Genomic DNA, 115,343 nt, shown 5'->3' on the forward strand with positions numbered 1-115,343 from the left:
GATCGCCGCCGAGGCGCTGGGCATCGGGCGCGTCGCCCTCGAGAAGGCCGTCAAGTACGGCAACGAGCGCGTGGTGTTCAACCGGCCCATCGGCATGAACCAGGGCCTGCAGTTCCCGCTCGCGGATTCCCTTGCCCGCCTTGATGCGGCTGAGCTCGTGCTGCGCAAGGCCACCTGGCTTTACGACAACGGGAAGCCGTGTGGACGCGAGGCCAACACCGCAAAATACCTCTGTGCCGACGCCGGTTTCGGCGCCGCCGACCGCGCACTGCAGCTGCACGGCGGCATGGGCTACTCCGAGGAGTACCACGTGTCACGTTATTTCCGCGAGTCGCGGCTGATGAAGATCGCGCCCGTCAGCCAGGAGATGATCCTGAACTTCCTCGGCGAGCACGTGCTCGGAATGCCGAGGAGCTACTGATGGGCTATTTCGATCTCACCGCGAGCGAGATAGCCGGCGGCATGGTGATGTAGTTACATGAATGCGCCGTTGACGGGCGTGACCGTCGTAGCGATGGAGCAGGCCGTAGCCGCTCCGATGTGCACCCGCGTGCTCGCCGATTTCGGGGCGCGCGTGATCAAAGTGGAGAACCCCAACGGCGGCGACTTCGCCCGCGCCTACGACGACGTCGTCAACGGACCCGGCGGAATGGCTGCGCACTTCGTCTGGTGCAACCGCGGCAAGGAATCGGTCACTCTCAACACGAAATCGCCTGAGGGACTGGATCTGTTGCACCGGCTTCTCGACCGTGCCGACGCCTTCGTATCCAACCTCGCGCCGGGATCGACGGCCAGGATGGGGATCTCGGCCGCCGACCTGGCGGTGCGCCACCCCAACGTCATACCCGTCGAGATTGACGGCTATGGCCCCGGCGGGCCCATCTCGCACAAGCGCGCGTATGACCTTCTGGTGCAGGCGGAATCGGGTTCGTGTGCCGTCACCGGCTACCCGGGGATGCCTGCCAAGCCCGGGCCCGCGGTGGCCGACTTCACGACGGGTCTGTACGCCGCGATCTCCATTCTCGCGCTGTTGTTCGCGCGGGGGAGACGTGAAGACGGCGCCGCGGCGCCCGCCGTCGAACTGAGCCTGTTCGACGTGATGACCGATGTCATGGGTTACGCGCTGACCTACACCCAGCATTCGGGCATTGACCAGGAGCCCCTCGGTGTGGGGTCACCCGCGGTCGCGCCTTATGGGGCGTATCCGACCCGCGACGGCCAGACGGTGGTGCTGGGCACGACGAACGATCGTGAGTGGCAGCGCGTCGCCCGCGAGATCATCGACCGGCCCGACCTCGCCGACGACCCGCGCTTCGCCACCAATCCGGAGCGTTGCGTGCACCGGGAGATCCTCGACGAGGCCATCCGATCCTGGTGTGCCCAGCATGATCTGGCCGAGATTCAGAAGATCGCCGACGCCGCGGGCATCGGCAATTCGCGTTACAACCTGCCCAGCGAGGTCGTCGTGCACCCGCACCTGACCGCGCGCGATCGGTGGCGCACGGTCGCCACGCCGGTGGGCGAGATCCAGGCGTTGCGTCCGCCGCCGGTGATCACCGGATTCGAACAGCCGATGGGCGCGATACCGGGGCTCGGCGAGCACACCGACGCCGTCCTGAGCGAATTGGGTTTGACCGCAGACGAACTCAGCCGGCTTCGGGCCGACGGCGTGATCGGGCCGGCACACCCGTGAGCGAGGACCAGGTGCTGCTGTGCGAGGACCGCGACGGGGTCTGCACGCTGACTCTCAACCGGCCCGACCGCAAGAACGCGATCAACGCGCAGTTGTGGGAGGAACTGGCCGACGCACTGCGCGCCGCCGCGCGAGACACCGAATTACGCGCACTGGTGGTCACGGGTGCGGGCGGGGCGTTCTGTTCCGGCGCGGATATCGCCACGGGCGAGGACATCCATCCCCGGCACAAGCTGCGGCGGCTCACTGAGGTCGCACTCGCGCTGCACGAGCTGACCGTCCCCACCATCGCGAAGGTGAACGGCGTGGCCGTCGGCGCGGGCTGGAACCTGGCCCTCGGCTGCGATCTCGTCGTCGCGACGCCGGAGTCGCGGTTCTGTCAAATCTTCTCCAAGCGTGGCTTGTCGGTCGATCTCGGCGGGTCGTGGCTGCTGCCCAAGCTCGTCGGTCTGCAGCAGGCCAAACGGCTGGTGCTGCTGGCCGACATGATCGACGCCGAGGAGGCGCGGTCGCTGGGCCTGGTGACCTGGATCAAGGGGGCCGACGAGATCGACGCGTTCGTCGCCGAGCTCGCGGGACGTCTAGCCGCAGGCCCGCCCGTCGCGCTGGCCCAGAGCAAGGCCCTGCTCAACGATGGCGCCAACGCCACATTGCGCGAAGCGCTGGCCAATGAGGCCCGAGCGCAACCGGGAAATTTCGCCACTGCAGACTCAACGGAGGCGTATGCCGCATTCGCACAGAAACGCGATGCGACGTTCACCGGCCAATGGGCAGTACCAAGATTGGAGAAGTGAAGATGCGCGAAACAGTCATCGTCGAGGCGGTGCGCACCCCCGTCGGGAAGCGCAACGGCGGACTGTCGGAGATGCACGCCGCTGACCTGTCCGCGATCGTCCTCAATGCGCTGATGGAGCGGGCGGGGGTGGACCCCGAGATCGTCGATGACGTGGTGTGGGGTTGCGTCTCACAGGTGGGCGACCAGTCCAGCAACATCGGCCGTTACTCGGTGCTGGCCGCGGGCTGGCCCGAGCACATCCCCGGTACGACGGTCAACCGCGCCTGTGGTTCGAGCCAGCAGGCGCTCGACTTCGCGGTGCAGGCGGTCATGTCAGGCCAACAGGACGTCGTCGTCGCAGGCGGCGTCGAGGTGATGAGCCGGGTACCGCTCGGGGCGGCCAGGGCCACCGGCATGCCGTACGGCCCCAAAGTCCTTGAGCGGTATGGCGACTTCTCGTTCAACCAGGGCATCTCCGCAGAGATGATCTCACAGAAGTGGGGCTTTTCGCGGACCCAGCTCGACGAGTATTCGGTGCGGTCCCACGAACTGGCGGCGGCCGCACAGGACAGCGGGGCGTTCGAGACCCAGATCATGCCCGTCTTCACCGACGGCGAGCCCGTCGTCGCCGATGAAGGGGTGCGGCGGGGGACCACCGTGGAGAAGCTGGCCGGCCTCAAGCCGGCGTTCAAGGAGGACGGTGTCATCCATGCGGGCAACTCGTCGCAGATCTCCGACGGCGCCGCAGCGCTTTTGGTGATGGCCGCCGAGAACGCCATGGCGATGGGACTTCGGCCGATCGCGAGCTACCGCGCCGGTGCGGTCACCGGGGCCGATCCGGTGCTGATGCTGACGGGTCCGATTCCCGCGACCGAGAAGGTGCTACACAAGGCGGGCGTCACCATCGACGAGGTCGGTGTCTTCGAGGTCAACGAAGCGTTCGCGCCGGTGCCGTTGGCCTGGCTGGCCGAAACGGGTGCCGACGAGGCGAAACTCAACCCGCTGGGTGGGGCCATCGCGCTCGGCCATCCGCTCGGCGCCTCAGGGGCGGTGCTGATGACGCGGATGCTCAACCACATGCGCGACAACGGAATTCGCTACGGGCTACAGACCATGTGCGAGGGCGGCGGCACCGCCAACGCCACCTTGGTAGAACTCATCGCATAGGACGGATATAACGCGTGCGCAGAGACCTGTTCACCGAAGACCACGAAGCCTTTCGCGAGCTGGCCCGCGATTTCGTCGAGAAGGAGGTGGTTCCGCACTACCCCGAGTGGGAGAAGGGCGGACGCATGCCTCGCGACGTGTTCAAGCACATGGGCGCGCTCGGCATGCTCGGCATGGCCATTCCCGAGGAGTACGGCGGCGGCGGTGCACCGGATTACCGCTACAACGTGGTGTTGCAGGAAGAGGCAGCGCGGGCGCTGGTCACGCTGTCGACGGTGCGCACGCAGCTCGAGGTGATCCTGCCGTACTTCCTGCACTACGCGAACGAGGAGCAGCGCAAGCGCTGGTTCCCGGGACTCGCGGTGGGCACACTGTTGACCGCCGTCGCGATGACGGAACCCGGTACCGGGTCCGACCTGGCCGGCATGCGTACCAGCGCGGTGCGCGACGGTGACGACTGGATCCTCAACGGCGCCAAGACCTTCATCACCGGCGGCATGCAGGCCGACCTGGTGATCGTCGTGGCACGCACGTCGACCGATCCCGACAACCGGCGAAAAGGGTTGACACTGTTCGTTGTTGAGGACGGCATGCCCGGGTTCACCCGCGGCCGCGAACTGGAGAAGATGGGCTGCAAGGTCCAGGACACCGCCGAGTTGTCGTTCGTCGACGTCCGCGTGCCGAACGCCAACGTGCTCGGTGAAGAGGGGGAGGCGTTCGGCTACCTGGGCCACAACCTGCCGCAGGAACGGCTGACCGTGGCCGTCGGTTCGGTGGCGCAGGCGCGCTCGGCGATCGCCGCGGCGATCGACTACACCAAGAACCGCAAGGCATTCGGCACACCCGTCGCGTCGTTCCAGAACACAAAATTCGAACTGGCCGCCTGCTCAACCGAGGTGGAGGCAGCCCAGGCGATGCTCGACCGGGCGGTGTCGCTGCATGTCGAGGGTGAGCTGTCGGCCGCCGATGCCGCCCGGGTCAAGCTGTTCTGCACCGAGATGCAACAGCGGGTGGTGGACCGCTGCCTGCAGCTGTTCGGCGGATACGGCTACACGATGGAGTATCCGATCGCCCGGCTCTACACCGATGCGCGCGTGGCCCGGATCTATGCCGGGACCAGCGAGGTGATGAAGGTGATCATCGCCAAGTCGCTCGGCCTCTGATTTTGCGATTTCGGCGTGCTGAGTCTCGCTGAGCGAGACCAGCCACGCCGAAATCACTGGGGAAGCTGGGGTTTCACGTCCTCGATCACCCATTGCGCGTAGTCGAGGTACTCGTCGACACATGAGACGGGCGGGAGCGGTACCGCGCTGACGGTCACACCCTGTTCGCTGAGCCAACTCAGCTGGTGCACGATCTCGCCCGCGCTCATTCCCGGGCGGCCGTGGGGGTCATGGCGTGCTACGTGACCCTCGCCTACCCGATTCGTACCTAGACCGTGCACCACATCGAAGTGCCTACCATCGTAGGTCGGCTGGGACTTGATGAAGTCCACGCGCTGGGCGATCTGTTCGGGTGGCGTCAGGAATGACCACCATCCCGTCGCGTACTTCGCCGCCCTGCGTAGCGCGGCATCGGCATCGCCGCCTATCCAAATGGGTAGGTGTGGCTTCTGAATTGGCTTGGGCTCGAAGGCGATGTTGGCGAACGAGACGTACTTGCCCTCGAAACTGGGGGAATCGCTTGTCCACAACTCGATGATCGCCGCCAGGTATTCGTCTGCGATGCGGCCACGCTCACGGAATGGGACGCCGAGCAGTTCGAACTCCCCCTCGAGCCAGCCCACGCCGAACGTGACCATCATCCTGCCGCTGCTCATCCAGTCGGCCGTGGCAAGTGCCTTGGCAAGGACGATCGGATGTTGCAGCGGCAGCACCGTGATACAGGAATTGAGCAGTATCCGCTCGGTCGCACCGGCGAGGTATGCCTGTGCCACAGTCGATTGCAGGTAATGCGGCCCCGACAATTCGACGTGGTCTTCCGGGATCACAAAATGCTCTGGTACGGCGATCATGTCGTATCCCCACTCGTCGGCGCACTTGGCCATCCGAGTCTGGTCGGCGCCGGTGACGGTCGCCTCCCATGGCTGCGACATCGCTTTGAGACGCAGCATGTGAGGGAGATTGAAGACGAGCTTCACACGTGCTACTTGAGCATGCTGCCGGCGTCGACAGTGACGGGAAGGCCGGTGATGTAACGGGATTCGTCGGAGGCCAGGAACAGCACCGCATTGCTGACATCGACGGGCTCGACCCAGCCGACGGGAAGCACGTGCATGAACTGTGCGGCGACCGCGAGGTCGTCGGGACCCGGGTTCTCCAGATCCGGGCGGAAGAGCTTCATCGTGCCCTCATTCATGAACAGCGGCGTGTTCACGTTGGTGGGGCAGACGGCGTTGACGCGGATCGAGTGTTGTCCGAGTTCGACGGCGAATGTGCGCATCAGTCCGATCACGCCGTGCTTGGCGGCGATGTAGTGGCCGGTGTGCGGGTATGGCTTCAAGCCGCCGACCGAGCTGGTGAGGATGATCGAACCGCCGCGACCACCCGACAGCAGATGGGGGACAGCGGCTTTCACCGTCTTCCAGACGCCCGACAGGTTGACGTCGATCATGTCGGTCCAGTCGTCTTCGCTGGTCTTGTCCAACGTCTCTCCACCGTTGCCGATGCCTGCGTTGGCGACGACGATGTCCAATCGCCCGAGCTGTTCGACGCCGCTGTCGACGACGGACTTGACCGCGTCGTAGTCACGGACGTCGACTTCGGCGGTGACGATGCGGCGGTTCAGGCCTTTGACCAGGTCGGCGGTCTCGGCCAGATCGTCGGGAGTCGCGGCGGGGATATCGTCATTGCTGGAAATCCGCTTGCAGACGTCGACAGCGATGATGTCGGCGCCTTCCTCGGCGAGTCGTACCGCGTGACTGCGGCCCTGACCGCGTGCCGCGCCGCTGATGAACGCAACCTTGCCTTCTACTCGCCCAGCCATGTCATCACCCTCGGTTCATGTGTTGGTCGGTCGATCAAAATTGATCGATCGACCAGGATCGTGGCATCGATCGCCTTGGCTGTCAACCAGTGATGCCGATCCGACCGTGCGGGTCCCAAGCGGCGCGGCTGTGTCGGTCCCGGCGGCTTTACGACCGTCGCCGCTGGCCCGTCAGCAAGTCGAACTGTCGTTCCATGAAGGCGCGCATATCGTCGTGGCCGAGTGTCACGTCGACGGCGTCCTCGTTGGACAGGCTGCGGGCGATCTGGGCAATGAGCATGGAGATCACCACCGGCGGGTACTCGTCGAGGTCGATACCTCTGGCCCGCAAGGCGACGGCGACGGCAGCTGTCTCGATGTCGCGCACCCGCTCTGCGTACGCTTTCAACTCGGCGCGAATTGCCTTGCGATGGTTGGCCAATGCCATGAACTCGAGGTTTAGACCCGTCGTCCGTACATCACTGTTGATCTGCCACAGCATTCGCAGCGGGTCGTCATGCGTGAGCGCGGCGCGCATGTTCTCCAAGGAGACCTCTGCACCCGCGCGCAGGACCTCGACGAACAAGTCGTCCATGGTAGGGAAGTAGTAGTACACCAGCGCTTGCTTGACACCGGCTTCCGCTGCCACCCGCCGTGATGTCGCGGCCGCATAGCCCTCGTCGCGCATGATCTTTGCGGTTGCCTCGATCAGGCGCTCGCGCGCACCGGATTCGGCGGACTTGCCCCTGTCCGAGGCGGCCGGTCCGGTACCCGCTCGATTGGTTGACCGTCCGCCGGCCCGCGTGGTAGGCATGGGGCATCCTAACAGTTGATCGATCGATCAATTTTGCACGCGGCGACCCAGCATCGAAAGGACGGCTTCGATGACCGACCTCGCATTGGCCGACTTCTTCTCGGACCAGGCGATCAGTCAGGATCCGTACGACTATTGGGATGCCCTGCGCGCGAAAGGCCCGGTGGTCCGCGAGCCGCACCACGGCGTCGTCGCCGTGACGGGTTATCGGGAAGTGATGGCGGCGTTCAAGGATCACGAATCGTTCTCCGCCGTGAACGCCATCGGCGGACCGCTCCCGCCGTTGCCGTTCGTGCCCGAGGGCGACGACATCTCCGAGCAGATCGAGGCGCACCGTCACCTGTTTCCGATCTATGAGCACATGGTCGTGATGGATCCGCCGGCCCACGAGCGGGCCCGGTCACTGCTGAGCAAGCTGCTCACGCCGCGGCGACTGAAGGAGAACGAGGACTACATGTGGCAGCTGGCCGACAGCCAGCTCGACCACGTCATCTCGGCCGGTCGTTGCGAGTTCCTCTCGGAGTATGCGAAACCCTTTGCCACATCGGCGATCATCGACCTGCTCGGTGTGCCGGAGGAGGACCGGCCGGAGTTCCTCGCAGCACTGGGCGCCGAGCGCCCCGACGGGTCCCGGGTGGGAGCACTCGATGGCGAGCCGGTTGGTTCCGACCCGCTGCAGTATCTCGATGACAAGTTTGCCGGTTATCTCGCCGACCGTCGCCGCCAACCGCGTAACGACGTGCTGTCGGGGATGGCCACCGCCGTCTATCCCGACGGCTCGACGCCTGAGCTGATGGAGGTGGTCAAGCCGGCGACGTTCCTGTTCGCCGCCGGACAGGAGACCGTCACCAAGCTGCTCAGCGCGGCGGTGCAGGTGCTCGGCGACCGGCCGGATTACCAACAGCTCCTCCGCGAGCAACCGGACCGGATTCCGGCGTTCATCGAGGAGTCCCTGCGCATGCACTCGCCGACGAAGGTCGACTTCCGGCTGGTCCGGAAGACCACCACGCTCGGAGGTGTGCATCTGCAGGCCGGCACTGTGGTGATGCTCTGCCTCGGCGCCGCCAACCGCGACCCGGAGAAGTTCGAGGATCCCCACGAGTTCCGCCCCGGCCGCAAGAACGTGCGCGAACACATCGCGTTCGGCCGCGGCATCCACACCTGCGCCGGGGCGCCATTGGCGCGCGTCGAGGGGCGGATCACCGTGCAACGGCTGCTGGACCGCACCCGCGAAATCTCCATCAACGAGGCGGCACACGGGCCCGCAGGCGATCGTCGGTACGCCTACGAACCCACATTTTTGCTGCGCGGCCTCACCCAACTGCACATCGAATTCACCCCTGCCACCTAGCTGACCTGGCGATTTGGGCGTGCTAGGTCTCGCTCAGCGAGACCAGCCACGCCCAAATCACAGAAGCGATTTCGATGAGACCCTTGTCACAGCCGACAAACCTACCTACTGTGTGTTCACTAGGTTGGTTCAACGAAGGAGCCCCGTGTCAGCCCCACGGCCCTATGCGAGCCTCCTCGCCAAAGGCGAGGATCGCAGGCAGCGGATACTCGCTGTGGCGGAGCGGCTGCTGGCCCGCAACGGCTGGCGCAATACGTCGCTGGCACAGATAGCCAAGGAAGCCGGAGTGACGCCGGCGGGGTTGTTGCACCACTTCGAATCCAAGGAGCAGTTGCTCAACGCGGTTCTCGACGCCCGCGATGCCGACGACGAGATCCACGCGGACTACCGCTCGGGAGATCTGGTCAGCGAACTCACCCGCGTGCCCGAGCGCTTCGACCGCGCACCCGAGCTGGTCGGCACGTTCACGGTCCTGTTGGTCGAGAACATCGCCCCCGATGCGCCGTTGCACGACCGGTTGCACCACCGCTACCGCGAGGCCGCGAACATCATCATCGAGCTCATCAAACGCGGCCAGAGTGACGGCCGGTATCGCCCAGACGTCGATGCGGCCAGTAAGGCCGTCGAGATTCTCGCCTTTATCAACGGAATGGAGACCCTATGGCTACTCGATCCCTCAATCCCGCTGACCGAGGTGTTCAAGGGGTACGCGGAGTCTCTGGGACGCGACTTGTCGCCGCGGAGCCCGATGTGAGGTACCGGCTGGACGTCGTCGCTCCGACCGTGGTCGACGCGGTGCGCTACGCGGGCGGCTGGATCTATGACCGGGTGATGGCCGGATGGGACGTCACCGTTCTCGTCGCCAACCCGGACGATCTGACGCCGCTGCACATCCTCGGTGCGCAGACGATGGACCTCGAGTCGGTGCTGGAGGACTGGGAGGACCGGCCCCATCCGCAAACCGTCGCCGTCGCGGCCGATCTCTTCGACCGCGATCCGCGCGTGCTCGCGCACGTGCGTAATGCGCTCGACCAAGGCGCCACCGAGGTGACCCTGTGGGGTGAGAGCCTGCCCGCCGATCTGAACGACAGCGTCGACTCTGCCTCACACCACTTGAGCGCTGCCGCACGGGCTTTCAAGTCCCGCGCGCTCGCGGCGGCCAATGATCCGGAGGCAGGCGCCGTCACGGCCAGCGAGACCTTCCGCTGCGGGTTGATGGCCTCCGTCGCCGCCGATCTGGTGCCCGCCAGCTAGAGCGATTTGTGTGCGTTTAGGCGCGCCGACCGCTCCTGAACGCACACAAATCGCAATCAGGTGAGGTCGATCAGGATCTTGCCGATGGCACGCCCGTGGGCGACATGCTTCAGCGCCTGAACCGTCTCGGTGAGCGGATAGACCGCTCCCACGTGCGGTCGCACCCGGCCGCTGACCAGATGCTCGCGCAGTTCGTCCTCGTTGCGGCTGAACTCGTCCGGCGGGACATCCTGGAACTGGAAGCCCAACACCGCGATTCCCTTCACCAACACCAGGTTCAGCGGGATGCGCGGGATGTCGCCCGAGGCGAAACCCACGGTGACGAACCGTCCACCCCGCCCCAGTGAACGCAGCGCGGGCTCGGACAGCTCGCCGCCTACCGGGTCGATGACCGCCGCGGCGCCGCCCGGCAGTGCGGCCTTGAGCGCGCCGCGCAGGTCGTCCTTCTTGTAGTTGACCAGGTGCCGTGCGCCGTATGACGCTGCGACGTCGAGCTTTTCGTCCGACGAAGCGACCGCCGTGACCGACGCCCCGAGTTGCACCGCCAGTTGCACCGCCGCCAGCCCCACACCGCCGCCCGCGCCGAGCACGACCACCTCATCGCCCGACTGCAGCCGCGCCACCGACCGCAGCGTGTGGTACGCCGTGCGGTAGGCGACGCCGAAGGCCGCGGCGGTGCGGTCGTCGACGCCGTCGGGGATTCGGGTGAGTCCGGCCGCCGCGACCGCGACCTCCTCGGCGAACGCCCCGTACATGCCGGTACCCGTGACCCGGTCGCCGACCGCGAAACCCTCGGTGTCCGAGCCGGTTTCGACAATGACTCCGGCGAACTCGCTACCCGGAACGAACGGCGCCGGAACGCTGATCTGGTACTTGTCGGCGATCAGCAGCACATCGGGGAAGTTCACCGCCGCGGCGGCGACGCGCACCCGAACCTGTCCCGCCTCGACCGCCGGGGACGGTCGTTCCTCGATGCGGACCACGTCCGGCGGTCCGTACGCCGGGCAGACCGCCGCTCTCACCGGTAGTCGCTGGACTCGGCGAGATCGGCCGCCGACCGCATCAAGTCCACGATGACGGGCCCGTAGGCGAGCAGTTTCTCGTTGTCGCCCGCCCGCTGGAAACCCTGCTCCAGCACAATGGCGAGCTTCCACTTGGCCAGCACCAAGTAGTAGTCGAGATCGTCGACCTGGCGGCCGGACACCTTCGCATAGTGGTCGATCACCGCCGTGCGCGAGGGCATTCCGCGCATGTCGACGTAGCTCATCGCCGACGGCGCGTCGGTGTCTTCCGGCCAACTCTGCACCATCCACCCGAGATCCAGCTTGGGGTCGCCCACCGTGCCCATCTCCCAGTCGACGATCGCCGCCAACTGCGCGGGCGCACCATGCCGGTACATCACGTTCGCGAACTGATAGTCGCCGTGCATCAGACCGGGGATGAAGTCGAGCGGACGGTGGTTGCGCAGCCATTCGGTCGCGACGTCGAGGCCGTCGATATCGCGGCCCTTGATGCGTTCGAAGAACCCGATCCAGCGGTCGACCTGTCGCTCGTGGAAGCCATCCGGACGTCCAAGATCCTGCAGCCCCTTGGCCTTCCAGTCGACTTTCGACAACAGTGCGATGCCCTCGGCCAGTTGAAAGGACAGTCCCGGCCGAGTCGTGAGATCGCTGTTGAACGGCTCCGGCCACTTGCCGTGCTGGTCCATGGGGGACCAGCCGTCGACGAAACCCATCAGATAGAAGGGCCTGCCGAGCACTTCGGGAGCCGGGCAGACGCCGACGGCCGCGGTGTGCGGCACATCGGTGCCGTCTAGGGCCTCGATGATCCGCCACTCGCGCAGGATGCCCTTGTCGCGGTCGGGCGGGGCCCCCGGTGGCGGCATCCGGAGCACGCAACTGTGCTCACCGCGGCGCAGTTCGTAGATGACGTTCTGAGTGCCGCCGGACAGGAACCTGGTTTCCAGTGGCTCGCCCTTACCGGGCAGTGCCGCCTCGTCCATCCATGCCGACAGTCGTGAAACGTCGATGTCGTTCTCGCTCACAGGTTGCCGACCTCGTGCTCGAGGAATTCGGCGTACTTCGCCTGGGCCGCCTCCCGCTTGCGCGGCGTCCACTCGGTCGGCCAGGTGTCCTCGGTGGCCTGGTAGTCCCGCAGCACCTGCTTGGCAACGGTGGTCTTGTGCACCTCGGTCGGACCGTCAGCCAATCCCATCACCGCGGCACCCGTCACCATACCCATGAACGGCATCTCGTTGGTGACGCCGAGCGCCCCGTGCACTTGCATTGCCCGCCAAGCGATGTCGTGCAGCACCGTCGGCATGGCGACCTTCACCGCGGAGATGTCCTTACGCACCTTCTTGTAGTCGTTGTATTTGTCGATCTCCCACGCGGTGTAGAGAACCATCAGTCGGAACTGCAACAGCTGCGCATACGAATCGGCGATGTAGCCCTGCACGAACTGCTTGTCCGAAAGCCGGCTGCCCTGGGTCTCTCGGCTCAGCGCCCGCTCACACATCATGTCGAGTGCTCGCTGGGACAGTCCGATGGTGCGCATCGCGTGATGGATGCGGCCACCGCCGAGCCGGGTCTGGGCGATGACGAACGCCTGGCCCTCGCCTCCGAGCAACGCCTCGGCCGGTACGCGCACGTTGTCGTAGTGGATCAGCGCGTGTCCGCCCTGGCCCTCGGGTTCGCCGTAAAGGCCGATGTCGCGCACGATGTTCACGCCTGGTGTGTCGGTGGGGACGAGGAACATCGACATGCCTTGATAGGCGCTCACGTCCGGATTCGTCACTGCCATCACGATGAGGAACGAGGCCGTTCGGGCATTGGACGAAAAGAACTTCCAACCGTTGATCACCCAGTCGTCACCGTCGCGGACCGCCCTGGTCTTGAAGAGGGTGGGATCTGCGCCCGCATGCGGTTCGGTCATCGAATAGCAGGAGAACAACTCACCGTTCAGCAGCGGCATGAGGTACTTCTGCTTCTGATCCTCGGTGCCGTAGTGCGCGATGATCTCGGCGTTACCGGTGTCGGGGGCTTGGCAGCCGAACACGATCGGCGCCCACTGTGAACGGCCGAGGATCTCGTTGAGCAACGCGAGCTTCAGCTGGCCGTAGCCCTGCCCTCCGAGCTCGGGTCCGAGATGCGTCGCCCACAGACCGCGCTTGCGCACCTCTTCCTTGAGTGGGTCGACCGCGTCGCGCCGTTTGCCCTCCAGCGGCACGAACTGCTGGTGTGGGAACGCCAGGTCCAGCGGCTCGACCTCCTCGCGGACGAACTCGTCGGCCCAGTCCAGCACCTTCTGATACTCGGGGTCGGTCTCGAAATCCCACGCCATCGTGGTCTCCCTTCGATTCAGGTGAACGTGACGACGACCTTGTCGGCGGCGCCCGGGGTGGTGGCCATTCGCAACGCCTCATCGACGTCGTCGAATGGGATTGTGTGGCTGACGATCTCGGCGTACTTCTCCCAGTTCGCGACGAGGTCCGCGGTGACCTCGAAAATCTCGTCGGGATAGCCCATCGATCCGACGATCGTGATCTCGTTGCTCATGACGCTGAGGAAGTCGACGGACACGGGTTCCTTGTGGACCGCGACGATGCCGAGGCGTGCACCCGTCTTCGCGGCACCGATCGCCGACGAGATCACCACGGGGACACCGGCGGCGTCGAGATAGATATCGGTGTCCGCCTTGCCGGGGAACATCGACTCACCGGGACCGTGCAGATCGACGAGACGTGCGGCGAGGTCTTCGTTCTCGGTGTTGATCACCGCATCTGCGCCCACTTTCAGCGCCTTGTCGAGCCGGCTCGGAATCAGGTCGACCACGACGATGTGGGCCACGCCAAGGGATCTGAAGGCCATCGTCGCGCCCAGCCCGATCGGGCCTGCGCCGAACACCACTACTTTGTCGCCCGGTGCCGGCCGGCACTGGTTGACCGCGTGCCGGGCCACTGCCATCGGCTCGTTGAGCGCTGCCACCTCGAACGGGACGTGATCGGGTACCACTTCCAGGCTCTTGCCGCGTACGGCTTCTTCGATGAGGAGGTACTCGGCCAGGGCGCCGCCCGGGCCGCCGTTGCCGATGAATCCGGAAGGCGCGGCCAGTGGGTTGATGACGACGTGGTCGCCGACGGCGATTCCGGTGACGGCACTGCCGATCTCGACGATCTCGCCCGCCGGTTCATGTCCCAGCGGTTGGCACCCCTGTCGAGGTGGTATCCCGCCCATGGCGATGTACAGCGAATCGGAACCGCAGATTCCGCACGCCCGCATTTTGACCAGGACGTCGTTCGGCCCGACCGTGGGTGTCGGTACGTCGAGCACCTGAGTTTCACCGGGCGCGGTCACCATCGTCGCTTTCATCTCGCCGCCTTCAGATTGAACCCTGCGATCAGGGCCGCGATATCGTCAGTCACCAGCTCGGCGAATGACCGGTCGCCGAAACCGCCTGATGCCCAATGCCGCACGCCCTCGCTGACATGCATCCCGGCGAGATGCGACAGGTGCTTCACGTCGACACCTGCCGCGAGCTTGCCGTCGTTCTGAGCCTTGGCGAACAGGTCGCCGAACATGTCGGCATCGATGTCGCTCTGCTCGCGTCCGGACAAGATCCGGTGCTCGTGCCGGTACCCCTCGAGGATCGTCTCGACGATGAGATCGCGCGGGTTGCGCGCCATCGAACGTTCGAGGCTGCGCAGCGCCTCCGCGATCACGTTCTCGATGTCATAGTCGGTGTCGAGCATCGCGCGCACGGTTTTCTGCGCCGCCCGCGTCGACAGCAGGCCGACTTCGAACAACACGTCCTCTTTGGCCGGGAAATAGAAGTAGAACAGTGCGCGGGACACGCCCGCAGCCCGGCAGATGTCAGCGACAGTGGTCTGGGAGTAGCCGTTGGTGCGCCACAGCGCCATGGCCGCCTGCACCAGACCGCGCTTGGTCTCGTGCGAGCGAGCCCGCTGAAACGACGCACGGCGCTGACTACCGTCAACACCATTCGCTGTCGCAGGCTTGGGCACAGCCGCACTGTAACAGCTGGATTGGGGCTTGCATATAGTTGACGTTTGTCTAACTATCTAGTGATGGCAGGTTCCCTGGATGGCAGACGAATACTGGTGACCGGCGGCGCGACGGGTATCGGCGCGGCAGCCGTCGAGGTCCTGACCGGGGCGGGCGCCGGCGTCGTCGCGACCTATCACACGACACCCCCGCCCGACGTCGACGGCGTCTCGTGGCTGCAGTGCGACGTGCGCGACGCCGCCGCGGTCGACGACATGGTGGCCACCGCCGCCGAGCAGCTGGGCGGCCTTGACGTGCTGCTGCACGCCGCCGGCATGTGGCAGGCGGGTATCCCCGGTCAGATCACCGGCGAGGACATCGACTTCCTTGTCGCGACCAACCTGAAGGCCACCATCTTCACCAACCAGGCCGCCTACGCGGTGATGCGCAAGAGCGGGGGTGGGCGCATCATCAACTTCGGGTCGGGGGAGGCGGTGATGGGCAGCCCCATCTCGGCCGTCTACGCCGCGACCAAGGGTGCCGTGTCGGCGTGGACCCGATCGATCGCCAAGGCGTGGGCCGCCGAGAAGGTATCGGCGATCGCGTTGGCTCCTGCTGTGCAGACTCCGGGCGCCGACAGGCTGCGTGAGTTCCTGGGCCCTGCGGCCGCCGAGTTCATCGACGCCGAGATCAAGAAGACCATCCCGTTGGGCGGTGCGCTGGGCGATCCCGTCGAGGACCTCGGCCCCGCGCTGATCTTCTTCTGCAGTGACGCTTCACATTTCATGACCGGGCAGCTCGTCGCCATCGACGGCGGCCTCGTCATGCTGGGCGCATAGACATGGCACCCCGACTGCACCACGTGGTGATGCGCAGCCATTCGGCGCAGACGTTTGTTGCCTTCCTGACCGACGTCGTCGGCATGGAGATCCAATTCCAGATGCGCGTGCCGGGGGAGATTCTGGAGAAAACCCTGGGCTGGCCGCCGTCCGACGGAGCGGATGTCACGATGCTCGGCACCGGCGACGCCGGACTGATCGAAGTGCTCGACGTTCCCGAGCACCTGCGTGACGTCGCCCCGGAGGGCCTTGCGGCACTGTCGTTTCTCACCGATGACTTCGCGGGCACGCGCGAGCGGGCCGAGGCCCACGCGAGCGACGTCACCGCGCTCGACACCGGCGTCCCGGGCGTCGACCTGTTCTTCTGCACGGTGGGCGGCGTACCCGTCGAGTTCATGGGTTCCTATGCCCCCGAAACGGATTCGGATAACACCGCGGCGCACTCATGAGAAGTGGTGCTTGGCGAGCAGATCCAGTACCACACGCACAGCGGGCGAGGTGGCCCTGTTGCGTACCACCGCGGCGCCGATGTCGCGACGCGCCGCCCGGTCGGTGATCGGGATCTGTACGCAACCTCGCGGCACCACCGACTCGCGTGGCGCGATGGCGATACCCAGTCCGGAAGCCACCAGGCCACGCATCGTGTGAAGGTCGTCGCCTTCGAACGCGATGGTGGGCAACACGTTCGCGGCGGAGAACAACTCCTCGACCGAACCCCGCAGACCGAAATCGGGTTTGAGCGTGATGATCGGCTCAGATGCGAGATTGCGTATCCTCAGCGCCGTCTTGTGCGCCCACCGGTGATCCACCGACACCAGAACACAGAGCGGCTGGTCGAACAGGTGGATGGTGTTCAGGCCTTCGGGTGGCGGCTTCAGGCGCGAAACCAGTGCGATGTCCGTACCGCCGTCCATCAACGTGTCCAGGCACGTGCGCCGAGCACCCTGACTCAACACGAACTTCATGCCGGGATGTGACTGGCGCGCCGCTTTGATCAACTCGGGGACGAATCGTTCGCCGAGCGATGTCTGGAAGGCGATGCGCACGGTGGCGCGCCACGATTCCTCGCGGGATCGCAGGCTTTCCAGTCCGTCCGACACCGACTCGAGCGCCCGTTCGGCGTACGGGATGAAGGCGCGCGCGGAATCGGTCAGCCGGACACCGCGGCCAACCGGCTCGATGAGCTTCACGCCCAGCCGCTCCTCGAGGCGGCGGACGATTCGGCTGACCGTGGGTTGTGGCATCCGCAGCATCGACGCTGCCGTGGTGACGTGCTCTACGTCGCCGAGTGCCACCAAGACGGGCAGGTAGGGCAGCACTTCGGTCACGGCCTCGTCATTCATGACGTAAATGTATGTGAGTGCGCCTAAATATGCATTAGACATATGAGTTTGTAACTCCTACGTTCGATCACGTGCTGGTCACGAGCGCGCCCAGATCCGAGCGGCAGTTGTCGGCGGCATTGTGGTGCGCAGGTTTGGCAGCGTTCTCGCTGATGTACGCCCCGCAGGGGTTGTTGACCCATATCGCGCACGAGACCTCGGTGAGCGCGTCGCGCGTTTCGTTGCTGGTGTCGGCGACCACGTTCGGCCTCGCGTTGTCCGTGCTGCCCTGGGCATGGCTGTCGGACCGAATCGGTCGGCGGGCCGCGATGCGCATGGCCGCCGTCGGTGCCGCGCTGACAGCGCTGAGCGTTCCCTGGCTGACGTCGTTCGATGCCCTGCTGGTCGGTCGACTGGTGCAAGGTGTCGCGCTGGGCGGTATCCCCGCGCTCGCCGTCGCGTTGCTACACGAGACGGCACAACCATCGAGGGTCGCGGGGATGGCGGGCAGCTACGTGGCCGCCACGTCGTTGGGTGGCTTGAGTGGCCGCATCATCGTCGCTCCGGTCGCCGAGCATCTCGGTTGGCGGATGTCGCTGACAATCCTTGGCGCTGTGGTGATGCTGCTGATGGCGGCGTTGATCGCGCTTCTGCCATCAGGGGATTCGCCGACTACGTCCACGCCTGCACGAAACACAGTGCTCGACCACCTTCGCGATCCACGCATGCTGGCGCTCTTCGGGATCGGCGGGACGCTCGTCGGCGGGATGATCGCGGTGTTCAACTATCTGCCGTTCCGGCTCGAGGCCCCGCCGTACTCGCTGAACCCCACGGTCGTATCACTGATCTTCCTCGCGTACCTCGGCGGCACCATCGGTTCCCATGTCGCCGGCCGGCTGACCGGTCGCGTCGGTCCGTCGGTGGTGCTCGCGACCGGCTGCTGCCTACTCGCCGTCGGTGCGGCGATCACGTTGGCGGGGCCGCTGACCCTGATCGTCGTCGGCGTCGTGGTTCTGACGACCGGCCTGTTCATCGGACATGCGGTCGCCACGAACCTGGTGGGGGCGCAGGCTTCTGGCGGGCGGGCACAGGCAAGCTCGTTGTACACGATCAGCTATTACGCCGGATCGAGCATTTTCGGGTGGGTCGGCGGGGTGGCCTGGCTGGCAGGTGGATGGGTCGGGGTGGTGGTGCTGGTGATGGTCCTCGGTCTTCTCGCGGCCGCGATGACGGTGCGGGCCGTCACTGGAGCGTCACGAGCTCAGTGACGTGATGGCGGAGGACAGGAACTCCTGTGTCCGGGCACGTGATTCGCTTCGACTGTCGGCGTCGTCGCCCAGCGGCACCACCCGCACGGCGAGGTCGGTGACACCGGCGTCGCGATAACGACGCAACCGGGCCAGGATGCTCGCTTCGTCGCCCGCCGCCATCGTGTCTCCGACGTCTTCGGCGTCCCCGTGCTCCAGTAGCCGGACGTAGTTGGGGGAGAAGTCGGCATGGCCGAGCACCTCGCTGGCATAGGACCGGGCGGCATCCACCTCGCTGTTGGAGCACAGGGCGACGGGAACACCTGCGATGATGCGCGTCCCGGTCCGGCCCACCGCCTCCGCCGCGGCGACGATACGGGGAACGACGTAGTCGCCGATCGCCCGTTCGTCGGCCATCCAGAGAATCGTTCCGCCCGTGCGTTCGCCTGCGAGCCGCAGCATCGCAGGCCCGAGGGCGGCGACGAGCACCTGCACGCCGAAGTCCTCGGTGACGTCCACCGGGCCGTGCACGTGAAAGCTGTTGTTGTCCACAGCGATCGGGCCGGGACCGGCTAACGCCGCATCGAGCACGTCGAGGTAGTCACGCACCAGCAGCGCCGGTTTGTCGTACGGCAGCCCGAGTTGGTCGGTGATGATCCAGTGGTGCGACGGCCCGACACCGAGCGTAAAGCGGCCCGCGCACGCCACCTGGGTCGTCAACGCCTGTTGCGCCATGATCAGCGGATGGCGGGTCTGGATCGGCACGACGGCGGTGCCGATCTCGATACGGTTGGTGACCTGCCCGAGGAGCGCGACGGCCGTCATCGCGTCGAGATAACCCGGGACCTGCGGCATCCAGAACGACGCGAAACCGTCTCTCTCGGCAGTCTTTCCGTCGTCCAGAAGTCCGGTCAACCGATCGGCACGCGAGCGCTCCTTGTCGGAGCCGACCATCAAGCCGATGCGCATCAAATCCTCCTACGGCACATAGCGGTCCCACTCGTGCGGGACGACGGGATAGAAGGGCGCGGCCAGCATCGGTTCGACACCGCTCTCCTGCCATCGTGTGGTCAGCACCGGGTCCAGCCGCTTCGCCGTGATCACCGGGTCGTCGTCGAGGAAGCAGTATGTGATCGACTGACCGCCCGGTGCGCTCGCCAGCCGGGCGTCGACGTTTAGCGAGGTCGCCGACCAGACACCGGCCACCCCGTCGACGGAAAGCAGCGAATCCGTCGGCGCATCACCGCTTTCCAGCAGCAGGTACACGCCTTTCACCGGCCACCACGGCAGCACGTCGGAGCCCACCTTGACGCGCGGCGCCGCCGACTTGACCTTCACGTCGTAGATACCGCGTTCGACCGGCGGCAACAGCGGAAGTTTCCGCTTGCCGCCGATGAGCGCCTTCGCCAGCGCGAGAAAGCCGTCCATGCCCGCGATGTCGGTGAAGAAGTACGTCATCACATGGTCGATCGAGTTGTGCGGCTCGTGCGCCACGGCGCGCGCCGCGCGGCATGCGGGCGTCGACACCAGCCGCAGAGACGCTCGCACCGCCGACAGCCGGTGCTGTTCGGGGCGGTGATCGAGGGTGTGCCAGCGCAGGTACTCGGCGTCGGCACCGTCGGGATGTCGAGTGGCCATGGAGACGAACAGGGTGGTGATGTCGCCGCGACCGGTAGCAAGGACGTCGTCGATCTCATCGGAGGGGGTGCCAGGTAGCTGCATCGAATGTCCTTCAGGGCGTCGAGGTTTCGGGCAGGACGATCTCGGGGTGTCGTGCGGCGATCATGCGTCGGAACCCGTCGCGCCAATGCACCTTCGTCGGGCCGAGGATCTCGTGCATGTACGTGACGTCAGGCCACAACGGAGTATGCGCGTCCGCGCTATATGTAAAGGTCGGTTCGACACCGACGAGCTCACCCATGTAGGCGCAATAGTCCTCCACGCTGACCGTCTCGCTGCCGGCCCAGTTCACCACGATCGGGGGTGTCGCCGCGACCTCCAATGCGCGGATACCCAGCTCGACGTAGTCGTCCTCGTAGATCGGGTTGTAGTTGTTCGGCTTATCGGGATGCAGCCGAATCGGCTGGCGCGCCAACATCAAGTCGAGCCGGTCGGCGGGTGCTCCACCTTCGGGTCCGTAGGTGGAGCAGATGCGGATGATCGTCAGCGGTATGTCGTATTGCCTTGCAATCCAGGTGCATACGGATTCGGCGGCGATCTTGGAGATGCTGTAGTTCGGGCGCAGCGGGACGCCGGGCGGATCGGATTCCCGCAGCGGCCGCCGACCCTGATACGCGTACACCGAGCCGGTGGAGCAGAACACGAAACCTTTGGCGGCGCGGCAGTGGTACAGCAGATCGCCGGACTTCTGCGCGTTCGTGTCGACGCACTGTGCCCATTCGCCGGCGCCGGGGTCGACGGCGGCATGGAAGACATAGGTGAAATCGTCGGGCAGAACCGAGAAGTCTCCGACGCTCATGTCGAGTGCGACCGGGGTGATGCCCGCGGCCGTGAGCTTGTCGCGATCGGCCGTGCTCCTGAGTCGCGCGGCGCCCCACACGTCGTTGTGCTGCGCCAATGCCCCGGCGATGGGGAATGCGATCTTGCCCGTCGCGCCGGTGATCAGGATCTTCTCGGATTCGAGCATCCCATCAGTCATAGCGCACCGCGCCGCAAATGTTAAGTACTTGATATTGTCGGACTGTGCAGCTCACCTTCGACCCCGAGGTCGAGGCCTTTCGTGCGGAGTTCGTCAGGTTCCTCGACGAGCATCTGCCCAGTGAGGCCGAGGCAGCCGAGCCGTCGACGTCGACCGCGCATGTGCCGGAGTGGTCGCGGCGGTGGCAGCGGGTGCAGTTCGACCACGGCTGGCTGTTGCCCGGTAACCCGCCCGAATACGGCGGCCGCAACGCGGGCATCCTCGAGCAGTTCGTCCATCGCGAGGAACTCTCGCGGCGGAGGATCTATCACGCGTTCAACCCGCAGGGTGTCGGCATCATCGCCGCATCGCTGCTGTCGTTCGGGACCGACGAGCAGAAGCGGCGGTGGGCGGTGCCCATCCTGCGCGCCGACATGACGGCCTCACTCGGCATGAGTGAACCCGGCGCGGGATCGGATCTCGCGGGCTTGCGTACCCGCGCCGAGCTGGTGGATGACCACTTCGTGGTGAACGGGCAGAAGGTGTGGACGTCGGGCGCCCACGACGCCGACATCATCCTGACCTTCGTGCGCACCGACCCCGACGCACCGAAGCACAAGGGCATCAGCGCGCTCATCATCCCGACGGACACACCGGGAGTGGAGCGCCGCCCGTTCGCGTCGGTGTACGAACGTGACAACGTCGACTTCAACGAGGTCTTCTTCACCGACGTCCAGGTGCCGGCCGAGAATCTCGTCGGTCCGCTGGGCGGCGGGTGGAAAGTGGCCAACGGGTCACTGGGACACGAGCGCACCATGATGTGGATGGCGTTCGCCAACCGGCTCGAACAGCTGCTGGAGGATTACCATCCTGTCGGCGAGGTGAATCGCGATCGGTACGCCACGATGGCGATGGACTATCAGGCGTTGCGTCTGCTGGGCTCGGTCGCTCTCGGGCAGGCGGCGCGCGGCGAGCGCGACATCCCGGGAATCTCGGTGCTGAAGCTGCTCGGATCGGAGGCCGAGCAGAATGCGCTGCGCCACGCGCTGGATGGTGCCGGTGCGGACGGTCTGCTCAGCCCGGCGTTGACGGGCCCGTACAACCCTTACAGCCCAGACCTTTTCACCGCCAGCTGGTTCACTCGCTACATCAGCAGCTATGCCGGCACGATCTCGGGTGGTACGTCAGAGATCCAGCGCAACATCATCGCGCAACGCGTGCTGGGGCTGCCCGCGCGTTAGGCGCCGCCAGTTCGCGCAACGACGACAGGAACAGCTCGTCCATCCGCGGGCTCAACTCGGCCAACGTCGCGGCGCTGGCATGGCTGGCGGAACCGAAAACCCGCACCAACGCCTCGGTGTCGGTGGTGGCTCCCAGTGAAAGGCACAGGCACCCAACGCCGTCGATCCGCAGCTCCTCCAGCGCCCGGTGAGCGTCGGCTTCCGCGTAGCGCCCTTCGTAGCCGTCGTCGTACGGGAATCCATCGGACAGCACTAGCAGCAAGCGATTGGGCGTTCCGGCGTCGCGTTTGAGGATCTCGCCCGCACCGCGAATCGCGGCGCCGAGCCGGGTGTAACCCGACGGCTGCAGTTGATTCAGCTGCGACCGGCCGGTGACGCCGAAGCGTTGGTCGAAACTCTTGATCACCGGCAGGTGCACGGCATGGCGTCCCTGGGATCGAAAGCCGTACACCGCAACACGGTCACCCAGATCTTCGAGCGTGGCGGCCAGGGTGGCTGCCGCCCGCCGCTGGTGGTCGTGTACGGCGAGACCCTCGTGGTCCGCGTCGGTCACCGAGCCGGACGCGTCGAGGAGGATCAGCACACCCAGGTTGCGAGCGACCTTGCGGTGCTCGATGTAGATCTGCTCGGGCGGTGAGTAGCCGGACCGCAGATCCACGGCGAGGTCGACGAGCGCCTCGGTATCGAGTTCGTCGCCATCCGGCCTGCGCCGCAACACCTTTGGTCCGAGACCGATGCGTGACAGGCGTCGGCGAAGGACCTCGTCGCGTCGGATGCCGGCCGCGGAGACATGTGCGTGTGTCGTCAGCGGATAGTCGATGACGCGGCACCAGTCGGGACGATATCGGTTTCTGAAGACGTCCCATTCCGGGTACAGCACACCGCCGACACCGACTGTAGCTCCTGGGTTCTCGTGATCGATGAATCGGATCCGAGTGGGCAGCGGTCGGGCTTCCGGCCCCGCCGTGCGCCCGGCTCTCATGGCGCCGACGCGCATTTCCACGCCGCCGCTGCTGTCTCCCGACGATGGAGAGGTGCCGAGCAGCTTGCGAAGAAAGTTTCCGACCGTCTCGGAGTTGAACAACGGGTTGTCGAAGAGTCGCAGAATCTTGCTCTCCTCTGCGGGTCCGTCGTCTGAGCCTTCCTCCTCTGATTGCGCATGAACCGGATCGAACTGCAGTCGCAGGTCGGTGTCGGTGGCTCGCCGCGAGTTGTCTGTTGCGGCGGTCAACAGCCGCGAGGGTTTGATGACACCGAACCAGCCTGGCGGATCAGCGACTCTGCCACGCCCGCGGGCCTTTCCGAGCGACTCGCCCGCCGAGGTGGTGGTCGGTGGCTCTCCGAGGGTTATGGCGGCGGCAAGCGGCAGCTGGGTGGCCAGCTCGGCCAGCACGCGGCGGCCCTCGAGCGCCAGATACCGGCGAGCGAGCGACGGTCGAGCGCGCAACGGTTTGACCAGCTCTGCAACCAGACTGCCCGCTCCGAGCAATGCGCTCTGCAGCACCACCTCTCGACGCTGCCGGTCCTCCGAAACCCCGGCGGAGACGAAGACGACATGACCGTCGGTGTGCGCCGGCTGACCGGTCGGCGCCTCGGCTACGTCAACCGCCCGGCCAGCGATGAAGCTTGCAAGCAGCGAAAAGCGCTCGAGCTGTGGGGAACCGGCAGCGCTCACGTCCGGGGGAGTACGGCGTCGACGAGTTCGCCGAGCGCGCGCACCACATCGCGATCGTCGGACAACGCTTCGACGATCGCGGACTGGACGGACCGGCGCAGGCTCAGTCCTTCGGCGGCGAGACCGCCGGCGAGGATCAGCATGCGGGTGGACGACGCCTCTCTGAGCGGGGAGCCGTCCAGGCTGCGGATCGCGTTGCCCACCGCCACCAGTGCGCGGGCGGCCTCGGTGTCGATCCCGGCTTCGCGCGCGACGATCTCGGTCTCGGCGTCTGCTGGGGGGAAGTCCAATTCGATGGCGACAAATCGATGTCGCGTTGACTCCTTGATGTTCTTCAGCACGCTCTGGTAGCCGGGGTTGTACGAGATGACCAGCTGGAATCCGGGTGCGGCGGACAGCGTGGTGCCGAGTCGGTCGACCGGAAGTTCACGGCGGTGGTCGGCGAGCGGATGGATCACCACGGTGGTGTCCTGGCGCGCCTCGACGATCTCGTCCAGATAGCAGATCGCCCCCGTACGTACGGCCCGCGTCAACGGCCCGTCCACCCAGAGGGTTTCGCCGCCCTTGAGCAGGAACCGGCCGACCAGATCGGCCGACGTCATGTCTTCGTGCCCGGCCACGGTGATCAGATCGCGACCGAGTTCGTGCGCCATCGCCTCGACGAACCGCGTCTTACCGCAGCCGGTGGGACCCTTGAGCAGCACCGGCAGTCCCCGACGGGCAGCGGCACGGAAGACCTCCACCTCATCGCCGATCGGATGGTAGAACGGTGCCGCAGAGCGGGTTTCGACCGAACCCGGCTGACTGTTGGTCAAGATGTCATTGTCCTTGCTCGTGGGGCACGATCGTCGGCATCTCAACACCCTCGGGCAGCACGAGCTGACCGTCGGTGTTGATGTATCCCGAGTGTCTGGTGGGGATCGGCAGCGATGGATCGGCGCACGGCCGGTCGGTACCGTCGCCGCAAATGCCCGATGTGAAGTACGAGCGCTTCTGCACGTCCTCGGGCCACGGATCGGCGTGCGTTGCCATGAACTGCGCGGGGATGATGTAGAAGACGAAGAACGATGCGCTGATCGCGGCGAAGATCGCCAGGAACCGTACGAACTGCTGTTTGGCGAAACCGCCTCGGACATTGTCCAATCCGCGCTCGACGACGGTCCGCCCGCGGTCGTCGGTGAAGAAGCGCAGGCAGCACAGCGCGGCCTGGACGCCACCCCACATCAGGCCCTCGTAGATCGGCCACTGGTAGTACGTGCCGGCGTTGATCGACAGTGACTGGATGGCGCCGGGGAACGTGTACATCCCAAGCGGCATGAGGACGAGGCCCTCCATGATGAAGTCGAAGACGAAGCCCCAGGCAAACGCCACACCGATCAGACCCTTGGTGCCGAGATTCGGCCACCGCTGCTGTGCCTTGCGCATCACCCAGCAGCCGAGAATCGTGCACATCAGCACGCCGTAGGCGTAGCCGGAGACGTTGATTCCCAACGGTTCTGCAACTTGGGCGCCCGGCCGCTCGGGGGATAGCCAGCCCGGAACGTGAGGCGCCCACGAGCCCATGTTGAACGCCCACGCGTTGTACGTGCACCAGGTGTTGATGTAGTTCAGCAGCGGGTCCTGGAAGAAGAACAGCCCCGTGGAGACCATGATCATGCCGTCCAACGTGATGCGTCGTTCGCGACGCCACGGCCGGATGATGAACCACCAGATCGCAACCGGGAACAGCACCGGCGAGCCGATCTGCCAGAGCATCAGCGCGATCTTCATGAAGGTCGGCGGGTCGGTCGGCCCCGGTTCCACCGGGGTGAAGTAGGGCCCGGTGATCCAGCGGATCCACACGTACACCTGCAGCGCCAGGATCAGTCCGCCCGCGGTCGCCCAGTAGTACACCCGTCGCGACGACGTTGGCGTCGATGAGTCCAGCCGTCCCACGCTCCTCAGCGATTCGGTGGCCTCGGACTTCTTGTTCGACAGGTCGCTCACAACGCCTCCTGTGGTCGCGTGCCGAGAAAGATACCACCGAGTATCTGAAGAACCAATTGGTTTCTGAGATACTGTGCGATAATTGCGCGCGTGGTCGAGCAGTGGACGCGGGAGCGGCGCTTAGAGCGCACCCGGTCACTGCTGCTCGACGCCGCCGAGGAGGTGTTCGCCGAAAAGGGTTTCACCCCAGCGAGTCTCGATGACATCGCGCGTGCGGCGGGTTACACCAAGGGCGCGATCTACAAACACTTCGCGACCAAGGAGGACCTCTTCCTGGCTGTGAGCGACCGTTACTGGCGACGGTACTTCGACAACTTCGCCGAGGTGATGGCGGCGGCTCGGCAGATCGGAGCGCCCGAACTCGATGAGATCGCCAAGCGGTGGCGGCGGCTCAGCATCGACCGCGGAGCCGAGCATGCGGCCCTCGGTCACGAGTTCACCCTCTATCTGTTCCGGAACCCGGACGCGCGAGAACGTGTGGCGGCCAAGAGGTCGGAGGTTGTCGAGCAGCTCGCCACCTTCATCGTGAAGGGCATCGGTAAGTTCGGTGGGACGCTGCTCATTCCACCGCTCACTTTCGCGCAGGTGTTGATCGCCACCAGCGATGCGGTGGTGCTCAGCAGCCAACTCGACGACGTCGACCTCTACCGGCCGATAGTCGAGATGTATGTGTCGGCGATCAAGCTTCCGTGACGTGCGGGGGCGCGTCGCTCCGCAGGAGTATCAACTACTTGCGATTGTGACATGGAGCATATAGCGTCGGCGCTGCAGCTCCCGGCTGGTAACGCCGGGCGGTCGACAGGAGGAGCCCATGGCCCGATTCCCCAAGCCGCCGGAGGGTAGCTGGACCCAGCATTACCCCGAACTGGGTACCGATCCGGTGTCCTACGAGGATTCGATCAGCCCCGAGTTCTATGAGAAGGAACGTCGGGCAATCTTCAAGCGTGCCTGGTTGAACGTTGGTCGCGTGGAACAGATTCCGCGCAAAGGCAGTTACTTCACCAAGGAGTTGAAGGTCGCCAACACCTCGATCATCGTGGTGCGCAACGGTTCCGGTGAGGTCAACGCTTTTCACAACATCTGCCGCCACCGGGGCAACAAGCTGGTGTGGAACGACATGCCTCTCGAGGAGACCAGCGGCGTGTGCAGGCAGTTCACCTGCAAGTACCACGCCTGGCGTTATGACCTCGACGGCAATCTGACCTTCGTGCAGCAGGAGGGCGAGTTCTTCGACCTCGACAAGAGCCGATACGGTCTGGTGCCCGTGCACTGTGAAGTGTGGGAAGGCTTCATCTTCGTCAACTTCGCGCCCGAACCCGAGCAGAGCCTGCGTGAGTTTCTCGGGCCGATGATCACCGGTTTGGAGGGTTACCCGTTCGACAAGATGACCTCGCGGTTCTATTACCGCTCTGAGGTGAAGGCGAACTGGAAGCTGTACATGGATGCGTTCCAGGAGTTCTATCACGCGCCCGTGCTGCATGCGAACCAGTCGCCGACCGCCTACTCCAAGGCCGCCGCCGAAGCCGGTTTCGAAGCCCCGCACTACCGCATCGAGGGGCCGCACCGACTGGTGAGCACCTCGGGCATTCGCGCCTGGGAGATGGCCGACGAGATGCGCAAGCCGATCGAGGACATCTGCCGCAGTGGGCTCTTCGGGCCTTGGGACAAACCGGACCTCGGCGAGATGCCCGCCGGCCTGAACCCTGCGAAATGTGATCCGTGGGGCCTGGATTCGTTCCAGCTGTTCCCCAACTTCGTCATCCTGTTCTGGGGCCAGGGGTGGTATCTGACGTACCACTACTGGCCGACGTCGTACAACACACACATCTTCGAGGGCACGGTGTACTTCCCGCAGGCGCGCACGCCGCGCGAACGCATCGCGCAGGAACTGGCCGCGGTGTCGTTCAAGGAGTACGGCCTGCAGGACGCCAACACGCTGGAGGCCACCCAGTCCATGGTCGAGTCGCGCGTCCTCGATGACTTCGTGCTGTGCGACCAGGAGGTGCTGATCCGCCACCTGCACAAAGAAACCGCGGCATGGGTGGAGGACTACGAGCGCAAGACGGTGGGGGTGTGAGATGACGAGCACTGAAACGCACAAGCTGCCACCCGAATTCGCCGATCTCGAGGAGTTCGCCGACTGGTGCCTCGGTTCGGAGGCTGAGCGCTACGCGAAGAGGCTCGCCTCGACGATGACCGAGATGCAGGCCTTCTACGACGCGATCACCGCGCGTGCCGAAGAGGCCATCGCCTACTGCGACAAGTTCTCGCTGGACGATCTGCCCGAGGATGTGCTCAACCTGATGCATCTGTTGTATTCGATGATTCAGGTGTCCTTCCCGGTCGAGTGCTGGAAACAACCGAAGGTTCCCGACTCGGGTGCCACCACACTCGACTGCGTGTCTGAACCGGTTCCGTGACGACCCGCACCGTCCTGCGCGCAGCGCGCTGGGCCGATGTCGACGCGGCCGAGGTGCGCTCACCGGCTGTCGTCGTGGTGGAGGGCAGTCGCATCACGGCGGTCAATCCGACCGAGCCGCTGCCGGATTCGGCCACCGAGATCGACCTCGGCGATGTCACGCTGCTGCCTGGCCTGATGGACATGGAGCTCAACCTGCTCATCGGTGGTCCCGGCGGGCCCGAAGGGCTGCCCAGCCCGATGCACGGCGTGCAGGACGATCCGGTCTATCGCACTCTGCGCGGCGCGGTGAACGCCCGCACCACGTTGGAGGCCGGCTTCACCACTGTGCGCAACCTCGGTCTGATGGTGAAGACCGGGGGCTATCTTCTCGACGTCGCCCTGCAGCGCGCCATCGACCAGGGGTGGCACGTCGGTCCGCGGATCTACCCCGCCGGCCATGCCGTCACGCCGTACGGCGGGCACCTGGATCCCACTGTGTTCCAACGCCTCGCGCCCGGCATCATGCCGCTGTCGGTCGCCGAGGGCATCGCCAACGGCGTCGACGACGTGCGTGCATGCGTGCGCTATCAGGTGCGCCACGGCGCCAAGCTGATCAAGGTGTCTGCGTCCGGCGGCGTCATGTCGCACAGTACGGCTCCCGGGGCGCAGCAGTACTCCGACGACGAATTCGCCGCGATCGCTGACGAGGCACACCGCGCCGGAGTGCGGGTGGCCGCACATGCGGTGGGCGACAGCGCGATTCGTGCATGTATCCGGGCCGGTATCGACTGCATCGAGCATGGCTTCCTCGCCAGCGACGACACGATTCAGATGATGGCCGACACAGGGACCTTCCTGGTTTCGACGACCTACCTGACCGAGGCGATGGCCGTCGACCGCATCGCGCCGGAATTGCGCAAGAAGGCCGAAGAGGTTTTCCCGCGGGCGCAGGCCATGCTGCCCAAGGCCATCGCGGCTGGGGTGCGCATCGCATGTGGCACCGACGCGCCCGCAATTCCTCACGGGCAGAACGCAAAGGAGCTCATCGCCTTGGTCGACCGCGGTATGACGCCGATGCAGGCGCTCCGCGCGGCCACCGTCGTCAGCTCCGAGCTGATCGAGGCCGAAGCCGACTTGGGTCGTCTCGCGCCGGGTTACCTTGCCGACATCATCGCCGTTCCGGGTGACCCGTCACGCGACATCACCACCACCCTCGACGTGCGGTTCGTGATGAAGGACGGTCTCGTCTACAAGCACGACGGGAGATAGCGCCATGACCGTGCCCGAGGAACCCATCATGGACCTCGACGACAACATCCTGTGGCATCTCAAGCAGGCGTGGTACTTCTCGCTCACCGCAGTGAACGACGCGGTCAGCAAGCACGGGGTGAGTACCGCCCAGATCGGCGTGCTGCGCCAGCTGAGCAACGAGCCCGGGCTATCGGGAGCGGACCTCGCACGCCGGATGCTGATCACGCCGCAGGGTGTTCAACTCGCACTCAAGGCGCTCGAGCAACGAGGACTCGTCGAGCGCAAACCCGATCCGCAGCACGCGCGAATTTTGAAGGCCTATCTCACCGCCGACGGCCGCAAGGTGGCCGCCGCGGTGGTCAGCGATGCGATCGCGGCGCACGAAGCGGTGTTCGGGGTACTCACCCCCGACGAGCAGCGGACGCTGCGCGACCTGCTCGCCCGTGTGGTCGAGAAGGGCACCGGTCACACGCTGGCCGATGACCACATTCGGGACTCTTGAGATTAATCGCAAGTACTTGATACTCTGACGAAGATGATCGCCGAGGAGTTCGCGCCACTGCGGATCAAACGCGTGGTGCGTGAGACCAGCGACGCCGTGTCGTTGGTCCTCGACGTGCCCGCCGACTGCGCACAACGCTTCCGTTACCAAGCGGGCCAGTACCTGACCCTGCAGGTAGAGGTTGCGGGTGACGAACATCGGCGGTGCTACTCGATGTCGTCGTTCCCGTACAACGGCAACGATCTGCAGATCACCGTCAAGCGCGACCCGGGCGGGCTGGTGTCCAACTGGCTCAACGACACCGCCGAGGTCGGCGACGAGGTGCGCGCCGCCCCGCCGGACGGCCGGTTCGTCCTGGGCGAGGCAGACCGCGACATCGTCGCCTTCGCGGGCGGTAGCGGTATCACGCCGATTTTCTCGCTGATCGGGTCGGCGTTGATCAACACCGACCGGCGTATCGCGTTGTTGTATGCGAACCGCAATCGGCAATCGGTGATCTTCGATGAGTCGCTGACCGCACTCGCGGCCGCAAACCACCAACGTTTAGAGCTCACACACCATTACGACGACGAGGCCGGCGTCGTACAGCCTGCCGCGGTGGAGGCGCTGATCCCGGACGGCGGTGACGCCGACTACTACATCTGCGGTCCGGGCCCCTTCATGGACGTCGTCGAGACCACGTTGCTCGACAACGGAATACCCCGCGAGCGACTACATCTTGAACGGTTCTCCGTCGCACCGGCGCCCACGTCTGCCCTCGATGCCACGCAGCAGACCGAAGAGGTGGTCATCGAGTTGGACCGCGCGACCGTCACCGCGTCCTATCGAACCGGTAACACCCTGCTGCAAACCGCGCGCATGGCAGGCCTGAAGGCGCCGTCGTCGTGTGAAACCGGTTCGTGCGGAACGTGTATGGCCCGCGTCGTGGCGGGTAGCGCACGCATGCTCAACAACGACGCCCTCGACGACGACGAGGTGGCCGAGGGATGGGTGCTGACGTGCCAATCGTTGCCGACGAGCCGATCGGTGCACGTGGTCTATGAGTAGAGGAGCAGGCCGATGAGCCGCGTTGCCGTGGTGACCGGGGGCGCATCTGGGATGGGGGAGGCCACCTGCCATGAGCTCGGCAGGCGCGGGCACAAGGTCGCGGTGCTCGACCTCAACGGCGATGCCGCGCAACGGGTCGCCGAGGAACTGCGCGCCGAAGGCGTGACCGCGCTCGCCGCGGCCGCCGACGTCAGCGACCGGGCAGCCGTGGAGGAAGCCTTCGCCAAGGTACGCACCGAGTTGGGCCCGGTACAGATCCTGGTCACCAGTGCCGGAGCGGTGGGATGGTCGGCGTTCACCGAACTCTCGCCGGCGGAGTGGCAGCGACTGATCGATGTGAACCTCACCGGGACGTTCCACTGTTGTCAGGTGGCGATCCCCGACATGCTGGCGGCCGGTTGGGGACGCATCGTGATGATCTCGTCGTCGAGCGCCCAGCGCGGTTCGCCGGGGATGGCGCACTACGCCGCATCCAAGGGGGCACTGCTGTCGCTCACCAGATCGCTCGCCCGTGAATTCGGGCCGTCGGGCATCACCGTCAACAACATTCCGCCGTCGGCGATCGAGACTCCGATGCAACACGCCGGGCAGGCCGCTGGGCATCTGCCGTCGAACGAGCAGATGGCCGCCAGCGTTCCCCTTGGCCATCTCGGCACCGGCGACGACATCGCCGCCGCGGTCGGTTTCCTCTGCTCCGAGGAAGCCGGTTTCATCACGGGCCAGACGCTGGGTGTCAATGGTGGATCGGTGATGTAGTGACGGGCAACGGGTTTCAACGACAGGGAGGTTCGCATGGCGAAGTGGCCTAAGCCGGCGGAGGGCAGCTGGACTGAGCACTACCCACAGCTCGGTACCGGACCGGTGTCGTTCCGCGACTCGATCTCGCCGGAGTTCTATGAGCTCGAACGCGAAGCGGTGTTCAAGCGCGCCTGGTTGAACGTCGGCCGCATCGAGGACGTGCCGCGCGTCGGGAGCTACTTCACTAAGGAGATCGACGTCGCACGCACCTCGGTCATCGTGGTGAAGGGTAAGGACCAGCAGATCCGCGCCTTCCACAACATCTGCCGTCACCGCGGAAACAAGCTGGTGTGGAACGACTTTCCGCATGAGGAGACCAAAGGCACCTGCCGGCAGTTCACCTGTAAGTATCACGGGTGGCGCTACGACCTCAAGGGTGATCTGACGTTCGTCCAGCAGGAGGGCGAGTTCTTCGGCCTGGACACTGCGCGGATGGGCCTGAAGCCGGTGAACTGCGACATCTGGAACGGCTTCATCTTCATCAACTTCGATCCGGAACCCCGGTGGACGCTGCGTGAGTTCCTCGGGCCGATGATCACCGCTCTCGACGACTATCCGTTCGAGATGATGACCGAGCGCTACGAGTTCGAGGCCGTCAACAACAGCAACTGGAAGATCTTCGCCGATGCCTTCCAGGAGTACTACCACGTGCCGTCCCTACATTCGCAGCAGGTGCCGAGCGCTGTGCGCCAACCCACTGCGACGTTCGAATGTGGACACTTCCAGATCGACGGGCCGCATCGGCTGGTGTCCACGGCGGGGACCCGGCGGTGGTTGATGGACCCCGAGTACATGTATCCCGTCGAACGAGTGACCCGTAGCGGACTGGTGGGGCCGTGGCGGACCCCCGAGACACATCAGTCCGCGGGCCTCAACCCGGGCGGCATCGAGCCATGGGGGATCACGAACTTCCAGATCTTCCCGAATTTGGAGATCCTCATCTACCACGGCTGGTATCTGCTGTACCGGTACTGGCCGACATCGCACAACACCCATAAGTTCGAGGCGTACAACGCATTTCATCCCGCACGGACGGTTCGTGAACGCATCGAGCACGAGGTGGCCTCCGTCGTGCTCAAGGAGTTCGCGCTCCAAGACGCGGGCATGCTGGGCGGTACGCAGGCGGCGTTGGAGTACGGCATGGACGAGCCGATAGTCGACGACTACCCGCTGTCGGACCAGGAGATCCTGGTCCGACATCTGCACCACGAGGCTGTCAAGTGGGTCGAGGAATACGTCGAGGAACGCAAGGCCGAGCGTCATCCGGTGGGGGTGTGACGATGTCGCAGGCCCGCCTGCCGAGCGCATTCGCCGAGTTCGAGCAGTTCGCCGAAAAATGGTGTCTGGCAACCGAAGCCGAACGCTGGGAAATGCGGCTGAACACGCCGATGGCCGAGATCCGTGAGTTCTACGATGCGTTCACCCCTCGTTTCGAGGAGGCCATCGACTATTGCGACAAGTTCCCGTTGGACGACATCCCCGAGGATGCACTGAACCTGCTGCACCTCATCTATTCGATGATCATGGTTTCGATGGCCGTCGAGGTCTTCGGCACCCAGAAGCCCGTTGACTCCGCTGACGCCGTAATGCACCGCGTCAGTGCGCCAGTGCCGTAACCACTCCACGACGACTAGGACAGCATCACCATGACCGTCTTGACCATCAACAAGCTCACCGCATCCGTGGGCGCCGAGGTGACGGGGTTGGACCCCGACGCGCTGGGCACCGACGATTCACTGGTTGCCGCAGTGCTCGACGCGCTGGAAGACAATGGTGTGCTGGTGTTTCCGAAGCTCGACCTGCAGCCTGAGGCCCAGGTGGAGTTCTGTCGCCGACTCGGCAAGATCGACCATTCCTCTGACGGCCATCATCCCGTGCCGGGCATTTACCCGGTGACATTGGACAAATCGAAGAACGCGTCGGCGTCGTATCTACGCGCAACGTTCGATTGGCACATCGACGGTTGCACGCCCACGTACGACGAACCTCCGCAGAAGGCGACCGTTCTTTCGGCCAAACAGGTCGCCGAACGCGGCGGGGAGACGGAGTTCGCGAACTCCTACGCTGCCTACGAAGCGTTCACCGATGCGGAGAAAGAGCGTTTCGGATCGCTACGGGTCGTGCATTCGCTTGAGGCGTCCCAGCGCCGGGTCAACCCGGACCCGTCGCCAGAACTGGTGGCTAGATGGCGGGCGCGGCCCACTCACGAGCACCCCTTGGTGTGGACGCATCGGAGTGGGCGCAAATCGCTGGTGCTGGGCGCGTCGGCCGACTACATCGTCGGGATGGATCGCGACGAGGGACGCGTGCTGCTGGCCGAATTACTCGACCGCGCCACCCGGCCCGAGCTGGTGTACCGCCACAGCTGGTCCGTCGGCGACACCGTGATCTGGGACAACAACGGCGTACTCCACCGCGCGGTGCCATATGACCCCGATTCACCTAGGGAAATGCTGCGTACCACGGTTCTTGGCGACGAGCCCATCCAATAGCGCTGAGCGAGTGCACAGCGTCTCGTTGACGCCGACGTGCCACTATGGAAATCTAATACCCGCATATGAGAATCACGTTCTCGTACTCAACAGAGATTACGGAGTGACGCATGACGGAGGACCTCACCTCGGTCGATTTCTTCCGGGACAGTCGCCTGACGGATGACCCGTTCCCGTTCTACGAGGCGCTTCGCAACAAGTGCCCGGTCACCCGCGAGGATCATTACGGCGTGACGATGGTGACCGGCTGGCAGGAGGCCGTCGACGTCTACAACGACGCCGAGACCTTCTCGTCCTGCATCTCGGTGACCGGTCCGTTCCCCGGCTTCCCCGTGCCGCTCGAGGGTGACGACGTCACCGAGCTGATCGAGGCCCACCGCGACGAGATTCCGTTCAGCGACCAGCTGCCGACGCTCGACCCGCCGACGCATACCAACCACCGCGCGTTGCTGATGCGGCTGATCACGCCCAAGCGCCTCAAGGAGAACGAGGACGCGATGTGGCAGCTCGCCGACGACATCCTCGACGACTTCCTGGCCCCCGGCGAGGGCGAGTTCATCAAGGGCTTCGCCGGTCCCTTCACGCTGCGCGTCATCGCCGACCTGCTCGGTGTGCCCGACGAGGACCGCCCCGAGCTGCTCGAGCGGCTCGCCCGCGGCACGCATGGCGGAGGTCTGGGCAATGCCGACAAGACACTGACCAAGACGCCGCTGGAGTACCTGTACGAGGTGTTCGCGGACTATGTCGAGGATCGGCGGGCGGCGCCACGCGACGACGTGCTGACGGGGCTCGCAACGGCCACCTTCCCCGATGGCACGATGCCGGAGGTCGGTGACGTCGTGCGGGTGGCCACCAACGTCTTCTCCGCGGGGCAGGAGACCACGGTTCGCCTGCTGTCCACCGCGTTGAAGGTGATCGGCGATCAGCCCGATATTCAACGCAGGCTGCGCGACGACCGCAGTCTGTTACCGAACTTCATCGAGGAGTGCCTGCGCATCGAGAGTCCGGTCAAGGGCGACTTCCGCTTGTCGCGGGTGCCGACGACTGTCGGCGATCAGGAGATCGGCGCCGGGTGCACGTTGATGGTGATCAACGGCGCCGCCAACCGCGACCCCCGCCGGTTCGAGGATCCCGACACGTTCGACCCCGAACGCAAGAACGCGCGCCAGCATCTGGCCTTCGGCAGGGGAATCCACAGCTGCCCCGGCGCGCCGTTGGCCCGCGCGGAGACCAGGGTCGGACTCGAGCGTCTCCTCGATCGCACGACCGACATCCGCATCAGCGAGGCGCACCACGGCCCTGCGAGCAACCGCAATTACCAATACATTCCGACCTACATCCTGCGCGGGCTCACGGAACTGCATCTGGAATTCGATCTCGCCGAGGACAAGCCGTGAGGGTCACCGTCGACGAGGACCGCTGCGCCGGCCACGGCATGTGCCTGACGCTGTGCCCGGAGGTCTTCCAGATGACCGACGACGGTTGGGCGGTCGCGGACCCGTCCGAGGTGCCCGCGGGTCTCGAAAGCGCGGCCAAGGACGCCATCGCCAACTGTCCGGAACAAGCCATCTCTGAAATCGACGGATAACCAAGGAGAGCGAATGCCCAAGGCGTACATCCTCATCACCGAGGACGTCAAAGATCCGGCCGGGATGGCGGAATACGGCAAGCTGGCGAGCCAGACAATGGGCAGCGCCACGCTGCTGTCGTTCGACACGAAGGCCGAGGTGATCGAAGGGCAGTGGCACGGCACCCAGACGGTTCTCCTGGAGTTCGAGTCGGAGGAGGCGGCCAAGGAGTGGTACTACTCCGACGCCTACCAGGAGGCACTCAAGCTGCGTCAGGCCGCCGCCGACTGCAACGGCGTCATCCTGCACGGCCTGGGCTAGTTCTTCCGCCGCGAAATAGCATTCCGGGTCGTGCCTTGCGCAGAATCGCGACCTGGAATGCTATTTCGCGGGAGCACCTCAGTTGGGCACCAGCGGGCCGGTCGGCCTCGTCGCGGTGGCGTGCACCAATAACTCCGCGAGCTCCTTGGGCCTGCTGAGGAACGGCGAGTGCGACGTGTCGATCGTCAACTGCTCGACGCCAAGTCGCCGCGTGACGGTGTCGGCCAGCCATTGCGGCATCGACTGATCCTGAAGGCAGCGGATGAAGCTGCGGGGGAGGTCGGCCGCCCAGAAGTTCGGCACCGACACCGGGGTGACAGTGGTATCGCCGAAGCGTTCGGGGCCTAGGCGTTCGAACGCCCAGCGGGCGGTGGCCTCGTCGCAGTCGTGGTAGAAGTACTTCCACGCACCCTCGAAGTCGGCGAACCACATCGCGCCGTCGTCGTCGAATTTCAAGTACCCCAACATCTCTCCGACGTCGGCTTCGAAGTCCCCGTCCTCGGCGTCGCGCATCGCCATGGCTTCGGGATAGGTACGACCCTCGCGCGGTAGGGCCGCGGCCAGGTAGATGATGTGGCTGACACGCTCCGGTGCGGCATCGGCGGCCAGGGTGGCGTCGAACCCGCCACCGGAGTGCCCGACGAGCACATCGCCCGATGTCAGTTCCGCCACGATGGCGTCGCGGCGATTCGCCAGTGTCGACTCCTCGTCGATACGCGAGCCGTGGCCGGGCAGGTCGACCGCGACGCCGTCGTGGCCGAGTGCCTCCAGCTCTTCGATCGTCTGTTCCCAACACCACGCGGCGTGAAATCCGCCGTGCACGAAGACGAATCGCATCAGGGGCTAGTCCAGCACCCGAACGGGCACGTGCGACCAGCCCGCAACGTTCTGCGCCGCCACCCGCTTGCACTCGTCGAAGATGACCTCGTAGCGCGGCATGAAGTCGAGGAGTCGCTCGAGCGCGATCGCGCTCTCCATGCGGGCCAGGGCAGCACCCAGGCAACTGTGCACGCCGTACCCGAACCCGAGGTTCTGCGCCTCTGTGCGGTCGCGGTCGATGTCGAAGGTGTCGGCGTCGGTGAACGCCTCCGGGTCCCGGTTGGCCGACCCGGTAAGCAGGAACACGGGCTTGCCCTCGGGGATCGTGACACCGTGCAGCTCAATGTCTTTCATCGAACGGCGCACGTTGTACTGATTAGGAGCCTCGTACCGAAGCAACTCCTCGACCGCGGCGGGGATCTTTCTGCGGTCGTCGAGCAGCTTCTGCCACTGGTGGGGGAAGCGTGCGAACGTGACCGCAGCGTTGCCGACCAGCTTGGTGACGGTCTCCGCACCTGCACCGCCCAGCAGCGTTGCGAATCCCGCGATTTCGAAGTCGTCGAGCGACTGTGTCTGGCCGTCTTCCCGCTCGATCTCGGCAGCTATCAACCTGCTGAACATGTCGTCACGCGGTTCGGCTCGGCGCTGCTGAATGACGTTGTAGTAGAGCCCCATCAATTCACCGACCGCCTGCATGCCTTCCTCGGACATGTCGATCTGGCCGGTTTCGCGACGCAGAGTGGTGTCCACCCATTCGCCGACCTGCTGGCGGTACTCCTCAGGGACGCCGAGCATCTGCGTGATGACCTGAACCGGAAAGAGCGCAGAGAAGTCCTGTACGACGTCGAAGCGCTGCGGGTTGACGCGCGAGAAGTAGCGGTCGATCGTTTCGGTGACCATGGGACGCAACGCTTGGATGGCGCGCGGGGTGAAGACCTTGTTGACCAGGCTGCGCATCTGCCGATGTTCCGGCGGGTCCATGACGATGATCATCTTCGCCATCATCGGCTCATCGGAGCGCACCGTCGAAAGGTCCAAACCGTAAGCCGACGAATAGGTTTCGTAGTCCTTGTACGCCGCGGCGACGTCCTCATGCCGGGACAGTGCGTAGAAATCGTATTCTTCGTTGTAGTAGACCGGCGCCTCCTCGCGAAGGCGCCGGTATATCTCCCACGGTCCGTTGAAGAACTCTTCGGAGAACGGATCGAAGACGACTTTGGCTGCGGTCATTCGTCTTTGATGAAGATCGCCTGCCGGGGGCATTGCCGTACGGCTTCCTTCACCTGCTGCTCGTTCTCGGGTGTCACCTCGTCCTGCAGGACGTGCAAATAGTCCTCTTCATCCAGATCGAAGACCTCCGGGATGATCCCCATGCACACCCCGTTGCTCTCACACAGACCGAAATCAACTTCGATTTTCTGAGTCATGCGCGATCCCCCTCACTTCAGCACCCGCACCGGCACATTGTGGTAGCCCGCCACGTTCTGCATCGTGACGCGGTGCAGTCCATCGAAGTCGACCTCGTAGCGCGGCATGAAGTCCAGCAGATGCTCGAGTGCGATAACACTTTCCAGGCGGGCCAGCGCAGCGCCGAGGCAACTGTGGATGCCGTAGCCGAGGCCCATGTGCGGCGACTGGGTCCGGTCCCGGGTGATGTCGAACTCTTCGGCACGGTCGTATGCGCGCGGGTCGCGGTTCGCCGCGGCCTTCATGATGAAGACCGGCTTGCCGGCAGGCACCGTTCCGCTGGGAAGCACGGCCTCCTTCAGCGTGTACCGCACGTTGTACTGCACCGGACCGACGTAGCGCAGCAACTCCTCGACCGCGTCGGGCACCTTGCTGCGGTCGTCGAGCAGCATCTGCCACTGGTCAGGATGTTTGGCGAACTCGACCACCGCGCTGCCGATCAGCTTGGTGACCGTCTCGGCACCTGCACCGCCGAGCAGTGCGCAGAAGCCGGTGATCTCGATGTCGTCGAGCTTGCGTGTCTCGCCGTTTTCGGTGGGGACCTCGGCGGCGATCAACCGGCTGATCATGTCGTCTTGCGGGTTCTGCCGCCGCTCCTGGACCAGGCCGTAGTAGTACATCCCCGAGTCGATGTTGGCCTGCATGTTCTTCTCGGACAGCTCGATCTGGCCAGGCTCGCGTTGAAGGCTGATGTCGATCCAGTGCCGCACCTGCTGCCGGAACTCCTCCGGCACGCCCGCCATCCGGGTGATCACCTCGACGGGGAACGGACCGGAGAAGTCCTGCACCACGTCGAAGTTGTCCGGATCGACCTTCGACAGGTAATGCTCGACGACGTTGATGACGGTCTCGCGCTGCGACTGGATGGCCCGAGGCGTGAACGCCTTGTTGAGCAGGCTGCGCATATGCCGGTGCTCCGGTGGATCCATGAAGATGATCGACTTCTGCGGGGGCTCGCCGGAGCGCACCATGGCGAGATCGCAGCCGCGTGATGACGAGAACGCGTCGGTGTCCTTGAGCGCGGCGGCGACGTCGGCGTGCCGGGTCAGCGCGTAGAAGTCGTTTTCCTCGTCGTAGTAGATCGGCGCTTCCTCGCGCATCCGCTTGTAGATCTCGTACGGATTGTCGAAGTACTCCTGCGAAACCGGGTTGAACACCAATTTGGGCTTGGTCATGATCTCCTCTTTCGCCGCGGGCTGGCGTCGACTTCCTTTACGCGAGGCTGCATTTGTGTAACGTATAGTATGCCTCACGGCAAGGCCTTAGGTAAACGGATCGGCGCCGTTTCATGACTGAGTTCCTGCGTCGATGACGTCGTCGAGCAGGCCGAGCGCCTCGCCCAGTTCCGCGGCGATCTTGCGGACGACTGCGACGTCCTTACCGATGAACTCACTTGTCCGCTCGACGAACGTGTCGACCGAACCACCTGCGGCGACGAACCCCGCAACCGTGCTCGCCCCGCTGCCGTGGGTGATGGCCTCGAGTAGCTTCGCCTCGCTCACCCCGAGGCGATCGCCCAGCGCGACGGCCTCCCGCAGCAGTCCGATCTGCGCGGCGAAGAGCGCGTTGTTGGTCAACTTCACGGCCTGTCCCGCGCCGAGCGGGCCGACGTGCAGGATCGGGTCGCCGTAGGAGGCGAGCACCGGCCGCACACGTGCGACCGCGTCATCGGGACCGCCGACGAACAACGTGAGCGCACCGGCGGCAGTGTTGTGCGGTCCACCGCTGACCGGTGCGTCGAGGACGTCGATGTTGGGGGAATGCGCGGCGATCGCTTGGACGGTGCGCGGGCTTCCGGTCGTGTGAACGACGAGTGCGGAGCCGGGGGACATCGCGGCAAGCACGCCGGGGGCGCACACCTGCGCCACCTGCTCGTCGGTGAAGACGCAGACGATGAGGACGTCCGCGTCCCTCGCGATGTCGTGAAGCCCCGCGACCGGCTGTGCGCCGAGCGCAGCGACGGCTAGGCGCTTTTCGTCCGTCCTGCCCAGCGCGCGGACCTCGTGGCCGGATTCGACGAGACGCGAGACCATCGGCCCGCCCATCCGGCCTGCGCCGACGAATCCGACTCGGGTCATCGCGGGTGTTCCATGGATTCCAGCGCGGTGTCGGCCGCGGTGAACACGGAGCCTTCAGGTGCCGATGCGCTGGCGGCGATGGTCGCCGCGTGGCGAACATCCTTCTGCAGCAGCGCACCCGCGATGGGTGCGAGACCCTCGACGGTGCCGCCGAATATCGCGATGCTGCCGAGGGCCTTGCTGGTGGCCGAACCGCCGTTGAGGACCTCTGCCAGGCGCACTCTCGGGATGCCAAGGGCTTCACCGAGATCGAGCGTGCTCAGGGCGCTGCCCAGGTTGGCGGTGAAGAGCAGATTGTTCAGGATCTTGGTGACCTGCCCGCTGCCGAGCGGACCCAGGTGGACGATCGGATCGGCATAGGTGGCGAACACCGGGCGGCACCGTTCGGCGACCTCCTCGTCGCCGCCGACCATCACCAGCAGCTTGCCCTCTTCCACCGCGGGGCCACCGCCGCTCACCGGAGCGTCGATCACCGAAACACCCTGCGCGGCAGCCTTCTCGGCGATCTCCCGACACGTGTCGGGATGCACCGTGCTGTGAATGGCGACGATGCCGCCGGGCGCCAGTCCGGCGAGCACACCGGTTTCACCGTAGAGCACCTCGCGCACGTCGTCGTCGCCGACCACGCACAGGCAGACCAGGTCGCTGGCAGCGCCCAATTCGGCGGGGGAACCCGCGGTCTTCGCCGCGGTGTCGGCATACGGTTCGAGGCTGGCCGCCCGGCGGGCCCACAGCGTCGTCTCGAATCCGCCTTCCACGATCCGGCGTGCCATCGGGCCGCCCTGACTGCCCAATCCGATGAATCCGACGCGCATCAACCCGCCTCCATTGCTTGCGATGTATTCGTCTTCGCGGCAACGCATTCCTCGACGAACGACAATACCGAGCCGTGGTACTCCGCCGCGTTGAGAGACAAGGACATGTTGTGGCCGGTGCCCGGCTGCTCATTGGTCACGAACCGGGGTGACGAGCTGAACAGGGCGGCGATCTGCGACATCGCGTCCGCGTCCGAACGCCACACCCGTTCGTGCTCGGCGACACTGAACTGCACCGGCACCCGCACCTGCGGTGCCAGCGCCGGAAAGTCTTGCCGAGCCCAGTTTTTCGTCATGTTCGTCTCGTAGAGCGCGCCGGTCGAGGAGTTCGTCATCCCGGACAACACGTCGGGGGGATAGAGCTCCGCCGGCTGCCAGAGCACCTCGCGCAGCCCGGTAGGCCGGCCCGTGGTCGTCGCGGCCTTCATGATGTCAGCCATCTCCGCGTGATACTGCAGACCGGTGCCCGCCAGCTCCAGTCCGATGATGGCGGACTCCTCCGCGCGCTCATCCGCGGCCAGCCGCACCACCAATTCGCAACCGGCTGAATGGCCGACGAGAAACAGGCCGGCACCGCGGGAGTTCGCGCCGAGGATCTTGTCGATCGCGCCGTAGGCGAGCGCCACGCGCTGCTCGGGCCGCTCCATGGCCTCCGGATAGGGCGCCGAACTCCCGTACCCGGGTCGGTCCAGCGCCACCATCGTGTAGCCGTTGTCGGCGCCCAGCCGCAGCAGCGACAGCGACGGATGTCCGGGGCAGTCGAAATACGCTGCGGTGCTTGAACCCCCGTGAAATGCGACGACGACGGCCTTGGGATCCTCAACCGCCGCGATGAGGCCGGACATGGGGACGCCGTCGACGAAGACGACGCGTGGCCGCACACTCGGGTCGCTCACCCGTCGGTCCGCATCAGGATCACACCGCTTGGGGTGAGGCCGCCGCTGCTGACCACCGCGATGCGGGCATCTTTGACCTGCCGCTCACCGGCATCGCCGCGCAACTGGGTGACCGCTTCGTGAATGAGACCCATGCCGTGCGTGCGTCCGTGGGAGAGCTGGCCGCCGTGGGTGTTGAGCGGGATCACGCCGTCGCGTGCGATGGCCGTGCCGCCGTCGAGGAAGTCCTTCGCCTCGCCGATACCGCAGAAGCCCAGACCCTCCAGCCACGACAGGCAGTTGAACGTGAAGCCGTCGTAGAGCTCGGCGACATCGACATCCTTGGGCCGCAAGGACGTTCGGGTCCACAGGTGCGCGGACTGGCCGAGGACCTGTGGTTCGTGGGTCATCGTGGTCTGGTCCCAGTCGGTACGTTCGATGATCTGGGTGCCGACGGCCTCGAAATACACCGGCTTGCGCGGCATGTCCTTGGCGGCGTCGACCGCCGACACGACGACCGCGACGGCGCCGTCGCACGGGACGTCGCAGTCGTAGAGCCCGAACGGGGTCGTGATCGGCCTTGCGTTGAGGTAGTCGTCCATGGTCATCGGGTCGCGGTAGATCGCGGTCGGGTTCATCGCGGCGTTGGCGCGCTGGTTCAGGGCGATCCAGCCCAGCGTTTCCCGCGTCGTTCCGTACCGCTGAAAGTGCCGCTGGGCGTTGAGCGCCAGCACGTGGGCCGCCGAGGTGGCGCCGAACGGCATCTGCCAGCTGGAGGTGCGCGGCCCGCCGGGCGGGCTGGTCCTGCCCTCCTTCATCAGCTGCTGGAACGTCGCCTCCCACAGCGTGCGGAAGCACAGCACATGTCGCGCCATACCGGTGGCGATCGCCATCATCGCGGCGATGACGGAGCCGCCGGGACCGAAGGTGTCCATGCCGCCGTTGATCCACGTCGGGCGGATGCCGAGCGCGCCCTCGAGCGCGGTCACGCCGCCCTCACCCATGCCGGCGATGTCGAGTCCCGGATAGGTGGACAGTCCGTCGATGTCGTCGATGGTCAGGCCGGCGTCGGCGATCGCGGCTTCACACGCGTCGATGGTCAGCGACAGCGGGGGCACCATCAGCCGGCGGCCGAGCCGTGACGCGCCGATGCCGGTGATCGCGGACTGCTCCTCGAACTTCGTCGTGGTCAGGGGTGCGCTCACGTGGCGGGCGAAATCAGTTGGCTCAATCTCGTCTTCGGGGAGCGGGCCGCTCTCCTTGACCGGTGTCGGACGGAACAGCGGTAGCCAGACGTCCTCGATCTTCTCGAACGTCACCTCGACCGTCTGTCCCAGCTCGAGCTCGTCGGGTTCGCACTCGACGATGTTGGTGGTCAAGCGAACTCGTGGGTCTTCGACGACGGCGACCTGGGCCACCACATAGGGCGGTGGGAGGTCGGGAAAGCCGAAGCGGTGGTTGACGGTAAATGCCGACAGCGTCGCCTTGCCGGAGACGTCCCGCACGCCCATGTTGCGGCCGCGGCAGTACCGGCAGACCGGTTGTGGCGGGTGGATCAATGCCTCGCAGTCGCGACACTCCTGGATGCGCAGGACGCCGTCGCCTCCGGCGGTCCAGAAGAATTCGTTCTGGGCGGTGAGTTCGGGAAGCGGTCGGGTCACCGGACGAACTCCGAGATCGCCTCGTTGTCATCGGTTTTCGGATCGGGCTCGGGCGCCTCTTTGGCGTCCTGATGCGCGGCTCCGTCGTTGGACGGCCGGTGCTCACCCATGTAGATGATCGCGTGGACGGGGCAGTCCAGCAGGGCCCGCATCACCGCGTCGCGGTCTTTCTCAGGCACGGTTCCGTCCCCGATGAGGGAGGCATAGCCCCAGTCGTCGAGCGAGAAGTACTCCGGTGCGTGCTTGGCGCAGATGCCGAACCCGTCGCACAGCGTCCGATCCAGGCGAATCCTCAAGCCGTCAGTCATGATCGAGCCACCGCCTCCACTTCGTAGGGCCGCACCGGGCGGAATGCACCGCTTCGGCAGGACGGGCAGTCGTTGGCGAGGTGGCTGCTGATGAGCTGCGGGAACTGGCGCAGCAGGCTTGCGGCGACGTTCGTGGCGCCGTCGAGGGTGCCGCACGCGCCGCGACCGCGCAGCACCACCGACCACCGCTCCAGCCGAGTGATGTCCTCCTGGGTCGCCGCGCCGTCGCGCAGCGCAGAGGTGACGGCGGCCATGGCGGCCGTGCCGTTGAAGCATGAGCCGCACTGCCCGGCGTTCTCGCGGTCGAAGTAGGACATCACCGCCGCGGCGACGGCGACGGGGCAGTCGTCGGTGAGGATCGAGATCGCCCCGCATCCGAGGCCGCTGCCGAGCCGGCGGATCGTCTCGTGGTCGAGTGTCGCGTCGAGGATGTCGGTGTTGATCAGCCCGGCGAAGTATCCGCCCATCAGAACCCCGCGTACCGAATCCGCGGGCACGCCGTGCACCTTCAGCAAATCGGAAAGCGGTGCACCGTGCGGAATCTCGTACAGGGCGGCAGGCTTACCCCCGCCCGTGATGGTCGCCAGGAATGTTCCCGGTGACATCGGTGTGCCTACGGCGCGGAAGCTCTGCGAGCCGTGCTCGTGGATGTACGGCAGGTTGGCCAGCGTCTCGACGTTGCTGACCGTCGTGGGCAGCCCCGCAACGCCCTCCTCGAACGGCCGGGGTGGTTTGTCCGTCGGTTTGGCGGGGCCGCCGTTGATGTGCCGCACTGCGGCGGTTTCCTCACCCGCGACGTATCCGGGTTCGACGGTCACCAGTATCACGTCGGTTGGGCCGAAGGCCTGCGAGTCCAGTTGGGACAGTGCCCGGTTCACCGCGGCGGCCGACTGCTCATCGGAGACGTAGACGTACGCGCGGCTGGCGTTGAGGATCGCGGCGGCCAGGCGCAGGCCGTCCAGCACCAGGTGCGGTCGGTTGCGCAGCAGCCACCGGTCCTTCACTGACGCCGGTTCGCCCTCCTCGCCGTTGGCGACGATGACCGTCTGGGTGCCGCGCCGTCCGGCGTCGCGCACGGTGCGAAGTTTGGTCCCGAGTGGGAAGGCGGCACCGCCGCGTCCGAGCAGCCCGGACAGGTCGACCTGTTCGAGGAGCGCGTCGGGGTCGTCCAACGGCCGGTAGCCACCGGACTGCACATAGTCGGCCAGTTCCTCGGCACCGGCCTGCCTGGGGCGCAGCAGTCGCGGCGCACAGTCTGGCCATGCGGCCACGTTGAGAGCGGTTGCGGCAGTGGTCATGGCGCCTCCACCGGGTATGCGGCCGCGCTGGGGCCGCTGGATAGGCTGACGGGCATGAGGACCGCTGTGGTGCGCGTCGGGGTCGACCCGGCCGGCGAGCTCGCGCCCGCGCAGCTGACCGAGGGCATGGTGCGTCTGCGGGAATCGGCTGTCGCGGCGGGCATCGAGGTGGTCGAGAACAACCTCGTGGGCCTGCCGGCGCACCGACGTGAGGTCGAGTTGTTGATCGCGGGGGACGACGCCGCTGAACTCGAGCGGATCGCGATCGCCCTGTGCGCCAAGGCGTTCGGCACGACGCCCGTGCCCGGTGTGCTGACCTTCATCAGTCGGGGAACAGACGACGACGCCCATGGTGTGCTGGCGGGATTCGGGCTCACCGGTGAAATCGAACGTGTCGCCGATGACGAGGGGTGGGACGTCGTGCACGTGACGTTGCGCAAGTCCGACCTCGCACGTGTCCCGGAGAGCCGCATACACACCGCGCTGGAGGCGTCGCTGAACTGCGAAGTGCACATCCACATGGTGTGAATCGATATGGTGTGAATCGACATGGTGTGAATCGATATCGTGTGAATCGACTCCGTGTTGCGCATCAGGCGTCCAGGAACTTCAGGATCGCGGGCGCGGCCTGCACCCACGTGTCGAACAGGCAGAACTTCTTCCCCCCGCTCGCGGCGAACTTCTCGCCCGCGCGCTCCCACGCGTCCTCCGGCCACGGCGGATCGATCAGCGTGGAGCCCTTGACGAGGCAGCTGACCTCCAGCGAGGTGCGCTTCGGGTGATCCCAGTCGTTCTCGCCGCCGCGGATGATCAACGTGGGAACCTGGATGTTGTCGAACATCTCGTCCTCGACACCGGGGATGGTCTGCCCCGGTTTCGGCACGAACGCGTTGAGCCAGCGCAACATCACCTTGAGGAACTCGTCGACGTCGAGAGCGTGGAAACGCGCCTCGTTGTCCGGGTTCTCAGCGATGCGTTCCTTCCACTCGGCGACATGCAGCAGACCTTCGATTCCCAAGCCCCGCGCCGCAAGGATACTCGGGACCACGTAGTGTCCGCCGAGCACGAATGATCCGTAGACGCCGCCGACGATGTTCCACACCACCAGTTTTCGCACGATCTCTGGATAGAGCATCGTGGTCAGCAGGGAGTCGCGTGCTCCGCCGGAACCGCCCGCGATGACACACGGACCGATGTCGAGCCCGGTGATCAGGGCGTGCAGAGTTTCGGCGCGCATATGCGATTCGCTCTTGCCGTAGAACTGCACATCTGACTTGCCGCAGTTCGGCCGGTCCCACAGCAGGACGCGATAGCCGCCCTTGACCAACGCCTGCGCCAGTGGCCTCAGCCCCGGGATGTCCTTGCTGAAGCGCCCACCGGGCGTCAGCGCGATGAATTCGCCTTCCTTACCCAGGATTTCGTAGACGACGCGACCGCCGTTGTACTCGAATGTCTTCTCGCCCCGCTTCAGCGTGAGGCCCGAGGACTGTGTAGAGGTCATGCCTGCACCATCACATCGTTGCCAACCACCCGCACCGGGTAGGTCCGGATACTCCACTCGGGTTTGACCGCCGTCGTGCCCGTCGCCAGCTCGAAACCCCACTGGTGCCACGGGCAGTAGATGTACTCGAGGTCGCGCACCATCACCGCGTCACCGGGAACATCGTCGTTGACGACGGTGCGACCGCGCGGGCGCCCCGAACACAGCGGACCGCCTTCGTGTGGACAGTAGTTCGCGATGGCGTAGAAGGTGCCGTTGACGTTGTAGACCCCGACGCCGTGCCGCCCGATGGGCACCAGTTTGTGTGTGCCGGGAGGGATCTCGTCGACCGTGGCGACAACGTGCTCACGCCCCTGAGCGAGCCGGGGCGGTTTCTTCTCTTCGCTCAATTCAGAACACCCGCACCTGACCCTCGAGTGCCGGCACCGTATCCGGCAGGTGATAGGTCGCGATGCCGTTGCGGAACATCACGGCCTCGCGTGCATGTTCGGGCAGATGTTTGACCAGCCAGCGCGGATCGTCGAACGTCCAGTGCGGGTAGTCGCTGCTGAAGAGCAGGATCTTTTCGCACTCCATCCACTCGAATGCGCGAGTCAACTCCGTCTTGTCCTCGGGGTAGTCCAGCGGCTGGGTGGTGAACTTGATGTGGTCCTTGACGTACTCCGACGGCTTGCGCTTGATGTCCACCCAGGACTTGCGGGCCTCGTAGATGGCGTCCATCCGCCACATCAGCGGCAGGATCCACGTGAATGCGTGCTCCACCAACACGATTCGCAGCGTCGGGTACCGGTCGAACACCCCATCGAAGATCAGGCTCATCACCTGGTTCGCCGCGAGCAGCGAGTAGGTGACCATGAAGTCGTGGTTGTAACTCGGGAAGCCGACCGGCGGGATCGGCAGCTCCTCGTGGTGGCTGCGCGACAGGTGGCAGCTCACCGTGATGTCGTGCTTGGTGGCCGCCTCCCATACCGGGTTGTACTTGGGATCGCCCCACGCCGGGCGGTTTTCGGCCTTGATGAGGATCTGCGCCATGTAGGGATGACCGGCCCAGCGCTCGATCTCGCGGGCCGCATCCTCGGGGGCCTCGATGGCCGCACAGATCGATCCGCGCCATCGCTCGTGCCAGTTGTTGTGGCTGTCCAGCCAGTGGTTGGCCTGCCAATCGTTGAGCGCCATGCTCATCGCGTGGTTGACCTCGGGAAAGCGCGCCGGGTAGGCGGCGGGCTCGAGAACTGCGATGTCGGCGCCGGCCTCCATGATCAGCTGCCGGAAGGCGAGGTCGGGGTCACTGCCGGCGAAGTTGCCGTCTGACGGGAAGGTGTCCACCCGCATCGCATACGCGTGTGCGTAGTCCGGTGCGTCGTAATAGATCTGGTCACCGATCCGGCGGGTCAAGAAGTACTTGCTGCGCCACGGCTCGGGGATGTACGGCGTCAATTCGCCTGCCCTCGGCGTCGGATGGACGTCGGAGTCGACGCAGCGGACGGCGACGCGTTCCGTCGCGGGCTTTCGCTCTGTCGCTGTGACCGTCATGGTGTGGCCTCCTTATCCGAAGTCTTCTCTACTGTGCGCCGACGCCTGCCCCGACGTCTATGCCGTACAACTGGGCGGCGTTTCGCCAGCACAGCTTGTCGCGCTGTTCGTCGGAGTACGAGGCGGGCACCTTCAGCTCGTTGTACTGCCAATGCGGATAGCTCGATCCGTACATCACCATGTCGTCCTTACCGGTGAAGCCGAACCACTCACCGGCGAAGTCGGTGTCACCGGGTCCGTCCATCGCACCCTGCACGAAGTAGGTGTGTCCGGGCAGGTAGTCGCTCGGCATCTTCGGCGCCCACGGTGTCTGCTCCAGGTGGGGACGGCCGAAGCAGTCCATCCGCCAGATGAAGGGTGTCAACATGTCGGCTGCCCCGTCCGCCCAGACGAACTTCAAGTCGGGCATCCTCTCGAATACCCCTTCGGCGATGAGATTCATCAGGTGGTACAGGAAGTTGAGCGCCATGAAGCTCACGTAGTTCTCGTACGTGCGGGGCACCCCCGACGGCGTCGGGGCGAACGAGATGCCCGCACCGACCTCGATGTGCACCCCGACCGGCAGGTCGGCCTCCACCGCGGCCTCCCACAGCGGCCAGAACTGCGGCTTTCCGTATAGCTCGCGCGACTGCAGCGGCACGGCGACCTGTACGACGCGCGGGTGATCCTTGTATTTGGCGATCTCCCGCAGGGCGCCGGTGATGTCGTCGGGGTTGACCCGGATGGTGCCCCGGAAGCGGTCCGCGTACGGGTTGTCCTCGAGCCAGCGCGTGACCATCAATTCGTTGTGCGCCGCCGCGATCGCGGTGCCGAGATGGCGGTCGGGCATGGTGCCGCGGGTCATCGGGTGCAGGATCGCGATATCGGCAACGCCCTCGTCGAATATGTGCCTGCCGACGATCTCAGGGTCGGAGCCCGGATATTGCCGGTCCGGTCCTTCGGCCTTGGGCAAGTACTCACCGCCGGGCGCGCCGTACCAGTCCATCTCGTAGTCGGGGAAGCCGCGGCTCTTGAAGGGTTCGCGCATGAAGCTGCGCAAATCCTTGTTGGATTTGCTGAAGATGTGCACGCTGGCGTCGATGACCGGGGTGGTCGTTCCGTCGGGATGTGTGATCACGCAAGGCCTCCGAAGTCCGTCCGGACGGCCGGAATGCGCGTGGGGCTGCAACATGTGCCGACACCGGACATAAAGCCATAGTAAAGCCTTGTTCTTCAAAGGCAAGAATTGTGTTCTCCAGCGGATCGCTTACTTCTTCGCAGGTCAGAGTGTGCGCTGGTCAGTCGCTTGGCGCTCGGTTCGTGAAACGAGGTAGCCGGAACCAGAGAACGGTTACAGCATCTAAGGAGAATGTTATTCTCGTGCCTACCGACGGGGTAGTGACGAGGTCCATCAGGAGGCCACACGTGTTACTGGAGTTCGACGCCGATCAGCGGCTGTGGCAAGAAACCGTGCGGGACGCGGTGACCAAGGCTTGCCCGGCGTCGCTGGTGCGTGGCATCGCCGAGAACGGAGTGGACCCGACCCCGTTGTGGAAGACCTACGTCGACGCGGGTTGGACAGAGCTGGCCGACCCGGAGAACGCGGTCGAACTGGCGATCGTGGCCGAAGAGCTGGGCCGAGCCACTGATCCCACCCCGTTTCTCGCGACCCTGACACAGTTCGCACCCTTGGCCGGTGACCGGTTCGATCCGCAGGTCTCCGGCACCGCCGTGTACAGCGGGGTGAGCGCCTACCGCGACGCCGACGGATGGGTGCTGAACGGTACGGCGCGCCACGTCCTCGACGGCGACCGCGCCGAGAAGCTTGCGGTGGTCACCGCCGCGGGGGTGTTCGTCGTCGACGCAGGCATCGCCCTCACTCGGCGTAGCAATGTCTTCGATCCCGTGCTGCACGTCGGCGAGGTCACTTTCGCCGGCGCGCACGTCCCTGACACCGACCGCGTCCATGTCGACACCGAACGGGCCCGCCACGTGGCGCTCACCGGGATGGCCGTCACCACTGTGGGTGCGTGCCAACGCATCCTCGATCTGGTGCTCGAGCACGTGAAGCAGCGTCAGCAGTTCGGCGTGGCGATCGGAACGTTCCAGGCTGTGCAGCACAAGGCCGTTGGCATGCATGTGGCGATCGAGCGTGCCCGTGCCCTGTCCTACTTCGCCGCGCTGACGATCGCCGAAGACGATCCCCGGCGGCGGCTGGCCGCGGCGATGGCGAAGGCATCGGCGGGGGAGGCGCAGGCGCTGGTGTTCCGGCACGGTCTACAGCTGTTCGGCGCCATGGGATTCACGTGGGAGAACGATCTGCAGTTCGCCCTGAAACGGGCGAAGGCCGGAGAACTGCTGCTGGGCGGTGCGGCTGAGCATCGTGCCGTGATCGCTGCGGAATACAGGGGTTTCTAGATGCAACTGACCTTTGACTCCGATGTCGAGGAGTTCCGCGCCGAGTTCGCCGCGTTCCTCGATGAGCATCTGCCGCCGGAGACGGCGACCCAGGAGCGGCCACGTTCGGTGTCGCACATGCCGCAGTGGGCGCGCGACTGGCAGCGCCTTCTGTTCGACAACGGCTGGCTGTTGCCTGCGCAGCCACCGGAATTCGGTGGACGCAACGCCAACGTCCTGCAGCAGTTCGTGCACCTCGACGAGTTGTGCCGACGGCGCATCTATCACAGCTTCAACCCGCAGGGTGTGAACATCATTGCGGCGTCACTGCTTTCGTTCGGTTCCGACGAACAGAAACACCGGTGGGCGGTGCCTGTTCTACGCGCCGAACTCACCGCGTCGCTGGGGATGAGCGAGCCGAGCGCGGGCTCCGATCTCGCATCGCTGCGGACTCGGGCGGTTCAAGACGGTGATCATTTCGTCGTCAACGGTCAGAAGGTGTGGACGTCGGGCGCCCATGACGCCGATTTCCTGTTGACGTTTGTGCGTACGGATCCCGATGCGCCCAAACACAAGGGCATCAGCGTGCTGATCATCCCCACCGACACTCCCGGGGTGGTGTGCCGGCCGTTCGCCGACATGTGCGGCGAGGAGAACAAAGATTTCAACGAGGTCTTCTTCACCGACGCCCGGGTGCCCGCCGAGAACCTCGTCGGACCGTTGAACGGTGGCTGGGCGGTGGCCAACGGTTCCCTCGGTCACGAGCGCACCATGATGTGGCTCGGCTTCGCCGACCGCATCGACAACATGATCGCCGATTTTCAGCCGCGCACCGAGCTGGAACGCGACCAGTACGCGACGACGATCATGGACTACCAGGCGTTGCGGGCCATGGGCTCGGCCGCCCTTGCCCGCGCGGCACGCGGCGAGATGGACACCGCGTCGGTGTCGGTGCTCAAGCTGTTCGGCTCCGAGGCGGAGCGGCAGGCGTTCGAGAATGCCCTCACCGCGGCCGGGGCCGACGGGCTCACACATCCGTCGACCACCGGTCCGTACGAGCACATGAACCTCGACCACTATTTCGTCAGTTGGTTCGAACGCTATGCCCGCAGCTTCGGCGGCACCATCGCGGGCGGGACATCAGAGATCCAGCGCAACATCATTGCGCAACAGGTGCTCGGTCTGCCGCGGCGCTGACGGTGACCGACACGCTGATCGTCGACCGGCCGCACGCCGGCGTGGTGGCGCTGCAACTGAACCGGCCCAAACAGCTCAACGCGATCAGCGAGGTGATGCGTGACGAGTTGATCGCGACGCTCTCCGACATCGGTGCGGACGCGTCCGTGCACGCCGTGGTGATCACCGGAGCGGGTCGCGGCTTCTGTTCGGGTATCGACGTGCGCAACTTCGCACCGCGGGCGCTCGAGGCGTCAGACCCCGCGATCGACCGGCTGCGGTTCCAGGAAGCGATGGCAGCACTGCCACAGGCGATCTGGAATCTGCCTCAGCCCGTCATCGCCGCGGTGAACGGACCCTGCGTCGGTGCGGGTTTCGCCCTCTGCCTTTCCTCCGACATCCGGATCTGCTCGACGGCGGCGAGCTTCGGCAACGGGGCGATCCTGTTGGGGCTGTCCGGCGCCGAGATGGGCATGAGCTATCATCTGCCCCGCATCGTCGGAACGAGTGTCGCCGCCGACTGGATGATCACGGGGCGGACGGTGTCGGCGATTGAGGCCGACCGTCGTGGCCTGGTCAGCGAATTGACCGAGCCCGACCAGTTGATTCCGCGTGCAGTCGAACTCGCCCGCGCGATCGCCGAGCTGCCGCCGTTCGGCACGCAGTTGACGAAGCGCGCGCTGCAGGTGAACACCGACGCGGCGGGGCTGAGCGCGGCGCTCGAACTCGAGAACCGCAACCAGGTACTCAGCCACGCCACGGACGAAGCCGAGGCGCGACGGCGGCCGCGGTAGTTCGACGATGAAAGGGTTGTGATCGGCAATGGCGTGGGACTTCTCGACCGACCCCGAGTGGGCAGCGCAGCTGGAATGGGTCGAGCAGTTCGTCCGCGAGGAATGCGAGCCCATCGACTACGTGGTCAAGGAGTCCCACGATCTGCGGGACCCGGTGCGGCAGGCCCTGATTCCGCCGCTTCAGAAGATCGTCAAGGAACGCGGCTTATGGGCCACCCATCTCGGTCCCCATCTGGGTGGGCCGGGGTATGGCCAGGTGAAGCTGGCCCTGCTCAACGAGATTCTCGGCCGGTCGGAATGCGCACCGATCGTCTTCGGCTCCCACGCACCCGATTCCGGCAACAGCGAGATCCTCGCCCATTACGGGACCGACGAGCTCAAGGAGCGGTACCTCGAACCGCTGCTGGACAACAGGATCGTGTCGTGCTTCTCGATGACCGAACCACAGGGCGGCGCCGATCCGAAGGTGTTCACGACCACGGCGGTGCAGGACGGCGATCACTGGGTCATCAACGGCGAGAAGTGGTTCTCGTCCTTCGCGTCGATGGCGTCGTTCATCATCGTGATGGCCATGACCGATCCGGACGCGCCGCCGTATGAGCGCTATTCGATGTTCGTGGTGCCCGGCGATACGCCCGGGATCAACGTCGTGCGCGACGTCGGGTTGGGTTATCAGCCGCTCGGTGGCGGACGTGAGGGATATGTGCGGTACGAGAACGTCCGGGTGCCCGCCGACCACATGCTCGGTCCCCGTGGCGGGGCATTCGTCGTCGCGCAGACGCGGTTGGGCGGCGGCCGGATCCATCACGCCATGCGCACCGTCGGCCTTGTGCGGCGCATCTTCGACATGCTCTGCGAGCGTGCGGTGTCGCGGTACACACAGGGCGACATGCTGTCCAACAAGCAGCTGGTTCAGGAGATGATCGCCGACTCGTGGATGGAGATCGAGGCATTCCGGCTGCTGACGATGCAGACCGCGTGGAAGATCGATCAACACAACGACTACAAGGCGGTGCGGGCGGATATCTCGGCGGTCAAGGCGATGATGCAGAAGGTGCTCCACGACGTGTCCGCGCGCGCCTTGCAGCTCCACGGCTCACTCGGCACCACCCACGAGATGCCCTTCGTGCAGTACCTCGTCGAGTCCTTCGTGCTCGGGCTCGCCGACGGGCCCACGGAGGTACACAAGGTCACCCTGGCGCGGCTGCTGCTCAAGGACCGCACCCCGGCACCCGACATGTTCCCATCCGAACACCTGCTTCGGTTGCGCCAGGCGGCCGAGGCGAAGTTCGCCGACAAGCTGGCGGGAATCCCGCGCACCTAGGAGGTCTGGCCGTGACGGCTTCGTGTGAGGGCAAGGTCGCCCTTGTGACCGGCACCAGTCGGGGGCTGGGCAAGGCGATCGCGAAACGACTGGCCGCCGAGGGTGCCACCGTCGCCCTCACCGCTCGCACCGCCGAGCCCGATCCGAAATACCAGGGCTCCTTGACGCAGACGCTCGAGGAGATCGAGCACGCCGGCGGATCGGCGATCATCGTCCCCGCCGACCTCTCGAAACCCGAAGAGCGCGAACGACTCTTCACCGAGGTGGTCTTGAAAGTCGGTGCGCCGGACATTCTCGTCAACAACGCCGCGGTCACCTTTCTCCGGCCGCTCGACGAATTCCCGGATCGGCGGGTGCGGCTCATGACGGAGATGCACGTGATGGCGCCGTTGCACCTGACCCAGCTGGCGATCCCCGGCATGCGCGAGCGCCATCGGGGCTGGGTGTTGAATGTGACATCGGTCGCCGGCGACCTGCCCGACGGTCCGCCCTTCTCCGATTTCGATCGTCAGGCCGGCTTCGGCATCTACGGCACCGTCAAGGCCGCGCTCAATCGTTTGACGAAAAGCCTTGCCGCCGAACTCTACGACGACGGCATCGCCGTCAACGCGGCCGCGCCGACCAACCCCGTCGCCACCGAAGGCGCGGGTGCACTCGACCTGGCCAAGACCGACACGGAGGACATCGCGCTGATCACCGAGACAGCGTTCGCGTTGTGCACAGGGGATCCGAAGACGCTGACGGGTCGCATCGCACACACCCAGACGTTCCTTCGCGAGATCGGTCGGCTGTGAACGGTCGGGGCGTCCGCGAGTGCACACCTGTTTTCGCGTCTGACGGCGTGTCGCGTGAACAACCGTACAGTCGGGGAGTGCGCCGGTGAGGCTTCAGCCGGCCGCCTATCTGCGGACCACGCTTCCCTTGGATCTCTCCCAATTGGAACAGCTGGACAGTGGCCGCTACCACTCGATCTGGCTGCCCGACCACATGGTCAGCTTCTGGCCCGACTCGATCTGGACACCCGAATTTACCGATCTGGCCACGGTTTCCGCGTCGCCGCACCGCCACCTCGACGCGATGGCGGTCGCCGCGGCGGCGGCGGTTCTGACGCAGAACGTGCCGCTGGTCACCAGCGTGGTCGACACCGTGCGCCGTCATCCGGCGATGCTCGCGCAGAGCGCGCTGACCATCGATCATCTCGCCAAGGGCCGCTTCATCCTCGGCCTCGGCAGCGGCGAGACCGAGAACACGGTGCCCTACGGATTCGACTTCGCCAAACCGGTGAGCCGGTTCGAGGAGGCGCTGAACGTCATCCGCCTGTTCTGGGACAGCGACGGGCCAGTCGATTTCGACGGCGAGTTCTATCACCTCCACCACGCCCGCCTCGACACCGAACCGTATGACGGCACCCCTCCGCGAATCTGGATAGGAGCGAGCGGTCCGCGGACATTAGAAATCGTCGGGCGCTACGCCGACGGATGGTGGCCCACCGGGGCGTGGAATCCCGAGGACTATGCCCAAAAGCTGGCCGCCGTAAGGGCTTCCGCGGAACGGGCCGGACGCGATCCCATGGCCATCACACCGTGCTACATCCAGGTATGCCTGATCGGCCGCGACGACGCCGCCCTGGCCGAGATCCTGGACGCTCCACTGGTCAAGGCGTTCCTGCTGCAGGTGTCGGCCGAGTTGCTCGCGAGCCTCGGCTACGAACACCCGATGGGCGAGAACTGGCGCGGCTACCAGGACATCGACCCCGCGACCTTGACCCGCGAGCGCATCGTCGAGTTCCTCGACCGCGTCGACCCCGAATCGATACTCGCCGTCGTCCCGCACGGCACTCCCAAACAGGTCGCACACATGATCAAGGACTACGTCGATGCGGGCCTGCGCGTGCCGAAGATCCTGGATTATGGCGGGATGGCCGGGCTCTCGTACTCCGCCGCATCGGCCGACAACGTGCGCGCCGTCGAGGACGAACTGCTGAGCCTGTGCGGGGACATCCGGTGAGCGCGATGCTGAACGCCGCCGACACGCTGCAGCGCGCGCAGGACGCGACGGGTCTGACCGACTATGGTGACCCGACACTGCCGGAGCGGTTCGCAACGGCTGTCGACCTTCTCAACGGCATGGGCATGGACGCCGACGGCCGCAGACAGGCCGAGGACGTCTGCCATTGGCTGCTCACCTCCCGCCTGGAGTTCTTCGAAGACCGCAACCGATACCCGGTCGCCGACGAGGTCATCGAGCGGCCCATGTTCGTGACGGGTGAACCGCGCTCGGGGACCACTCTGATGCACGCGCTCATGTCGGTCGATCCCGATGCGCGCGCCCTTCGGTTCTGGGAGGTGATGTACCCGTCCCCACCGCCTGGCGGCTCCGACGACGACGATCCCCGCCGCGCCCGCGCCGATGCCGATTGGCGTGAGATCAACGCCAAGATGCCGAAATGGCTGCACAGCCACCCGTACAACGACATGCTCGGCAACGGGTTACCGGAGGACGAGCGCACCTGGGCCTTCGACTTTCGCGTCATGACGCCGACCGCGTGGTGGCGGGTGCCGATGCCGACAGTGGTCGGTGGGCTGCCCACCGACGATGCCGCGCAGTACCGCATCCACAAGGGGATGCTGCAACAGTTCCAGTACGGACGGCCGCCGAAACAATGGGTTCTGAAGGGTTTTCACGGCTTCCGCCTGAAGGAGTTCTTCCACTGCTATCCGGACGCGACCCTGCTGTGGCTGCACCGCGACCCCGTCCAGGTCGCGGCGTCGCGGACGATGATGATGGCCGACATCGCCGAGGGCATCGTCGGCCCCGTCGACCTGAAGGCTGCGGCGAAGATGCACCTCGAACTGACGCGGGCCTCCATCGCCAACACGATGACCAACCCGCTCACCGACGATGCGCGGATCCTTCATGTGCGCTACACCGACTTCGTCGCCGACCCGGTGGGAACCGTCGGCCGCTACTACGAATTCTGTGGGCGGACACTCGGCGTCGATGCGGAGACCGCGATGCGCGCCTACCTGAAGAACAACCCAGGTGACCGGCACGGGAAATTTCAGTACTCGACCAGGCTGCTCACCGACATCGGCGAGAACCTCGACGCGCTGCACGAGGAATTCCGGCCGTTCCGTGAGCGATTCGGCGTCGCGGTCGAGAAGAGGAACTGAGCACCATGCACGGCAGGCTGTCGGTGCACAGTGTGACGTTTCTCGGCACGCCCGTCGCCGAGCAGCACGCGATATGGCGCGCGCTCGGACTCACCCGGCTCAGCCTCATCGACTCCCAACTCGACGAATCCGGGCTGCGGCAGCTCATCGAGCAGCACCGATATTCGGTCGACACCGTCTACCACCTGTTCGACTCGGGGGCGGGCCTGTCCCGAGTCATCGAAAGCGCTGCCGCGGTCGGTGCGCGTGTCGTCTACATGCTGACCGGTGGCCGGGGCGAATTGGCTTGGGAACAGGCGGCCGAACGATTCTGCGGAGCGATCGCGCCCTGCGTGGACGAGGCGCGGCAGGCAGGCGTTGCGTTGGCGATCGAGAATGCCTCCGTACTCTACGCCGACATCCACTTCGCCCATACGCTGCGCGATACGACGACGCTCGCGGAGATGGCCGGAGTGGGAATCTGTATCGACCTGTTTCACTGCTGGGCCGAGGCCGACCTCGCCGGTCTGGTCGGCCGTGCGTTGCCGCGGACCGTCCAGATTCAGCTCAGCGACTACGTGCTCGGTGATCGCGCACTGCCTGCCCGCGCCGTCCCCGGTGACGGGGTGATCCCGATCGAGCCGTTCATCCGGCAGGCTCTCGATGGCGGGTACGCCCACGGCTTCGACCTGGAGCTGATCGGACCGCGAATTGAGGCCGAGGGCCGAATAGAGGCGGCCCGCCGCAGTTGCGAACGAGTATCGACGATGCTGAAAAGACTTGGTGCATAGGGGATACCGATGGCTTACGGCGACGGCCCTGACGATGCGGCGTTGTATGCCGCGTGGGCACAATTCTGCGACCGGTTGAAGGCCGCGGGCGAACGGGTCTTCAAGGACTACAACGCCGCCTCCGGTCTGCAGCGCGCCGACGGCTTCCGGTTCCTCACCCAGAACCTCGGGCAGGCGTTCGACCTGGCACTGGAGACCAAGGACACCCGCTACCCGGCGATCCACACCTTCTGCAATCCGACGCGCAAGCTCGGCGGCGACTGCGCGGACTTCGTTTACCAGCAGGCATGGATCGACGGCGAGTCGACGTACCGCATCACCGGCGAGCGGGGGACCGCCCGGTTCCTCAACATCACCGTGCAGGGCCCGCGCATAGACGGCCCAGGTGTCCTGCACGAACCGTTCGGTGATGTGCCGGAGGCGAACCTGAGCGGTCAGGCGCTATACACCGAGCCCGACGGCACTTTCGAGATCTACATCGGTGGTCGGCAACGAGGCCCGAACTGGCTACCCACCACGACCGGCTCGCGAAAGCTGTTCATCCGGCAGGGCTTTGATTCGTGGGATGAACGTCCGGCCCGCATGCGGATCGAGCGGGTCGGTATGGACACTCCCAAACCGCCGCCCACCCCCGCGGTGATGATCGCTGCGATGGATTGGGCGGGTGGGTTTGTCACGGGTCTGATGGACGACTGGCCGGAGTTTTCGTTCAGCTTCGGCGGGGTGGACGCCGACAACCCCAACCGGTTCCCGCAGCCGCTCACCACCGACTCAGACGCGAAACGCGGTCGCGCAGCGACGAACATGCACTGGGTGCTGGCCGCCGATGAGGCGCTGGTCATCGAATTCGACGCGCATGAGGGGCTGTGGATGTTCACGAACATGGGCGTCTTCTTCACCAGCATGGACTACCTCTACCGGCCGGTCAGCTACACGCCGAGCCGGACCGCGGTGGACGCCGACGGCAGGGTGCGACTGGTGCTGGCTCACGATGATCCGGGATACCACAACTGGATCGACACCCAGGGCTTCGAGCGCGGCAACATCACCTACCGGCACATGCTCGAAGGCGAGCCGGCCGAGCTGCACACGCGGGTGATCAAGCGGGCCGGCCTGGCCGACGCACTGCCGCCCGACAGCGCGACCGTCACCGCCTCGGAACGCGTCGCGCAGATGTGGGCCCGGTTCAACGGGATTCGGCAGCGCTACGATCTGTGAATCAGAGCCGCTGCAGCTTGAACGTCCAGAACTGCTTTCCTGGTGGGCCGTTGAAACATCCCACGTCATAAACCGAGTCGATGGTTCCGACAAGTGACACCGCATCCCACGAATAGGTGTCACGGGTCGGCATGCTGTAACCCGGGAGGCACCGCAGGCCGTCGTTGACGTCGACGGTGAACGTATAACGACCGTCCACCAGATAAGCCTTGGAGCGGTAGTCGGCGTAGAACTTGAGTCGCGGGATCCCGCTGACGTCGATGCACTCCGCCGATTTCTCGGGGATGCACTGCGCGACGAACCACACCCATGACGCCTGTGTGTACCTGTTGGTGAGCAGGTCGTAGTTACCCAGCAACATCGCCGCCTTGGCTGGCGGGGGGACCACCATGGCGGCCGCTGTCAGCAGGACCGCCGCGGCGACAGCCTTCAACGACCTCACGAGCGTCCTCCAATCTCGATTGCTGGCTGCATCAAACCACTCGGTCAGGAACTGGGTTGGTGATTCAGTCAATCACGACGGCAGCCTTGTGCTCGGTGATAGGTCTGGCCGGCTGCTGCTCGTCGCAGATGCGCTGCAGTTTCTCCAGGGTCTCGTCCAGACCGGGGCCCAGAGGCTTGCTCGGCGTGAACGTCGCAGGCAGGTGCTTCATACCCTGAATGACACCGATCGTCTCGTAGTGCTCGGTGCCCTCGGGATCGCAGACGTAGTCCGGCATGCGGTCGAGCACCGCCGTCACCATCGACTTGAACACCGTACGGGCCACGTTGGAGCCCACACAGCGGTGCACACCGATACCGAAGCTGAAGTGCCGGTTGCCCTTCCGGTCCAGGATCACTTCGTTGGGGTTCTCGAACACCGCCGCATCACGGTTCGCCATGGCCCACGAAATCCAAAGGCGTTCGCCTTCCTTGAACTTCGTGCCCTCGATCTCGACATCGTCGGCAAAGGTGCGACCGTCACCCGGGGCAGGCGTGTAGTAGCGCAGGAACTCCTCGGTGGCCGGATCCAGCAGGGTGTCACGTTCGCGGCTGAGCAGCCCGCGCTGGTCCGGATGCTCGGACAGCCACTCCAGCGCATGGGCGGTCAATGCGGTCGTGGTGTCGAAGCCGCCGCCGATGATCAACCCGAGATTGCCGAGGATCTCGAGGTCGGGGGCGGGTTCACCGTCAATGCGCAACTGCAGCAGGGCGTTGATCAGGCCGGGCCTGGGGTTCTCCCGAACCTCCATCATCGTGTTGATCATGTCGATGCCCATCTGCCGATTCATCTCGGCGACCCGCGGCGCGTCCGGCGAGTGTTCGGGAGTGGACACCGACAGGTGCGCGGGCTCGCTGTAGACCGGCCACTTCTTCAGCTCGATGCCCATCATCGCGAGAGTGAGCACCGCGGGCACGATGTTGGCGAGGTCGTCGACGAAGTCGATGCGGCCCGACTCGATCTTCTCGTCCAGCGCCGCCCGGGTGATCTCGTCGACGAAGGGCTTCCAGCGCTTGACCGCAGCGGGGGAGAGGTACGGATTCAACGCTCCGCGGTAGATACTGTGCTCGGGCTCGTCCATCTCCAGGATGCCGCCGCGAACCACGGTGGCCCGCTGCGCTTTCGGAATCGTGATGCCCTGGTAGCCCCTGCGCTCGCCGTTGATGTCGTGGTCGTTGGACACCACGGGGCAGCGCGCGAGCTCGAACACGTGCTTGCTGTCGGCAGCGACCCAATGCCCGTCGTAGACGTCCGTCCACGCCATCGGGCACTTGGCGTGCATCTCCTCGGTGATCTTCTCGAACTGTTCCCGATACTCCGGGGTGTGCCGATCGAAGTGATACCGATTCTTCTTGCGCTCGCTGTCGGCGGCAGCGCGATCCGCAATGTCGTCGACGTTACTCAACGCTTGTCTCCCTGTGCTTTCGGTCAGTGACTGCCGGCTCGTCACTCTTCGATCGAGATGGCCTGCTCGGGACACGACTGCACCGCTTCGCGCACCGCGTCCTCCTGGTCGGGTGGCACCACTTCGTTCACAGGCGAGGCGGTTCCGTCAATGTCGCTGAGCTCGAACGAATCCGGCGCGATCATCGAGCACAGCGTGTGGCCCTGGCAGCGTTGTGAATCAACGAAAACCTTCACGGCGTTCTCCTGCCTTCCGGGTCAGTTGTGGTAGTCGTACCACTTGAGGTAGCCACCGGCGTCGACCCGAACCTGCATGCCGGTGACATAACGCGCCTCATCCGACGCCAGCCACAGCACCGCGTTGCTGATGTCCACCGGCTCGATCCACGGCACCTTCATGGCCTGTTGGACGTAGAAAACGGGTTCGGCGTCGGCGAGCGTCGGCTTGTCCAGATCGGGGCGGAACGACCGGTACATCGGCTCGCTCTGCAACATGTCGGTGTTGCAGTTGGTCGGGTGCACAACGTTCGCGCGGATTCCCCGTGGTGCGAGCTCGGTCGCCAGGTCGTGGACGTAGGCCGACAGCGCCCGCTTGCTGTGGACATAGGCCATACCGCCGGGGTCGCCGCCGGGGTTGGGCTTGTTGTGAGTGTCCATCAATGCTGCGGTCGACCCGGTCGCCACGATCGCTCCGCCTTCGGTCAGATGCGGCAGCGCGACATTGATCGCGTTGAGCGTGCCGACGAGGTTGGTGTTGATGACGTCGACCCAGGCCTGCAGCGGCGGATCGCCCTTCATCCCCGCGATGCCTGCCTGGGCCACCACGATGTCGAGATGGCCGAACTGGGAAAGACCTTCTTCGAGCGCGGTACGCAGCTGCGACGCCTCACGCACGTCGGCCTGCGCGGTGAACACGCTGCGGCCCGTCTTCTCGACGAGCTTGGCGGTCTCCTCGAGATCCTCCGGCGTCGCCATCGGGTAACCGATCGTCGGAATGTCCTGGCAGAGGTCGACGGCGATGATGTCGGCGCCTTCCTCGGCGAGCCGGACCGCGTGGCTGCGGCCCTGTCCGCGCGCAGCGCCGGTGACGAAGGCGACCTTCCCCTGTACTCGTCCCATTGAGATGTCCTTTCGACTGTGCAGATTCGGTCTCTCGACCGTGCTGTTGGTTACGTATTCCGGCCGCCGTTGACGCCCAAGATCTGTCCGGTGATGTAGCCCGCCTCCTCGGAGATGAGGAATGCGCATGCCGCCGCGATGTCCTCGGGCTTGCCGATACGGCGCACCGGCGTCGACTCGATGCTTTGTTGCACGGTCAGATAGCCGCGTTCTTCGGACTTGCGCAGCATCGGAGTGTCGATGAAGCCGGGCGGCACCGCGTTGACGGTGATGCCGGCGGGGCCGTACTCCAGCGCGAGTGACTTCGTGAGTCCGTTGACCGCCGACTTGGCGGCGACGTATGGGGACATGTACGGCTGACCGGAATGGGTGCTCGACGACGAGATGTTGACGATGCGGCCCCAGCCGGCCTCGATCATGTCGGGCAGCACGGCCTGGATGCAGTGGAACACGCCGTTGAGGTTGACGTCGACGACGCGCTGCCAGTCCTCGAACGAGATGTCCGTGAAGCGTTTGAACTTCTCCAACCCCGCCGCGTTCACCAGAACCGTCACCGGGCCGAGCTTGGCGCGGACGGCATCGAGAGCTGCGTCGACCTGCGCGCGGTCGGTGACGTCGGCGACGTATGAGTGGTCACCGTCCGACGGAGTGAGATCGAGAATCGCGACATTCATGCCGTCGGCGCGCAATCGCTGCGCGACGGCCTGCCCGATGCCGGAGCCCCCTCCGGTCACGACAGCGTTCTTCAAACCCGCACCTGCCGGTCATGCATCAAGAATCGTCCTTCCGATTATGAGAACCGTACTCTCGTCGCCCGCAAAACCGCAAGACAGCTTGACGGCCCGATTCGCACTGGTGAGACGTTTGCTCGGTGATTGTCGCACCGTTAACCGCAGGCAGGTGGAGTTCTGGGCATTTCCTTGAGTTCTCTTGTCGCGAATGTATGATTCGCCGGTGATGAGAATGAAGTTTCCATCACACTCGGTCTGGTGGGGCGTGTGCTGAGGAGGATGATGCGGGAAACGACGACGATCTCGAGTGACGAGTCGACCACCGACACCGAGCAGGGTGTCGACAGGCGGCTGCTGATCGACGGCAAGCTCCTCGACACATCGCGGGCGTTTCCAAGCCTCAACCCCGCCACCGGTGAGGTGATCGGCTACGCGCCGGATGCCACCGTCGCCGACGCCCGAGCCGCCGTCGCAGCGGCGCGGCGCGCCTTCGACAAGACCGACTGGTCGACGAACACCGAGTTGCGGATCCGCTGCCTCGAGCAGTTCCACCAGGCTCTGCTCGACCATCGCGACGAGCTCGCGGCGTTGACCATCGCCGAGGTCGGCGCGACGGAGGCCCTGTGCCAGGGCGCGCAATTGGATCAGCCGATCGCGATCGTCCGCTACTACGCCGACCTGCTGAAGACCTATCCGATGACCGAGGACCTCGGAAACATCGAGAGCCGCGGAATGCAACACCACCGCTGGGTGGAAAAGGAAGCGGGCGGCGTCGTTGCCGCGATCATCGCCTACAACTATCCCAACCAACTGGCGTTGGCCAAGCTCGCTCCCGCACTTGCCGCCGGCTGCACGGTGGTCCTGAAGTCCGCTCCCGACACCCCGTTGATCACGCTGGCCCTGGGGGAGTTGATCGCCAAGCACACCGACATCCCCGCGGGCGTGGTGAACGTGCTCAGTGGTGCCGACCCCGAGGTCGGCGCGGCGCTGACCACCAGTCCCGACGTCGACATGGTCACCTTCACCGGCTCCACCCCAACCGGCCGCCGGATCATGTCGGCCGCCAGCGACACGTTGAAAAAGGTGTTCCTGGAACTCGGTGGCAAGTCAGCCGCGATCGTCCTGGACGACGCCGACTTCAACACCGCGGCGCTGTTCTCGGCCTTCAGCATGGTCACTCACGCGGGCCAGGGTTGCGCCCTGACGTCGCGGCTGTTGGTGCCCAGGAAGCACCACGACGAGATCGTCGAGCTGATCAAGAACAACTTCGGGCTCGTGCGCTATGGCGACCCGGCCGACCCATCGACCTACATGGGACCTCTCATCAGCGAGAAGCAGCGCGACAAGGTCGACGGCATGGTGAAGCGCGCCGTCGAGGCGGGCGCGACCCTGGTGACCGGCGGCGAGAAGGTCGATCCGGGCTACTTCTATACCCCGACTCTGCTGACCGACGTGGACCCCGACAGTGAGATCGCTCAGGAGGAGGTCTTCGGTCCGGTCCTTGCCGTGATCGCCTACGACGACGATGACGACGCGGTGCGGATCGCCAACAACTCCATCTACGGCCTGTCGGGTGCGGTGTTCGGCAGCCAGGACCGCGCCCTGGCGGTGACCCGTCGCATCCGGACCGGCACCTTCTCGATCAACGGGGGTAACTACTTCAGCCCCGACAGCCCGTTCGGCGGGTACAAGCAGTCCGGCATCGGACGCGAGATGGGCACCGCAGGGCTGGAGGAGTTCCTCGAGTCCAAGACGTTCGCGACGGTGGTGAGTTGATGAGCGGGCCACTTGACGGCATCCGCGTCCTCGAGGTCGCGATGTATGGGTTCGTTCCGTCGGCAGGCGCCGTACTTCGCGAGTGGGGTGCCGACGTCATCAAGGTCGAGCATGCGGTGACCGGTGATCCGCAGCGCGGGCTACGCCAGACCGGCCTGCTGCGGGTCGAGGGTGATCCCAACCCCAACATCGAGCACGCCAACCGCGGCAAGCGCAGCCTCGGCCTCGACATGTCGGTGCCCGAGGGCAAAGAGATATTGCTCGAACTGGCCAAGCGCGCCGATGTCTTCCTGACCAGCTTTCTGCCCGGGCATCGGCAGAAGTTCGGCATCGACGTCGACGACATCCGTGCCGTCAACCCGCAGATCATCTACGCCAGGGGCAGCGCGCTGGGGCCCCGCGGCGAAGAGTCGCTCAAGGGTGGCTACGACATGACCGCATTCTGGTGCCGTGCGGGCACGGCGGCCACGATCACTCCGCCGGGCACACCGGGCATGGTCGGCCCGCCGGGCCCCGCTTACGGCGACACCATCTCCGGCACCAACCTCGCGGGCGGGATCGCCGCGGCACTGCTGAAGCGCGAGCGCACCGGCGAGCCGTCGGTGGTCGACGTCTCGCTGCTTGGCAGCGGTCTGTGGTCGCTCGGCCACACCGTGGCGCTGACGAAGCACCTCGGTCAGCGGATGGAGGCGTTCCCTCCCGGCGTGCACGGATCACCGATCAATCCGCTGGTCGGCCTGTACCCGACGGCCGACGATCGCTACATCTCCTTCGTGATGATGCAGCCCACCAAGTTCTGGGCGGATGTCTGTAAGCACATGGACCTCGACGAGCTGGCCGACGACCCGCGATTCGCCACCGTCGAGTCGATCGCCGAGAACACCGAAACCGCGGCGGAACTCCTCAAGGAAGCGATGAGCAAGCGTCCGCTCGCGGAGTGGAGTGAACGCTTCGCGACACTGCTCGGTCCGTGGGCTCCGGTGCAGGACACCCTGCAGGCCGCGGAGGATGCGCAGATCCGGGCCAACGAATATCTGGTGCAGGCGGGAGAACTCGAACTGGTCGCGAATCCGGTGCAGTTCGATGTGAGTCCTCCGGAAACAGGCCCCGCCCCGGGATTCGCGGAGCAAACTGACGAAATCTTGCTGGAACTCGGACTGGATTGGGATCGCATCATCGAGCTGAAGACGGCCGGCGCCGTCACTTGAGGAGCAGAGGGACACAGCCCATGCCCGACGTCGCTTCGACCGGCACCCACGTGCCGCGCCGCACCGGCGCACGCCTTGTGGCCGAAGTTCACGTTTTGGACACGGGCAACGAGTTGGTCAAGTATGAACACCTCGGCTTAGGCGAAGGGCCGCGGGGGTTGTGGGCTCGTCGACGCGACGTTCATCACGATCGATTGGGGGGTTTGGACGGTGCGCGGAACGGGTTGCCGCACAATACTGTTGGCTCGGCGGCGGTGCCGGCAGTGACGATCCTGGAAGGAGCTACTCATGGCGCGGGGTAGCGGGCCGGAGCGCTGGTCACCGGGGTTGCCGCAGTTGAGCAGCTTCGCGGGACCGATGCAGGCTGTCGGTGGGTTTTTTGCGATGTCGGCCGATGCGGTGCGGTTTGTGTTCCGGCGGCCGTTTCAGTGGCGTGAGTTCGTCGAGCAGTGCTGGTTCATCGCGCGCGTGGCGTTGGCGCCGACGTTGTTGGTGGCGATTCCGTTCACGGTGCTGGTGAGCTTCACGCTCAATATTCTTCTTCGCGAGTTGGGCGCGGCCGACCTGTCAGGGGCGGGGGCGGCGTTCGGTGCGGTGACCCAGATCGGCCCGATCGTGACGGTGCTGATCGTGGCTGGCGCGGGCTCGACGGCGATCTGTGCGGATCTGGGGTCGCGGACCATCCGCGAGGAGATCGACGCGATGGAGGTGCTGGGGATCAACCCGGTGCAGCGGCTGGTGACGCCGCGAATGCTGGCCTCGGGACTGGTGGCGCTGCTTCTCAACAGCTTCGTGGTGGTCATCGGCATCCTGGGTGGTTATTCGTTTTCGGTGTTCATCCAGGACGTGAATCCGGGGGCGTTCGCGGCAGGGATCACGCTGTTGACCGGGGTGCCCGAGGTGATCATCTCGTGTGTGAAGGCGGCGTTGTTCGGCTTGATCGCGGGGTTGGTGGCCTGTTATCGCGGGTTGGTCATCAGCGGGGGTGGGGCCAAGGCGGTCGGTAACGCGGTCAACGAGACCGTGGTGTATGCATTTATGGCGTTGTTCGTGATCAATGTGCTCGTCACGGCGATCGGTAGTCATCAGCGGGGGTGGGGCCAAGGCGGTCGGTAACGCGGTCAACGAGACCGTGGTGTATGCATTTATGGCGTTGTTCGTGATCAATGTGCTCGTCACGGCGATCGGTATCCGGATGACGACGGGGTAGCGCGGGGTTCTCATGGGCACAGCGACGATCCTGAAGACGACGTATCCGCGGTTTACAAGGGGGGCCAGACGCCCGGTGGAGTGGTTGAGCCGTGTCGGCGACCACATGCTGTTCTACCTGAAGGCATTGGGTGGAATTCCGCATGCCTCGGTGCATTACCGCAAGGAGATCGTGCGGCTGATCGCCGAGATCTCCATGGGTGCGGGCACGTTGGCGATGATCGGCGGCACGGTGGTCATCGTCGGGTTCTTGACTCTGGCCGCCGGCGGAACGCTGGCGGTACAGGGCTATTCGTCGCTGGGCAATATCGGCATCGAGGCGTTGACCGGGTTCTTGGCGGCGTTCATCAATGTGCGCATCGCCGCGCCGGTGGTCGCCGGTATCGGCTTGGCGGCCACCTTCGGCGCCGGCGTGACCGCGCAGCTGGGCGCGATGCGCATCAATGAGGAGATCGACGCGCTGGAGTCGATGGCGATCCGCCCGGTGGAGTATCTGGTGTCGACGCGCATCATCGCGGGGATGATCGCGATCACCCCGTTGTATTCGATCGCGGTCATCTTGAGTTTCGTTGCGTCGCAATTCACCACGGTGGTGTTGTTCGGCCAGTCCGGCGGTCTGTATGACCACTACTTCGACACGTTTCTCAATCCGATCGACTTGTTGTGGTCGTTCTTGCAGGCGGTGTTGATGGCGATCACCATCCTGTTGATTCACACCTACTTCGGGTACTTCGCCTCCGGCGGTCCTTCGGGCGTGGGTGTCGCGGTGGGCAACGCGGTGCGTACCAGCCTGATCGTCGTGGTCTCGGTCACGCTGCTGGTCTCACTGTCGATCTACGGTTCCAACGGCAACTTCAACCTGTCGGGGTAGGGACTCGCTGATGAAGAGCAGTGCGGTACGTCCGCTGACCGGTTTGGCGTTGATCGTCGTCATCTGCGCGATCATCGCCCTGGCGATCAGCCTTTTCCGCGGCAGCTGGGCCGACACCGTCCCCGTCACCGTCATCGCCGACCGCGCCGGGCTCGTGATGAACCCCGACGCGAAGGTCAAGATGCGCGGCGTCCAGGTGGGGCAGGTGTCATCGATCGAACCGCGGTCCGACGGCACGGCTGCCCTCCATCTGGCGATGGATCGTTCAGCGATGCACCTCATTCCGAGCAATGTCGCGGTGGACATCACCTCCTCGACAGTGTTCGGTGCGAAGTTCGTGCAGATGGTTCCACCCACCGACCCGTCTCCGGAGAAGCTGCGCGCCGGTCAGGTGATTCAGAACAAGCACGTCACCGTTGAAGTGAACACCGTGTTCCAGCAGCTGGTCACGGTCCTCGACAAGATCGACCCGGCGAAGCTCAACGAGACCCTCGGTGCCATCGCGACGGCGTTCGACGGCCGCGGCGAGAAGTTCGGCCAGACCTTGGTCGATTTCAACGCACTGCTGGCGAAGATCGAACCGAGCCTGCCGAATCTGGCCCATGACATCGAGGCATCGGTGCCGACCCTGACAGCCTACGGAGATACTGCGCCGGATCTGGTCTCGACGATCGAGAGCACGACCCAACTGAGCAACTCCATCGTCGACGAGCAGCGGAACCTCGACGAATTCCTGGTCAGCACAATAGGTCTCGCCGACATCGGCAACGACGTGATCGGCGGCAACCGGCAGGGTCTGACCGAGGTGTCCCGACTACTGGTTCCGACCACCGGCATCCTGGCGCTGTACCACGACTCGCTGCGGTGCGGTGTCGGCGGCCTCGTCCCGTTCGCGAAGTCGCCGCCGCAGTATTCGGCCATCATCGTGTCGGCCGGTCTGACACTTGGCGTCGAGCGGTATCGGTATCCGAGAGACCTGCCGAAGGTTGCCGCCAAGAGCGGTGGCGCCAATTACTGTGATGCACTTGGTCTGCCAGATCTGCCAGCCAACTTCACACCGCCGTTCATCGCGGGCGACGTCGGCTCGAACCCCGCGCAGTATGGAAATCAAGGCATCCTCCTCAACTCCGAAGCGTTGAAGAACTGGTTGTTCGGCCCGCTGGACGGCCCGCCGCGCAACACCGCACAGATCGGAATGCCGGGATGACGCGCTCAGTCGGCACAATCGTCAAGTTCGCGATCTTCGGCGTGGTGATGATGGTGCTCACCGCATTTCTGTTCGTCGTCTTCGGCGAGTCCAGAACCGGTGCGACCGATGAGTATTCGGCAGTTTTCACCGATGCGTCTCGGCTCGAAGCCGGGGACTCGGTGCGGATCGCGGGCATTCGCGTCGGTACGGTGAAGAAGGTCTCGCTCCAGGCCGACCGCAAGGTGCTGGTCGAGTTCGATGCCGACCGCAGCACCAAGCTGACCGACGGCACCAAGGCCGCGATCCGCTACCTGAACCTGGTGGGGGACAGGTATCTGGAACTCGTCGACACCCCGGGGTCGGCCAGAATCCTGCCGGTCGGCGCGCAGATACCAGCCGATCGCACGGCGCCTGCACTGGACCTCGATCTGTTGCTGGGCGGGCTCAAACCCGTTATTCAGGGCCTGAATCCGCAGGATGTCAACGCGCTCACGACATCTCTGGTCCAGATTCTGCAGGGGCAGGGCGGCACGATCGAATCGCTGTTCTCCAAGACGTCGTCGTTCTCGAACTCGCTCGCCGACAACAACCAGGTGATCGAGCAGCTGATCGACGAACTGCGGACGGTGCTGGACACGCTGTCCAAAGACGGTGACGAGTTCTCCGGGGCCATCGACCGACTCGAGCAGCTGATCAGGGGACTGTCTTCGGACCGCGACCCGATCGGCACGGCGATCGAATCCCTGGACAATGGAACCTCCTCGCTGGCAGACCTTCTGGGCCGGGCGCGGCCCCCGCTGGCGGGCACCATCGACCAGCTGAACCAGCTGGCTCCGATTCTCGACAACGACAAGGACCGCTTGGACGCGACGATTCAGCGTCTGCCCGAGATCTACCGGAAGCTCGCACGGGTGGGCTCATACGGCGCGTTCTTCCCCTACTACATCTGCGCGGTCACCTTCCGTGCCAGCGACCTCGAGGGCCGAACCGTCATCTTCCCCTGGGTCAAGCAGGAAGAGGGAAGGTGCAGGGAGGGCTAAATGCTTAAGTACCGCGGATCCCAACTCATGCGGGCCGGCTTCATGGGCATGGTCCTGATCATCCTGGTCATCGCGATCGGGCTGCAGCCGGAGCGGTTGTACTCCTGGGCCACGGCGCTGCGCTATGAGGCGATGTTCACCGAGGCCGGCGGTCTTAACGTCGGCAACGACGTGACGATGTCGGGAATCAAGGTCGGCTCCGTGTCATCGATCGAACTCGTCAACGGTGACGCCCTTGTCGGTTTCACCGTCGAGGGAAAGTACGCTCTGGGATCCGATACCACCGCGCATATCCGCACCGGAACCCTTCTCGGCGAACGTGTTTTGACACTGGAGTCCAAGGGCACCGGCACGCTGGATCGCCGCCAGGTCATTCCCACCACACGGACCTCGTCGCCCTACTCGCTGACCGACGCCGTCAGCGAACTGACCGCGAACACCGCGGGTACCGACACCGATGCGCTCAACCAGTCGCTGGACACGCTGGCGCAGACGCTCGACCAGATCGCGCCCCAGCTGGGCCCCACGTTCGACGGGGTGTCCCGGCTTTCGCGGTCGCTCAACAATCGCAATGAGAGCCTCGCCGAGCTGCTGAGGACAGCCGGGGACGTCACGGCGATCTTCTCCGAGCGCAGTCAGCAGGTCAACGCGCTGATCCTCAACTCCAACGATCTGCTCGCCGTGCTCAACGAGCGTCGGTACGCGATCACCAGCCTGCTGTCCGCGACCTCGGCGGTGTCACAGGAGTTGACCGCTCTCGTCGCCGACAACGAGCAGGAACTCGCGCCAACCCTGGAACGGCTGAACGCCGTCACCGCGATGCTCGAGAAGAACCGCGACAATCTCGCCAAGATGCTGCCCGGCGCCGCGAAATACTATCTGACACAAGGCGAAATCGTCTCCAACGGCGCGTACTACAACGCGCTGGTGCCCAACCTCGTATTCGGCCAGCTGTTGCAGCCGTTCCTGGACTATGCCTTCGGCTTCCGGCGCGGCATCGACGCCGGCCAGCCGCCGGACACCGCCGGGCCGCGGGCCGAACTGCCGTTCCCCGTCAACAGCCTTCCCCAGCCAGGAGACCTGCCCAATGATGGCAACCCGTAAGCGCCTGGTGGCCGGCACCGCCATCGTGCTCGCCATCGTTCTCCTCGCCGGAGCCGCGTTGCTCGTCCGCAACGTGTTCTTCGGGCCGACCACGATCACCGCCTATTTCCCGACCGCGACGGCGATCTACCCCGGCGACGAGGTGCGGGTCTCGGGTGTGAAGGTGGGCAGGATCGAGTCGATCACGCCCGAGGGCACCGAGACGAAGATGGTCCTCAAGGTTGACCGCGATGTGCCCATTCCGGCCGACGCCAAAGCGGTGATCGTCGCGCAGAACCTGGTTGCGGCTCGCTACGTCCAACTCACCCCTGCCTACCGGACCGGTGGCGGTCCCACCATGCGTGACGGCGCGGTCATCGGCAGCGACCGAACCGCGGTGCCCGTCGAGTGGGACGAGGTCAAGACCCAATTGATGCGCCTGGCAACTGAATTGGGTCCGCAGCCTGGTACCCAGCCCGGCGTCGCGAATACCTCCGTTGGGCGATTCATCGACAGCGCGGCGAACGCATTGGAGGGCAACGGCGAGAAGTTGCGGCAGACACTCTCCCAACTTTCCAGCGTGGCACGGGTTTTCGCCGAGGGCAGCGGGAACATCGTCGACATCATCAAAAACCTGCAGGTCTTCGTCACGGCACTGCGGGACAGCAAGCAGCAGATCGTGCTGTTCCAGAACCGCCTGGCCAGCCTCAGCAGCGTCATCAACGACAGCCGGTCCGATCTGGACGCAGCGGTGTCGAACCTGTCGGTCGCCATTTCAGAGGTGCAGCGTTTCGTGGCGGGTACCAGAAATCAGACCGCCGAGCAGATTCAGCGGCTGGGCAGCCTCACCCAGATTCTGGTCGACCACAAACTGGCCTTCGAGAACGTGCTGCACATCACGCCCAACGCCATCGCCAACTTCAACAACATCTACTACCCCAACGGCGGTTCGGTGACCGGAGCATTCTCGCTCGTCAACTTCTCGAATCCGATCTGGGCGATCTGCGGCATGATCGGCGCCGTCGCGAACACCACTGCGCCGACGACGGCCAAGCTCTGCGAGCAATACCTGGGACCCGCGTTGCGGCAGCTGAATTTCAACGGCATCCCGTTGCCGATCAACGCGTACCTGAGGCCTGCCATCAACCCGGACCGGATCATCTACACCGATCCGAAACTGGCACCAGGAGGCGCGGGACCGGGTGATCCGCCCGAGCCGCCGCCGACGGTGTCCGCGTACACCGGTCAGGGCGATGTCCCGCCGCCTCCCGGCTGGAACGGGCCACCGCCCGGGCCCGGAGGGCTGTACGTGCCGGACAACGACGGGCCTGCGATACCGTCGCCTGCGTTGTACCCGGGCGCGCCAATTCCCAGCCCGCCCAACATCATCTCGAACACCCCGGCGGGACCGGCGACGGTCGAGGGCATGCTGCTCCCGCAAACGCCGGCACCTGTAACACCGAACGCACCCTTGCTTCCGGCGGAAGGGATGCCCCCCTCATGATTCGACCGACCGTTATGAAGCGATCGATCATCGCCGGATCCTGTGCGGCGCTGGCGTTGACGAGCTGCTCGTTTCAGGGCATCAACTCGCTGCCCCTGCCCGGCGTGGAGGGACGGGGCCCGGAGGCGGTGACCTACCACGTGGAGGTTGCCAATGTGGCGACGCTGGAGTCGAATTCGCCCGTCATGATATCGGATGTCGTCGTCGGCAGCGTCGGCAAGATGACAGTCGACAACTGGCATGCCGACGTGGAGATCTCGGTCAAACCCGACGTGGTGGTGCCGGCCAACGCCGTTGCGACGATCGGGCAGACCAGCTTGCTGGGCTCCATGCACCTCGCGCTCAATCCACCGCTCGGCGAAAAGCCCGAAGGCCGACTGCAACCCGGCGGCACGATCGGGCTGAGCGATTCCTCGACCTACCCATCGACCGAACGGACGCTGTCCTCGCTGGCCACCATTGTCAACGGGGGTGGGTTGGGACAGATCGGCGACATCATCCATAACTTCAGTACCGCGTTGTCCGGCCGGGAGCCCGAGATCCGCGAGCTGCTTACTCGCCTCGACAATTTCGTCGGGGTCCTGGATGAGCAGCGGGACAACATCGTGGCGTCGATCCAGCAGTTGAACCGGGTCGCAGGTAAGTTCGCCGGCCAGCGTGACGTCATCGACCGTGCGCTGAAGGAGATTCCGCCCGCGCTGGACGTGCTGATCAAGGAGCGCCCGAACCTGACCACGGCACTCGAGAAGCTCGGGCAGTTCGGCGACACCGCCGCCGGTCTGGTCAACGACGCCGGTGATGACCTCGTGGCCGACCTGAAGAACCTGGAACCGGCGCTGAAGGCGCTCGCCGATATCGGTCCCGATCTGAGCTCGGCGTTGATTTGGGCGACGGCCTTCCCGTACGGTCCCGCCTTCGCCGACAAGATCACCCGCGGCGACTACATCAACCTGATCGCCGTCTTCGACCTCACGTATCCGCGTCTGAAGAAGACGTTGCTGCTCGGCACGCGGTGGGGCGATGAGAACGCCAAACTCATTCCCGCACCGGGCGATCCGTATTACCTGAACTACTCCTACAGCCCGATGATGGTCGGTGTCACCCCGCCGCCGGATCAGCCTGTGGCGCCGCCTCCCGCGGAGCCGGGAGCAGCGCAGGTTTCGACCGCAGCCGCCCCGCTGCTGCCCGTCGTGCCGCCGCCCGCGGCCGCACCCTGGTTGCCTGCGGCGCCGATGATGACGTCGTCGCAGATCTTCGCGGGGCCATACGGCGCCGAAGCGCCCGCACCGCCCGGCCCCGTTCCGCCACCCGCCCCACCGACACCGGGAGGCGGTGGCTGATGCTGACCCGCTTCGTACGAAACCAGTTGATCATCTTCACGATCGCATCGATCGTCGGCGTGGTGGTGATGCTGTTCGCCTACATGCAGGTGCCCACGCTGCTTGGGCTGGGACGCCTGACGGTGACACTGGAGTTGCCTGCGGCCGGTGGTCTTTACCGCTTTGGCAATGTGACCTACCGCGGTGTGCAGATCGGCAAGGTGACGTCGGTCAAGCTCACGGAGAACGGCGCCGAAGCCAAGTTGTCGCTGAACACCTCGCCGAAGATTCCCGCCGACCTACAGGCTGAGGTGCTCAGCGTGTCGGCGATCGGCGAGCAGTACGTCGATCTGCGCCCTCGCACCGACTCCGGGCCCTACCTGCAGAACGGTTCGCGAATCCCCGTGGCCAACACCACCATTCCGCAGGAGGTGGGCCCGATGCTCGATCAGCTGAGCAAGCTGGTCGACACCATTCCGGGGGACAGGATCAGTGACCTGCTCGAGGAGTCGTTCAAGGCGTTCAACGGAGCCGGCCCGGACTTCCAGTCACTGCTCGACTCCGCGTCCACTCTGACCAATGACGTCAACGGTGTCTCCGATGAGACGCAGAGATTGATCGATGACAGTGGGCCGCTGCTGGATTCGCAGGCTGAGACCACCGATCAGATCCGGACCTGGGCGCGCAGCCTCGCCGGCGTCACGGGGCAGATCGCGCAGAACGACCCTGAGATCCGTGCGCTGCTGCAACGCGGGCCCGGCTTCTCGGCAGAGGTGTCGGACTTGCTGAACCAGGTGAAGCCGACGTTGCCAATCCTGCTGGCGAACCTCACCACCGTCGGCCAGATCCTCGTCACGTACAACCCGTCGCTGGAACAACTGTTGGTGATGTTCCCGGCGATCATCGCGGCTCAGCAGGCGTTCGGCCTGCCGAAGAACAACCCGACGGGTCTGCCGTCCGGCGACTTCGCGCTGACCATCACGGATCCGCCGCCATGCACCGTCGGCTTCCTGCCGCCGTCACAGTGGCGCAGCCCAGACGACGAGACCGTTGTCGACACACCCGACGGGCTGTATTGCAAACTGCCGCAGGACGCTCCGATCTCGGTGCGCGGCGCCCGCAACTACCCGTGCATGGGGCACCCCGGAAAACGTGCCCCCACAGTCGAACTCTGCAACGATCCCAAGGGCTACCAGCCGCTGGCCATGCGCCAGCACTATGTCGGGCCTTACCCGATCGATCCCAACCTGATCAGGCAGGGCGTCCCACTGGATGACCGCGTGGACTACCAAGAGCGGATCTATGCACCGGTGCAGGGCACTCCGCTGCCGCCGGGCGCGGTGCCGTCCGGGACGCCGCCGGGCCTACCGCCGGGCCAGCCCCTCCAGCCTGCCCCATTCATGCCGCCCGGCATGCCACCGCCGTCGGACCAGGCCCCGTTTGCCGTGTCAGGTGCACCGGTAACGGCCAGCGCTTCCGTTGCGCCGCCACCGCCGCCGGGTAACTCGCTCAATGGGACACCGATTCCCGCGCCGCCGCCTGCGGATCCGGCCCCTGGCGCCGTACCGGCACAACCAAGTTCGTTCGGGGGCAACGGTTCTGGGCATCCCGCCGGGCCGACCGTCGCCTACACCCCCTACGATCCGCGGACGGGGCAGTACCTGACCGGCGACGGTCAGTTGCAGCAGCAGACCAACATGGCCATCGGATCGGCTCCCAAGTCGTGGCAGGATTTGATGCCGACGTGACGGGACGTCGAATTTTGCGACCCAGCTGAAGGCGCGTCGCCTCCGTGCCGAGTGTGCGTTTTCCTTTGCGGCGCACCGAGTTTGACGCAGTAATCCGCACAGTCGCCCCGCGGCATGCGAACGATTCTCATCCGCGCATGTGGAGCCGTGCCGGCTTGGCACGGCTAGTAATTGCGCTAGGAGATTCTCTCCATCCGCAACGGCATTTCGATGACGACGGGCTTGTTGACGCCGCACGCACCGCTCGGGCCGGCGGTCCGGTCGCGGCCTACCATCAGGTCGGTGATCTTCAGGTCCCTTTCGTTGGCAATGGGATTGATTCCCCAGAACATGAACTTCTGGAAGCCGTTGACGAACGTGCCGTTGGAACAGGGAATCCAGTTGGGCACAACGCGGTCGACGATCCACCAATCCGAGAACCGCAGGGTGGCGCTCCAGCCCTGATCGCTGTGCACCTCGCCGGTGCATTCGATGGGGCTCACACAGCTCGACGTGATGGTCCAGGTCTGGATCACCGTCTGCTGTTTGATCTTGACTTCGTTGGTCCTCGCCCATTCGCCGTTCGACATCACCCGCCACGTCCCGTTCAGCTCGATGCCGTAGTTCGAGGCGTGCGCCGTGGCCGCACCGCTTAGACTGCCCAGCACGGTGATCACGGTTGCCGCCAGGCCGGAAACGACTCCTAGTGAGCGCATAGGGTCAGCTTAATCGTGCTCAGAGTAATGCTCTCCAAAAGCGAGAATTTCGTTCCCGTTCATGTGAAAATGGCCAGGTGCGGTACGTCATCGGCATGCTTGCTGCGTTGCTAACTGTAGGCACAGTGACGGCGGTTCCAGCGGCCGCACAGCCACCGCCTCCGCCGTCCCCCGAGGAGTGCAACTCTCCCGAGTGCGTGCCGGGCATCGCGCCCCACATCGTGCTTGGCTCGTACTGCAGCAATACGACGTACTACGCGTTCGGCGTCACGGATTGGGGCCGGTTGGTGTTCTGTGGGTCGCCACGGCGTTATGAACCCCGGTGGTTCCGGTCACCCGAGATGCACGGCATCAAGCTCGAGAACGATCTGTGCCCCTCGATGGAGGGTGAGGTCGCACAAGCGCCCGACGGACTGTTCCTGACGTGTGTGGCCAAGGACGGCAGGGCGTACTGGGAACAGGGCAACCTGTAAGTCGCCCCGGTCGGGCTTTCGGTCATCGATGCGCAATCGGCCATTGACTCTGCCATGAGGCCGAAAAAGTCGAGCGATTCGCGGCCTGGACGCAGAGTCAACGAACATGCGGTTCAGCCGGCGGTCTGGCTCCCGCGTAGCCGTTATCCGATCGGCGTGAACTCGATGTTGATCTCGGTGAGCCCACGCAGGATGAACGTCGGCTCGTACTCGTAGCGGCGCGCGTCGATCGGCCCGTGCTTCTCTTCGCTTACCGTGATGTCGGCCATCCGGTCGAGGATCCGCTCGATCGAGACTCGGCCCTCGACCCTCGCGAGCGGGGCGCCGGGGCAGGAGTGAATGCCGCGGCTGAACGCGATGTGCTCGCGCACGTTCTTGCGCTCGAGTGAGAACTCGTGCGGGTTCTCGAAGCGCTTGGGGTCGCGGTTGGCGGCTCCGGGGCTGACCATCACCGTGGTACCCGCCGGCACCGGCTTGTCGCCGAGAGTCGTTGTCTTGCGGGCCATCCGGAATACGCTCTTCACCGGGCTGTCCATGCGCAGACACTCCTCGATGAAGACCGGGATGAGGCTTCGGTCGTCCCTCAGCTGCTGCTGGATGTCGGGTCGGTCGCTGAGCACCCGCATGGCCGCGCCGAGCAGCTTGGCGGTGGTCTCCTGACCGGCCGCGAACAGGAACGTCGCCGTGCGCACCACGTCGACCACCTCGGGGGTGGAACCGTCCGGGTATTTCGCGGTGGCGATGGAGGTGAGGACATCGTCGCGGGGGTTCTCGCGGCGCTCCTCGATGTACTGCGAGAATTTCTCGTCCGCCCATGCCAGTGGGTTGACGGCGATCACCTCATGGTCGAGCCCGCCGATGTTGGTGCCCGGCTGGCCTGCGCCGAAGGACTCACGGAACTCGTCGTGATCGGCTTCGGGGACCCCGAGCAGGTCGGCAACGACCAAGAGCGAGAACGGCTTTGCGTAGGCCGCGAGGAACTCGCACTTGCCGTCCTCGATGAACTCGTCGATGTGGCGATCGGCCAGCCGCCACATGAAGTCCTCGTTCTCCTTCAGCCGCTTGGGGGTCAACAGTCGGGAGAGGATGGAGCGTGCATCGGTGTGCTGCGGGGGATCCATCGTGACCATGTGCTCGAACATGGGGATCTCCGTGCGGTGCTCTTCGAGCTGCGCGCAGATGTCGTCGCCCTCGGGCGTGAACGGGATCGGTGTGAACGGACCCATCACTGCGACGCATGACGAGTAGTTCTCGCTGTCCTTGTAGACGGTGTTGGCGGCGTCCCAGCCGGTCACCGCAAGCACGCCGTTGTTGATCGGACAGCACACGGGATCCTTCGCGCGGATGTGGTCGTAATACGGGTGGGGGTCAGGTACCAGCGAGGGATCGGTGAAGTAGTCGACCGAATCGAAATCAGAGGCCTGTGAATCAGTGGTCTCGGAATCAGTGGTCTCGGAATCAGTGGTCTCGGAATCAGTGGTCATCGTCTTTGAGCCCTCCAAGGTCGGCACATACCCGCGTCGTGACTGGGACTGATTCGGCCACTGAGCGGGCCGGCTGGCCGAATATGCTGAGCACTTGCTTAGCATGGCGTTAAGGTCAGGGTCAAGAACAGGCGGGCAGGTCGCCACTACGATCGGCGTGTCGTAACGAGGAACGTCGGGAAAAGGATGGATGGCATGACCGGGGTGTCTGGGGCGCCGCGAAGGATCGGGGCGCCGGAGGCGAAGAACCGGGGTGTGCTGCTCGACGCCGCCGAGAAGTTGCTGCTCGAGGAGGGCTACGCCGCGGTCACGTCGCGCCGGGTCGCCGAGAAAGCGGGTCTCAAACCCCAGCTCGTCCACTACTACTTCCGCACCATGGAAGATCTCTTGATGGCGGTGTTCCGCCGCATGGCCGAAGCCGGGCTGAGCGTGCTTTCGATGGCGTTGTCGTCGCCGCAGCCGCTGTGGGCGTTGTGGAGGTTCAGCACGCAGCCCGAGGCCACGAGGCTGACGATGGAGTTCATGGGCCTCGCGAATCACCGCAAGGCGCTGCGGGCCGAAATCGTCTACTACGCCGAACGTTTCCGGGCCGAGCAGAATGCGGCGATCGCGGCTGCGCTCGAACGATACGGCGTTGCGTCCGACGAGGTGCCGCCCGTGGTGTGGACGGTGTTCGCTACGAGCGTGTCCCAGGGCCTGGTGATGGAGCGGGCGCTTGGCATGACCACCGGCCACGCCGAGACGTTCACGTATTGCGAGCAATGGATTCGCCGACTTGAAGGTGATCCGATTCCCGTCGAGCAAACTTCGTGAATCAGCGCCTACCAGTTGCGAATTGAGCAGAGGGCGCCCTTTGGCCCCTGGTCGGTGGACACGACGACGCCGTCCACTGCCATCACGCAATGGACGTTGGGGGTTTTGGCCCCCTGCCCGCTGGTCGCGGTGACCATCGCCCACTCGTCGGGGTTGGCCAGCGCGACGTCGAGGGTCCACTGACTGTCCGGACCGACACTTGCCTCCGCCTTGGGGCTGAACACGTACGGATTGTGGCTGTAGTCGGCCCAGTTCGGCGGATCGACGTCGCGGTAGTAGATCTGCACGGACGTCGGCTGCTCGGCGAAGATCGTGTACTTGACGCTGTGCAGTGCGGGAGGCGGCGGCAGGGGAGGCCCCTGTGCGGCAGCCGTCGCACCCGGAATCGCGATGCCGGCGACCGCCAAGGTGGTCACCGACGCAAGCCGGAGCAGCGCTGCGCGACGAGTGTGGTGCCGAACCTGCGAAAACATCATTTGCGAATTTTAGAACGATGTTTCCTGACTCGGAGCCGATTGGCCGTCCGCATCACACCGACAGGATCGTTGCCGATGCCGTTCCTGGTGCACCGTACACCTGCGCCAGGCCGACTTTCGGCTCGCCCGGCACCTGACGCTCGCCCGCCTCGCCTCGCAGTTGGCGTACCAGCTCGTGCACCTGGCGCAGCCCCGACGCGCCGATCGGCTCGCCGTTGGCGATCAGTCCGCCGTCGGTGTTGATCGGAATGCTGCCGTGGATCTCGGTGGCACCGTCGGCCAGCAGCTTCTCCTGCTCACCGTCGGCGCACAGCCCGGTTTCGGCCATGTGGATCACCTCGGCGCCGGCATCGGTGTCCTGCAGCTGCGCGACGTCCACATCATCGGGACCGATTCCGGCGATCTCGTAGGCGGCCTTGGCCGCGTACACAGTCGGCGAGGCGTCCTCGTCGAGCGGCGCGGAGGTCGCATGCACCTCATACGCGCCAAAGGTGCGGGTACGAATCTCGCTGGCGCGCACGAACACCGGCTTGTCGGTGAACTTGTGCGCGAGGTCGCCGCGGCACATGATGACCGCGGCTGCGCCCTCATCGGGCGCGCAGAACATGTACTGCGTGAGCGGGTAGTTCAACACGGTGCTGTTGAGGATCTCCTCGACCGAGATCTCCTTGCGGCGGAACGCATTCGGGTTGAGCGCACCGTTGCGGAAGTTCTTGTTGGCCACCTTCGCGAGCGTCTCCTGCGAGATGCCGTGCTTGTGGATGTAGTGATTGGCCTTCATGCCGAAGAACTTGGTGGTGACGAACTGCCCGTTTTGCGCGTACCACTGTGGCAGCGCGAGCTTGGCCGGGTCGTCGGTGAAGGCGCCGCGCGGGTGCTTGTCCAGGCCCACCGCGACACCGATGTCGTACTTGCCCAGCCGGATGGTGTCGGCGGTCTGCTGGATGGCGCTTGCCGAGGTGGCACAGGCATTGAACACGTTGGTGAAGGTGATTCCCGTCAGCCCGACGAGCCGGGTGACGGAGTCGGGATTGGACACCTCGTAGCTGCCGCCGAACCCGAACTGGATGTCCTTCCATTCGACGCCGGCGTCGGCCAGCGCCAGCCGGATGGCCTCGGCCCCCATCTGCACCGCGGGCTTGTCGAAGCGGCCGAACGGGTGCAGGCCCACACCGATGATGGCAACGTCGTTCGTCATGGCATGAGCTCCTTACACCGGCTGGAACGCGAAGGTGACCACCTCGTTGCCGTCGGCATCGGTGGTGAACGGAATCATGGTCAGCTCAACCTCCTGGCCGAACTGCAGTTTGGCGGGATCGTTCTCCGTGAGCCGGCCCTCCACCCGGATCACGTCTCCGAGTTGCACCAGCCCGACGCCGAACGGGACGAAGTCCTTGCCGGTCGGACCCGCGTACGGCGCGCCGGGCGGGAAGCCCTGGGTCGTCCAGGCCACGATGGTGCCGCGGCGGGGCAGCAGAACTTCGGACATCTCCGCCCCGCTGCACTTGGGGCAGTGGTCCTGCACGGGGAACACCGTGGCGCCGCAGGTGCCGCAGGTGCTGCCGATCAGCTGCGGATTCTCATCCGGCCAGGTGGAAATCTCTGGTGCGAGCGCTTTCTGGGTGGACACGGGTTGACCATAATCGGAAATGGCGTTCTCGTCTAGAGAGAACAGCCTGGCGTCAGCGCTCCCGCTCACCCACGATGACCCGCGCGATATCGGCCTCGATGGCCGCCACCCGGTCGAGGTCCAGACCCCACGGCTGATCGACGCCGACACGTCGATCGAGATCCCACAGCACACACTGCTCGCCCGGCTGCGCGACCACCGACCACGCGACCACCGTCCTGCGCAGCTGCTCGTCCATCGAATCCGTGACCACGCCCGCGGGTGCGCCGCCCTCGGGGTGGTGGTGGAGGAAGCGGCCGTATGCCTTTTCGCAGAACGCGGCGTAGCGCGCGGTGCACAGGATCAGTCCGTGCCATGCCTCGTCCACGGCGTGCGACGGCATGCCGATCAACTGGTTGTCGCGCAGCGCAGCCCCACAACACCTCAGCCACTGCCGCAGACCGGTGTCGATCAGTTCGCGAGGTTCCCACGGACACGTCTTGAACACGGCCGCCGGAAGCTCGAGTTCCGACACCGCGTCCAGTACCCGGTCGATCGGGTCACCGCGCCAGCGTCGCACGTCATCACATTAGGCGCGATAACCGATCACGAGGCGATGATGCGGCCCACGGCCTCGGCCTAGGACCGGTTTCATAGTTGACTGGAGTGGCCAATGGTTTAGCCTGCCGGTGTGGACGCCGATAAAGCGCAGATCTCGGAGGTTTTGATCCGGTACGCCACCGGAATCGACTTCAAGGACTGGGCGCTCCTGCGCACCTGCTGGACCGACGACGTCGACTGTGATTACGGCGAGGTAGGACGGTATTCGGGCATCGACGCCATCTCCGGGTTGATGGAACAGCTTCACGCGTCGATGGGGCCCACCTATCACCGGCTGTCCAACTTCACGATCACCGTCGACGGCGATCGCGCAACGGCCAAGTCCTACGTCTACGCCCATCTGCAGGCGGTGCGCGACGATCCGGCCAGTTGGGTTGAGGCCCTTGGCCATTACGACGACGAACTCGTCCGCACATCCGACGGATGGCGCATCGGCAAGCGCACCACCCATATCGCGCGGGTGCAGTCCGGGGTCACGCCGGCGCCGCAGCGATGACGGAGGACCTCGCACCCGACCGCCTCGCGAGGACGCTGCCGGGCGCGATCCGCCAGATCGGATACATCGTCGACGACATCGACGCCGCGCTCGCTGCGTGGGTGGACTTGGGCGTCGGTCCGTGGTTCGTCATGCGCGGCATTCCGATCCGTGCGACCTACCGCGGGCAGCGTTGTGCGACCACGATCTCGATGGCGCTGGCCAATAGCGGAGAGATGCAGCTCGAGCTGATCCAGCAGGAGGACGACACTCCGAGCATCTACACCGAGTTTCTTCAGGATCACGGTCCCGGGTGCCACCAATTGGCTTACTGGACCGAGGATTTCGAGGCCACCATGGCATCGGTGCGGGATGCCGGCTGGCCGATCGTGTGGCTCGGTGACGAGGACGTCGGAACTCGGTTCGCCTACGTCGAGCCGCCTAACAGCCCGGCTCGGGTCATCGAGATCATGGAAAACAACGAAATCACCGCGGGCATGGGCAAATTCGTCCGCGATGCCGCTGCCGACTGGGATGGCAGCGATCCCATTCGCGTCCTTGGCGGCTGAGCGGCCTACTTGCCGCGTTTCATCACCTTGTCGGCGGCGGCCCAGTGTTCGTCGGATACCCACAGGCGGGCAAACGCCGCGACGGCCTCGGTGGTCGTCGCACCCTTCATGACCCGCTTGATCTCGCCTGCAGGGCGGCTGGCCAAAGCGCGGGCGAGGTCGCGCCAGCCGTCGTCGAAGGACGCGCGCGGTAGGACCCGTTGCACCAGGCCGATGCGTTCGGCCTCCGCGGCGTCGATGATCGTGCCCGTGCCTGCGAGCAGCAGGGCCTTGCTGTAGCCGACCAGGGCAACCAACCTTTCGGCTCCGCCCCACGCCGGCATTATCTCCAGCGCCACCTGGTTGAAGCCGATCTTGATGTCGTCGGCGGCCACCCGGACGTCGGCCGACACCGCGAACTCCGCGCCGCCGCCCAGCGCGTGCCCATTGAGCGCGGCGATCGTCGGCCCGGGAAAGCCTGCAATCCGATCGCAGATGGTCCGCATCCGGAACGCCATCCCCGACGCCTCGAGTTCGGTGCGCAGTGCGCTGAGTTCCTTGAGATCGCCACCCGACACGAAGGCGCGGTCGCCGGCCCCCGTGATGACGAGCGCGCGCGCACCATCGGCGCCGTCGAGCGCCTTCTCCAGCTGGTCCATGGCCTCCAGGGAGATGGCGTTACGCGCATGCGGTCGATCGACGGTGATGACCGCCAGTCCGTCGTTCACCTCCAGATCAACCATCACTCGTTCTCCGTCTCCGGTATTGGCATTCTCCCTAGCGGAGAATAGCATCGGGCGCGACGCGGAGGTGTAGCCAAGTTCATGCGAAACATCCCTGATGAGCTGACCAAAAGGTATCTGGCGGAAGGGTGGTGGACAGAGGAGACGCTCGGCGATCTGGTGGCCGACGGGCTGGCAGCAAATCCGACGACGGGCTTCTACGTGCACTCCGCGGTGCGGCCCTACTCCGGCACCTTCGGTGACGTCGAAATCGAGGCACGAAGGCTGGCGGCGGGGCTGTGCTCGCGCGGCGTCGGCGCGGGTGACGTCGTCGCCATCCAACTGCCCAACTGGATGGAGGCCGCCGCGGCGTTCTGGGCCTCCACATTCCTGGGCGCGGTCGTCGTACCGATCGTGCACTTCTATGGCCGCAAGGAACTCGCCCACATCATGGCGACGGCCCGACCCAAGGTCTTCATCACCACCGCGGAGTTCGGCCGGATGACATTCCAGGCCGACCTGTGTGCCGACGTGCCGATCGTCGCCCTGGTCGGCGAGACCTATGACGACCTCCTCGCCGAAGAGCCGATGGCCGGAACCGTCGCCGCCGACCCTGCGAGCCCCGCGCTCATCGCCTTCACCTCGGGCACCACGAGCAATCCCAAAGGAGTCATCCACAGCCATCAGACGCTGGCCTTCGAGACGCGGCAGCTGCTCGAGAACTATCCGCCGGACCGGGGCAGGCAGTTGACCGCCACTCCGGTGGGACATTTCATCGGAATGCTCGGCGCCTTCCTCATCCCGGTGCTCGAAGGCGCACCCATCGATCTGTGCGACGTGTGGGACCCGGGCCGGGTCCTTCAGCTGATCGAACGCGACGGATTGTCCATCGGCGGCGGCCCGCCGTACTTCGTGACCAGCGTGCTGGACCACCCGGACTGCACGCCGGAACACATCCGACACTTCACCACCGTGGGACTGGGCGGCTCGACCGTGCCGGCCGCGGTGACCCGTCGGCTGGCCGATCTCGGAATGTTCGTGTTCCGCTCCTACGGCAGCACCGAGCATCCGTCGATCACCGGATCGCGTCGCACCGCACCTGAGGACAAGCGGTTGTTCACCGACGGCGACGTCCGGCCCGGGGTCGAGATCCGGCTGGGGCCCGACGGCGAGATCTTCAGCCGTGGACCCGATCTGTGCCTCGGGTACACCGACGACGCGCTGACCGAGCAGGCGTTCGACGACGACGGTTGGTACCGCACGGGTGACGTTGGGGTGTTGGACGACGACGGCTATCTCACCATCACCGACCGCAAGGCCGACGTGATCATCCGCGGCGGCGAGAACATCAGCGCCCTCGAGGTCGAGGAGGTGCTGCTCGGGATGCCCGCCGTCGTGGAAGCCGTGGTGGTCGCGGTACCCGACAACCGCTTGGGTGAGCGTGCGGCAGCGGTGCTGCGGCTGCGCGACGGCAGCCAGATGCCGACACTGGACGAGGTGCGTGACCACTTCAAGGCCTCAGGTGTCGCGGTCCAGAAGTGGCCGGAAGAGCTGCATCGGGTCGAGGACTTTCCGCGCACCGCGAGCGGCAAGGTGCAGAAGTTTCGGGTCCGCCAAAACCTGCGGGGATGAATGGCTGGCCAGAGTGTGAGAACGTCATTACCACTCCGGCCCAAAACCTTGTTACGGTGGCATCAGGAGAATAGGATTCTCGTAAGAGGATAAGGAGTCTTTCATGGGTCAGCTTTCGCACCGGGTCGACATTCCGTTTCCGCTGTTCGACGCCGACAACCACCTGTATGAGCCGCCAGAGGCGATGACGAAGTACCTGCCCAAGGAGTACAAGGACGTCGTCCAGTACGTCGAGGTCAACGGGCGCACCAAGATCGCGCTGAAGGGCCAGATCAGCAACTACATTCCGAATCCCACCTTCTCGGTGGTCGCCAAGCCTGGCGCCTGGGAGGAGTACTTCAAGTTCGGCAACCCGGAGGGCAAGAGCAAGCGCGAGCTGTTCGGTGAGCCGATGCGCGCCATTCCGGCCTTCTTCGAGCCCGAGCCGCGCATCGAGAAGATGAACGAGCTGGGTATCGACCGCTCGCTGATGTTCCCGACGCTCGCCAGCCTGATCGAGGAGCGGCTGTCCGACGACCCGGTCGCCATCCACGTGCTCATCCACTCGCTGAACCAGTGGCTGGACGAGGTTTGGGGCTTCAACTACCAGAACCGCATCTTCACCACCCCCGTGATCACGCTGCCCATCGTCGAGAAGGCCATCGAGGAACTGGAGTGGGCGGTCAAGCGTGGTGCGCGCGCCATCCTCATCCGGCCGGCTCCGGTGCCCGGGTTCCGCGGACCACGGTCGTTCGCGCTGCCCGAGTTCGACCCCTTCTGGGAGCGCGTCGTGCACCACGACGTGTTCGTCGGCATGCACTCCTCCGACAGTGGTTACTCGCGCTACACCTCCGAGTGGGACGGCCAGGCGCAGGAGATGCTGCCGTTCCAGACCAATGCCATGTCGATCCTCAACGAGTGGCGCCCGATCCAGGATGCGGTGGCATCGTGGGTGATTCACGGTGCGCTGTTCCGGCACCCGAAGCTGAAGGTCGGCATCGTCGAGGCCGGGTCGAAGTGGATGTTCCCGCTGCTGGACTCGATGGCCGAGGTCTACAAGAAGGCGCCCGAGGCCTTCCTGGGCAACCCGATCGAGGAGATCAAGAACCGCATCTATGTCAGCCCGTTCTACGAGGAGGGCATCGACGACCTGATCAACCTGATCGGTGTGGACCAGGTGCTGTACGGCTCCGATTGGCCGCACCCTGAGGGGCTGGCCGAGCCGACGCACTACGTGACCGCGCTCGAGCACCTCTCGATGGAGGACCAGGCGAAGATCATGGGCGGCAACCTCGGTCGCCTCGTCACCGTGTGACAGGTAGCCAATCTTGGGAGACCATCCCCGAGATGGTCTTGAGCGCGGCGGACCGCTTCGGCGATGCGGAAGCGGTCGTCGACGGTCCGCTGCGCCTCACCTTCGCCGAGGTTGTCGATCGGATTCGCTGTGCGGCAGGCGCTTTCGCCCAATTCGGTATCGCCAAGGGCGATCGGGTAGCCGTCTGGGCGCCGAATTCCGCGGAATGGATCATCGCTGCCTTCGGCATCATGACGGCCGGTGCGGTGCTGGTTCCGGTGAACACGCGGTTCAAGGCGGACGAAGCCGGCGACATCATCGTCCGCAGCGGAGCCAAGGCCGTGATGATCCAAAAGGGTTTCCTGGATCAGGACTATGTCGCGCCTGAAGGCGTACCTGTGATCGATCTGAAGTCCGACTTCCTGTCCGGCGGTTCGCCGTTCGAGGCCGGCGGTCTGCGGGGCACGGACATCTCCGACATCATCTTCACCTCGGGCACAACGGGTCGGCCCAAGGGCGCCAAGATGAATCACCTCCAGACGCTGCGCGCCTACGAGGAATGGGCCACCCTCGCGGATCTCCGTGAGGGTGACCGCTATCTGATGATCAACCCGTACTTCCACACGTTCGGGTTGAAGGCGGGCCTGGTCGCGTCGTTCCTGCGTGGTGCCACGATGGTGCCGCTGGCGGTGTTCGACGTCGATCGAGTGGTGGAACTCGTTGAGGCCGAACGCATCACGATGTTGCCCGGGCCGCCGACGCTGTATCACTCGCTGTTGACGATCAGCGACAAATCCAAGCTGGCCTCCCTGCGCGCCGCGGTGACCGGTGCGGCGGACATCCCCGTCGAACTGATCCGGCGAATTCGTCACGACCTTCCGTTCCAGTCGCTGATGACGGGCTACGGTCTCACCGAGGCGGGCAACGTCACGCTGTCTCGGCCCGGTGACTCAGCCGAGGACGTCGCATGCACGGCGGGCCTGCCGTGCGAAGGCGTCGAGGTCCGCATCGCAGATGACGGCGAGGTGTTGGTGCGCGGCTACAACGTCATGCAGGGATACCTCGACGACCCCGTCGCGACCGCCGAGTCCATCGATCCGGACGGCTGGCTGCACACCGGCGATCTGGGCACGCTCGACGACGCGGGACGACTGCGGATCGTCGGGCGCAAGAAGGACATGTTCATCGTCGGCGGCTTCAACGCCTACCCCGCCGAGATCGAAGGCTTCCTCCTGGAGCATCCGGCTGTCGCGCAGGCCGCGGTCATCGGGGTGCCCGACGAGCGGATGGGGCAGGTGGGCAAAGCGTTCATCGTGACGAAGGAGGATGGGCCGGCGATCAGCGCGGCCGACCTCATCGAGTGGAGCCGAGGGCGAATGGCGGGATTCAAGGCGCCGCGGTATGTAGAGTTCCTCGACAAGCTGCCGTTGAACGCCACCGGCAAGGTGATGAAGGACGACTTGCTCAAACGACAGGGCTGAGCGTGCTCACAGCGCGTAAATAGCATTTCCGCAGGAAGGGCGGCTTGATCCGGGCCTGCGGCGGGAGGGTATCGTCGCGGCGATACGCAAAAATGGAAAATGGCATTCTCATGAGTAGTGGGCATAACGGACAAGGAGGTCGCCGTGCCGTCATTCAGGCGCCGCGCGTCAGCGACCGACACTGATCACGTCGAAGAACCGGCCGGCACGCTGGACGGCGCCGTGGACGAACGCGTCGCCGATGACGAAGTCGACGCGCTGACGTTGGCTGAGCAGGCCGAGGCCGAGGCGGCCGAGGCCGAAGCGCTCGCCGCCGCAGCGCGCGCGAGGGCGCGGGCGATCCGGCTACGTCGGGAAGCGGAGGAGGCCAAGAAGGCCAAGGAGGAGGCCGAGGCGGAGGCTGACTCGAAGGCCGAGGCCGACACCGTCGTCGCAGACCCGGACGATGCGACCGAAGCCGGCACCGATACGACTGAAGTCGAAGACAAGAAAAAGGACGACGTCGAAGAGAACGACGTCGAAGAGACAGAGGAAGACACGGAAGTCGCCGCGCCGAAGCGACGTCGGTGGAGTCTCGTCGTCAAGATCGTGGCGATGACGCTGGCGATTCTCGGCACCGTCGCACTCCTGGCCGCCAGCGGATACATGATCGTCCAGCACCGCAAAGAAACCGACCAGCAGAGGCTCAACGCGGAGTACCTCGCCGCGGGCCGGCAAAGTGTTGTGACGCTGATGTCGCTGGACTTCAACAAGGCCCAGGAAGACGTGGATCGCATCATCGCGAACTCCACCGGACAGTTCAAAACCGACTTCGAGAATCAGGCCGAGGATTTCGTCAAGGTCGCCCAGGAGTCGAAGGTCGTCACCGACGTCACCGTCACGGCGGCGGCCGTCGAGTCGATGACCCCGGACTCCGCCGTCGTGCTGGTGGCCGCAACCTCGCGCGTCACCAATGCCGCAGGCGCCAAACAGGAACCGCGCGCCTGGCGGCTGTCGGTCAACCTCGAGCGGGTCGACGACGGCCAGGTGAAGATGTCGAAAGTTGAGTTCGTACCGTGAGCACCGACGAGAAGACGGCGAAGACAGCCGCGCCGGAAGACGAGTCCACGCTCGACGACAGCAGCGAAGCCGTCGAGATCACTGAGTCCGGCGAAATCACCGAGGACTCAAAGGCGGACGACTCCGAGAAGACCGACAAGAAGGACAAGCCCGCCAGCCGCAAGATCGGAGACCGGCGCCTGCTCCGCGCGGCGCGTCGCAACCTCGGCGTCATCATCGTGGCGGCGGCACTCGTCATCTCGGCGGGACTCGCGACGGGTCTGTACTTCTTGCAGTACAAGCCCGACCAGGAGACCAATGCCGCTGCGGGCAACGTCGCACTGGAGGCAGCGAAGAACGGGACCGTCGCGCTGCTGTCGTACTCGCCGGACACGCTCGACCAGGACTTCGCCAACGCCAAGTCGAAACTGACCGGTGACTTCCTTTCGTATTACACGCAATTCACCGAGCAGATCGTCACCCCGGCGGCCAAGGAGAAGCAGGTCAAGACCGTCGCCGTCGTCGTCCGGGCGGGAGTGATCGAGATACACCAGGACTCCGCAGTGGTGCTGGTGTTCATCAACCAGACGACCACCAGCAAGGAGAACCCGGATGGGGCGTTCGCCGCGAGCAGCGTCAAGGTCGGCTTGAAGAAGGTCGACGGCCGCTGGCTGATCTCCGCCTTCGACCCCGTATAGCGACGCGCGGATCAGTGAACCTCTCCGGCGTTGTGCCGCTGCCGATTTCGGCCGCGGACAGCGGGGCGGCGTTCGTACCGCTACATACTGAACCGCCGTTGGTCCGTGTCGTTGCAGCGCTGCTCGCAGCAATCAACGAACCGGAGCGCATCGTCGTTGGCGCCGCTGAGTCGCTCGTCGGCGATGTACGTGACATCCTCGCCTCCGACGGTCTGGCGGCGGTGAGTGTCTTCCCGGTTGGCGGTGCGCCGACTCGAGCGGACTGCCTACGCGCGGGTGTGGAATACCTTCGGCAGGCAGCGTTTTCGACGAGTCACGTTCTCGTCCACGATGTCTCGCATCCCCTCGCTTCCGTCGAACTCGTTACACGCGTCGCCGCAACCATGCGAGAGGGCGGCACGGTGGTGATGCCGATGCTCGCGGTCACGGACAGCGTCAAGGCCGTCGATGAACTCGGGGCGGTTACCGCCACCGTTGATCGATCGCCGTTGCGCGCTGTGCAGTTCCCGCGCGGTTACAGCCTCGACGCGTTGAGCGAGATGCTCGCGCAGCAGTCTTCGGCCGATTTCGACGAGGTCGCGGCCGCCATCGGTGTCGTCGGAACCACCACCGTCGTCGACGGCGACCGCGACGCATTTCGCGCCGAACTGCCCCGCGACGCCGAGTTCGTCGAGGCGATCATCGCGAGCAGGGCGCCTGACCCTCACGGCGCATGAGAAGCCGCTCCGCGACAGCGACGTCGGCAGCGTAGGTCACCTTCAGGTTGCGCAGTTCGCCACGGAATGTGCGCACCTTTACGTCGGTGAAGGCCTCGACACATGACGACGTGTCGGTGCCCTCGAACCCCTCGCGTGCCGCCGCCCGATACGCCTCCAGCAGCGCCGCGGCGCGAAACGCCTGCGGGGTTTGGACACGGACCAGAGCGCCGGGTTCGGTCACCGGTTGGAGATCATCTTCGGCGCGGGTACGGAGTACATCGTCGAGGGAAATTGCCGGGATCGCACCGCCGGCGTCGCGGGCGAGGCTCAGCGCGGTGACGAACATGTCCGCCCCGGCGACCGGCCGTGCAGCATCGTGAATGGCGACGACATCGACGGCCCCGGCTTCGATGTCGGCGGCCAGATACTGCAACACGTTGAATTCCGACCCGTGCCTACTGTCCCCGCCCTCGACGAACTCCACTGTTGCCGAGGGCAATTCCCGCCGTAGCGTGTCCTGCGCCAACTCACGTTCGCCGCGCCTGTACACCAACACGATGCGGGCGATCTCGGGAACTCGAGTCAGCGTGTCGATCGACCAGGTCACCATCGAGCGACCGCCGATCGGAAGATAGGCCTTGTTGCCGTCGGCGCCGACCCGAGTGCCCAGACCGGCGGCAAGCACAACAGCCACAGCGTTGGACTCGTGCGGCGCGCTCATCGCTAATATCTTGTCACTGGGCGTTGTCACTGGGGCGCGGTGCGTCCGGTCAATTCGCCAGGTCGAAGGCGCTGCGCACCTTGGTCGGCGTGATCCGCACGACGAGTTCGCCGGGCACTCCGTTCCTGCGGCCGTATTCCTGGGCCCGGTCCGCGCCCATGTACCGGCCGCCGGCGCGCGTGGCGATGTCGAGCAACTCCTGCGGATCTTCGCTGATCGAAGCGACGCCCTGGATCTGGACGAACGAGTAGGGCGGATGTGGATCGTCGACGCACAGCACGACACGTGGATCCCGGACGAGCGCCCTGCCTTTGGCGGTGTCCTTACCCGTGTTGAACGCCAGCTGGCCGTTGTCCACGACGAACCACACGGGAGCCACCAAGGGACGGCCGTCGGACGCCAGATAGCCCAGCATTCCGGTGCGGGTCCCTTCGGACAAAAAGGCGATGACATCGTCTGAAAGTTCGGTCACGGCTCCAACGTAGGACGCCGTCGACCGTCAGTCATCTGCGTGACGCTCGTAGTCCCATCTCTCGAGCCTCCTCTGCAGGCTGTACAGGCCTATCGCGGTCAATGGCGCACATATCGAGAGGCCGACCACCATCAGCGTGTGCATGGTGCGCCGATGCGAAGCGGTCCATGTCCTCGATCGTGGCCCGCGGCCGGCGTGAACACCTGCGTAGTGCCCTACCCCAGTCGGGTAGTGCGGTGAAATGTAGCGATGAGTGACGCGCACGAGCCACCCATCACCATCCGGCACCCGGTTCGCCGGATGACGGGCCGTGACCCCGACGAAGTGCATCGGGTCGCCACGCCGCTGGAGCTGCTGTTCGACCTGACGTTCGTCGTCGCGTTCGGCATCGCCGCCAACGAGTTCGCCCACCAACTGGCCGATAACCACGTCGGCGCCGGTCTGCTCGCCTTCACACTAGCGGCGTTCTCGGTGTGCTGGGCCTGGATCAACTTCAGCTGGTTCGCGTCGGCGTACGACACCGACGACTGGGTCTATCGACTGATGACGATGCTGCAGATGGTCGGCGTCATCATCATGGCGTTGGGCTTCCCACCGATGTTCGCCTCGGTCGAACACGGCGGTCACGTAGACAGCCGGGTGATGGTGGCCGGATACGTCATCATGCGAATCGCGTTGGTGGGGCAGTGGTTACGGGCGGCCGCACAAGACCCCGTGCGCCGTTCGGCCTGTTTGACCTATGCGCTCTGGATCACCGTCGCACAGGTGGGCTGGATCGCAGGGGCCATGGTGCACAAGTCGATTCCGGTGACGTTTGCCATGGTCGCCGTACTGATCGGAATCGAGACACTTGGGCCGATCATCGCCGAGTACCGCGCGGGCGGCACTCCCTGGCACGCACACCATATCGCCGAAAGGTATGGCTTACTGGCGATCATCGCGCTCGGCGAAGGGGTGGTCGGCACCGTGGCATCCCTGTCGGCCGTCGTGGGCGAACAGGGCTGGTCGTTCGACTGCGCGTTCGTGGTGGTGGCCGGGATCGGGCTGACGTTCGGCATGTGGTGGTCATATTTTGTGGTGCCGCAGGCGGAATTGCTGCGTGCTCACCGCGAGCGGTCGTTCTGGTTCGGCTATCTGCCGATCGTGATGTACGGCGCGATCGTCGCGACCGGCGCCGGCCTGCACGTCGCCGGCACGTACATCGAGCATCACTCCAAGCTGAGTTCCGTACAGACCGTGCTGGCCGTCGCGCTCCCGGTCGGGTTGTACATCGTTTCGATCTACGCGCTGTACTTCGTGATCGTGCGAAAGGTCGCACTGTTCCACGTCGTGCTTCTCGTCCTCAGCGCGGTGGTGCTGGCCGTCGCCGTCTGGTTGGCCGGCGCGGGCTTCTCGATGGCCAACTGTCTACTCGTCGTGACCCTCGCGCCCTTGGTGACCGTCGTGGGCTATGAGGTGGCCGGCCATCGGCACGCAGCCCCGGACATCCTCGACGCGCTGGCGGGCCGTCGCTAGCGCGTTTGCGCCGGGCTCGGGTCGAAGCTCTCGATCAGCATCCTTTCGTTCTCTGCCTTCATCACCGCGCGCGCCTTGCGGCGAGTGATGAGGATGCCGACCACGGCCAGCGTCCACACGGCGTACTGAACCGTCCACGCCACCCGGAACGATTCGAACGAGATTCCGCCCACCGCGTCGAGGATGATGCCCATGAACTGCATGACCAGCAGGGAGGCGATGAAGCCGCCCATGTTGACCATGCCCGAGGCGGTGCCCAGCGTCGCGCGTGGGTTGAACGTGCGCGCGAAGTCGAAACCGACCATCGAGCCAGGACCGCCAACCGAGATCACGACGATGAGCACGACCAGCAGCCACAGCGGCGCGGGTCCGGGGAGCGCCAGGACCACGGACCAGATGATGGCGTTGCTGGCGATTATGCACAGCACCAACCGCGACCTGCGGTGCGGAACGCGTCCAGTGAAGATGCCGATCATGATTCCCGCGGTGATGGCGGCGACGACCGAGAGCGTCAGCAGAGTTCCCGCAACGGTCGCCGAAAGACCCTGGGCCACCGTCAGATACGGAACACCCCACATCAGTGCGAACACCGTCACCGAGAACTGGGTGCCCATGTGGGTGAAGAACCCGAGCCGGGTCCCTGGCCGCAACCAGACGGTCTTCACGCTGGTCAGAACCTCACGCACCGACGTGCTCTCATGCTCGACGATGCGGCCCTCCGGAGTGTCGCGGACCAGAAGCAGCGTGAGGACCATGGACAGCAGTCCCACTGCGGCCACCGACACGTACGCGGTCGTCCAGCCCGCCCCGGCGAGCAGGGCGAAGAACGGGATGGCCGACAACACCTGGCCGAGTTGGCCGCAGATGCCGGTGAGCTGCGTGACCAGCGGCACCTGTCGAGGTTTGAACCAGTGCGGCACCAGGCGCAGGACGGAGATGAAGGTGAACGCGTCGCCAAGGCCGACCACGGCCCGTGCGCCGATGGCCGTCGGCAGGGATTCGGTGAACGCCAGCACGAGCTGACCCGAGGCCATCAACGTGGCACCTGCCACGATCAGTGCTTTGGAGCCGAACCGATCGAGCAGTAGGCCTGCCGGGACTTGAGCGCCGGCGTACACGATGACCTGCAGTACGACGAACGCCGACAACACGGTGGGGCCTGCGCTGAAGCGGGCGGCCGCGTCGAGACCGGAAACGCCCAGGGTGGTGCGGTCGAGGACCGCGACGATGTAGGCCAGGAGTCCGGTGGTCCACACGATCCACGGACGCACTACGAACCTCTGACTTTCCCGATTTGTCTCGATTTGTCACGATCTGGCTGATACCGCCAATTTTCATCGTCCCGCAATCGCGGTCTCGAATGCCAATCGTTTGATAGTGAGGTGGTTCGCCGTTGGCTACCGAGTTGGCTGTAACTTGACGAGACCGTCGGTATCGAAGTCACCACCGCGTCAAAATTTGCTGATCGCGATACGTGAAACGATTAGCTGGCGACATTTGGGCCCGATGGTGGGGTGTTCGCTCGGGTGGTGAACGTCACGCTAGAGTAGGGGCATGAGCCGTCGCGGTCATCAGCTCGTCCGCGCCCCGGTCCAGATCGGGGTGCGCTGCATTGGCTGAGTACCGGCTTGACGAACTCGCGAAAATCTCCGGAGTCAGTGCACGCAACATCCGTGCCTATCGAGAACGAGGGTTGCTGGATCCGCCGCGCCGGGTCGGTCGTGCGGCGCTTTACGACGACTACCACTTTTCACAGTTACGCACCATCACGCAGCTGCTGAACCGGGGCTTCAACTCGGCTCACATCGCCGAGTTTTTCGCCAGCATGCGCCAGGGTGCCGACCTCGCTGACATCCTTGGCATCCAGCGCGCCCTCCTGGGACCGCGCGCGGACGGATACCCCGAGGGCGTGTCGGACCAGGCGACTCCACAGGACGGCGGGCCTGCGTCGGTCGGGCAACACGTCATCGACATCGATCCGGCCGGCAGCGAGGCGCGCAAGCTGATCGAGTCCGGCCTTGCCGAGATGCGCAACGGCCGCGTTGTCTGTCTGGATCCGAGGATCGCCGAGATTCTGGGGCGCACCAAGGACCACCTGCTGTACGTTCGCGCCCTGCTGCAGATCTGCGACTCGACCCGTAACGCCATCGATGGTCTGGCCCTCGCGTTCCTCCAGGCACTGGAACAGTGTGTCGAGGCGAAGCTCGGTGATGAGCATGTGCTGCGGGGAAGCGAGATCGACGAACTCGAGCGAATCACCCAGGATTACCGCGATCTATGGGACCGGGTCGTGTCGGACCGGTTGAGCGAATCACTGCGGCGCCAGCAGTCGGCTGCGATATCGCGCTACACCACCGGGGTCCTGAGCGAAGCCGGGCGACAGTAAACCCGGCTAGAGTCTGGTGCTCGCGGGGTCACCGCCGAAGCGTTGAGCCAGCCACACCGGAATGATCGCGACGATGGTCAGCGCGGCGGCGACCACGTTGATCACGGGGGCCTGGTTGGGGCGGAACAGGTTTCCGAAAATCCATATGGGTAGCGTCTGCACCGTCGGTCCCGCGGTGAAGGTGGTGACGACGATCTCGTCGAAGGACAACGCGAAGGCCAACACCGCGCCCGCCACCAGCGAACCTCGTAGCATCGGGAACGTCACGTAGCGAAACGTCTGCCACGGCGACGCACCCAGGTCGGCCGATGCGTCTTCGAGATGGCCGCCCATCCGACGCAGTCGCGCCTGGCTGTTGTTGAAGACGATGACGATGCAGAACGTCGCGTGTCCGATGATGACAGTGGCCAGGCCAAGGCCCACGCCCAGCGCGGAGGTGAACGTCGCGTTCAAGGCGATGCCGGTGACGATCCCGGGCAGCGTAATCGGCAGTACCACAAGAAAACTCACCACATGCTTGCCGAAGAAGTCATAGCGCTGCACAGCGACGGCGGCCATGGTGCCCAGGACCAGCGCGATGGCCGTCGCGCCAAGGCCGACCACCGCTGAATTCCCCAGCGACTGCCACATGCCATCGCTGTTCCAGGCGTCCGACCACCAGTGCATGGTGAAACCGGTTGGGGGAAAGGCGAACGTGCGCGAACTGTTGAAGGCGTTGACCACGACGAGCAGCAGCGGCACGTAGAGGAACAGCAGTACCAGCAGTGTCCATCCCACGACCAGGCGGCGTGCAGTGGGCGACAGCATCAGACGTTCTCCAATGCGCCGGTGCGGCGCATCGCGAGCAAGTAGGCCACGATTGCCAGCAGTGGGATGATCGACAGCGCCGCGGCCAGCGGTTGGTTGTTGGCCGTGACCAGCTGGCCGTAGATGATGTTGCCGAGCAGTTGGGTCTTGCCGCCGACGATGGTCACCGCGATGTAGTCGCCGAATGACAGGGAAAAGGTGAAGATCGATCCGGCCGCGATACCTGGGAACACCAACGGCGCCACCACCATTCGGAGTGTGGCTGCGTCGGAGGCCCCGAGATCGGAGCTCGCGTCGATCAGCGAGTCCGGCACACGGGAGAACGCCGCGAACACCGGGATGACCATGTACGGCAGCCACAGATAGGTGAGGGTGATGATGGTGGCGACCAGTCCGTATCCGGGGGTGTAGTCCGTCGCCCACGACAGCGGCCCCTCCGGAGACAGCAGCATCCGCCACGCGTACGCCTTCACCAGATAACTGGCCCACAGCGGTGTCGTCACCGCCACCACGAGCGCCAATCGCACTCGCGGCGTGGCGATTTTGGCCATGTAGAACGCCAGCGGCACCGCAAGCACCGCGCACAGCACGGTGACCGTCAACGCCACCGACACGGTCCGCACCGTCGCCGTCCGGAAGACGTCATCGGTCAGCACCCGTGTGACGTTGTCCAGGGTGAACGAGTGCACCACCGCGCCGGTGAAGGAGTTGGTGCTCCAGAAGGCCGAAACCAAAAGCACTGCAAGGGAGCCGAGGTAGGCGACGACCAGCCAGGTCAACGGCGGTGCAAGCAGCAGCGCGAGGCTGATGCGCCGCCGTACCGTTACCGACTGGGCGACCCCGCGCGGCATCAGCCCTTGATTTGCTGCCACTTGTCGACCCACTCGTTGTAGGCCGTGCAGTTGTCACCGCTGCCATCGACACAGTTCTTCTGCGGTGTGGTCCAGTAGTGGATCTTGGACGCGAAGCTTTCGTCGGTGGCGTGGTAGATGTCGCAGAAGTCCGCCTGGGCCGTGTGCTCACAGGCCTCGGCGTTGGCGGGCGCCTCGCCGAAGAACTCGGCGACCTCCGCGTTGACCTCCGGCGAGGTGATCCAGTTCATCCATTTGTACATGCAGTTGGGATGCGCGGCCTTCGAGGAGATCATCCAGGTGTCCGACCACCCGGTCGAACCCTCTTTGGGCAGAACTGTGTTGACCTGCACCCGGTTTCCCGCGCCGATGGTGTTCGCGATGACCTGCCACGTCGTCCCGATGACCGAGGTGCCGGACTCGAACGCCTGCACTTCTTTGGTGTAGTCCGACCAGTACTCGCCGATGTTCTCGCGCTGCTTCATGAGCAGTTCGGTGGCGGCGTCGAGTTGTTCAGGCGTCAGCGAATACGGGTCCTTGATGTCGAGATCGGGCTTGGTCTTGGACAGGTACAAGGCCGCGTCGGCGATGTAGATGGGGGAGTCGTAGGCGGTGACCTTGCCCCGATACTTGCTCGCGTCGTCGAACACCGCCGACCACGAGTTGGGCGCATCGCGAACGACCTCGATGTTGTACATCAGCAGATTGGCGCCCCAACCGTGGGGGACCCCATACATCTGCCCGTCCACCGAATTCCACGGCTTGTCTTTGAGGAACGACGAAATCGAGGCGTAGTTCGGGATGAGATCGGTGTTGACCGGCGCCACGTCGCCGGCATAGATGAGTCGAAGCGTCGCGTCGCCGGACGCCGACACGCCGTCGTACTGACCGCTGCGCATCAGCGCGACCATCTCGTCGGAGGTGTTGCCGATCTTCACGTTGGTCTGGCATCCGGTCTGCTGCTCGAACGGCGTAATCCAGTCGGCCGTGCTGTCGTTCGAGCCATCCTCGGCGTAGCCCGCCCACGCGATGAGGTTCAGCTCGCCCTCACCGTCGCCGACGGCGGACAGTGGATCCATCTTCGGCGGTTTCTCGCCGGTGCTGGATTGCTCGGAACCGCAGGCGGTGGTGCCGGCCAGCACGAGTAAGGCGCATGCGGTGAGCACCAGGGCGGCTCGTGACTTCGACGGCATACGTCACTCCTCTTTCGTCAAGGTGTGCACGGCTTTGTCCGGCCATGCCAACGTTATTGCGCTTCCGTGCTGCAGGTCTGGAGGTAGCCAAGTACTGGCGGTGAGAACCGTTGCGGTCAAGGTGACGCCGACCTGCGTGTGCGCGGTGATCCGCGTAGTGGGGCCGGCGTAGATGAGCTCCGAGACCGTCGCGGCGACCGTCCGCACGCCGGGTACCGAGTCGGTGCCGGCCGCGAACACCCCGATGCGCTCGGGTCGGACCACGAACATCCCCGGGCGTCCCACGAGCGCTTCGGCCGCGGCGCCGTCGAGCACATTCGAGGTTCCGACGAAACCGGCCACGAATCTGTTCACCGGGTTTTCGTAGACGTCGCGTGCCGCGCCGATCTGCTCGATGCGTCCGTGGTTGAACACGGCCAACCGGTCGCAGACGCTCAGTGCCTCGTCCTGGTCGTGGGTGACGATCACGAACGTGATGCCGACTTCGCGCTGGATCGCCTTGAGTTCGATCTGCATCTGTTCGCGGAGCTTGAGGTCCAACGCGCCGAGGGGCTCGTCGAGTAGCAACACCCGCGGCCGCCCGACAAGTGCCCGCGCCAGCGCGACGCGCTGTTGCTGCCCACCCGATAACTGTGCCGGGCGCCGTCGCGCGTGCTCGGTCAGCCGGACCATGTCGAGCGCATCGGCGGTGCGCCGCCTGCGCTCGGCCTTCGGTACGCCACGCACCTTCAAGCCGTATTCCACGTTCTGCGCGACAGTCATGTGCGGGAACAGCGCGTACTCCTGGAACACGGTGTTGACGTCGCGATGCCGCGCGGGCAGGCCCGTGACGTCGACGCCGCCGAGTTTGATCACGCCCGAGGTGGGCTGCTCGAATCCCGCGATCATGCGCAGGACGGTGGTCTTGCCCGATCCGGACGGGCCCAGGATCGCGAACAGCTCGCCGTCGCCGACAGTGAGGTCGGCGCCGTCGACAGCCACGACCCCTGTACCGAACTCCTTGCGGACACCGATCAGCTCGACCTGCGGATTCCGAACGTCAGACGCCGCATTCACAGCGGAATCTGCGCCGATTGTGTCCGAAGGCATGGCCAATCGTATGGATCCGCATGCTCGGACCGCCACTTCAACGTCGAACAACGTCGAATAACGGCGAAATTCCGCACTCCGAATTCGCTCGGCTACTACGCCGGGTCCGTGCGATCCCCACAGGCGGCGGCGTAAATCTTGATGCAGCTGTGACCAGTGGCGCTGGGGTGAATTGTGATGCATTTGTCGTACTCTGTGGCACGTGTCAATTTCCCGGCGCGACGTGCTGAAAGGTGCGGCGGCAGTGCCTGCCGCCCTCGCGGTCGGCGCCGGCCTGCAGGGGCTGACGTCAGCAACGGCGTCCGCGGCGCCGCTGGGCATCCTTCTCGACTACGCCGCCGGGGTCATCCGTGCCAGCGACATCCGCGCCTCAGGCGCGGTGGGTGCGATTCGGTACGTCTCGGACCGTCGACCGGGCGGCCAATGGATGCTCGGCAAGCCGATCCAGTTGCCCGAGGCACGTGACCTCTACCAAAACGGGCTCAAGATCGTGTCCTGCTACCAGTTCGGCAAGCAGGACACTGCGGACTGGCTCGGCGGGCAGAACGCCGGCGTGGCACATGCCAAGCGGGGCTGGGAGTTACACGTCGCCGCGGGCGGCTCCTACGGCGCGCCGATCTATGCGTCGATCGATGACGATCCCACATACGAGCAGTACAAGCAGCAGGTCGCGCCCTACCTACGCGGTTGGGAAGCAGTGCTGGGCCATCAGCGCACCGGCGTGTACGCCAACTCCAAGACCATCGAGTGGGCGCTGCAGGACGGGCTGGGCGCCTACTTCTGGCAGCACAACTGGGGCTCCCCGGGCAAGATCGCCCATCCGGCCGCGCATCTACATCAGGTCGAAATCGACAAGCGATCGGTCGGGGGAGTCGGTGTCGACATCAACCACATTTTGAAGCCCCAATTCGGGCAGTGGGACTGAAAACATTACCGACGAGTAAGTATCGCCAGCAAACTTTTTGACGTCGCCGGCGCCGCCGATGAGACAAATCTCGTCCGATTGTCGTCTCAGCGCGCCGCGGCGGCGCCCGCCGAAAGCGCCGGAAATTTTATGTAACGATTCCATAACAGTACTGCTTTGATCTGCGCAGTTGCACTTACTCGACCGTAACCACCCGCATGCAGGACGTTTGTCCCGGAAGGGTTCCGCCCGCTCGAGGGCCCGCGTTATCCAAGGGGCTGTTACCCATGCGTAGAACTCGCTAGTAACCATTTTGGGGGCGAAAATGGGGTCGTCTCTTATGACACTCTTAGTACGGCTGGAATGTCCGCTGGACCGGATGAACGAGTCGGATTCGACGCTGAATCGCAAGGCCCCGCACGGGAGCGTGGGCCGGCTGAGCTTCTAGAGACGACACAGCCGCCATAGACGACGAGCGATACGCGCAGACAGTACCGAGGAGAACACGACACGTGACGATCAACGAGCAGCACCGGGTGACCGCCGACTCAACCACCGAGCGTTCGGGAGCCCGTCCCACCGCGCACGCGCTCGTCGATCGGTTGAACGCCGGTGAGCCGTACGCCGTCGCGTTCGGCGGCCAGGGTGCGTCCTGGCTGGAGAACCTCGAGGAGCTGGTGAGCTCCGCCGGTATCGAGTCCGAGCTCAGTGAGGTAGTCGGCGAGGCCGAGCTGCTGCTGCAGCCCGTCGCCCGCGAGCTGGTCGTCGTGCGGCCGATCGGCTTCGAGCCCCTGCAGTGGGTTCGTGCCCTCGCCGCTGAGGAGCCGCTACCGGCCACCAAACAACTCGTCACGGCCGCGATCTCTGGCCCAGGCATCCTGCTGGCCCAGATGGCCGCCGTCCGCGCGCTCACGAGGCAGGGCCTGGATCTGTACAACACGCCGCCGGTGGCGATGGCGGGCCACTCGCAGGGCGTCATCGCCTGCGAGGCGCTGCGGGCCAGGGGCGCGAAGGATGCTGAGCTGCTGGCGCTACTGCAGCTGATCGGCGCGGCTGGCTCGCTGGTGTCGCGCCGCCGCGGCATGGTCGGCCGCGGCGACAAGACGCCGATGATGTCGGTGACCAACGTCGACCCGGAACGCATCGGCGAACTGCTCGAGGAGTTCAGCAAGGACGTCCGCACGGTGCTCCCGCCGGTGCTGTCGATCCGCAACGGCAGGCGTTCCGTCGTCATCACCGGTACGCCGGAGCAACTCGGCCGGTTCCAGCTCTACTGCAGCAAGATCACCGAACGCGAAGAGGCCGAACGGAAGAACAAGATCCGCGGCGGTGCCGTGTTCGCACCCGAGTTCCACGGGGTGCAGGTCGAGGTCGGCTTCCACACCCCACGTCTGGCCGACGGCGTCGAGGTGGTCGACCGCTGGGCCGAGAAGTGCGGCATCGACGCTGAGATGGCCCACGAGATGACCGAATCGATCTTCGTTCGCCCGATCGACTGGGTGGCCGAGATCGAGCGGCTCCACGAGTCGGGCGCCAAGTGGATCGTCGACCTCGGACCGAGCGACACCGTGACGCGCCTGACAGCACCGGTGATCCGCGGACTCGGCATCGGCATCGTTCCCGCGGCCACCCGCGCCGGGCAGCGCAACCTGTTCACCGTCGGCGCCGAGCCCGAGGTGCTGCCGCCGTGGTCGAGCTTCAAGCCGACCACCGTGAAGCTGCCCGACGGTTCGGTCAAGCTGTCCACCAAGTTCACCAGGCTGACCGGGCGGTCGCCGATCCTGCTCGCCGGCATGACCCCCACGACCGTCGACGCCAAGATCGTCGCCGCGGCCGCCAACGCCGGCCACTGGGCCGAACTCGCCGGCGGCGGTCAGGTCACCGAGGAGGTCTTCTCCGACCGCATCGCCGAGCTCACAAACCTGCTCGAGCCGGGTCGCGCGGTGCAGTTCAACGCGCTCTTCCTGGATCCCTACCTGTGGAAACTGCAGGTCGGCGGAAAGCGGTTGGTGCAGAGGGCACGTCAGTCCGGCGCGCCGATCGACGGCGTGGTCGTCAGCGCAGGCGTCCCCGACCTCGAGGAGGCCGTCGAGCTGATCGACGAGCTGCACTCGGTCGGCATCAGCAATGTGGTGTTCAAGCCGGGCACGGTCGACCAGATCAAGGCGGTCATCAAGATCGCGAATGAGGTGCCCGACAAGGACGTGATCGTGCACATCGAGGGTGGGCGCGCGGGCGGTCACCACTCGTGGGAGGACCTGGACGACCTTCTGTTGGTGACGTACGCCGATCTCCGGAAGCTGACCAACATCACCGTCTGCGTCGGCGGTGGCATCGGCACGCCGGAGCGTGCCGCGGAGTACCTGTCGGGCGCCTGGGCCACGGCCTACGGATTCCCCGAGATGCCGGTCGACGGGATCCTCGTCGGAACCGCGGCGATGGCGACCCTGGAGGCCACCACCTCGCCGGCCGTCAAGCAGATGCTGGTTGACACCACCGGTACCGACGACTGGATCAGCGCCGGAAAAGCCAGCGGCGGAATGGCTTCCAGCCGTAGCCAGCTGGGCGCCGACATCCACGAGATCGACAACACGGCGTCGCGGTGCGGTCGCCTGCTCGACGAGGTCGCCGGTGACGCCGATGCCGTCGCGGCGCGTCGTGACGAGCTGATCGCCGCGATGGCCAACACGGCCAAGCCGTACTTCGGCGATGTCAGCGAGATGACCTACCTGCAGTGGCTCAACCGTTATGTCGAGCTGACGATCGGTGACGGCGACAGCACGGCCGACACGGCATCGCCCGACAGCCCGTGGATCGCGGACACCTGGCGCGACCGGTTCGCCGAGATGCTCAAGCGCGCCGAGGCGCGCCTGCATCCGCAGGACTCCGGCCGGATCGAGACGCTGTACGGAGACACGCCCGAAGGCCAAGCGCTGCTTGACGATCCGCAGGCCGCGATCGATCAGCTGCTGGAGCGCTACCCGGACGCCCAGACGCTCAAGCTGCACCCGGCCGACGTGCCGTTCTTCATCACGCTCTGCAAGACGATGGGCAAGCCCGTCAACTTCGTGCCCGTCATCGACAAGGATGTGCGTCGGTGGTGGCGCAGCGACTCGCTGTGGCAGGCCCACGACGCGCGCTACACCGCCGACCAGGTGTGCATCATCCCCGGCACCCAGTCGGTCGCCGGGATCACGCGGGTCGACGAGCCGGTCGGCGAACTGCTGGACCGCTTCGAGCAGGCCTCGATCGACGAGCTGGTCGCATCGGGTGCCGAGCCGGTTCCTGTGGTGTCCCGCCGCCAGGCCCGCAACGACGTCACCGGTGCGCTCGCGGTCGTGCTCGATTCGCCCGACGTGCTGTGGGCCGGCCGGACCGCCATCAACCCCGTGCACCGCATCGGCGCGCCGCACGAATGGCAGGCCAACGAAAACCGCAGTGCCACACACCCATCCACGGGTGCACGGCTCGAGCTCACGGCCGAGGGCACGGTCACGCTGAGTGTGCCGCTGAGCGATATCTGGATCGACATCCGATTCACGCTCCCGCCCTGCACCGTCAACGGCGGCATGCCTGTCGTCACCGTCGAGGACGCGTCGAAGGCCATGCGCTCGGTCCTCGCGATCGCCGCGGGAGTCGACGGCCCGGACGCATTGCCTCCGGTGCACGACAACACCTCGACGGTCACCGTCGAATGGGATCCCGAGCAGGTCGCCGACCACACCGGTGTCACCGCGACGTTCGGCGCACCGCTCGCGCCGGGTCTCACCCTGGTGCCCGATGCGCTCGTCGGCCACTGCTGGCCTGCGGTCTTCGCGGCCATCGGTGCCGCGGTCACCGACGACGGTGTCCCCGTTGTCGAGGGTCTGCTGAGCCTGGTCCACCTGGACCACGCCGCGCATCTGATCGCGCCGATGCCGAAGACGACCGCCGAGTTGACGGTCACCGCAACGAGTTCGGCAGCCTTCGACACCGAGTACGGCCGCGTCGTGCCGGTCGCCGTGAAGGTGTCCGATGCCCACGGCAACGTCCTGGCGGAACTGCAGGAGCGGTTCGCCATCCGGGGCCGCACCGGTGGCGTCGAACTGGACGATCCGCCGCGTGCCGGTGGTGCGATCACCGACAACGCGACCGAGACGCCACGCCGTCGTCGCCGCGACGTCACCGTCACGGCACCGACCGACATGCGGGCGTTCGCGGTGGTCTCCGGCGACCACAACCCCATCCACACCGACCGTGCCGCCGCGCTGCTGGCCGGGCTCAAATCGCCCATCGTGCACGGCATGTGGCTCTCGGCGGCCGCGCAACACGTCGTCGCCGCCACCGACGGCAAGCCCGCTCCGCCGGCCCGCGTTGTCGGCTGGACGTCGCGATTCCTCGGCATGGTCCTGCCGGGTGATGACATCGAGTTCCGGGTCGACCGGGTCGGAATCGACCGTGGCGCAGAGATCGTCGAGGTCGCCGCGCGGGTCGACAACGAGCTCGTGATGTCGGCGACCGCACAGCTGGCGGCCCCGAAAACCGTCTATGCGTTCCCCGGCCAGGGCATTCAGCACAAGGGCATGGGTATGGAGGTGCGCGCCAGGTCCAAGGCCGCGCGCAAGGTGTGGGACAAGGCGGACAAGTTCACCCGCGACACCTTGGGCTTCTCCGTGCTCCATGTGGTGCGGGACAACCCGACCAGCCTGATCGCCAGCGGCGTGCACTACCACCATCCCGACGGTGTGCTGTTCCTGACACAGTTCACTCAGGTGGCCATGGCGACCGTCGCGGCCGCCCAGGTGGCCGAGATGCGTGAGCAGGGCGCGTTCGTCGAGGATGCGATCGCCTGCGGCCACTCGGTCGGCGAGTACACCGCACTGGCCTGTGTCAGTGGCGTCTACGAGCTCGAGGCGCTGCTCGAGGTGGTGTTCCACCGCGGCAGCAAGATGCACGACATCGTCCCGCGCGACCACCTCGGCCGGTCTAACTACCGGCTGGCCGCGATCCGGCCGTCGCAGATCGATCTCGACGACGCCGAGGTCGTCGACTTCGTCGCCGAAATCTCCGAGCGCACAGGTGAATTCCTGGAGATCGTGAACTTCAACCTGCGCGGCTCGCAGTACGCCATCGCGGGCACGGTGCGCGGTCTCGAGGTGCTCGAGGAAGAGGTCGAGAAGCGTCGCGAGATCACCGGTGGCAAGCGCTCGTTCATCCTGGTACCGGGTATCGACGTGCCCTTCCACTCGTCTGTGCTGCGCGTCGGTGTCGCCGACTTCCGCCGCTCGCTCGAGCGCGTCATGCCGCGCGATCAGGACCCGAGCCTGATCGTCGGCAGATACATCCCCAACCTGGTGCCACGGCCGTTCACGTTGGACCGCGACTTCATCCAGGAGATCCGCGATCTGGTGCCCGCCGAACCGCTCGACGAGATCCTCGCCGACTACGACACGTGGCGGAACGAGAAGCCTCGCGAGTTGATGCGCAAGGTCGTCATCGAGCTGCTCGCATGGCAGTTCGCCAGCCCGGTGCGCTGGATCGAGACGCAGGATCTGCTCTTCATCGAGGAGGCTGCGGGTGGTCTCGGCATCGAGCGGTTCGTCGAGATCGGCGTCAAGTCGGCTCCGACGGTCGCCGGCCTCGCCGCCAACACCCTGAAGCTGCCCGAGTATTCGCACAGCACAACCGAAGTGTTGAACTCGGAGCGCGACGCCGCGGTGCTGTTCGCGACGGACACCGATCCCGAGCCCGAACTCGACGATGACGTCGAGGTCGACGCGGCACCCGCACCGGTGGAAGCGGCCGCCCCCGTCGAGGCCGCACCCGTCCCTGCCACAATGTCGGGCGGGCCGGCATCCAATGTCGCGCCCGCCGGCGCTCCGCGTCCGGATGACCTCGTCTTCGACGCGGCGGATGCCACGATGGCATTGATCGCGCTGTCGGCGAAGATGCGCATCGATCAGATCGAAGCGCTGGACTCCATCGAGTCCATCACGGATGGCGCGTCGTCACGACGCAACCAGCTGCTGGTCGACCTCGGTTCGGAGCTGAACCTCGGTGCCATCGACGGCGCCGCGGAGGCCGATCTGGCCGGGCTGAAGGGACAGGTCACCAAGCTGGCCCGCACCTACAAGCCTTACGGCCCAGTGCTTTCCGACGCGATCAACGACCAGCTCCGCACGGTCCTCGGACCGTCGGGCAAGCGGCCTGCGTACATCGCCGAACGGGTCAAGAAGACCTGGGAGTTGGGCGACGGCTGGGTCAAGCACGTCACCGTCGAGGTGGCGCTGGGCACCCGTGAGGGGTCGAGCGTGCGCGGCGGCCAGTTGGGCGGCCTGCACGACGGCGCCGTCGCGGACGCGGCGAGTGTCGACAAGGTGATCGACGCCGCAGTGGCAGCGGTTGGCGCACGTAAGGGTGTGGCGGTCACGATGCCCGCGGCGGCCGGTGCCGGTGGCGGCGTGGTCGATTCCGCCGCGCTGGGTGAGTTCGCCGAACAGGTGACGGGGCCCAACGGTGTGCTGGCCTCGGCGGCGCGCCTGATCCTGGGTCAGCTGGGCCTGGACACTCCGGTCAGTGCGCCCGAGGCGACGGACGCCGAGCTCATCGATCTGGTGACCGCCGAATTGGGTTCGGACTGGCCGCGTTTGGTGGCGCCGACGTTCGACGGCCGCAAGGCGGTGCTGTTCGACGACCGCTGGGCCAGCGCGCGTGAGGACCTGGCCAGAATCTGGCTGCTCGACGAAGGTGAGATCGACCGCGACTGGCAGCACCTGTCTCAGCGGTTCGAAGGTGCCGGACACATTGTCGGCACCCAGGCCACCTGGTGGCAGGGCAAGGCGCTGGCGACGGGTCGCAACATCCACGCCTCGCTGTACGGCCGCGCGGCGGCCGGTGCGGAGAACCCGGGCAAGGGCCGCTACAGCGATGAGGTCGCGGTCGTCACCGGTGCATCGAAGGGGTCGATCGCGGCGTCTGTGGTGGCTCAGCTGCTCGACGGCGGGGCGACGGTCATCGCGACCACCTCGAGGCTGGACGACGAGCGCCTCGCGTTCTACCGCACCCTGTACCGCAACAACGCCCGATACGAAGCGAAGTTGTGGGTCGTGCCTGCGAACATGGCGTCCTACAGCGACATCGACGCGCTTGTGGAGTGGGTCGGTACGGAGCAGACGGAAAGCCTTGGACCGCAATCCATTCACATCAAGGATGCGCTGACGCCGACGCTGCTGTTCCCGTTCGCAGCGCCGCGGGTGGCCGGCGACCTGTCCGATGCCGGCTCGCGTGCCGAGATCGAGATGAAGGTCCTGCTGTGGGCCGTTCAGCGGCTCATCGGCGGACTTTCGCATGTCGGCGCCGAACGCGACATCGCGGCGCGACTGCACGTGGTCCTGCCGGGATCGCCGAACCGCGGCATGTTCGGCGGTGACGGGGCCTACGGCGAGTCCAAGTCCGCGCTCGACGCCTTGGTGACCCGGTGGAAGGCCGAGTCGTCGTGGGCGCAGCGGGTTTCGTTGGCGCACGCGCTGATCGGCTGGACGAAGGGCACCGGCCTGATGGGTCACAACGACGCCATCGTGGGCGCCGTGGAGGAAGCCGGTGTGACGACCTACACCACCGACGAGATGGCGACGATGTTGCTCGACCTGTGCGACATCGAGTCCAAGGTGGCCGCGGCCAGGGAGCCGCTGCAGGCCGACCTGACCGGTGGCCTGGCCGATGTCGATCTCGACATGGCCGAGCTGGCGGCCAAGGCCCGCGAGGAGATGCTCGGCGAGGCTGACGAGGAGCAGGACGCCGACGAGGCGGGCACGATTCGTGCGCTGCCGTCGCCGCCACGCGGATACAAGGCCGCGCCGCCTCCGGAGTGGGACGACCTCGACGTCGACCCGGCCGATCTGGTGGTGATCGTGGGCGGTGCCGAACTCGGGCCGTACGGCTCGTCGCGGACCCGCTTCGAGATGGAGGTCGACAACGAGCTGTCGGCCGCCGGCGTGCTCGAATTGGCCTGGACCACAGGGCTGGTCAAGTGGGAGGACGATCCCACCCCGGGCTGGTACGACACCAATACCGGCGAGCTCGTCGACGAAGGCGAGCTCGTGGAGCGCTACCACGACGCGGTCATCGAGCGCGTCGGCATCCGCGAGTTCGTCGACGACGGCGCGATCGATCCGGATCACGCGTCACCGATCATGGTTTCGGTGTTCCTCGACAAGGACTTCACGTTCGTCGTGTCGTCGGAGGCCGAGGCGCGGCCGTTCGTGGAGTTCGATCCGGAGCACACCGTCATCGCGCCGGTACCGGACAGCAACGACTGGCAGGTCACGCGCAAGGCGGGCACCGAGATTCGAGTGCCCCGCAAGACGAAGCTGACCCGCACCGTTGGCGCACAGATCCCCACGGGCTTCGACCCGAGTGTCTACGGCGTTCCCGCGGACATGATGTCGTCGATCGACCGGTTGGCGCTGTGGAACCTCGTCACGACCGTCGACGCATTCCTGTCGGCCGGGTTCACCCCCACCGAGCTGATGCGCTGGGTGCACCCGAGCCAGGTGGCCAGCACGCAGGGCACCGGCATGGGCGGCATGACGTCGATGCAGACGATGTACCACGGCAACCTGCTCGGTCGGAACAAGCCGAACGACATCCTGCAGGAGGTCCTGCCGAATGTCATTGCCGGACACGTGGTTCAGTCCTACATCGGCAGCTACGGGGCGATGATCCACCCGGTCGGCGCCTGCGCCACCGCGGCGATCTCGGTCGAGGAAGGGGTGGACAAGATCCGCCTCGGCAAGGCCGACTTCGTCATCGCCGGCGGTTATGACGACCTGACGCTGGAGGCCATCATCGGCTTCGGTGACATGGCGGCGACGGCGGACACCGCGACGATGCGCGCCAAGGGCATCAGCGACTCGAAGTTCTCCCGCGCCAACGACCGTCGTCGGCTCGGGTTCGTCGAAGGGCAGGGCGGCGGAACCATCCTGCTCGCGCGCGGCGCCCTCGCGTGCAAGATGGGACTGCCGGTGCTGGCGGTCGTCGGATACGTGTCATCATTCGGTGACGGGATCCACACGTCGATCCCCGCGCCGGGGCTCGGTGCGCTGGCTGCCGGTCGCGGCGGCAAGGATTCGCAGCTTTCGCGGGCACTCGCGAAGCTGGGCGTCGGCGCCGACGACATCGCGGTGGTGTCCAAGCACGACACCTCCACGTTGGCCAACGATCCGAACGAGACCGAGCTGCACGAGCGGCTGGCCGACGCGATGGGCCGCTCGCCGGGTGCGCCGCTGTTCGTCGTGTCGCAGAAGAGCCTGACGGGTCACTCGAAGGGCGGCGCCGCGGCGTTCCAGATGATGGGGCTGTGCCAGATCCTGCGCGACGGTGTCATTCCGCCGAACCGCAGCCTGGATTGCGTCGACGACGAACTCGCCAACGCCGCCCACATGGTCTGGCTGCGCGACAGTCTGAAGCTGGGGGACAAGTTCCCGCTGAAGGCCGGTCTGATCACCAGCCTCGGGTTCGGGCACGTGTCCGGACTGGTGGCGTTGGTGCATCCGCAGGCGTTCATCGCGGCGCTGGCCCCCGATCAGCGTGAGGACTACCGGCGTCGGGCAGATGCGCGGGTGCTCGCCGGTCAGCTGCGCCTGGCGTCGGCGATCGCTGGTGGGCGGCCGCTCTACGAGAAACCGTCCGACCGCCGGTTCGCCGGCGACACCTCCGAGAAGGCACAGGAAGCCACAATGCTCCTCGACGACGCGGCGCGGCTGAGCGAGGACGATGTATACACGGCCTGACGGCAGTGATATAGCGTGCTGCCCATGGCGGTAGTCGGTGTAGGGATCGATCTGGTTTCCATCCCCGACTTCGCCGCACAGGTCGACCAGCCGGGGACGGTGTTCGCGGAGACGTTCACGCCCGGTGAGCGTCGCGACGCCGCCGACAAGAGTTCTTCGGCGGCGCGGCATCTGGCGGCGCGGTGGGCGGCCAAGGAGGCTGTGATCAAGGCGTGGTCGGGGTCGAGGTTCGCCAAGCGGCCGATGCTGCCGGAGGGCATTCACCGCGACATCGAGGTCGTCACCGACATGTGGGGCAGGCCGAAGGTGCGGCTCACCGGCGCGATCGGTGAGCACCTGAAGGACGTGACGATTCACCTGTCGATGACGCACGAGGCCGACACGGCAGCCGCCGTGGTGATCCTGGAAGAGCGTTAGGCGCTTCTTGCGCCGAAATTGCATTCCAGCAGGGAAATCGCGAGTAGAGGCCTGCTGAAATGCAATTTCGCGGTTAGCGTCGAACCATGAGCGATTTGGTGCAGCGGGTGCGCGACGTCCTGCCCGCGGTGCGACGGGATCTCGAGGACCTGGTGCGCATCGAGTCGGTGTGGGCCGATCCGGCACGCCGAGATGAGGTGTTTCGCAGCGCCGACGCCGTGGCAAAGCTGTTGACCGAGGCGGGCTTTACGGACGTCCAGATCGTCAGCGAGGGCGGCGCGCCTGCCGTCATCGCCCGGCATCCGGCACCACCGGGTGCGCCCACCGTGTTGCTGTACGCCCATCACGACGTACAGCCGGAGGGCGACCACTCGCAGTGGCATTCTCCGCCGTTCGAGCCCACCGAGCGTGACGGCCGCCTCTATGGGCGAGGCACTGCCGATGACAAGGCTGGAATCGCAACACATTTGGCGGCCTTTCGCGCGCACGGCGGCAACCCACCGGTAGGGGTGACGGTGTTCGTCGAGGGCGAGGAGGAGTCGGGATCGCCGTCGCTGTCCCGATTACTGGAGGCGCACCGCGACGCGCTGGCATCCGACGTGATCGTGATCGCCGACTCCGACAACTGGAGCACGGAGGTGCCGTCGTTGACGGTAGCTCTGCGCGGACTCGCCGACTGCGTCGTCGAGGTGGCGACGCTGGAGAACGGCCTGCACTCCGGATTGTGGGGCGGCGCTGTTCCCGATGCATTGACGGCGCTGGTGCGTCTGTTGGCCACTCTGCACGACGATGAGGGCAACGTGGCGGTGGAAGGATTGCACGAAGCCGAGGCGGCCGACGTCGACTACCCGCCGGAGCGGCTTCGTGCGGAGACCGGCGTGCTGGACGGTGTCCGCGAGACCGGATCCGGCTCCGTGCCGCAACGACTTTGGGCCAAACCCGCGATCACCGTGATCGGAATCGATACCACGCCCATCGACAAGGCGTCGAATACCTTGATTCCGCGGGCGCGGGCGAAGGTGAGCATGCGTGTCGCGCCGGGTGGCGACGCGGAAGAACACCTGGCCGCTCTGACGCGCCACCTCGAGCGGAATGCGCCGTGGGGAGCGCAGGTGACCGTCACACCGGGCGACGTCGGCCAACCGTACGCGATCGACGCCACCGGACCGGTCTATGACGCGGCCCGTTCGGCGTTCCGGCAAGCATGGGGTACCGACGCCGTCGATACCGGTGTGGGTGGTTCGATCCCGTTCATCGCCGAGTTCGCGAAGGCGTTTCCGTCGGCCAAGATCTTGGTGACCGGTGTGGAAGACCCTGCGACACAAGCGCATAGCGTCAACGAGAGCCTGCACCTGGGTGTGCTGGAACGCGCAGCGACCGCAGAAGCGCTGCTGCTGGCGAATTTGGGGTCAGACGGACAGGTCGCGCCGTAGCTTGGCGACGTGGCCGGTGGCGCGGATGTTGTACTGCGCCACCTCGATCTTGCCCTTCTCGTCGACCACGAACGTCGAGCGGATGACGCCCTCGACCTTCTTGCCGTACATCATCTTCTCGCCGAAGGCGCCCCACGCGGTCAGCACCTTGCGGTCCGGGTCGGACAGCAGGGGGAAGGTCAGCTTTTCCTTGTCGCGGAACTTGGCCAGCTTCTCGGGCTTGTCGGGGGAGATTCCGACGACATCGAGTCCGGCGTCGTTGAGTTCGCGCAGATTGTCGCGGAAGTCGCACGCCTCTTTGGTGCAGCCGGGCGTGGATGCGGCGGGGTAGAAGTACACGATGACCTTGCGGCCCTTGTAGTCGGAGAGCTTGACAATCTTGCCGTCGGCGTCGGGCAGGCTGAACGACGGGGCTTTGTCGCCCACCTCGAGTCGCGGAGTCTGTGGCACGCGCGCGCATCCCTTCTCGTGGACCGGTTCACTTCGATTACTGCGAGCTGATCTAGGGTAGTTCCGCAAGGCACCGGACTTGGCGCAGGGCTTGGAGCTTATGGGAGGTGGACGTGGCGGACCGCGACCCCGACACGATCAAGAAAGAGATCGACCAGGCTCGTGACCAGCTGGCGTTGACCGTCGACTCCCTGGCTGAGCGCGCAAACCCGCGTCGGCTCGCCGATGACGCCAAGGCCGGATTGGTGAATTTCGTCAAGAAGCCGGCGGTGGCCGTGTCGCTGGCAGGTGTCGGCACCGTCGTGATCGTGCTCGTAATACGCCGAATCAGGCGGCGCTGAGGCGGGTCGGCTCAGCGCCGACGGGCCACGCGAAACAGTTCGGAGAACCAGGAGCTCGGCGGATTGGCCACTCGGCCGATGCGGCTGCAGTTGTGCACCGCGATCGGGCCGTGCGCAGTTACCTCATCGTCGGCCAGCGCGTCACCGACGCCGACTCCGAACGATGCGCCAATCTGCGACATCCAGCTAAGTCCTTGTCTCGTAGTTCACACTGTCACCACCCGGCTGGGGCCGGGTTTGTCAGCTAACCCGGACTCTAACATCACAGGCGGTCTTTGTGCAGCTTGAAACCAGAGAATCTGCGCAGAGAGTTGCCTCCGCAACGATCATTCGCCCAGCGTAATCCGTCGCGTAGATAGGCTCAGTTATGTTCCAGCACACACGCAGCAGGTCAACGGGTGAGCCCGGCGAAGTACTGACGCAAACGTAAGCCGCAACCGCCCGAGACGGGCGGAAAGATAGTGCGGAGAAGGTAGCCTCCGGCGGAGCGCGGAGGACGTGAGTGCGCCGTCAGGGTTTCGAACCCCGGACCCGCTGATTAAGAGTCAGCTGCTCTACCAACTGAGCTAACGGCGCTGCGTGTGCGACAATAACAGGCCCCGCGGCACAGGGTGAAATGCACCCGTCACCGCTGGAGGACAAAGTCGTCTTAGGTGCCGCCACTCGCGGCTGCCCTTAGACTATTGCCAAGAATCGTCCCTTCGTCAGGTGGAGCAAACAATGTGGCAGGTCAGGTCCCAGGCCGGTCCGCGGCGCAGTCGTAGATGGCTGGCAGCCGTCCTGCTTGTTCCTGCGATCGTGGTGGGGCTGTCGGCGTGCAGCACCAAGTCCGCGCCGCAGGCGCCGCAGGTCATCGCTGACAAGGGCACCCCCTTCGGCGACCTGTTGCTACCCAAGCTGGCGTCGACGGTGAAGGACGGGGACGTCGGCGTGAGCACCGCGGTGCCCGTGACGGTGACCGCCGAGGACGGCGTTCTGGGCACGGTCACCATGGTCAACGAAAACGGCGACCCCGTTGAAGGCAAGCTCAGCCGCGACGGGCTGCAGTGGGCCACCGCCGAACCTCTCGGGTACAACAAGCGCTACACGCTGACCGCCGAAGCTTTGGGCCTCGGCGGTGCCACCTCGCGGCAGATGACGTTCGAGACGCACTCGCCGGAGAACCTCACGATGGCGTACGTGGTGCCCAGCGATGGCGAGGTGGTCGGTGTCGGCCAGCCGGTCGCCGTCCAGTTCGACGAGAACATTCCGAACCGGGTGGCGGCCCAGCAGGCCATCAAGATCACGACCAACCCTCCCGTGGAGGGCGCGTTCTACTGGCTCAACAATCGCGAAGTGCGTTGGCGCCCAGCGCATTACTGGAGGCCGGGCACGACGGTCGAGGTGAACGTCAAGACCTATGGTGTCGACCTGGGTGACGGCTTGTTCGGCCAGGAGGACATCACCACGCACTTCACCATCGGCGACGAGGTGATCAGCCGCATCGACGACAACACCAAGACCATGACGGTGACGCGCAACGGCGAAGTGATCAAGACCATGCCGGTGTCGATGGGCAAGAACAGCACACCGACCAACAACGGCACGTACATCGTCGGTGACCGTCGATCGCACATGGTGATGGACTCGTCCACATACGGCGTGCCGACCAACTCGCCGAACGGGTACCGCACCGAGGTGGATTGGGCCACCCAGATCTCCTACAGCGGGATCTACGTGCACGCGGCGCCGTGGTCGGTGGGCAGCCAGGGCTACAGCAACGTCAGCCACGGGTGTGTCAACGTGAGCACTAGTAACGGGCAGTGGTTCTACGAGAACTCCAAGCGGGGAGACATCGTCGAGGTGGTCAACACTGTGGGTTCGACATTGCCCGGCACCGACGGCCTGGGCGACTGGAACATCCCGTGGTCACAGTGGAAGGCCGGCAACGCCAACGTCTGACCCGCCTCGCGAGCCCGTCAGGGGCGTCATCCCGACAGATAAAGCACCGCCCGTCCTGAGGTTCAGGCCGGGCGGTGTCTCGTCGGAGTGGCTGACGGGA

114 protein-coding genes and 1 tRNA gene (1 of these 115 only partly in view) are annotated in these 115,343 nt (G+C 65.4%); 64 read left to right on the plus strand and 51 right to left on the minus strand.

All coding sequences use genetic code 11. From position 1 onward, the window contains the following. The 5 genes in view from H7J93_RS06410 to H7J93_RS06430 are tightly spaced (at most 57 nt apart) and all read left to right on the plus strand, a layout consistent with a single transcriptional unit that may run on beyond the window. On the plus strand, positions 1–421 hold the end of the coding sequence (locus tag H7J93_RS06410) for an acyl-CoA dehydrogenase family protein (protein ID WP_083154687.1). Its footprint begins 746 nt before the window's first position; the window shows 421 of its 1,167 coding nt (coding positions 747–1,167); the start codon falls outside the window, past its left edge; its stop codon occupies positions 419–421. A 57-nt stretch (positions 422–478) separates the two neighbouring features. Then, on the plus strand, positions 479–1,693 hold the full coding sequence (locus H7J93_RS06415) for a CaiB/BaiF CoA transferase family protein (RefSeq protein ID WP_267305458.1): 1,215 nt from the start codon (positions 479–481) through the stop codon (positions 1,691–1,693). Then, positions 1,690–2,487 (plus strand): enoyl-CoA hydratase/isomerase family protein, encoded by a 798-nt coding sequence (locus H7J93_RS06420; RefSeq protein WP_267305459.1) that lies wholly within the window; start codon positions 1,690–1,692, stop codon positions 2,485–2,487. Before H7J93_RS06415 ends, H7J93_RS06420 begins: the two co-directional genes overlap by 4 nt. A 2-nt stretch (positions 2,488–2,489) precedes the next feature. Next, the gene (locus tag H7J93_RS06425) at positions 2,490–3,635 is read left to right on the plus strand and encodes a thiolase family protein (protein WP_267305460.1); all 1,146 of its coding nucleotides are present in this window, start codon (positions 2,490–2,492) and stop codon (positions 3,633–3,635) included. Between the two features lie 14 nt (positions 3,636–3,649). Next, positions 3,650–4,798 carry an acyl-CoA dehydrogenase family protein gene (locus tag H7J93_RS06430; RefSeq protein ID WP_267305461.1) on the plus strand — a complete coding sequence of 383 codons (1,149 nt, stop codon included), beginning with the start codon at positions 3,650–3,652 and terminating at the stop codon, positions 4,796–4,798. Positions 4,799–4,851: 53 nt separating this feature from the next. Here the strand turns inward: H7J93_RS06430 and H7J93_RS06435 are convergent, their stop codons facing one another. The 3 genes from H7J93_RS06435 to H7J93_RS06445 form a co-directional block, all read right to left on the minus strand. After that, complete coding sequence (locus H7J93_RS06435; protein WP_267305462.1) at positions 4,852–5,775, minus strand: TIGR03619 family F420-dependent LLM class oxidoreductase; 924 nt, start codon at positions 5,773–5,775, stop codon at positions 4,852–4,854. A 5-nt stretch (positions 5,776–5,780) separates the two neighbouring features. Continuing rightward, positions 5,781–6,620, minus strand: a complete 840-nt coding sequence (locus tag H7J93_RS06440) for a mycofactocin-coupled SDR family oxidoreductase (RefSeq protein ID WP_267305463.1) — start codon at positions 6,618–6,620, stop codon at positions 5,781–5,783. A gap of 148 nt (positions 6,621–6,768) precedes the next feature. Continuing rightward, a complete protein-coding gene (locus tag H7J93_RS06445) occupies positions 6,769–7,413 on the minus strand; it encodes a TetR/AcrR family transcriptional regulator (protein WP_267305464.1) in 645 nt (214 codons plus the stop codon). 70 nt (positions 7,414–7,483) lie between these two features. Between H7J93_RS06445 and H7J93_RS06450 the strand changes: the two genes are divergently transcribed. The 3 genes from H7J93_RS06450 (at position 7,484) to H7J93_RS06460 (ending at position 10,018) form a co-directional block, all read left to right on the plus strand. Next, a complete protein-coding gene (locus H7J93_RS06450; protein ID WP_267305465.1) occupies positions 7,484–8,764 on the plus strand; it encodes a cytochrome P450 in 1,281 nt (426 codons plus the stop codon). A 145-nt stretch (positions 8,765–8,909) separates the two neighbouring features. Then, entirely contained in the window at positions 8,910–9,518 is a 609-nt protein-coding gene (locus H7J93_RS06455) for a TetR/AcrR family transcriptional regulator (protein ID WP_267305466.1), read from the plus strand. Beyond that, positions 9,515–10,018: a hypothetical protein gene (locus H7J93_RS06460; protein WP_267305467.1), complete on the plus strand. Its 504-nt coding sequence runs from the start codon at positions 9,515–9,517 to the stop codon at positions 10,016–10,018. The genes H7J93_RS06455 and H7J93_RS06460 overlap by 4 nt, the downstream gene beginning before the upstream one ends. Before the next feature lie 56 nt (positions 10,019–10,074). Here the strand turns inward: H7J93_RS06460 and H7J93_RS06465 are convergent, their stop codons facing one another. From H7J93_RS06465 to H7J93_RS06485, 5 genes are read right to left on the minus strand one after another with little or no spacing between them, the layout of a single operon-like run. Further along, positions 10,075–11,040 carry an NADPH:quinone oxidoreductase family protein gene (locus H7J93_RS06465; protein ID WP_267305468.1) on the minus strand — a complete coding sequence of 322 codons (966 nt, stop codon included), beginning with the start codon at positions 11,038–11,040 and terminating at the stop codon, positions 10,075–10,077. Further along, positions 11,037–12,020, minus strand: coding sequence for a phosphotransferase family protein (locus H7J93_RS06470; RefSeq protein ID WP_267305940.1), 984 nt, complete (start codon positions 12,018–12,020; stop codon positions 11,037–11,039). Before H7J93_RS06470 ends, H7J93_RS06465 begins: the two co-directional genes overlap by 4 nt. Positions 12,021–12,058: 38 nt before the next feature. Then, positions 12,059–13,360 carry an acyl-CoA dehydrogenase family protein gene (locus H7J93_RS06475; RefSeq protein WP_267305469.1) on the minus strand — a complete coding sequence of 434 codons (1,302 nt, stop codon included), beginning with the start codon at positions 13,358–13,360 and terminating at the stop codon, positions 12,059–12,061. A 17-nt stretch (positions 13,361–13,377) separates the two neighbouring features. Next, on the minus strand, positions 13,378–14,388 hold the full coding sequence (locus H7J93_RS06480) for a zinc-dependent alcohol dehydrogenase (RefSeq protein WP_267305470.1): 1,011 nt from the start codon (positions 14,386–14,388) through the stop codon (positions 13,378–13,380). Next, positions 14,385–15,041, minus strand: a complete 657-nt coding sequence (locus tag H7J93_RS06485) for a TetR/AcrR family transcriptional regulator (RefSeq protein ID WP_267305471.1) — start codon at positions 15,039–15,041, stop codon at positions 14,385–14,387. The genes H7J93_RS06480 and H7J93_RS06485 overlap by 4 nt, the downstream gene beginning before the upstream one ends. Before the next feature lie 63 nt (positions 15,042–15,104). On the opposite strand from H7J93_RS06485, the gene H7J93_RS06490 reads away from it, so the two are divergent. Together H7J93_RS06490 and H7J93_RS06495 are read left to right on the plus strand one after the other, a co-directional pair. Beyond that, a complete protein-coding gene (locus H7J93_RS06490; RefSeq protein ID WP_267305472.1) occupies positions 15,105–15,860 on the plus strand; it encodes an SDR family NAD(P)-dependent oxidoreductase in 756 nt (251 codons plus the stop codon). 2 nt (positions 15,861–15,862) lie between these two features. Then, entirely contained in the window at positions 15,863–16,309 is a 447-nt protein-coding gene (locus H7J93_RS06495) for a VOC family protein (RefSeq protein ID WP_267305473.1), read from the plus strand. Here H7J93_RS06495 and H7J93_RS06500 read toward each other — a convergent pair. Beyond that, positions 16,304–17,203 (minus strand): LysR family transcriptional regulator, encoded by a 900-nt coding sequence (locus H7J93_RS06500; RefSeq protein WP_267305474.1) that lies wholly within the window; start codon positions 17,201–17,203, stop codon positions 16,304–16,306. The genes H7J93_RS06495 and H7J93_RS06500 overlap by 6 nt on opposite strands. A gap of 71 nt (positions 17,204–17,274) precedes the next feature. Between H7J93_RS06500 and H7J93_RS06505 the strand changes: the two genes are divergently transcribed. Continuing rightward, positions 17,275–18,450: an MFS transporter gene (locus H7J93_RS06505; protein ID WP_267305475.1), complete on the plus strand. Its 1,176-nt coding sequence runs from the start codon at positions 17,275–17,277 to the stop codon at positions 18,448–18,450. Here H7J93_RS06505 and H7J93_RS06510 read toward each other — a convergent pair. From H7J93_RS06510 to H7J93_RS06520, 3 genes are read right to left on the minus strand one after another with little or no spacing between them, the layout of a single operon-like run. Continuing rightward, the gene (locus H7J93_RS06510; protein ID WP_267305476.1) at positions 18,436–19,398 is read right to left on the minus strand and encodes a TIGR03564 family F420-dependent LLM class oxidoreductase; all 963 of its coding nucleotides are present in this window, start codon (positions 19,396–19,398) and stop codon (positions 18,436–18,438) included. The two genes, H7J93_RS06505 and H7J93_RS06510, sit on opposite strands and share 15 nt — an antisense overlap. 9 nt (positions 19,399–19,407) lie before the next feature. Beyond that, a complete protein-coding gene (locus tag H7J93_RS06515; protein ID WP_267305477.1) occupies positions 19,408–20,151 on the minus strand; it encodes a hypothetical protein in 744 nt (247 codons plus the stop codon). A 10-nt stretch (positions 20,152–20,161) separates the two neighbouring features. Continuing rightward, complete coding sequence (locus H7J93_RS06520) at positions 20,162–21,076, minus strand: NAD-dependent epimerase/dehydratase family protein (RefSeq protein ID WP_267305941.1); 915 nt, start codon at positions 21,074–21,076, stop codon at positions 20,162–20,164. 56 nt (positions 21,077–21,132) lie between these two features. Here H7J93_RS06520 and H7J93_RS06525 point away from each other — a divergent pair, with 56 nt between their 5' ends. Further along, positions 21,133–22,308 carry an acyl-CoA dehydrogenase family protein gene (locus tag H7J93_RS06525; RefSeq protein WP_267305478.1) on the plus strand — a complete coding sequence of 392 codons (1,176 nt, stop codon included), beginning with the start codon at positions 21,133–21,135 and terminating at the stop codon, positions 22,306–22,308. Here H7J93_RS06525 and H7J93_RS06530 read toward each other — a convergent pair. The 3 genes from H7J93_RS06530 to H7J93_RS06540 are packed head-to-tail and all read right to left on the minus strand — an operon-like array spanning position 22,271 to position 25,969. Then, positions 22,271–23,983 carry a nitric oxide reductase activation protein NorD gene (locus H7J93_RS06530; RefSeq protein WP_267305479.1) on the minus strand — a complete coding sequence of 571 codons (1,713 nt, stop codon included), beginning with the start codon at positions 23,981–23,983 and terminating at the stop codon, positions 22,271–22,273. The two genes, H7J93_RS06525 and H7J93_RS06530, sit on opposite strands and share 38 nt — an antisense overlap. Next, positions 23,980–24,801, minus strand: a complete 822-nt coding sequence (locus tag H7J93_RS06535) for a CbbQ/NirQ/NorQ/GpvN family protein (protein WP_267305942.1) — start codon at positions 24,799–24,801, stop codon at positions 23,980–23,982. Before H7J93_RS06535 ends, H7J93_RS06530 begins: the two co-directional genes overlap by 4 nt. A gap of 1 nt (position 24,802) precedes the next feature. After that, on the minus strand, positions 24,803–25,969 hold the full coding sequence (locus H7J93_RS06540) for a spirocyclase AveC family protein (protein ID WP_267305480.1): 1,167 nt from the start codon (positions 25,967–25,969) through the stop codon (positions 24,803–24,805). Between the two features lie 90 nt (positions 25,970–26,059). On the opposite strand from H7J93_RS06540, the gene H7J93_RS06545 reads away from it, so the two are divergent. The 13 genes from H7J93_RS06545 to H7J93_RS06605 all read left to right on the plus strand — a co-directional run bounded on the left by H7J93_RS06545 (position 26,060) and on the right by H7J93_RS06605 (position 36,349). Next, complete coding sequence (locus H7J93_RS06545) at positions 26,060–26,662, plus strand: TetR/AcrR family transcriptional regulator (protein WP_267305481.1); 603 nt, start codon at positions 26,060–26,062, stop codon at positions 26,660–26,662. A 118-nt stretch (positions 26,663–26,780) separates the two neighbouring features. Continuing rightward, positions 26,781–28,046 carry an aromatic ring-hydroxylating oxygenase subunit alpha gene (locus tag H7J93_RS06550; protein ID WP_267305482.1) on the plus strand — a complete coding sequence of 422 codons (1,266 nt, stop codon included), beginning with the start codon at positions 26,781–26,783 and terminating at the stop codon, positions 28,044–28,046. Position 28,047: 1 nt separating this feature from the next. Then, entirely contained in the window at positions 28,048–28,389 is a 342-nt protein-coding gene (locus tag H7J93_RS06555) for a hypothetical protein (protein ID WP_267305483.1), read from the plus strand. Further along, positions 28,386–29,639: a metal-dependent hydrolase family protein gene (locus tag H7J93_RS06560; protein WP_267305484.1), complete on the plus strand. Its 1,254-nt coding sequence runs from the start codon at positions 28,386–28,388 to the stop codon at positions 29,637–29,639. The genes H7J93_RS06555 and H7J93_RS06560 overlap by 4 nt, the downstream gene beginning before the upstream one ends. Positions 29,640–29,667: 28 nt before the next feature. Beyond that, positions 29,668–30,123 carry a MarR family winged helix-turn-helix transcriptional regulator gene (locus H7J93_RS06565; protein WP_267305943.1) on the plus strand — a complete coding sequence of 152 codons (456 nt, stop codon included), beginning with the start codon at positions 29,668–29,670 and terminating at the stop codon, positions 30,121–30,123. A 33-nt stretch (positions 30,124–30,156) separates the two neighbouring features. Further along, a complete protein-coding gene (locus tag H7J93_RS06570) occupies positions 30,157–31,170 on the plus strand; it encodes a ferredoxin--NADP reductase (RefSeq protein ID WP_267305485.1) in 1,014 nt (337 codons plus the stop codon). A gap of 12 nt (positions 31,171–31,182) precedes the next feature. Continuing rightward, positions 31,183–31,926 carry an SDR family NAD(P)-dependent oxidoreductase gene (locus H7J93_RS06575; RefSeq protein ID WP_267305486.1) on the plus strand — a complete coding sequence of 248 codons (744 nt, stop codon included), beginning with the start codon at positions 31,183–31,185 and terminating at the stop codon, positions 31,924–31,926. Between the two features lie 36 nt (positions 31,927–31,962). Beyond that, positions 31,963–33,246 (plus strand): aromatic ring-hydroxylating oxygenase subunit alpha, encoded by a 1,284-nt coding sequence (locus H7J93_RS06580; protein ID WP_267305487.1) that lies wholly within the window; start codon positions 31,963–31,965, stop codon positions 33,244–33,246. A 2-nt stretch (positions 33,247–33,248) separates the two neighbouring features. Next, positions 33,249–33,584 carry a hypothetical protein gene (locus tag H7J93_RS06585; protein WP_267305488.1) on the plus strand — a complete coding sequence of 112 codons (336 nt, stop codon included), beginning with the start codon at positions 33,249–33,251 and terminating at the stop codon, positions 33,582–33,584. 30 nt (positions 33,585–33,614) lie between these two features. Then, positions 33,615–34,460 (plus strand): TauD/TfdA dioxygenase family protein, encoded by an 846-nt coding sequence (locus tag H7J93_RS06590; protein WP_267305489.1) that lies wholly within the window; start codon positions 33,615–33,617, stop codon positions 34,458–34,460. Between the two features lie 110 nt (positions 34,461–34,570). After that, on the plus strand, positions 34,571–35,857 hold the full coding sequence (locus H7J93_RS06595; RefSeq protein WP_267305490.1) for a cytochrome P450: 1,287 nt from the start codon (positions 34,571–34,573) through the stop codon (positions 35,855–35,857). Beyond that, complete coding sequence (locus H7J93_RS06600; RefSeq protein ID WP_083153187.1) at positions 35,854–36,048, plus strand: ferredoxin; 195 nt, start codon at positions 35,854–35,856, stop codon at positions 36,046–36,048. The genes H7J93_RS06595 and H7J93_RS06600 overlap by 4 nt, the downstream gene beginning before the upstream one ends. A gap of 13 nt (positions 36,049–36,061) precedes the next feature. Further along, positions 36,062–36,349 (plus strand): DUF1330 domain-containing protein, encoded by a 288-nt coding sequence (locus tag H7J93_RS06605; protein WP_267305491.1) that lies wholly within the window; start codon positions 36,062–36,064, stop codon positions 36,347–36,349. Between the two features lie 78 nt (positions 36,350–36,427). Here the strand turns inward: H7J93_RS06605 and H7J93_RS06610 are convergent, their stop codons facing one another. The 10 genes from H7J93_RS06610 to H7J93_RS06655 all read right to left on the minus strand — a co-directional run bounded on the left by H7J93_RS06610 (position 36,428) and on the right by H7J93_RS06655 (position 45,670). Beyond that, positions 36,428–37,186, minus strand: coding sequence for an alpha/beta fold hydrolase (locus tag H7J93_RS06610; protein WP_267305492.1), 759 nt, complete (start codon positions 37,184–37,186; stop codon positions 36,428–36,430). Positions 37,187–37,192: 6 nt separating this feature from the next. Further along, complete coding sequence (locus tag H7J93_RS06615) at positions 37,193–38,398, minus strand: cytochrome P450 (protein ID WP_267305493.1); 1,206 nt, start codon at positions 38,396–38,398, stop codon at positions 37,193–37,195. Beyond that, positions 38,395–38,595: a ferredoxin gene (locus tag H7J93_RS06620; RefSeq protein ID WP_267305494.1), complete on the minus strand. Its 201-nt coding sequence runs from the start codon at positions 38,593–38,595 to the stop codon at positions 38,395–38,397. Before H7J93_RS06620 ends, H7J93_RS06615 begins: the two co-directional genes overlap by 4 nt. Positions 38,596–38,607: 12 nt before the next feature. Further along, positions 38,608–39,810, minus strand: a complete 1,203-nt coding sequence (locus tag H7J93_RS06625) for a cytochrome P450 (RefSeq protein ID WP_267305495.1) — start codon at positions 39,808–39,810, stop codon at positions 38,608–38,610. A gap of 111 nt (positions 39,811–39,921) precedes the next feature. Then, a complete protein-coding gene (locus H7J93_RS06630; protein ID WP_267305496.1) occupies positions 39,922–40,713 on the minus strand; it encodes an NAD(P)-dependent oxidoreductase in 792 nt (263 codons plus the stop codon). Continuing rightward, positions 40,710–41,528 carry an NAD(P)-dependent oxidoreductase gene (locus tag H7J93_RS06635; RefSeq protein WP_267305497.1) on the minus strand — a complete coding sequence of 273 codons (819 nt, stop codon included), beginning with the start codon at positions 41,526–41,528 and terminating at the stop codon, positions 40,710–40,712. Before H7J93_RS06635 ends, H7J93_RS06630 begins: the two co-directional genes overlap by 4 nt. Further along, entirely contained in the window at positions 41,528–42,373 is an 846-nt protein-coding gene (locus tag H7J93_RS06640) for an alpha/beta hydrolase (RefSeq protein ID WP_267305944.1), read from the minus strand. Before H7J93_RS06640 ends, H7J93_RS06635 begins: the two co-directional genes overlap by 1 nt. 47 nt (positions 42,374–42,420) lie before the next feature. Then, complete coding sequence (locus H7J93_RS06645) at positions 42,421–44,064, minus strand: thiolase C-terminal domain-containing protein (RefSeq protein WP_267305498.1); 1,644 nt, start codon at positions 44,062–44,064, stop codon at positions 42,421–42,423. Then, entirely contained in the window at positions 44,061–44,360 is a 300-nt protein-coding gene (locus tag H7J93_RS06650; protein ID WP_372507823.1) for a ferredoxin, read from the minus strand. Before H7J93_RS06650 ends, H7J93_RS06645 begins: the two co-directional genes overlap by 4 nt. 8 nt (positions 44,361–44,368) lie before the next feature. Next, entirely contained in the window at positions 44,369–45,670 is a 1,302-nt protein-coding gene (locus tag H7J93_RS06655) for an NADH-ubiquinone oxidoreductase-F iron-sulfur binding region domain-containing protein (RefSeq protein ID WP_267305500.1), read from the minus strand. Positions 45,671–45,724: 54 nt separating this feature from the next. Between H7J93_RS06655 and H7J93_RS06660 the strand changes: the two genes are divergently transcribed. Then, the gene (locus tag H7J93_RS06660; protein ID WP_267305501.1) at positions 45,725–46,198 is read left to right on the plus strand and encodes a hypothetical protein; all 474 of its coding nucleotides are present in this window, start codon (positions 45,725–45,727) and stop codon (positions 46,196–46,198) included. 64 nt (positions 46,199–46,262) lie between these two features. On the opposite strand, the gene H7J93_RS06665 is transcribed toward H7J93_RS06660, so the two are convergent. Genes H7J93_RS06665 through H7J93_RS06680 form a run of 4 tightly spaced genes read right to left on the minus strand, consistent with a single transcriptional unit; the run spans position 46,263 to position 49,821 of the window. Beyond that, positions 46,263–47,171 carry an alpha/beta fold hydrolase gene (locus H7J93_RS06665; RefSeq protein ID WP_267305502.1) on the minus strand — a complete coding sequence of 303 codons (909 nt, stop codon included), beginning with the start codon at positions 47,169–47,171 and terminating at the stop codon, positions 46,263–46,265. After that, positions 47,168–47,560 (minus strand): Rieske (2Fe-2S) protein, encoded by a 393-nt coding sequence (locus tag H7J93_RS06670; RefSeq protein WP_267305503.1) that lies wholly within the window; start codon positions 47,558–47,560, stop codon positions 47,168–47,170. The genes H7J93_RS06665 and H7J93_RS06670 overlap by 4 nt, the downstream gene beginning before the upstream one ends. A 1-nt stretch (position 47,561) precedes the next feature. Further along, on the minus strand, positions 47,562–48,704 hold the full coding sequence (locus tag H7J93_RS06675; RefSeq protein ID WP_267305504.1) for an amidohydrolase family protein: 1,143 nt from the start codon (positions 48,702–48,704) through the stop codon (positions 47,562–47,564). A gap of 28 nt (positions 48,705–48,732) precedes the next feature. Then, the gene (locus tag H7J93_RS06680; protein ID WP_267305505.1) at positions 48,733–49,821 is read right to left on the minus strand and encodes an amidohydrolase family protein; all 1,089 of its coding nucleotides are present in this window, start codon (positions 49,819–49,821) and stop codon (positions 48,733–48,735) included. Between the two features lie 287 nt (positions 49,822–50,108). Here H7J93_RS06680 and H7J93_RS06685 point away from each other — a divergent pair, with 287 nt between their 5' ends. The 9 genes from H7J93_RS06685 (at position 50,109) to H7J93_RS06725 (ending at position 59,535) form a co-directional block, all read left to right on the plus strand. Further along, a complete protein-coding gene (locus H7J93_RS06685) occupies positions 50,109–51,101 on the plus strand; it encodes an acyl-CoA dehydrogenase family protein (RefSeq protein ID WP_267305945.1) in 993 nt (330 codons plus the stop codon). After that, positions 51,102–52,277, plus strand: coding sequence for an acyl-CoA dehydrogenase family protein (locus H7J93_RS06690; RefSeq protein ID WP_267305506.1), 1,176 nt, complete (start codon positions 51,102–51,104; stop codon positions 52,275–52,277). Between the two features lie 2 nt (positions 52,278–52,279). Beyond that, complete coding sequence (locus H7J93_RS06695) at positions 52,280–53,050, plus strand: enoyl-CoA hydratase/isomerase family protein (RefSeq protein WP_267305507.1); 771 nt, start codon at positions 52,280–52,282, stop codon at positions 53,048–53,050. 28 nt (positions 53,051–53,078) lie between these two features. Next, positions 53,079–54,374 (plus strand): acyl-CoA dehydrogenase family protein, encoded by a 1,296-nt coding sequence (locus H7J93_RS06700; protein WP_267305508.1) that lies wholly within the window; start codon positions 53,079–53,081, stop codon positions 54,372–54,374. Positions 54,375–54,385: 11 nt separating this feature from the next. Next, positions 54,386–55,168: an SDR family NAD(P)-dependent oxidoreductase gene (locus tag H7J93_RS06705; protein WP_267305509.1), complete on the plus strand. Its 783-nt coding sequence runs from the start codon at positions 54,386–54,388 to the stop codon at positions 55,166–55,168. Between the two features lie 85 nt (positions 55,169–55,253). Beyond that, positions 55,254–56,381 (plus strand): LLM class flavin-dependent oxidoreductase, encoded by a 1,128-nt coding sequence (locus tag H7J93_RS06710; protein WP_267305510.1) that lies wholly within the window; start codon positions 55,254–55,256, stop codon positions 56,379–56,381. Between the two features lie 5 nt (positions 56,382–56,386). Next, complete coding sequence (locus tag H7J93_RS06715) at positions 56,387–57,547, plus strand: sulfotransferase family protein (protein WP_276021541.1); 1,161 nt, start codon at positions 56,387–56,389, stop codon at positions 57,545–57,547. A 5-nt stretch (positions 57,548–57,552) separates the two neighbouring features. Further along, entirely contained in the window at positions 57,553–58,317 is a 765-nt protein-coding gene (locus H7J93_RS06720; RefSeq protein ID WP_267305512.1) for a sugar phosphate isomerase/epimerase family protein, read from the plus strand. Positions 58,318–58,326: 9 nt separating this feature from the next. After that, positions 58,327–59,535, plus strand: coding sequence for a DUF1214 domain-containing protein (locus H7J93_RS06725; RefSeq protein WP_267305513.1), 1,209 nt, complete (start codon positions 58,327–58,329; stop codon positions 59,533–59,535). Between the two features lies 1 nt (position 59,536). Here H7J93_RS06725 and H7J93_RS06730 read toward each other — a convergent pair whose 3' ends face one another. The 5 genes from H7J93_RS06730 to H7J93_RS06750 all read right to left on the minus strand — a co-directional run bounded on the left by H7J93_RS06730 (position 59,537) and on the right by H7J93_RS06750 (position 63,288). Beyond that, on the minus strand, positions 59,537–59,926 hold the full coding sequence (locus tag H7J93_RS06730) for a hypothetical protein (RefSeq protein WP_267305946.1): 390 nt from the start codon (positions 59,924–59,926) through the stop codon (positions 59,537–59,539). A 115-nt stretch (positions 59,927–60,041) separates the two neighbouring features. Next, positions 60,042–61,421 carry a cytochrome P450 gene (locus tag H7J93_RS06735; protein WP_267305514.1) on the minus strand — a complete coding sequence of 460 codons (1,380 nt, stop codon included), beginning with the start codon at positions 61,419–61,421 and terminating at the stop codon, positions 60,042–60,044. Positions 61,422–61,462: 41 nt separating this feature from the next. After that, complete coding sequence (locus H7J93_RS06740; RefSeq protein WP_267305515.1) at positions 61,463–61,657, minus strand: ferredoxin; 195 nt, start codon at positions 61,655–61,657, stop codon at positions 61,463–61,465. Between the two features lie 21 nt (positions 61,658–61,678). Continuing rightward, positions 61,679–62,539, minus strand: a complete 861-nt coding sequence (locus tag H7J93_RS06745; protein WP_267305516.1) for a mycofactocin-coupled SDR family oxidoreductase — start codon at positions 62,537–62,539, stop codon at positions 61,679–61,681. A 50-nt stretch (positions 62,540–62,589) separates the two neighbouring features. Further along, on the minus strand, positions 62,590–63,288 hold the full coding sequence (locus tag H7J93_RS06750; protein WP_267305517.1) for an SDR family NAD(P)-dependent oxidoreductase: 699 nt from the start codon (positions 63,286–63,288) through the stop codon (positions 62,590–62,592). A gap of 264 nt (positions 63,289–63,552) precedes the next feature. On the opposite strand from H7J93_RS06750, the gene H7J93_RS06755 reads away from it, so the two are divergent. The 11 genes from H7J93_RS06755 to H7J93_RS06805 all read left to right on the plus strand — a co-directional run bounded on the left by H7J93_RS06755 (position 63,553) and on the right by H7J93_RS06805 (position 76,217). Further along, complete coding sequence (locus tag H7J93_RS06755; protein WP_267305518.1) at positions 63,553–65,046, plus strand: aldehyde dehydrogenase family protein; 1,494 nt, start codon at positions 63,553–63,555, stop codon at positions 65,044–65,046. Then, the gene (locus H7J93_RS06760; RefSeq protein WP_267305519.1) at positions 65,046–66,254 is read left to right on the plus strand and encodes a CaiB/BaiF CoA transferase family protein; all 1,209 of its coding nucleotides are present in this window, start codon (positions 65,046–65,048) and stop codon (positions 66,252–66,254) included. Before H7J93_RS06755 ends, H7J93_RS06760 begins: the two co-directional genes overlap by 1 nt. A gap of 288 nt (positions 66,255–66,542) precedes the next feature. Next, complete coding sequence (locus H7J93_RS06765) at positions 66,543–67,370, plus strand: MlaE family ABC transporter permease (protein ID WP_267305520.1); 828 nt, start codon at positions 66,543–66,545, stop codon at positions 67,368–67,370. Continuing rightward, a complete protein-coding gene (locus H7J93_RS06770; RefSeq protein ID WP_372507802.1) occupies positions 67,312–67,464 on the plus strand; it encodes an ABC transporter permease in 153 nt (50 codons plus the stop codon). The genes H7J93_RS06765 and H7J93_RS06770 overlap by 59 nt, the downstream gene beginning before the upstream one ends. A 12-nt stretch (positions 67,465–67,476) precedes the next feature. Further along, a complete protein-coding gene (locus H7J93_RS06775; protein ID WP_267305521.1) occupies positions 67,477–68,334 on the plus strand; it encodes an MlaE family ABC transporter permease in 858 nt (285 codons plus the stop codon). 10 nt (positions 68,335–68,344) lie between these two features. Then, positions 68,345–69,541, plus strand: a complete 1,197-nt coding sequence (locus H7J93_RS06780) for an MCE family protein (RefSeq protein WP_267305522.1) — start codon at positions 68,345–68,347, stop codon at positions 69,539–69,541. Continuing rightward, on the plus strand, positions 69,538–70,563 hold the full coding sequence (locus H7J93_RS06785; protein WP_267305523.1) for an MCE family protein: 1,026 nt from the start codon (positions 69,538–69,540) through the stop codon (positions 70,561–70,563). Before H7J93_RS06780 ends, H7J93_RS06785 begins: the two co-directional genes overlap by 4 nt. Beyond that, positions 70,564–71,667, plus strand: a complete 1,104-nt coding sequence (locus H7J93_RS06790; protein WP_267305524.1) for an MCE family protein — start codon at positions 70,564–70,566, stop codon at positions 71,665–71,667. It abuts the gene before it with no gap. After that, entirely contained in the window at positions 71,651–73,150 is a 1,500-nt protein-coding gene (locus tag H7J93_RS06795; protein ID WP_267305525.1) for an MCE family protein, read from the plus strand. Before H7J93_RS06790 ends, H7J93_RS06795 begins: the two co-directional genes overlap by 17 nt. 14 nt (positions 73,151–73,164) lie before the next feature. After that, a complete protein-coding gene (locus H7J93_RS06800; protein WP_267305526.1) occupies positions 73,165–74,490 on the plus strand; it encodes an MCE family protein in 1,326 nt (441 codons plus the stop codon). Next, positions 74,490–76,217 (plus strand): MCE family protein, encoded by a 1,728-nt coding sequence (locus tag H7J93_RS06805; protein WP_267305527.1) that lies wholly within the window; start codon positions 74,490–74,492, stop codon positions 76,215–76,217. The genes H7J93_RS06800 and H7J93_RS06805 overlap by 1 nt, the downstream gene beginning before the upstream one ends. A 176-nt stretch (positions 76,218–76,393) precedes the next feature. Here H7J93_RS06805 and H7J93_RS06810 read toward each other — a convergent pair whose 3' ends face one another. Continuing rightward, entirely contained in the window at positions 76,394–76,912 is a 519-nt protein-coding gene (locus H7J93_RS06810) for an Rv2253/PknI dimerization domain-containing protein (RefSeq protein WP_267305528.1), read from the minus strand. Between the two features lie 95 nt (positions 76,913–77,007). On the opposite strand from H7J93_RS06810, the gene H7J93_RS06815 reads away from it, so the two are divergent. Further along, the gene (locus tag H7J93_RS06815; protein WP_267305947.1) at positions 77,008–77,385 is read left to right on the plus strand and encodes a hypothetical protein; all 378 of its coding nucleotides are present in this window, start codon (positions 77,008–77,010) and stop codon (positions 77,383–77,385) included. 143 nt (positions 77,386–77,528) lie between these two features. Here the strand turns inward: H7J93_RS06815 and H7J93_RS06820 are convergent, their stop codons facing one another. After that, positions 77,529–78,869 carry a cytochrome P450 gene (locus H7J93_RS06820; RefSeq protein WP_267305529.1) on the minus strand — a complete coding sequence of 447 codons (1,341 nt, stop codon included), beginning with the start codon at positions 78,867–78,869 and terminating at the stop codon, positions 77,529–77,531. Positions 78,870–79,064: 195 nt separating this feature from the next. On the opposite strand from H7J93_RS06820, the gene H7J93_RS06825 reads away from it, so the two are divergent. After that, a complete protein-coding gene (locus H7J93_RS06825; protein ID WP_267305530.1) occupies positions 79,065–79,682 on the plus strand; it encodes a TetR/AcrR family transcriptional regulator in 618 nt (205 codons plus the stop codon). A gap of 8 nt (positions 79,683–79,690) precedes the next feature. On the opposite strand, the gene H7J93_RS06830 is transcribed toward H7J93_RS06825, so the two are convergent. From H7J93_RS06830 to H7J93_RS06845, 4 genes are read right to left on the minus strand one after another with little or no spacing between them, the layout of a single operon-like run. Next, positions 79,691–80,158 (minus strand): Rv2576c family protein, encoded by a 468-nt coding sequence (locus tag H7J93_RS06830; protein ID WP_267305531.1) that lies wholly within the window; start codon positions 80,156–80,158, stop codon positions 79,691–79,693. Between the two features lie 52 nt (positions 80,159–80,210). Further along, positions 80,211–81,356 (minus strand): thiolase family protein, encoded by a 1,146-nt coding sequence (locus H7J93_RS06835; RefSeq protein WP_267305532.1) that lies wholly within the window; start codon positions 81,354–81,356, stop codon positions 80,211–80,213. 12 nt (positions 81,357–81,368) lie between these two features. Further along, a complete protein-coding gene (locus tag H7J93_RS06840) occupies positions 81,369–81,788 on the minus strand; it encodes a Zn-ribbon domain-containing OB-fold protein (protein ID WP_267305533.1) in 420 nt (139 codons plus the stop codon). 52 nt (positions 81,789–81,840) lie between these two features. Next, the gene (locus tag H7J93_RS06845) at positions 81,841–82,347 is read right to left on the minus strand and encodes a UCP032817 domain-containing protein (RefSeq protein WP_267305534.1); all 507 of its coding nucleotides are present in this window, start codon (positions 82,345–82,347) and stop codon (positions 81,841–81,843) included. 111 nt (positions 82,348–82,458) lie between these two features. On the opposite strand from H7J93_RS06845, the gene H7J93_RS06850 reads away from it, so the two are divergent. Together H7J93_RS06850 and H7J93_RS06855 are read left to right on the plus strand one after the other, a co-directional pair. Beyond that, the gene (locus H7J93_RS06850) at positions 82,459–82,884 is read left to right on the plus strand and encodes a nuclear transport factor 2 family protein (protein ID WP_267305535.1); all 426 of its coding nucleotides are present in this window, start codon (positions 82,459–82,461) and stop codon (positions 82,882–82,884) included. Continuing rightward, positions 82,881–83,432, plus strand: coding sequence for a VOC family protein (locus tag H7J93_RS06855; protein WP_267305536.1), 552 nt, complete (start codon positions 82,881–82,883; stop codon positions 83,430–83,432). The genes H7J93_RS06850 and H7J93_RS06855 overlap by 4 nt, the downstream gene beginning before the upstream one ends. Positions 83,433–83,437: 5 nt before the next feature. On the opposite strand, the gene H7J93_RS06860 is transcribed toward H7J93_RS06855, so the two are convergent. After that, positions 83,438–84,154, minus strand: coding sequence for an enoyl-CoA hydratase/isomerase family protein (locus tag H7J93_RS06860; protein WP_267305948.1), 717 nt, complete (start codon positions 84,152–84,154; stop codon positions 83,438–83,440). 81 nt (positions 84,155–84,235) lie between these two features. Between H7J93_RS06860 and H7J93_RS06865 the strand changes: the two genes are divergently transcribed. The 6 genes from H7J93_RS06865 (at position 84,236) to H7J93_RS06890 (ending at position 90,971) form a co-directional block, all read left to right on the plus strand. After that, entirely contained in the window at positions 84,236–85,765 is a 1,530-nt protein-coding gene (locus H7J93_RS06865; protein WP_267305537.1) for an AMP-binding protein, read from the plus strand. Between the two features lie 103 nt (positions 85,766–85,868). Next, the gene (locus tag H7J93_RS06870; RefSeq protein WP_267305538.1) at positions 85,869–87,059 is read left to right on the plus strand and encodes an amidohydrolase family protein; all 1,191 of its coding nucleotides are present in this window, start codon (positions 85,869–85,871) and stop codon (positions 87,057–87,059) included. Next, complete coding sequence (locus H7J93_RS06875) at positions 87,056–88,519, plus strand: FadD3 family acyl-CoA ligase (protein ID WP_267305539.1); 1,464 nt, start codon at positions 87,056–87,058, stop codon at positions 88,517–88,519. Before H7J93_RS06870 ends, H7J93_RS06875 begins: the two co-directional genes overlap by 4 nt. Before the next feature lie 144 nt (positions 88,520–88,663). Further along, on the plus strand, positions 88,664–89,578 hold the full coding sequence (locus H7J93_RS06880; RefSeq protein WP_267305540.1) for an Rv1363c family protein: 915 nt from the start codon (positions 88,664–88,666) through the stop codon (positions 89,576–89,578). After that, a complete protein-coding gene (locus tag H7J93_RS06885; RefSeq protein ID WP_267305541.1) occupies positions 89,575–90,255 on the plus strand; it encodes a hypothetical protein in 681 nt (226 codons plus the stop codon). Before H7J93_RS06880 ends, H7J93_RS06885 begins: the two co-directional genes overlap by 4 nt. Before the next feature lie 14 nt (positions 90,256–90,269). After that, entirely contained in the window at positions 90,270–90,971 is a 702-nt protein-coding gene (locus H7J93_RS06890) for an IspD/TarI family cytidylyltransferase (RefSeq protein WP_267305542.1), read from the plus strand. Here the strand turns inward: H7J93_RS06890 and H7J93_RS06895 are convergent. Then, entirely contained in the window at positions 90,934–91,674 is a 741-nt protein-coding gene (locus tag H7J93_RS06895) for an IspD/TarI family cytidylyltransferase (protein ID WP_267305543.1), read from the minus strand. The two genes, H7J93_RS06890 and H7J93_RS06895, sit on opposite strands and share 38 nt — an antisense overlap. A gap of 49 nt (positions 91,675–91,723) precedes the next feature. Then, the gene (locus H7J93_RS06900) at positions 91,724–92,146 is read right to left on the minus strand and encodes a PPOX class F420-dependent oxidoreductase (protein WP_267305544.1); all 423 of its coding nucleotides are present in this window, start codon (positions 92,144–92,146) and stop codon (positions 91,724–91,726) included. A gap of 249 nt (positions 92,147–92,395) precedes the next feature. Between H7J93_RS06900 and H7J93_RS06910 the strand changes: the two genes are divergently transcribed. Beyond that, positions 92,396–93,661: a low temperature requirement protein A gene (locus H7J93_RS06910; protein WP_267305546.1), complete on the plus strand. Its 1,266-nt coding sequence runs from the start codon at positions 92,396–92,398 to the stop codon at positions 93,659–93,661. On the opposite strand, the gene H7J93_RS06915 is transcribed toward H7J93_RS06910, so the two are convergent. Next, complete coding sequence (locus H7J93_RS06915; protein ID WP_267305547.1) at positions 93,658–94,932, minus strand: MFS transporter; 1,275 nt, start codon at positions 94,930–94,932, stop codon at positions 93,658–93,660. The genes H7J93_RS06910 and H7J93_RS06915 overlap by 4 nt on opposite strands. A gap of 341 nt (positions 94,933–95,273) precedes the next feature. On the opposite strand from H7J93_RS06915, the gene H7J93_RS06920 reads away from it, so the two are divergent. Then, positions 95,274–96,047 carry a MerR family transcriptional regulator gene (locus H7J93_RS06920; protein WP_267305548.1) on the plus strand — a complete coding sequence of 258 codons (774 nt, stop codon included), beginning with the start codon at positions 95,274–95,276 and terminating at the stop codon, positions 96,045–96,047. A gap of 6 nt (positions 96,048–96,053) precedes the next feature. Here H7J93_RS06920 and H7J93_RS06925 read toward each other — a convergent pair whose 3' ends face one another. From H7J93_RS06925 to H7J93_RS06940, 4 genes are read right to left on the minus strand one after another with little or no spacing between them, the layout of a single operon-like run. After that, positions 96,054–96,854: an ABC transporter permease gene (locus tag H7J93_RS06925; protein WP_267305549.1), complete on the minus strand. Its 801-nt coding sequence runs from the start codon at positions 96,852–96,854 to the stop codon at positions 96,054–96,056. Then, positions 96,854–97,705 (minus strand): ABC transporter permease, encoded by an 852-nt coding sequence (locus tag H7J93_RS06930; protein ID WP_276021551.1) that lies wholly within the window; start codon positions 97,703–97,705, stop codon positions 96,854–96,856. Before H7J93_RS06930 ends, H7J93_RS06925 begins: the two co-directional genes overlap by 1 nt. After that, entirely contained in the window at positions 97,705–98,898 is a 1,194-nt protein-coding gene (locus H7J93_RS06935; RefSeq protein WP_267305551.1) for an ABC transporter substrate-binding protein, read from the minus strand. The genes H7J93_RS06930 and H7J93_RS06935 overlap by 1 nt, the downstream gene beginning before the upstream one ends. Positions 98,899–98,901: 3 nt before the next feature. Beyond that, entirely contained in the window at positions 98,902–99,987 is a 1,086-nt protein-coding gene (locus H7J93_RS06940) for an ABC transporter ATP-binding protein (protein ID WP_267305552.1), read from the minus strand. 202 nt (positions 99,988–100,189) lie between these two features. On the opposite strand from H7J93_RS06940, the gene H7J93_RS06945 reads away from it, so the two are divergent. The 4 genes from H7J93_RS06945 (at position 100,190) to H7J93_RS06960 (ending at position 112,511) form a co-directional block, all read left to right on the plus strand. Then, positions 100,190–100,912, plus strand: coding sequence for a DUF1906 domain-containing protein (locus H7J93_RS06945; protein WP_267305553.1), 723 nt, complete (start codon positions 100,190–100,192; stop codon positions 100,910–100,912). Between the two features lie 491 nt (positions 100,913–101,403). Continuing rightward, positions 101,404–110,661 carry a type I polyketide synthase gene (locus tag H7J93_RS06950; RefSeq protein ID WP_267305554.1) on the plus strand — a complete coding sequence of 3,086 codons (9,258 nt, stop codon included), beginning with the start codon at positions 101,404–101,406 and terminating at the stop codon, positions 110,659–110,661. Between the two features lie 24 nt (positions 110,662–110,685). Continuing rightward, on the plus strand, positions 110,686–111,078 hold the full coding sequence (gene acpS / locus H7J93_RS06955; protein WP_083153481.1) for a holo-ACP synthase AcpS: 393 nt from the start codon (positions 110,686–110,688) through the stop codon (positions 111,076–111,078). Between the two features lie 86 nt (positions 111,079–111,164). Next, positions 111,165–112,511, plus strand: coding sequence for a dipeptidase (locus H7J93_RS06960; RefSeq protein WP_267305555.1), 1,347 nt, complete (start codon positions 111,165–111,167; stop codon positions 112,509–112,511). Here H7J93_RS06960 and bcp read toward each other — a convergent pair. Then, entirely contained in the window at positions 112,488–112,961 is a 474-nt protein-coding gene (bcp, locus tag H7J93_RS06965; protein WP_267305556.1) for a thioredoxin-dependent thiol peroxidase, read from the minus strand. The two genes, H7J93_RS06960 and bcp, sit on opposite strands and share 24 nt — an antisense overlap. Positions 112,962–113,074: 113 nt before the next feature. On the opposite strand from bcp, the gene H7J93_RS06970 reads away from it, so the two are divergent. Further along, positions 113,075–113,302: a DUF3618 domain-containing protein gene (locus H7J93_RS06970; RefSeq protein ID WP_267305557.1), complete on the plus strand. Its 228-nt coding sequence runs from the start codon at positions 113,075–113,077 to the stop codon at positions 113,300–113,302. A gap of 11 nt (positions 113,303–113,313) precedes the next feature. Here the strand turns inward: H7J93_RS06970 and H7J93_RS06975 are convergent, their stop codons facing one another. Beyond that, positions 113,314–113,484, minus strand: a complete 171-nt coding sequence (locus H7J93_RS06975; RefSeq protein ID WP_267305558.1) for a hypothetical protein — start codon at positions 113,482–113,484, stop codon at positions 113,314–113,316. Between the two features lie 321 nt (positions 113,485–113,805). Then, positions 113,806–113,878, minus strand: a tRNA-Lys gene (locus tag H7J93_RS06980). A gap of 144 nt (positions 113,879–114,022) precedes the next feature. Between H7J93_RS06980 and H7J93_RS06985 the strand changes: the two genes are divergently transcribed. Continuing rightward, a complete protein-coding gene (locus H7J93_RS06985) occupies positions 114,023–115,243 on the plus strand; it encodes a L,D-transpeptidase (protein WP_267305559.1) in 1,221 nt (406 codons plus the stop codon). Positions 115,244–115,343: the final 100 nt, after the last annotated feature.

It is taken from the genome of Mycobacterium barrassiae (assembly GCF_025822765.1).
GTDB lineage: Bacteria > Actinomycetota > Actinomycetes > Mycobacteriales > Mycobacteriaceae > Mycobacterium > Mycobacterium barrassiae.

Coding starts and splice junctions, on each gene's coding strand:
- H7J93_RS06415 (WP_267305458.1), top strand. CDS start 479: ATGAATGCGCCGTTGACGGGCGTGACCGTCGTAGCGATGGAGCAGGCC.
- H7J93_RS06425 (WP_267305460.1), top strand. CDS start 2,490: ATGCGCGAAACAGTCATCGTCGAGGCGGTGCGCACCCCCGTCGGGAAG.
- H7J93_RS06440 (WP_267305463.1), bottom strand. CDS start 6,620: ATGGCTGGGCGAGTAGAAGGCAAGGTTGCGTTCATCAGCGGCGCGGCA.
- H7J93_RS06445 (WP_267305464.1), bottom strand. CDS start 7,413: ATGCCTACCACGCGGGCCGGCGGACGGTCAACCAATCGAGCGGGTACC.
- H7J93_RS06450 (WP_267305465.1), top strand. CDS start 7,484: ATGACCGACCTCGCATTGGCCGACTTCTTCTCGGACCAGGCGATCAGT.
- H7J93_RS06470 (WP_267305940.1), bottom strand. CDS start 12,020: ATGGACGAGGCGGCACTGCCCGGTAAGGGCGAGCCACTGGAAACCAGG.
- H7J93_RS06475 (WP_267305469.1), bottom strand. CDS start 13,360: ATGGCGTGGGATTTCGAGACCGACCCCGAGTATCAGAAGGTGCTGGAC.
- H7J93_RS06480 (WP_267305470.1), bottom strand. CDS start 14,388: ATGAAAGCGACGATGGTGACCGCGCCCGGTGAAACTCAGGTGCTCGAC.
- H7J93_RS06490 (WP_267305472.1), top strand. CDS start 15,105: ATGGCAGGTTCCCTGGATGGCAGACGAATACTGGTGACCGGCGGCGCG.
- H7J93_RS06495 (WP_267305473.1), top strand. CDS start 15,863: ATGGCACCCCGACTGCACCACGTGGTGATGCGCAGCCATTCGGCGCAG.
- H7J93_RS06500 (WP_267305474.1), bottom strand. CDS start 17,203: ATGAATGACGAGGCCGTGACCGAAGTGCTGCCCTACCTGCCCGTCTTG.
- H7J93_RS06510 (WP_267305476.1), bottom strand. CDS start 19,398: ATGCGCATCGGCTTGATGGTCGGCTCCGACAAGGAGCGCTCGCGTGCC.
- H7J93_RS06515 (WP_267305477.1), bottom strand. CDS start 20,151: ATGCAGCTACCTGGCACCCCCTCCGATGAGATCGACGACGTCCTTGCT.
- H7J93_RS06520 (WP_267305941.1), bottom strand. CDS start 21,076: ATGCTCGAATCCGAGAAGATCCTGATCACCGGCGCGACGGGCAAGATC.
- H7J93_RS06550 (WP_267305482.1), top strand. CDS start 26,781: ATGGCCCGATTCCCCAAGCCGCCGGAGGGTAGCTGGACCCAGCATTAC.
- H7J93_RS06555 (WP_267305483.1), top strand. CDS start 28,048: ATGACGAGCACTGAAACGCACAAGCTGCCACCCGAATTCGCCGATCTC.
- H7J93_RS06565 (WP_267305943.1), top strand. CDS start 29,668: ATGGACCTCGACGACAACATCCTGTGGCATCTCAAGCAGGCGTGGTAC.
- H7J93_RS06570 (WP_267305485.1), top strand. CDS start 30,157: ATGATCGCCGAGGAGTTCGCGCCACTGCGGATCAAACGCGTGGTGCGT.
- H7J93_RS06575 (WP_267305486.1), top strand. CDS start 31,183: ATGAGCCGCGTTGCCGTGGTGACCGGGGGCGCATCTGGGATGGGGGAG.
- H7J93_RS06580 (WP_267305487.1), top strand. CDS start 31,963: ATGGCGAAGTGGCCTAAGCCGGCGGAGGGCAGCTGGACTGAGCACTAC.
- H7J93_RS06585 (WP_267305488.1), top strand. CDS start 33,249: ATGTCGCAGGCCCGCCTGCCGAGCGCATTCGCCGAGTTCGAGCAGTTC.
- H7J93_RS06590 (WP_267305489.1), top strand. CDS start 33,615: ATGACCGTCTTGACCATCAACAAGCTCACCGCATCCGTGGGCGCCGAG.
- H7J93_RS06595 (WP_267305490.1), top strand. CDS start 34,571: ATGACGGAGGACCTCACCTCGGTCGATTTCTTCCGGGACAGTCGCCTG.
- H7J93_RS06605 (WP_267305491.1), top strand. CDS start 36,062: ATGCCCAAGGCGTACATCCTCATCACCGAGGACGTCAAAGATCCGGCC.
- H7J93_RS06610 (WP_267305492.1), bottom strand. CDS start 37,186: ATGCGATTCGTCTTCGTGCACGGCGGATTTCACGCCGCGTGGTGTTGG.
- H7J93_RS06615 (WP_267305493.1), bottom strand. CDS start 38,398: ATGACCGCAGCCAAAGTCGTCTTCGATCCGTTCTCCGAAGAGTTCTTC.
- H7J93_RS06620 (WP_267305494.1), bottom strand. CDS start 38,595: ATGACTCAGAAAATCGAAGTTGATTTCGGTCTGTGTGAGAGCAACGGG.
- H7J93_RS06625 (WP_267305495.1), bottom strand. CDS start 39,810: ATGACCAAGCCCAAATTGGTGTTCAACCCGGTTTCGCAGGAGTACTTC.
- H7J93_RS06630 (WP_267305496.1), bottom strand. CDS start 40,713: ATGACCCGAGTCGGATTCGTCGGCGCAGGCCGGATGGGCGGGCCGATG.
- H7J93_RS06635 (WP_267305497.1), bottom strand. CDS start 41,528: ATGCGCGTCGGATTCATCGGATTGGGCAGTCAGGGCGGCCCGATGGCA.
- H7J93_RS06640 (WP_267305944.1), bottom strand. CDS start 42,373: ATGTCCGGCCTCATCGCGGCGGTTGAGGATCCCAAGGCCGTCGTCGTC.
- H7J93_RS06655 (WP_267305500.1), bottom strand. CDS start 45,670: ATGACCACTGCCGCAACCGCTCTCAACGTGGCCGCATGGCCAGACTGT.
- H7J93_RS06660 (WP_267305501.1), top strand. CDS start 45,725: ATGAGGACCGCTGTGGTGCGCGTCGGGGTCGACCCGGCCGGCGAGCTC.
- H7J93_RS06665 (WP_267305502.1), bottom strand. CDS start 47,171: ATGACCTCTACACAGTCCTCGGGCCTCACGCTGAAGCGGGGCGAGAAG.
- H7J93_RS06675 (WP_267305504.1), bottom strand. CDS start 48,704: ATGACGGTCACAGCGACAGAGCGAAAGCCCGCGACGGAACGCGTCGCC.
- H7J93_RS06690 (WP_267305506.1), top strand. CDS start 51,102: ATGCAACTGACCTTTGACTCCGATGTCGAGGAGTTCCGCGCCGAGTTC.
- H7J93_RS06700 (WP_267305508.1), top strand. CDS start 53,079: ATGGCGTGGGACTTCTCGACCGACCCCGAGTGGGCAGCGCAGCTGGAA.
- H7J93_RS06715 (WP_276021541.1), top strand. CDS start 56,387: ATGCTGAACGCCGCCGACACGCTGCAGCGCGCGCAGGACGCGACGGGT.
- H7J93_RS06720 (WP_267305512.1), top strand. CDS start 57,553: ATGCACGGCAGGCTGTCGGTGCACAGTGTGACGTTTCTCGGCACGCCC.
- H7J93_RS06725 (WP_267305513.1), top strand. CDS start 58,327: ATGGCTTACGGCGACGGCCCTGACGATGCGGCGTTGTATGCCGCGTGG.
- H7J93_RS06730 (WP_267305946.1), bottom strand. CDS start 59,926: ATGGTGGTCCCCCCGCCAGCCAAGGCGGCGATGTTGCTGGGTAACTAC.
- H7J93_RS06745 (WP_267305516.1), bottom strand. CDS start 62,539: ATGGGACGAGTACAGGGGAAGGTCGCCTTCGTCACCGGCGCTGCGCGC.
- H7J93_RS06755 (WP_267305518.1), top strand. CDS start 63,553: ATGCGGGAAACGACGACGATCTCGAGTGACGAGTCGACCACCGACACC.
- H7J93_RS06760 (WP_267305519.1), top strand. CDS start 65,046: ATGAGCGGGCCACTTGACGGCATCCGCGTCCTCGAGGTCGCGATGTAT.
- H7J93_RS06765 (WP_267305520.1), top strand. CDS start 66,543: ATGGCGCGGGGTAGCGGGCCGGAGCGCTGGTCACCGGGGTTGCCGCAG.
- H7J93_RS06770 (WP_372507802.1), top strand. CDS start 67,312: ATGTGCTCGTCACGGCGATCGGTAGTCATCAGCGGGGGTGGGGCCAAG.
- H7J93_RS06775 (WP_267305521.1), top strand. CDS start 67,477: ATGGGCACAGCGACGATCCTGAAGACGACGTATCCGCGGTTTACAAGG.
- H7J93_RS06780 (WP_267305522.1), top strand. CDS start 68,345: ATGAAGAGCAGTGCGGTACGTCCGCTGACCGGTTTGGCGTTGATCGTC.
- H7J93_RS06785 (WP_267305523.1), top strand. CDS start 69,538: ATGACGCGCTCAGTCGGCACAATCGTCAAGTTCGCGATCTTCGGCGTG.
- H7J93_RS06790 (WP_267305524.1), top strand. CDS start 70,564: ATGCTTAAGTACCGCGGATCCCAACTCATGCGGGCCGGCTTCATGGGC.
- H7J93_RS06795 (WP_267305525.1), top strand. CDS start 71,651: ATGATGGCAACCCGTAAGCGCCTGGTGGCCGGCACCGCCATCGTGCTC.
- H7J93_RS06800 (WP_267305526.1), top strand. CDS start 73,165: ATGAAGCGATCGATCATCGCCGGATCCTGTGCGGCGCTGGCGTTGACG.
- H7J93_RS06805 (WP_267305527.1), top strand. CDS start 74,490: ATGCTGACCCGCTTCGTACGAAACCAGTTGATCATCTTCACGATCGCA.
- H7J93_RS06810 (WP_267305528.1), bottom strand. CDS start 76,912: ATGCGCTCACTAGGAGTCGTTTCCGGCCTGGCGGCAACCGTGATCACC.
- H7J93_RS06815 (WP_267305947.1), top strand. CDS start 77,008: ATGCTTGCTGCGTTGCTAACTGTAGGCACAGTGACGGCGGTTCCAGCG.
- H7J93_RS06820 (WP_267305529.1), bottom strand. CDS start 78,869: ATGACCACTGATTCCGAGACCACTGATTCCGAGACCACTGATTCCGAG.
- H7J93_RS06825 (WP_267305530.1), top strand. CDS start 79,065: ATGACCGGGGTGTCTGGGGCGCCGCGAAGGATCGGGGCGCCGGAGGCG.
- H7J93_RS06830 (WP_267305531.1), bottom strand. CDS start 80,158: ATGATGTTTTCGCAGGTTCGGCACCACACTCGTCGCGCAGCGCTGCTC.
- H7J93_RS06835 (WP_267305532.1), bottom strand. CDS start 81,356: ATGACGAACGACGTTGCCATCATCGGTGTGGGCCTGCACCCGTTCGGC.
- H7J93_RS06855 (WP_267305536.1), top strand. CDS start 82,881: ATGACGGAGGACCTCGCACCCGACCGCCTCGCGAGGACGCTGCCGGGC.
- H7J93_RS06860 (WP_267305948.1), bottom strand. CDS start 84,154: ATGGTTGATCTGGAGGTGAACGACGGACTGGCGGTCATCACCGTCGAT.
- H7J93_RS06865 (WP_267305537.1), top strand. CDS start 84,236: ATGCGAAACATCCCTGATGAGCTGACCAAAAGGTATCTGGCGGAAGGG.
- H7J93_RS06870 (WP_267305538.1), top strand. CDS start 85,869: ATGGGTCAGCTTTCGCACCGGGTCGACATTCCGTTTCCGCTGTTCGAC.
- H7J93_RS06895 (WP_267305543.1), bottom strand. CDS start 91,674: ATGAGCGCGCCGCACGAGTCCAACGCTGTGGCTGTTGTGCTTGCCGCC.
- H7J93_RS06910 (WP_267305546.1), top strand. CDS start 92,396: ATGAGTGACGCGCACGAGCCACCCATCACCATCCGGCACCCGGTTCGC.
- H7J93_RS06925 (WP_267305549.1), bottom strand. CDS start 96,854: ATGCTGTCGCCCACTGCACGCCGCCTGGTCGTGGGATGGACACTGCTG.
- H7J93_RS06930 (WP_276021551.1), bottom strand. CDS start 97,705: ATGCCGCGCGGGGTCGCCCAGTCGGTAACGGTACGGCGGCGCATCAGC.
- H7J93_RS06935 (WP_267305551.1), bottom strand. CDS start 98,898: ATGCCGTCGAAGTCACGAGCCGCCCTGGTGCTCACCGCATGCGCCTTA.
- H7J93_RS06940 (WP_267305552.1), bottom strand. CDS start 99,987: ATGCCTTCGGACACAATCGGCGCAGATTCCGCTGTGAATGCGGCGTCT.
- acpS (WP_083153481.1), top strand. CDS start 110,686: ATGGCGGTAGTCGGTGTAGGGATCGATCTGGTTTCCATCCCCGACTTC.
- H7J93_RS06960 (WP_267305555.1), top strand. CDS start 111,165: ATGAGCGATTTGGTGCAGCGGGTGCGCGACGTCCTGCCCGCGGTGCGA.
- H7J93_RS06975 (WP_267305558.1), bottom strand. CDS start 113,484: ATGTCGCAGATTGGCGCATCGTTCGGAGTCGGCGTCGGTGACGCGCTG.
- H7J93_RS06985 (WP_267305559.1), top strand. CDS start 114,023: ATGTGGCAGGTCAGGTCCCAGGCCGGTCCGCGGCGCAGTCGTAGATGG.